At 65.6% G+C, this 112,741-nt stretch carries 105 protein-coding genes and 2 tRNA genes (2 of these 107 only partly in view); 55 read left to right on the top strand and 52 right to left on the bottom strand.

The window, feature by feature from the left end:
- The 12 genes from parC to QGV54_RS16120 form a co-directional block, all read right to left on the bottom strand.
- A protein-coding gene (parC, locus tag QGV54_RS16175; RefSeq protein ID WP_281019671.1) for a DNA topoisomerase IV subunit A crosses the window boundary here: on the bottom strand, positions 1-43 show its beginning. The gene continues 2,243 nt to the left of window position 1, outside the view; only the first 43 of its 2,286 coding nucleotides appear in the window; the start codon lies at positions 41-43; the stop codon falls past the left edge of the window.
- Positions 44-88: 45 nt separating this feature from the next.
- Complete coding sequence (recO, locus tag QGV54_RS16170; RefSeq protein WP_281019672.1) at positions 89-880, bottom strand: DNA repair protein RecO; 792 nt, start codon at positions 878-880, stop codon at positions 89-91.
- Between the two features lie 34 nt (positions 881-914).
- On the bottom strand, positions 915-1,697 hold the full coding sequence (gene phhA / locus QGV54_RS16165) for a phenylalanine 4-monooxygenase (protein WP_281019673.1): 783 nt from the start codon (positions 1,695-1,697) through the stop codon (positions 915-917).
- Between the two features lie 64 nt (positions 1,698-1,761).
- Entirely contained in the window at positions 1,762-3,114 is a 1,353-nt protein-coding gene (locus QGV54_RS16160; RefSeq protein ID WP_281019674.1) for a cytochrome P450, read from the bottom strand.
- A gap of 201 nt (positions 3,115-3,315) precedes the next feature.
- Positions 3,316-3,756 carry a TIGR02300 family protein gene (locus QGV54_RS16155; protein ID WP_281019675.1) on the bottom strand — a complete coding sequence of 147 codons (441 nt, stop codon included), beginning with the start codon at positions 3,754-3,756 and terminating at the stop codon, positions 3,316-3,318.
- Positions 3,757-3,837: 81 nt separating this feature from the next.
- Complete coding sequence (locus QGV54_RS16150; RefSeq protein ID WP_281019676.1) at positions 3,838-4,917, bottom strand: GGDEF domain-containing protein; 1,080 nt, start codon at positions 4,915-4,917, stop codon at positions 3,838-3,840.
- A gap of 94 nt (positions 4,918-5,011) precedes the next feature.
- Positions 5,012-5,713, bottom strand: a complete 702-nt coding sequence (locus QGV54_RS16145) for an ABC transporter ATP-binding protein (protein ID WP_281019677.1) — start codon at positions 5,711-5,713, stop codon at positions 5,012-5,014.
- Positions 5,706-6,461 (bottom strand): ABC transporter ATP-binding protein, encoded by a 756-nt coding sequence (locus QGV54_RS16140; protein WP_281019678.1) that lies wholly within the window; start codon positions 6,459-6,461, stop codon positions 5,706-5,708. The genes QGV54_RS16145 and QGV54_RS16140 overlap by 8 nt, the downstream gene beginning before the upstream one ends.
- Positions 6,454-7,467: a branched-chain amino acid ABC transporter permease gene (locus QGV54_RS16135; protein WP_281019679.1), complete on the bottom strand. Its 1,014-nt coding sequence runs from the start codon at positions 7,465-7,467 to the stop codon at positions 6,454-6,456. The genes QGV54_RS16140 and QGV54_RS16135 overlap by 8 nt, the downstream gene beginning before the upstream one ends.
- 4 nt (positions 7,468-7,471) lie before the next feature.
- Entirely contained in the window at positions 7,472-8,395 is a 924-nt protein-coding gene (locus QGV54_RS16130) for a branched-chain amino acid ABC transporter permease (RefSeq protein WP_281019991.1), read from the bottom strand.
- Between the two features lie 78 nt (positions 8,396-8,473).
- A complete protein-coding gene (locus QGV54_RS16125) occupies positions 8,474-9,643 on the bottom strand; it encodes an ABC transporter substrate-binding protein (RefSeq protein ID WP_281019681.1) in 1,170 nt (389 codons plus the stop codon).
- A gap of 225 nt (positions 9,644-9,868) precedes the next feature.
- Positions 9,869-10,171, bottom strand: a complete 303-nt coding sequence (locus QGV54_RS16120; protein ID WP_281019682.1) for a metalloregulator ArsR/SmtB family transcription factor — start codon at positions 10,169-10,171, stop codon at positions 9,869-9,871.
- 109 nt (positions 10,172-10,280) lie between these two features.
- Here QGV54_RS16120 and QGV54_RS16115 point away from each other — a divergent pair, with 109 nt between their 5' ends.
- Genes QGV54_RS16115 through QGV54_RS16080 form a run of 8 tightly spaced genes read left to right on the top strand, consistent with a single transcriptional unit; the run spans position 10,281 to position 16,962 of the window.
- Positions 10,281-11,084 carry an enoyl-CoA hydratase-related protein gene (locus QGV54_RS16115; protein ID WP_281019683.1) on the top strand — a complete coding sequence of 268 codons (804 nt, stop codon included), beginning with the start codon at positions 10,281-10,283 and terminating at the stop codon, positions 11,082-11,084.
- Positions 11,085-11,111: 27 nt separating this feature from the next.
- Entirely contained in the window at positions 11,112-11,903 is a 792-nt protein-coding gene (paaG, locus tag QGV54_RS16110; RefSeq protein ID WP_281019684.1) for a 2-(1,2-epoxy-1,2-dihydrophenyl)acetyl-CoA isomerase PaaG, read from the top strand.
- Complete coding sequence (paaI, locus tag QGV54_RS16105) at positions 11,900-12,364, top strand: hydroxyphenylacetyl-CoA thioesterase PaaI (protein WP_348637684.1); 465 nt, start codon at positions 11,900-11,902, stop codon at positions 12,362-12,364. Before paaG ends, paaI begins: the two co-directional genes overlap by 4 nt.
- A 19-nt stretch (positions 12,365-12,383) precedes the next feature.
- Positions 12,384-13,688 carry a phenylacetate--CoA ligase PaaK gene (gene paaK / locus QGV54_RS16100; protein ID WP_281019686.1) on the top strand — a complete coding sequence of 435 codons (1,305 nt, stop codon included), beginning with the start codon at positions 12,384-12,386 and terminating at the stop codon, positions 13,686-13,688.
- Positions 13,689-13,706: 18 nt separating this feature from the next.
- Positions 13,707-15,311, top strand: a complete 1,605-nt coding sequence (locus tag QGV54_RS16095) for an FAD-dependent oxidoreductase (protein WP_281019687.1) — start codon at positions 13,707-13,709, stop codon at positions 15,309-15,311.
- A complete protein-coding gene (locus QGV54_RS16090) occupies positions 15,311-15,517 on the top strand; it encodes a DUF2783 domain-containing protein (protein WP_281019688.1) in 207 nt (68 codons plus the stop codon). The genes QGV54_RS16095 and QGV54_RS16090 overlap by 1 nt, the downstream gene beginning before the upstream one ends.
- Positions 15,514-16,080 carry a histidine phosphatase family protein gene (locus QGV54_RS16085; RefSeq protein ID WP_281019689.1) on the top strand — a complete coding sequence of 189 codons (567 nt, stop codon included), beginning with the start codon at positions 15,514-15,516 and terminating at the stop codon, positions 16,078-16,080. Before QGV54_RS16090 ends, QGV54_RS16085 begins: the two co-directional genes overlap by 4 nt.
- An 18-nt stretch (positions 16,081-16,098) precedes the next feature.
- Positions 16,099-16,962 carry an NHL repeat-containing protein gene (locus tag QGV54_RS16080; RefSeq protein ID WP_281019690.1) on the top strand — a complete coding sequence of 288 codons (864 nt, stop codon included), beginning with the start codon at positions 16,099-16,101 and terminating at the stop codon, positions 16,960-16,962.
- On the opposite strand, the gene QGV54_RS16075 is transcribed toward QGV54_RS16080, so the two are convergent.
- The 8 genes from QGV54_RS16075 to QGV54_RS16040 form a co-directional block, all read right to left on the bottom strand.
- Positions 16,949-17,677 (bottom strand): DUF2470 domain-containing protein, encoded by a 729-nt coding sequence (locus QGV54_RS16075; RefSeq protein ID WP_281019691.1) that lies wholly within the window; start codon positions 17,675-17,677, stop codon positions 16,949-16,951. The two genes, QGV54_RS16080 and QGV54_RS16075, sit on opposite strands and share 14 nt — an antisense overlap.
- 4 nt (positions 17,678-17,681) lie before the next feature.
- Positions 17,682-18,737 (bottom strand): MaoC family dehydratase, encoded by a 1,056-nt coding sequence (locus QGV54_RS16070; RefSeq protein ID WP_281019692.1) that lies wholly within the window; start codon positions 18,735-18,737, stop codon positions 17,682-17,684.
- 51 nt (positions 18,738-18,788) lie between these two features.
- A complete protein-coding gene (locus tag QGV54_RS16065) occupies positions 18,789-20,108 on the bottom strand; it encodes a mechanosensitive ion channel domain-containing protein (RefSeq protein ID WP_281019693.1) in 1,320 nt (439 codons plus the stop codon).
- 11 nt (positions 20,109-20,119) lie between these two features.
- Positions 20,120-21,817 (bottom strand): amidohydrolase family protein, encoded by a 1,698-nt coding sequence (locus QGV54_RS16060; protein WP_281019694.1) that lies wholly within the window; start codon positions 21,815-21,817, stop codon positions 20,120-20,122.
- Between the two features lie 152 nt (positions 21,818-21,969).
- Positions 21,970-22,170, bottom strand: a complete 201-nt coding sequence (locus QGV54_RS16055) for a hypothetical protein (RefSeq protein ID WP_281019695.1) — start codon at positions 22,168-22,170, stop codon at positions 21,970-21,972.
- Positions 22,170-22,853: a hypothetical protein gene (locus QGV54_RS16050; protein WP_281019696.1), complete on the bottom strand. Its 684-nt coding sequence runs from the start codon at positions 22,851-22,853 to the stop codon at positions 22,170-22,172. The genes QGV54_RS16055 and QGV54_RS16050 overlap by 1 nt, the downstream gene beginning before the upstream one ends.
- A complete protein-coding gene (locus QGV54_RS16045; protein WP_281019697.1) occupies positions 22,853-23,137 on the bottom strand; it encodes a hypothetical protein in 285 nt (94 codons plus the stop codon). The genes QGV54_RS16050 and QGV54_RS16045 overlap by 1 nt, the downstream gene beginning before the upstream one ends.
- Positions 23,130-25,673 (bottom strand): hypothetical protein, encoded by a 2,544-nt coding sequence (locus QGV54_RS16040; RefSeq protein WP_281019990.1) that lies wholly within the window; start codon positions 25,671-25,673, stop codon positions 23,130-23,132. Before QGV54_RS16040 ends, QGV54_RS16045 begins: the two co-directional genes overlap by 8 nt.
- A 214-nt stretch (positions 25,674-25,887) precedes the next feature.
- Here QGV54_RS16040 and QGV54_RS16035 point away from each other — a divergent pair, with 214 nt between their 5' ends.
- The 3 genes from QGV54_RS16035 to QGV54_RS16025 all read left to right on the top strand — a co-directional run bounded on the left by QGV54_RS16035 (position 25,888) and on the right by QGV54_RS16025 (position 27,987).
- Positions 25,888-26,790 carry an LLM class flavin-dependent oxidoreductase gene (locus tag QGV54_RS16035; RefSeq protein WP_281019699.1) on the top strand — a complete coding sequence of 301 codons (903 nt, stop codon included), beginning with the start codon at positions 25,888-25,890 and terminating at the stop codon, positions 26,788-26,790.
- Positions 26,699-27,724: a metallophosphoesterase gene (locus QGV54_RS16030; RefSeq protein ID WP_281019700.1), complete on the top strand. Its 1,026-nt coding sequence runs from the start codon at positions 26,699-26,701 to the stop codon at positions 27,722-27,724. Before QGV54_RS16035 ends, QGV54_RS16030 begins: the two co-directional genes overlap by 92 nt.
- 62 nt (positions 27,725-27,786) lie before the next feature.
- The gene (locus QGV54_RS16025) at positions 27,787-27,987 is read left to right on the top strand and encodes a hypothetical protein (RefSeq protein ID WP_281019701.1); all 201 of its coding nucleotides are present in this window, start codon (positions 27,787-27,789) and stop codon (positions 27,985-27,987) included.
- A gap of 39 nt (positions 27,988-28,026) precedes the next feature.
- On the opposite strand, the gene QGV54_RS16020 is transcribed toward QGV54_RS16025, so the two are convergent.
- Positions 28,027-29,442: a carotenoid oxygenase family protein gene (locus tag QGV54_RS16020; protein ID WP_281019702.1), complete on the bottom strand. Its 1,416-nt coding sequence runs from the start codon at positions 29,440-29,442 to the stop codon at positions 28,027-28,029.
- 268 nt (positions 29,443-29,710) lie between these two features.
- Here QGV54_RS16020 and QGV54_RS16015 point away from each other — a divergent pair, with 268 nt between their 5' ends.
- From QGV54_RS16015 to QGV54_RS15985, 7 genes are all read left to right on the top strand, one after another.
- Entirely contained in the window at positions 29,711-30,532 is an 822-nt protein-coding gene (locus QGV54_RS16015) for a phage capsid protein (RefSeq protein ID WP_281019703.1), read from the top strand.
- Positions 30,533-30,545: 13 nt separating this feature from the next.
- Complete coding sequence (locus tag QGV54_RS16010; RefSeq protein WP_281019704.1) at positions 30,546-30,809, top strand: hypothetical protein; 264 nt, start codon at positions 30,546-30,548, stop codon at positions 30,807-30,809.
- A 74-nt stretch (positions 30,810-30,883) separates the two neighbouring features.
- On the top strand, positions 30,884-31,459 hold the full coding sequence (locus QGV54_RS16005) for a hypothetical protein (protein WP_281019705.1): 576 nt from the start codon (positions 30,884-30,886) through the stop codon (positions 31,457-31,459).
- Positions 31,460-31,463: 4 nt separating this feature from the next.
- A complete protein-coding gene (locus QGV54_RS16000) occupies positions 31,464-33,470 on the top strand; it encodes a hypothetical protein (RefSeq protein ID WP_281019706.1) in 2,007 nt (668 codons plus the stop codon).
- A 577-nt stretch (positions 33,471-34,047) separates the two neighbouring features.
- Positions 34,048-34,605, top strand: coding sequence for a hypothetical protein (locus QGV54_RS15995; RefSeq protein WP_281019989.1), 558 nt, complete (start codon positions 34,048-34,050; stop codon positions 34,603-34,605).
- A complete protein-coding gene (locus QGV54_RS15990) occupies positions 34,598-35,338 on the top strand; it encodes a response regulator transcription factor (protein WP_281019708.1) in 741 nt (246 codons plus the stop codon). Before QGV54_RS15995 ends, QGV54_RS15990 begins: the two co-directional genes overlap by 8 nt.
- A 17-nt stretch (positions 35,339-35,355) precedes the next feature.
- Positions 35,356-36,819 carry a HAMP domain-containing sensor histidine kinase gene (locus QGV54_RS15985; RefSeq protein ID WP_281019709.1) on the top strand — a complete coding sequence of 488 codons (1,464 nt, stop codon included), beginning with the start codon at positions 35,356-35,358 and terminating at the stop codon, positions 36,817-36,819.
- 34 nt (positions 36,820-36,853) lie between these two features.
- Here the strand turns inward: QGV54_RS15985 and QGV54_RS15980 are convergent, their stop codons facing one another.
- Positions 36,854-37,180 (bottom strand): nuclear transport factor 2 family protein, encoded by a 327-nt coding sequence (locus tag QGV54_RS15980; protein WP_281019988.1) that lies wholly within the window; start codon positions 37,178-37,180, stop codon positions 36,854-36,856.
- Positions 37,181-37,338: 158 nt separating this feature from the next.
- Between QGV54_RS15980 and QGV54_RS15975 the strand changes: the two genes are divergently transcribed.
- The 6 genes from QGV54_RS15975 to QGV54_RS15950 all read left to right on the top strand — a co-directional run bounded on the left by QGV54_RS15975 (position 37,339) and on the right by QGV54_RS15950 (position 42,550).
- Positions 37,339-37,638 (top strand): cytochrome C, encoded by a 300-nt coding sequence (locus tag QGV54_RS15975; protein ID WP_281019711.1) that lies wholly within the window; start codon positions 37,339-37,341, stop codon positions 37,636-37,638.
- Between the two features lies 1 nt (position 37,639).
- Positions 37,640-38,923 (top strand): NAD(P)/FAD-dependent oxidoreductase, encoded by a 1,284-nt coding sequence (locus QGV54_RS15970; RefSeq protein ID WP_281019712.1) that lies wholly within the window; start codon positions 37,640-37,642, stop codon positions 38,921-38,923.
- Positions 38,924-39,071: 148 nt separating this feature from the next.
- Positions 39,072-39,497, top strand: a complete 426-nt coding sequence (locus tag QGV54_RS15965; RefSeq protein WP_281019713.1) for a hypothetical protein — start codon at positions 39,072-39,074, stop codon at positions 39,495-39,497.
- A 53-nt stretch (positions 39,498-39,550) separates the two neighbouring features.
- On the top strand, positions 39,551-40,672 hold the full coding sequence (locus QGV54_RS15960) for an ABC transporter substrate-binding protein (RefSeq protein ID WP_281019714.1): 1,122 nt from the start codon (positions 39,551-39,553) through the stop codon (positions 40,670-40,672).
- Positions 40,673-40,748: 76 nt separating this feature from the next.
- Complete coding sequence (locus tag QGV54_RS15955) at positions 40,749-41,795, top strand: iron ABC transporter permease (protein WP_281019715.1); 1,047 nt, start codon at positions 40,749-40,751, stop codon at positions 41,793-41,795.
- Positions 41,795-42,550 carry an ABC transporter ATP-binding protein gene (locus tag QGV54_RS15950; protein WP_281019716.1) on the top strand — a complete coding sequence of 252 codons (756 nt, stop codon included), beginning with the start codon at positions 41,795-41,797 and terminating at the stop codon, positions 42,548-42,550. The genes QGV54_RS15955 and QGV54_RS15950 overlap by 1 nt, the downstream gene beginning before the upstream one ends.
- Before the next feature lie 17 nt (positions 42,551-42,567).
- On the opposite strand, the gene acs is transcribed toward QGV54_RS15950, so the two are convergent.
- The 4 genes from acs to QGV54_RS15930 all read right to left on the bottom strand — a co-directional run bounded on the left by acs (position 42,568) and on the right by QGV54_RS15930 (position 47,797).
- Positions 42,568-44,508: an acetate--CoA ligase gene (gene acs, locus QGV54_RS15945; RefSeq protein WP_281019717.1), complete on the bottom strand. Its 1,941-nt coding sequence runs from the start codon at positions 44,506-44,508 to the stop codon at positions 42,568-42,570.
- 117 nt (positions 44,509-44,625) lie between these two features.
- Positions 44,626-46,074: a TrkH family potassium uptake protein gene (locus QGV54_RS15940; protein WP_281019718.1), complete on the bottom strand. Its 1,449-nt coding sequence runs from the start codon at positions 46,072-46,074 to the stop codon at positions 44,626-44,628.
- 11 nt (positions 46,075-46,085) lie between these two features.
- Entirely contained in the window at positions 46,086-46,511 is a 426-nt protein-coding gene (apaG, locus tag QGV54_RS15935; RefSeq protein ID WP_281019719.1) for a Co2+/Mg2+ efflux protein ApaG, read from the bottom strand.
- A 326-nt stretch (positions 46,512-46,837) separates the two neighbouring features.
- Positions 46,838-47,797 (bottom strand): radical SAM protein, encoded by a 960-nt coding sequence (locus QGV54_RS15930; protein ID WP_281019720.1) that lies wholly within the window; start codon positions 47,795-47,797, stop codon positions 46,838-46,840.
- 245 nt (positions 47,798-48,042) lie between these two features.
- Between QGV54_RS15930 and QGV54_RS15925 the strand changes: the two genes are divergently transcribed.
- Together QGV54_RS15925 and QGV54_RS15920 are read left to right on the top strand one after the other, a co-directional pair.
- Positions 48,043-48,116 (top strand) — tRNA-Gly (locus QGV54_RS15925).
- A gap of 81 nt (positions 48,117-48,197) precedes the next feature.
- Positions 48,198-49,742 carry a terminase gene (locus tag QGV54_RS15920; protein WP_281019721.1) on the top strand — a complete coding sequence of 515 codons (1,545 nt, stop codon included), beginning with the start codon at positions 48,198-48,200 and terminating at the stop codon, positions 49,740-49,742.
- Between the two features lie 157 nt (positions 49,743-49,899).
- Here QGV54_RS15920 and QGV54_RS15915 read toward each other — a convergent pair whose 3' ends face one another.
- Both QGV54_RS15915 and QGV54_RS15910 read right to left on the bottom strand, forming a co-directional pair.
- On the bottom strand, positions 49,900-50,667 hold the full coding sequence (locus QGV54_RS15915) for a crotonase/enoyl-CoA hydratase family protein (RefSeq protein WP_281019722.1): 768 nt from the start codon (positions 50,665-50,667) through the stop codon (positions 49,900-49,902).
- A gap of 10 nt (positions 50,668-50,677) precedes the next feature.
- A complete protein-coding gene (locus QGV54_RS15910) occupies positions 50,678-50,926 on the bottom strand; it encodes a hypothetical protein (protein WP_281019723.1) in 249 nt (82 codons plus the stop codon).
- 112 nt (positions 50,927-51,038) lie between these two features.
- Here QGV54_RS15910 and folP point away from each other — a divergent pair, with 112 nt between their 5' ends.
- Genes folP through thiD form a run of 3 tightly spaced genes read left to right on the top strand, consistent with a single transcriptional unit; the run spans position 51,039 to position 54,335 of the window.
- The gene (gene folP, locus QGV54_RS15905; RefSeq protein WP_281019724.1) at positions 51,039-52,127 is read left to right on the top strand and encodes a dihydropteroate synthase; all 1,089 of its coding nucleotides are present in this window, start codon (positions 51,039-51,041) and stop codon (positions 52,125-52,127) included.
- 53 nt (positions 52,128-52,180) lie between these two features.
- Positions 52,181-53,533, top strand: coding sequence for a phosphoglucosamine mutase (glmM, locus tag QGV54_RS15900; RefSeq protein WP_281019725.1), 1,353 nt, complete (start codon positions 52,181-52,183; stop codon positions 53,531-53,533).
- A complete protein-coding gene (gene thiD, locus QGV54_RS15895; protein ID WP_281019726.1) occupies positions 53,526-54,335 on the top strand; it encodes a bifunctional hydroxymethylpyrimidine kinase/phosphomethylpyrimidine kinase in 810 nt (269 codons plus the stop codon). The genes glmM and thiD overlap by 8 nt, the downstream gene beginning before the upstream one ends.
- Here thiD and QGV54_RS15890 read toward each other — a convergent pair whose 3' ends face one another.
- The 4 genes from QGV54_RS15890 to QGV54_RS15875 all read right to left on the bottom strand — a co-directional run bounded on the left by QGV54_RS15890 (position 54,336) and on the right by QGV54_RS15875 (position 57,978).
- Positions 54,336-55,109 (bottom strand): precorrin-6A/cobalt-precorrin-6A reductase, encoded by a 774-nt coding sequence (locus QGV54_RS15890; protein WP_281019727.1) that lies wholly within the window; start codon positions 55,107-55,109, stop codon positions 54,336-54,338.
- The gene (locus tag QGV54_RS15885) at positions 55,093-56,178 is read right to left on the bottom strand and encodes a cobalt-precorrin-5B (C(1))-methyltransferase (protein ID WP_281019728.1); all 1,086 of its coding nucleotides are present in this window, start codon (positions 56,176-56,178) and stop codon (positions 55,093-55,095) included. The genes QGV54_RS15890 and QGV54_RS15885 overlap by 17 nt, the downstream gene beginning before the upstream one ends.
- Before the next feature lie 39 nt (positions 56,179-56,217).
- The gene (locus QGV54_RS15880; RefSeq protein WP_281019729.1) at positions 56,218-57,039 is read right to left on the bottom strand and encodes an MBL fold metallo-hydrolase; all 822 of its coding nucleotides are present in this window, start codon (positions 57,037-57,039) and stop codon (positions 56,218-56,220) included.
- 87 nt (positions 57,040-57,126) lie between these two features.
- Positions 57,127-57,978 carry a class I SAM-dependent methyltransferase gene (locus tag QGV54_RS15875; protein WP_281019730.1) on the bottom strand — a complete coding sequence of 284 codons (852 nt, stop codon included), beginning with the start codon at positions 57,976-57,978 and terminating at the stop codon, positions 57,127-57,129.
- Positions 57,979-58,134: 156 nt separating this feature from the next.
- On the opposite strand from QGV54_RS15875, the gene QGV54_RS15870 reads away from it, so the two are divergent.
- From QGV54_RS15870 to trxA, 9 genes are all read left to right on the top strand, one after another.
- Entirely contained in the window at positions 58,135-58,971 is an 837-nt protein-coding gene (locus QGV54_RS15870) for an LLM class F420-dependent oxidoreductase (protein ID WP_281019731.1), read from the top strand.
- A 172-nt stretch (positions 58,972-59,143) separates the two neighbouring features.
- A complete protein-coding gene (gene ahcY, locus QGV54_RS15865) occupies positions 59,144-60,439 on the top strand; it encodes an adenosylhomocysteinase (RefSeq protein WP_281019732.1) in 1,296 nt (431 codons plus the stop codon).
- A 105-nt stretch (positions 60,440-60,544) separates the two neighbouring features.
- Positions 60,545-62,788: a PAS domain-containing sensor histidine kinase gene (locus QGV54_RS15860; protein ID WP_281019733.1), complete on the top strand. Its 2,244-nt coding sequence runs from the start codon at positions 60,545-60,547 to the stop codon at positions 62,786-62,788.
- Between the two features lie 6 nt (positions 62,789-62,794).
- Positions 62,795-63,247: a tRNA (adenosine(37)-N6)-threonylcarbamoyltransferase complex ATPase subunit type 1 TsaE gene (tsaE, locus tag QGV54_RS15855; protein ID WP_281019734.1), complete on the top strand. Its 453-nt coding sequence runs from the start codon at positions 62,795-62,797 to the stop codon at positions 63,245-63,247.
- Complete coding sequence (locus tag QGV54_RS15850) at positions 63,237-64,241, top strand: phosphotransferase (protein WP_281019735.1); 1,005 nt, start codon at positions 63,237-63,239, stop codon at positions 64,239-64,241. Before tsaE ends, QGV54_RS15850 begins: the two co-directional genes overlap by 11 nt.
- A complete protein-coding gene (locus tag QGV54_RS15845) occupies positions 64,241-64,984 on the top strand; it encodes a nucleotidyltransferase family protein (protein ID WP_281019736.1) in 744 nt (247 codons plus the stop codon). The genes QGV54_RS15850 and QGV54_RS15845 overlap by 1 nt, the downstream gene beginning before the upstream one ends.
- 2 nt (positions 64,985-64,986) lie before the next feature.
- Positions 64,987-67,956, top strand: coding sequence for a double-strand break repair protein AddB (gene addB, locus QGV54_RS15840; protein ID WP_281019737.1), 2,970 nt, complete (start codon positions 64,987-64,989; stop codon positions 67,954-67,956).
- Entirely contained in the window at positions 67,953-71,405 is a 3,453-nt protein-coding gene (addA, locus tag QGV54_RS15835) for a double-strand break repair helicase AddA (protein WP_281019738.1), read from the top strand. Before addB ends, addA begins: the two co-directional genes overlap by 4 nt.
- A gap of 81 nt (positions 71,406-71,486) precedes the next feature.
- Positions 71,487-71,807, top strand: a complete 321-nt coding sequence (gene trxA, locus QGV54_RS15830) for a thioredoxin TrxA (protein WP_281019739.1) — start codon at positions 71,487-71,489, stop codon at positions 71,805-71,807.
- A 42-nt stretch (positions 71,808-71,849) separates the two neighbouring features.
- Here the strand turns inward: trxA and QGV54_RS15825 are convergent, their stop codons facing one another.
- The 11 genes from QGV54_RS15825 to paaA all read right to left on the bottom strand — a co-directional run bounded on the left by QGV54_RS15825 (position 71,850) and on the right by paaA (position 82,589).
- Positions 71,850-72,731 carry a 4-(cytidine 5'-diphospho)-2-C-methyl-D-erythritol kinase gene (locus QGV54_RS15825; RefSeq protein WP_281019740.1) on the bottom strand — a complete coding sequence of 294 codons (882 nt, stop codon included), beginning with the start codon at positions 72,729-72,731 and terminating at the stop codon, positions 71,850-71,852.
- A gap of 37 nt (positions 72,732-72,768) precedes the next feature.
- Positions 72,769-74,544 (bottom strand): tetratricopeptide repeat protein, encoded by a 1,776-nt coding sequence (locus QGV54_RS15820; RefSeq protein ID WP_281019741.1) that lies wholly within the window; start codon positions 74,542-74,544, stop codon positions 72,769-72,771.
- Positions 74,545-74,661: 117 nt separating this feature from the next.
- Positions 74,662-74,982 (bottom strand): Hpt domain-containing protein, encoded by a 321-nt coding sequence (locus tag QGV54_RS15815; RefSeq protein ID WP_281019742.1) that lies wholly within the window; start codon positions 74,980-74,982, stop codon positions 74,662-74,664.
- A gap of 47 nt (positions 74,983-75,029) precedes the next feature.
- Positions 75,030-75,632, bottom strand: a complete 603-nt coding sequence (locus QGV54_RS15810; RefSeq protein WP_281019743.1) for a 2-hydroxychromene-2-carboxylate isomerase — start codon at positions 75,630-75,632, stop codon at positions 75,030-75,032.
- 2 nt (positions 75,633-75,634) lie between these two features.
- Positions 75,635-76,924 (bottom strand): dGTP triphosphohydrolase, encoded by a 1,290-nt coding sequence (gene dgt / locus QGV54_RS15805; RefSeq protein WP_281019744.1) that lies wholly within the window; start codon positions 76,922-76,924, stop codon positions 75,635-75,637.
- Entirely contained in the window at positions 76,921-78,531 is a 1,611-nt protein-coding gene (gene murJ / locus QGV54_RS15800; protein WP_281019745.1) for a murein biosynthesis integral membrane protein MurJ, read from the bottom strand. The genes dgt and murJ overlap by 4 nt, the downstream gene beginning before the upstream one ends.
- Positions 78,532-78,592: 61 nt before the next feature.
- Positions 78,593-79,672, bottom strand: coding sequence for a 1,2-phenylacetyl-CoA epoxidase subunit PaaE (gene paaE, locus QGV54_RS15795; RefSeq protein ID WP_281019746.1), 1,080 nt, complete (start codon positions 79,670-79,672; stop codon positions 78,593-78,595).
- A gap of 12 nt (positions 79,673-79,684) precedes the next feature.
- On the bottom strand, positions 79,685-80,281 hold the full coding sequence (gene paaD / locus QGV54_RS15790; protein ID WP_281019747.1) for a 1,2-phenylacetyl-CoA epoxidase subunit PaaD: 597 nt from the start codon (positions 80,279-80,281) through the stop codon (positions 79,685-79,687).
- 9 nt (positions 80,282-80,290) lie between these two features.
- The gene (paaC, locus tag QGV54_RS15785) at positions 80,291-81,064 is read right to left on the bottom strand and encodes a 1,2-phenylacetyl-CoA epoxidase subunit PaaC (protein WP_281019748.1); all 774 of its coding nucleotides are present in this window, start codon (positions 81,062-81,064) and stop codon (positions 80,291-80,293) included.
- 128 nt (positions 81,065-81,192) lie between these two features.
- Positions 81,193-81,483: a 1,2-phenylacetyl-CoA epoxidase subunit PaaB gene (gene paaB, locus QGV54_RS15780; protein WP_281019749.1), complete on the bottom strand. Its 291-nt coding sequence runs from the start codon at positions 81,481-81,483 to the stop codon at positions 81,193-81,195.
- A 128-nt stretch (positions 81,484-81,611) separates the two neighbouring features.
- Positions 81,612-82,589, bottom strand: a complete 978-nt coding sequence (gene paaA, locus QGV54_RS15775; protein ID WP_281019750.1) for a 1,2-phenylacetyl-CoA epoxidase subunit PaaA — start codon at positions 82,587-82,589, stop codon at positions 81,612-81,614.
- 172 nt (positions 82,590-82,761) lie between these two features.
- Here paaA and QGV54_RS15770 point away from each other — a divergent pair.
- Positions 82,762-82,836, top strand: a tRNA-Thr gene (locus QGV54_RS15770).
- Between the two features lie 187 nt (positions 82,837-83,023).
- Here QGV54_RS15770 and QGV54_RS15765 read toward each other — a convergent pair.
- From QGV54_RS15765 to QGV54_RS15745, 5 genes are all read right to left on the bottom strand, one after another.
- Complete coding sequence (locus QGV54_RS15765; protein ID WP_281019751.1) at positions 83,024-84,124, bottom strand: iron-containing alcohol dehydrogenase; 1,101 nt, start codon at positions 84,122-84,124, stop codon at positions 83,024-83,026.
- Positions 84,125-84,241: 117 nt separating this feature from the next.
- Positions 84,242-84,808, bottom strand: coding sequence for a hypothetical protein (locus QGV54_RS15760; protein WP_281019752.1), 567 nt, complete (start codon positions 84,806-84,808; stop codon positions 84,242-84,244).
- Positions 84,809-84,961: 153 nt separating this feature from the next.
- Positions 84,962-85,573, bottom strand: a complete 612-nt coding sequence (locus QGV54_RS15755; RefSeq protein ID WP_281019753.1) for a holin family protein — start codon at positions 85,571-85,573, stop codon at positions 84,962-84,964.
- On the bottom strand, positions 85,564-86,178 hold the full coding sequence (locus QGV54_RS15750; RefSeq protein WP_281019754.1) for a holin-associated N-acetylmuramidase: 615 nt from the start codon (positions 86,176-86,178) through the stop codon (positions 85,564-85,566). Before QGV54_RS15750 ends, QGV54_RS15755 begins: the two co-directional genes overlap by 10 nt.
- Before the next feature lie 256 nt (positions 86,179-86,434).
- Positions 86,435-87,826: an aspartate aminotransferase family protein gene (locus QGV54_RS15745; protein ID WP_281019755.1), complete on the bottom strand. Its 1,392-nt coding sequence runs from the start codon at positions 87,824-87,826 to the stop codon at positions 86,435-86,437.
- Between the two features lie 202 nt (positions 87,827-88,028).
- Here QGV54_RS15745 and QGV54_RS15740 point away from each other — a divergent pair, with 202 nt between their 5' ends.
- From QGV54_RS15740 to QGV54_RS15710, 7 genes are all read left to right on the top strand, one after another.
- On the top strand, positions 88,029-89,642 hold the full coding sequence (locus QGV54_RS15740) for a GMC family oxidoreductase (protein WP_281019756.1): 1,614 nt from the start codon (positions 88,029-88,031) through the stop codon (positions 89,640-89,642).
- A complete protein-coding gene (locus tag QGV54_RS15735; RefSeq protein WP_281019757.1) occupies positions 89,639-90,067 on the top strand; it encodes a hypothetical protein in 429 nt (142 codons plus the stop codon). The genes QGV54_RS15740 and QGV54_RS15735 overlap by 4 nt, the downstream gene beginning before the upstream one ends.
- Before the next feature lie 143 nt (positions 90,068-90,210).
- Positions 90,211-91,062, top strand: a complete 852-nt coding sequence (locus QGV54_RS15730; RefSeq protein WP_281019758.1) for a universal stress protein — start codon at positions 90,211-90,213, stop codon at positions 91,060-91,062.
- Positions 91,063-91,159: 97 nt separating this feature from the next.
- Positions 91,160-92,164: a membrane dipeptidase gene (locus QGV54_RS15725; protein ID WP_281019759.1), complete on the top strand. Its 1,005-nt coding sequence runs from the start codon at positions 91,160-91,162 to the stop codon at positions 92,162-92,164.
- Positions 92,161-93,864 (top strand): hypothetical protein, encoded by a 1,704-nt coding sequence (locus tag QGV54_RS15720; RefSeq protein ID WP_281019760.1) that lies wholly within the window; start codon positions 92,161-92,163, stop codon positions 93,862-93,864. The genes QGV54_RS15725 and QGV54_RS15720 overlap by 4 nt, the downstream gene beginning before the upstream one ends.
- A 4-nt stretch (positions 93,865-93,868) precedes the next feature.
- Complete coding sequence (locus QGV54_RS15715) at positions 93,869-94,480, top strand: DUF3726 domain-containing protein (protein ID WP_281019761.1); 612 nt, start codon at positions 93,869-93,871, stop codon at positions 94,478-94,480.
- 34 nt (positions 94,481-94,514) lie between these two features.
- Positions 94,515-95,507, top strand: coding sequence for an Ldh family oxidoreductase (locus tag QGV54_RS15710; protein ID WP_348637685.1), 993 nt, complete (start codon positions 94,515-94,517; stop codon positions 95,505-95,507).
- Here the strand turns inward: QGV54_RS15710 and QGV54_RS15705 are convergent.
- The gene (locus tag QGV54_RS15705; RefSeq protein ID WP_281019763.1) at positions 95,492-96,862 is read right to left on the bottom strand and encodes an aminotransferase class III-fold pyridoxal phosphate-dependent enzyme; all 1,371 of its coding nucleotides are present in this window, start codon (positions 96,860-96,862) and stop codon (positions 95,492-95,494) included. The genes QGV54_RS15710 and QGV54_RS15705 overlap by 16 nt on opposite strands.
- A 213-nt stretch (positions 96,863-97,075) precedes the next feature.
- Here QGV54_RS15705 and QGV54_RS15700 point away from each other — a divergent pair, with 213 nt between their 5' ends.
- Positions 97,076-98,416 (top strand): MFS transporter, encoded by a 1,341-nt coding sequence (locus tag QGV54_RS15700; RefSeq protein ID WP_281019764.1) that lies wholly within the window; start codon positions 97,076-97,078, stop codon positions 98,414-98,416.
- 95 nt (positions 98,417-98,511) lie between these two features.
- Complete coding sequence (locus QGV54_RS15695) at positions 98,512-100,821, top strand: UvrD-helicase domain-containing protein (protein ID WP_281019765.1); 2,310 nt, start codon at positions 98,512-98,514, stop codon at positions 100,819-100,821.
- Between the two features lie 6 nt (positions 100,822-100,827).
- Here the strand turns inward: QGV54_RS15695 and QGV54_RS15690 are convergent, their stop codons facing one another.
- Positions 100,828-102,078, bottom strand: coding sequence for a cytochrome P450 (locus QGV54_RS15690; protein ID WP_281019987.1), 1,251 nt, complete (start codon positions 102,076-102,078; stop codon positions 100,828-100,830).
- 347 nt (positions 102,079-102,425) lie between these two features.
- On the opposite strand from QGV54_RS15690, the gene QGV54_RS15685 reads away from it, so the two are divergent.
- The 3 genes from QGV54_RS15685 to QGV54_RS15675 all read left to right on the top strand — a co-directional run bounded on the left by QGV54_RS15685 (position 102,426) and on the right by QGV54_RS15675 (position 105,428).
- On the top strand, positions 102,426-103,535 hold the full coding sequence (locus QGV54_RS15685) for a beta-propeller fold lactonase family protein (protein WP_281019767.1): 1,110 nt from the start codon (positions 102,426-102,428) through the stop codon (positions 103,533-103,535).
- A complete protein-coding gene (locus tag QGV54_RS15680; RefSeq protein WP_281019768.1) occupies positions 103,528-104,718 on the top strand; it encodes an ABC transporter substrate-binding protein in 1,191 nt (396 codons plus the stop codon). Before QGV54_RS15685 ends, QGV54_RS15680 begins: the two co-directional genes overlap by 8 nt.
- 215 nt (positions 104,719-104,933) lie before the next feature.
- Positions 104,934-105,428, top strand: coding sequence for a methylated-DNA--[protein]-cysteine S-methyltransferase (locus QGV54_RS15675; RefSeq protein WP_281019769.1), 495 nt, complete (start codon positions 104,934-104,936; stop codon positions 105,426-105,428).
- Positions 105,429-105,452: 24 nt separating this feature from the next.
- Here QGV54_RS15675 and QGV54_RS15670 read toward each other — a convergent pair whose 3' ends face one another.
- Together QGV54_RS15670 and QGV54_RS15665 are read right to left on the bottom strand one after the other, a co-directional pair.
- Complete coding sequence (locus QGV54_RS15670) at positions 105,453-106,037, bottom strand: histidine phosphatase family protein (RefSeq protein ID WP_281019770.1); 585 nt, start codon at positions 106,035-106,037, stop codon at positions 105,453-105,455.
- Between the two features lie 5 nt (positions 106,038-106,042).
- Positions 106,043-107,269, bottom strand: a complete 1,227-nt coding sequence (locus tag QGV54_RS15665) for a D-alanyl-D-alanine carboxypeptidase (RefSeq protein ID WP_281019771.1) — start codon at positions 107,267-107,269, stop codon at positions 106,043-106,045.
- Positions 107,270-107,549: 280 nt separating this feature from the next.
- Here QGV54_RS15665 and clpS point away from each other — a divergent pair, with 280 nt between their 5' ends.
- From clpS to ileS, 4 genes are all read left to right on the top strand, one after another.
- Complete coding sequence (gene clpS, locus QGV54_RS15660) at positions 107,550-107,879, top strand: ATP-dependent Clp protease adapter ClpS (protein ID WP_281019772.1); 330 nt, start codon at positions 107,550-107,552, stop codon at positions 107,877-107,879.
- Between the two features lie 4 nt (positions 107,880-107,883).
- On the top strand, positions 107,884-110,292 hold the full coding sequence (clpA, locus tag QGV54_RS15655) for an ATP-dependent Clp protease ATP-binding subunit ClpA (RefSeq protein ID WP_281019773.1): 2,409 nt from the start codon (positions 107,884-107,886) through the stop codon (positions 110,290-110,292).
- A 55-nt stretch (positions 110,293-110,347) separates the two neighbouring features.
- The gene (locus QGV54_RS15650) at positions 110,348-111,376 is read left to right on the top strand and encodes a glycosyltransferase (RefSeq protein WP_281019774.1); all 1,029 of its coding nucleotides are present in this window, start codon (positions 110,348-110,350) and stop codon (positions 111,374-111,376) included.
- Between the two features lie 173 nt (positions 111,377-111,549).
- Positions 111,550-112,741, top strand: the 5' portion of a protein-coding gene (gene ileS, locus QGV54_RS15645) for an isoleucine--tRNA ligase (RefSeq protein WP_281019775.1). The gene runs 1,595 nt beyond the window's last position; only the first 1,192 of its 2,787 coding nucleotides appear in the window; its start codon is at positions 111,550-111,552; its stop codon lies off the right edge, out of view.

Here is a 112,741-nt window from a genome sequence, read left to right as displayed (position 1 = left end):
CCGGGGTGACGTTTTCCTTGTCGGGGGGGGAAAGTTCACTCATGGCGCGGGCGTTTCCTTGTCGGGGGACCGGCCCTGACGCGCGGGGTCATGCGTCTTCGGGCGAGTCCGGTAATCTGTCGCTCAACACACCAGATGTAGTGGTCCGACGCAAGAGCAACTCAACAAATCGCCCGCGTGCGGCAGGCAAGCCGCCGTCCTCGCGGGGGAAGACCTGGCGTTCGAGGAAGTGGCCGGTCAGTTGGGCGGCGTCGGCCCAGTCAGTCGCCGGGTGATTCGCCACCGGGCGTCCGCGCCCCCCGACCAGAAAGCGGGGCAGGGGCAGCAGCTTCTCCGCGTAGGGCTGGCCTGCAACCAACGAGACGGCCCGCGCGGATTTCGGTGAGACATAGCCCAGATCTGCCGTGGCACCGGTCCCGGCACAGCGTGAAAGGTCCAGCCCGAAACCCATCTCCGACAGCAGCCCGACTTCCCAGCCGAAGTAGGCTTCGACCCAGTCGTCCGTACCGGCAGCGATGGCATCGAACAGGATCGTGGTGGCGCGGAACAGTACCGGGTGGGCTTCGCGCTCCGGCAGGCCACCCTCCAGCAGCATGGCGGCACTGGCCAGCGCGGCAAGGCGCACCGGATCGTCCAGCACCATGTTGGTGCGACTGATCGCGGGTTCGAGCCGCATGGTGCCCAGATGGTCGGCCAGCCGGGCCCGCCAGGTGGCGTGGACGGTATTGCCCAGCATGATCACACCGCGCTGCCGCTTCGATCCCGCACCGCGCACCAGACCGGCGTGACGGCCCTGGGACTCGGTCAGCAGGCTGACAATCGCGCCGCCTTCGCCCAGACGGCGTGACGACAGCACGATGCCGTCGTCAGTCCATTCCATGGCGCGACCGCCGGTCGGTGACCTGGCCCATCTGTCAGATCCGCTCGTCGGTGGGCAGAACCTGATCGGGGTCCAGGCTCGGCAGGGGCTTCAACTGCGCGTAGTAGGGCGTGAAGTCCGGGCGGGTGGCATCGAACAGCTGGTCGTAGGAGTCGATGACGAAATAGGTCTGCTGATAGTGGTCGATGATGTAGTCGGTGCGCATGATGCGCAACAGGTCGAAGGCGAGCCGGTTCGGTGTTTCATCCTCCAGACTGAAGGTCGTTTCCCCCCTGGAGGAGACAATGCCCGCGCCATAGATGCGCAGGCCCGCATCGGTGCGGATCAGGCCGAATTCCACCGTGTACCAGTACAGCCGCGCCAGCAGTTTCAGCGCGCCGAGGTTCAGCGCCTTGATGCCGCCCCGACCATAGGCGGCCATGTAGTCGGCAAAGACCGGATTGAACAGCATCGGCACATGTCCGAAGCAGTCGTGAAACACGTCCGGTTCCTGCAGGTAATCGAGCTGTTCCGGCTTGCGGATCCAGTTGGTGACCGGAAAACGGCGATTGGCCAGGTGGCGGAAGAACACGTCATCGGGGACCAGTCCGGCGACGGCGACGATGCGCCAGCCGGTGGCTGCCTCCAGGATGTCGGAAAGCGCCTCGAAGTCCGGGATGCCGTCCGCCGCCACGCCCAGGGCCTTCAGCCCCTCCACGAACTCCGGTGCCGCGCGACCGGGCAGCAGCTTCGACTGACGCTCGAACAGGGTGCGCCAGACGGCGTGATCGCTGTCGGTATAGGCATCGAAGCCCTGGTCGATGACATGGTCGTTCATGGCTGAACCGTAGTGGCTCCCGCCACCCGGCGGCAACCTTGAAAGCAGGGACAGCCGTGCGGTCTCAGAGCTGCTCCAGCTTCACCGGCAGGCCGTCCAGGGGCTTCGGGATCGGGATGCGCGCCCACTCGGGTTCGTACCCCGGTTCGACACTGACCCGGAACCGCTGCAGGAACTGGAAGGAGAACGCCTTGACCTGCATGTAGGCGAAATGCATCCCCAGGCACTTGTGCGCGCCGCCGCCAAACGGCGCCCAGGCGAACTTGTGATTGCGGTGCTCGGCCCGATTGGCGGAGAAGCGGTCGGGATCGAATTTCTCCGGTTCCGTCCACAGCTCCGGCATCATGTGCACGAAACCCGGGCTGACGCTGACATTGGTGCCGGCCGGTATGGTCTTCCCCTGAAACTCGAAATCGCGCATCACCCGGCGCGGAATGAAGGGAACGGGCGGCATGCAGCGCAGCGCCTCGTTGAAGGTCCGTTCCGCATAATCCATGTCGCCCATGCGGTCATAGGTCAGGTGCGCACCCCCGATCTCGGCGACTTCGGCCCTGATCCGTTCCTGCCATTCCGGGAAGGCAGCCAGTGCCCAGAACATGGTGGTCAGGGAACTGGTCGTGGTGTCGTGTGCGGCCATCAGCAGGAAGTTCAGGTGATCGATGATTTCCTGATCCGACAGTTTCTGCCCGTCCTCTGACTCCGCCTGGCAGAGCTGGGTGAACATGTCGTCACCACTGCCCGCACGCCGCACCGGAATGAGGTCGCGGAAGAATTCGTTCAGGAACTTGCGTGCCTTGACCCCCCGGGCCATCGCCAGCCCGGGCACCGGTCGGCGCACGACCGAGACGGCGGCGGCAACCTCATCGACGAAGGCCTGATTGATGCGGCGGGCTTCGGGACCCATGTCCAGGCCCAGGAACACGCTGGCACCGAGATCGAGCGTCAGTTCCTTGATTGCCGGGTAGAACTTGAACTCCGACATCTTCGACCACTCGTCCAGCCGCGCCTCGATACCGCCATTCATGCGCAGCAGGTAATCCTTCATCGGCTCCGGCTTGAACGCCACCTGCATGATGCGGCGGTGCGCCCGGTGGTCGTCGAAGTCGCGCAGCATCAGACCGTCCGAGAAGAGGCGGCGCAGCATGTGCGACCAGCCGAGTTTGGAGGAGAAGTTCTTCTCCCGATCCATCAGCACCAACTCGAGCGCGTCCGGGCCCAGCATGGTGACGTTCCACTGCATGAACGTCCTGGCCTTGTAGACCGTGCCGTACTCGCTGTAGTTCTGCCGCTGCAGCCCCATGGGGTCCTTCAGGAACTTCAGCGTGTCACCGAGCACCGGCATGCCCTTGTGACCCGGCAGGTGGGCCAGATCGTGCTCACCGGCCCGCGCCGGACTGCTCTGCTCGATTGCGGTCATTCCGCCAGCTCCCCTGATCGCATCCTGATGTTCCGCAGCAGGCGGAACCGATCTAACTGAACTCTAGTCAGTTAAACCATGGCGTCAATCGGTTGCGCTTCCATGCGCGGGTGGCGGAAACGAAGAAGCCGCCACGCCGAACCAGGGTCCGGGGCAGCGGCTTCGGTATCATGATGGTTCCCGTGGTCGCGAACCGGAACGCTACTTCGTGTCGTCGTCGTCCTCGTCGTCGTCGGACATGTCGTCGTCATCGTCATCGATGTCCGGGTCACCCAGGTCAACGGGCTCGTCGTCGTCGTCCTCGTCGACGTCGGGGGTGCCGGGCACGGGCGCGTCATCCTCGTCATCGTCCACCGACAGCGAGACATCATCGTCATCGTCGTCGTCGTCGAGCAGGGTATCGTCGTCATCGACCTCCAGATCGTCGTCATCATCATCGTCATCGCTGACGGCCTTGACGGGTTTCGTGGGGGTCGGCTTCTTCGGCGGGTCAGCCGGTGTCGGGCGACGCTGCTTGAACACCACCAGCGGCTGGTTCTCCGTTCCGCACTTGGGGCAGATCAGCGGCGTCTTGTTGAAGTCGTAGAACTTGGTGCCACAGCTTGAGCAACTGTGCTTGGCACCCCATTCGGGTTTGGGCATGGGTGGCGTTCTCCGATGAGATGATCGTCGGGCTGAATAGACGCTTATCGCCTGGCGTGTAAAGCCTTCTGTCTCAGCGGCTCAACCGGCGGCGGCCATCACGGAGGGGGTCCCTGACTTGGGTTTCTCGGTTGCCTGCGCCCCGATGCAGACACGATTGCGGCCTTCGTTCTTGGCGCGGTAGAGCGCATTGTCGGCCCGTTCGATCAGATCGGTGCCCGCTTCGCCGGGCAGATACTCGGCGATACCGAACGACATGGTGACGCGCGAGATGGCTTCGCCCGTGCTCTTGCGCACGATGCGCTTGCGTTCGATCATGACGCGGATGGCTTCCGCAACCTTGCTCGCGCCGACAACATCGGTGCGCGGCAGTATCATGGCGAACTCCTCGCCGCCGTAGCGGCAGGGAATGTCCTGACCCTTCAGCGTGCTGCGCAGGATTCCGCCCACCAGGCGCAGGACCTGATCGCCGACCTGATGACCATAGTTGTCATTGAACTTCTTGAAGTTGTCGATGTCGCACATGATCAGCGTCATGGGCGCATTCTCGTCACGCGTCTCGACGATGGCGGTATTCAGTGCCTTGTCGAAGCCTGCCCGGTTGGAGATGCCCGTCAGCTTGTCTGTCAGTGCCTCCGCGCGGGTCTCGTCGAGCTTGTTGCGCAGGTTGTTGATCTCGTTGCTGGACTGGGTGAGATCCGTCTCCAGCTTGGCGCATTTCGCCTGCATCCGACGTGTGGATGTGACCATCTGTTCGACCAGGGTGCTGACGCTCACCTCGGCATTGACCTCACCGAGGCCATCCGCGAAACCACCGAGTTCGGAACTGAATTCCTTGGCCTCCGAGCCGGCATCGGCGAGCTGGCCGACGGAACGGTTGACGATCTCGCCAAGCGCACCACCGGTTTCCGACAGCAGGTTCAGGGTGCGGCCTTCGCCATAATGATGCAGCAGCAGGTCGGTGGCGACACGGCGGAACCGTGCGTTGCTCTCGCTTGCGGCATCGCCGAGCTGGCGGGTGACAACCGGATCGCGACCGGAGACATAGTCGTACATCAGGCGGAAGTAGTCGGGGTTTGGCGGAATCTCGTAGGCCTCGAGCAACTGCATGGCGGCGTCAGAGATGCGGCGTGCTTCTGCACCATTGTCGAGATCATACATGCTGGACTTTCCCCGCCGACGCTCTTGTGGATTGCTTGGCGGCAGTGTTGTCCGGATTCAGTATAGAAATCATGAACGCTGGGTTCAGACGGGATCAGACGCCCAGATAGCGCTGTTCGATGTCAGCGGCGGCATTCAGCTCCGCTGTCGTGCCTGACCAGGCGACCCTGCCCTTTTCGATGAAGCAATGCCGGTCGGCGAGCCGTTTCAGGGCCGCGACGTTCTTGTCGATGACCAGGATGGCCTGGCCCTCCGCCTTCAGGCTGCCCAGTATCGACCAGATTTCCTGCCGTATCAGGGGGGCCAGGCCCTCGGTTGCCTCGTCCAGGATCAGCAGGCGCGGATTGGTCATCAGTGCCCGGGCGACCGCCAGCATCTGCTGTTCCCCGCCCGAGAGCTGATTGCCCATGTTGCCGGCACGCTCCGAAAGGCGCGGGAAGGCGGCCAGAACACTTTCCAGCGTCCAGCGTGCCGCGCCGGGGGAGCGGTTGTCGGCGGTGGCGACCAGATTCTCCCGGACGGAAAGGTTGGGGAAGATCTGCCGTCCCTCCGGCACCAGTCCCAGCCCCATCTTCGCCACCCGATAGGACGGCATGCCCCGGATCTCCGTCCCCTCGAACCGGATCGATCCGGCATGTCCCTTCGTCAGGCCCATGATGGAGCGGACAGTGGTCGTCTTGCCCATGCCGTTGCGGCCCATCAGGGTCACCACCTGGCCCGCTTCGATGGACAGGTTCATGCCGAACAGCACCTGGCTCTGGCCGTAGGAGGTCTCGAGGTCCGCGACTTCAAGCATCGCCGGTCTCCTCGCCCAGATAGGCGGCGCGAACATCCGGGTCATTGCGGATCTGCTCCGGTGCGCCGGTGGCGATGGCGCGGCCATAGACCAGCACGGTGATGCGGTCGGCCAGGGCGAAGACGGCGTCCATGTCATGCTCCACCAGCAGGATCGTCAGTTCACCCTTCAGGCGTTTCAGGATCTCCACCATGCGGGCGCTGTCTTCCGGCCCCATGCCCGCCATCGGCTCGTCCAGCAGCAGCATTGCCGGCCGCGTCGCCAGGGCCATGGCGAGTTCGAGCTGGCGCTGTTCGCCGTGGCTGAGGCTGGAGGCGGTGACATCGGCGCGGTCGGCCAGGCCGACGGTCGCCAGATGCTCCTCGGCCGGGCCGATCAGTCGCGGGTCCGTCGCGGCCTTGCGCCAGAACCGGAACGAATGGCCCTGATGCGCCTGCACCGCCAGCGCCACATTGGCCCGTGCAGTGAAGTCGGCCAGCACATTGGTGATCTGGAACGATCGGGCGAGCCCCAGCATGGAACGGCGGTGAACGGCCAGGCCGGTCACGTCCCGCCCGGCAAACCTTATCGTGCCGGCGTCTGGCGTGATCTCGCCGGTCAACTGTCCGATCAGGGTGGTCTTGCCCGCCCCGTTGGGGCCGATGACAGCGTGGACTTCGCCCTGGGTCACCGACAGGGAGAGGTGGTCGGTCGCGGTCAGGCCACCGAACTGTTTCACCAGCCCCTCGATGGTCAGCGCCTCAGACATTGCGGCCCACCTTGCCCTGCAGCAGGCCGTCGATGCCGCCGCGCGCGAACAGCACGATCAGGATCAGCAGGGGACCAAAGACCATCTTCCAGTATTCCCCGGCAATACCGCAGCTCTCGCCGCCGATGATGTGGCAGACGCCCTCCATCAGTTCCGGCAGGTACTGTTCCAGCATCAGGAAACCGACGGCGCCCAGCACGGGTCCGAAAAGGGTGCCCATGCCGCCCAGCACGACCATGACGATCAGGTCGCCCGAATGCACCCAGTGCATCTCCGACGTGCTGACGAACTCCGACTGGTTGGCCATCAGGAAACCGGCGACGCCGCAGATCGCACCGGAAATGCCGAAGGCGACCAGGCGATAGCGGTAGGTGGGAAAGCCCACGGCCATCAGCCGTCGCTCATTGGACTTCGCGCCGCGCACGACCATGCCGAAGCGGGAGTTGACCAGCCGGTAGAGGGTGAACAGCACCAGCACCAGCAGCCCGTAGGCGAGGTAGTAGAGCTGTGAGTCGTCGTTCAGGTCCATGACGTCCCCGAAGTCGCTCAGATACCAGAGACTGAGCCCGTCATCGCCGCCGTAGCGCTCCAGCCCGATGAAGAAATAGTAGAGCATCTGCGAGAAGGCGAGCGTGATCATGATGAAGTAGACGCCGCGCGTACGCAGGGAGATCGCGCCGATCAGCAGTGCCGCCATTCCCGGAATGACGACGGCCAGGGCCAGATGCAGCCAGCCGTTGAGCGCCCAGTCCATGCCGTCGTTGGCCGCGTGATAGAACCCGATACCCACCACGTAGCTGCCGAGTCCCAGATAGGCCGCATGGCCGAAGCTGACCATCCCGCCATAGCCCAGCACCAGGTTCAGCGAACTGGCGGCAATGGCCAGCACCAGCATCCGGGTGAACAGGGAGACGTAGAAGGGTTCGTCGATGGCATTGGCGACGACCGGCACCACGGCCAGCGCCAGCATGACCAGACCAATGAAACCGACGCGGATCATCTGCATCGGCTCAGCCGTTCCTGGCGGAGAACAGACCCTCGGGCCGGAAGGCCAGGATCACTGCCATCAGCAGGTAGATACTCATGGAGGCCAGCGCCGGGGCAGCGGCGTCCGCAAACTCGTCGTCGAAGAAGCCACCGATCACATCGGGCAGGAAGGCGCGGCCCACCGTGTCGATCAGACCGATCAGCAGGGCGGAGACGAAGGCACCGCGGATGGAACCGATACCGCCGATGACGATGACCACGAAGGCCAGGATCAGGACATTCTCGCCCATGCCGATCTCCACCGTGGAAATCGGCGCGGCCATCAGGCCGGCCAGCCCGGCGAGGGCGGCGCCAAGACCGAAGACGATGGTGAAGAGGAACCGGATATTGACCCCCAGTGCACCGACCATTTCCCGGTTGGAGGCCCCGGCGCGGATCAGCATGCCGATGCGGGTGCGGGCCACCAGCCAGTAGAGGAAGAAGGCGGCCAGCAGCGAGGCGATGATGATTGCCAGCCGGTAGCTCGGGTAGATCAGACCGGGCGCCAGTTCCAGCGAACTGGAGAGGAACTCGGGCAGGGGCACGCTCAGTCCTGCCGGTCCCCAGACCAGCCGGACAAGCTCGTTGAAGAACAGGATCAGGCCGAAGGTGGCCAGCACCTGATCCAGGTGATCACGATCGTAGAGGGTTCGAAGGCAGACGATCTCCACCACGGCACCGACAAGCAGGGTTGCGGGCAGGGTGAGCACCACCGCAAGGACGAAGGAGCCGGTCCAGGCGGTGAATGTCGCTGCGAAATAGGCGCCGACCATATAGAGCGAGCCGTGCGCCAGATTGACCAGATCCATGATGCCGAAGACCAGGGTCAGCCCGGCGGCAAGCAGGAACAGCAGCAACCCGAGTTGCAGGCCGTTCAGGGTCTGCTCTATCAGAAGGATCCAGTTCATGTCGTCTCGTCAGAGGCTACCGGACGCGAGGTTCCGGGGACCATGTGATCCCCGGAACCCGGCATACGGTGAAGTGCCTCAGTTCATCGGGCACTTGCTGTGGTAGCTGTCCTGATACGCGGTGAACACGGTCTTGACCGTCTTCACGGTGTATTCACCGGCATCATTCTTGATCGCTTCCCGCAGGTAGAAGTTCTGGATCGGGAAGTTGTTGTTGCCATAGGTGAACGCGCCACGGACGGAGCCGAAGTCGGCCTTCTTCATGGCGGCCCGCATGCCGGCCTTGTCGGACGTATCGCCATTGACCGCATCGACGCCTGCCTTGATCAGCATGATCGCGTCGTAGGACTGGGCGGCATAGAACGACGGATAGCGGCCATACTTGGCCTTGAAGCCATCGACGAACTTCTTGTTCGCGGCATTGTCCAGGTCGGGGGACCACATCTGCGTGGCCAGGCTGCCCACGGCCAGGTCCTTGACCACCGGCAGGCTGATCGCGTCAACGGTGAACACCGTGTACAGCGGAATGGTTTCCTTGAGGCCAGCCTGCGAGTACTGCTTCAGGAACTGCACGCCTGCACCGCCGGGATAGAACACGAAGACCGCGCCGGGCTTGGCCGCGCGTGCCTTTGCAAGTTCAGCGGAAAAGTCGATCTGGTCCGGCCACTTGGTGAAGTCCTTGCCCAGGATCTCGCCCTTGTAGGTCCGCTCCACGCCCGCGACCATGTTCTTGCCGGCGGCATAGTTCGGGGCCATGACATAGATCGACTTGATGCCGAGCTGGTTCAGGACCTCGCCCATGGCTTCCGGCGTCTGGTCGTTCTGCCAGGAGGTCGAGAAGAAATCCTCGTTGCAGAGTTCGCCCGCGATCTGGGACGGGCCGGCATTGGCGGAAATCAGCATCGGGCCATTGCCGATGACCGACTTGTAGGACGCCAGCAGCACGTGGCTCCAGATATAGCCGGTCACGAAATCGACGCGGTCCTTCTGCACCAGTTCGTCGGTGACCTTCTTGCCGATACCGGGATTGATCTCGTCATCCTTGTAGATGATCTCCACATCGCGGCCGCCCATCCTGGCGCCGATGTGCTCCATGGCCAGATCGGCTGCGTCGCGCATGTCGCGCCCCAGCACCGCCGGACCCTTGGACAAGGTGGTCACGAAACCGATCTTCACCGGATCCGCGGCCATGGCCGTCGTGGCCAGCATTGCCGCACCTGCGGCAAGCGTAATCGTGCGTTTCAGCATCTTGCGAAGCCTCCCTTTTCTGCTTTCGCCTGTCCTGTCGTGGCGGAGCCTAGCGGCTTTCGTCGGAGACGACGACAGCTTTCCTGTCCGCTTCTGTTCATTGACGGACCTGTCTAGCAGTCAGATCGGCTTAGTGCAATATCATGCAGCATGCCGGTCGATGGATGCGGCATGCGATGCATTATAATTCAGGACACGGTGAGCGCATCCCGCCCGGCACGTGTTTCAGGCCCGGTCGGGACTGCCGTTTCCGGGCCCCGCCTGGGCTGTAAGCCAGTCTTCTGCGGGTTTCAGTCCCTCGGCGCGGATACTGCACCGTTTCATGCGGCCATCGCGCTGACGCTGGATCAGCCCGGCCTGTTCCAGGACGTTGAGATGCTTGGTGATCGCTGGCATCGACATGTCAAAGGGCGCTGCCAGTTCGCTCACGGTCGCTTCGCCCCGCGCCAGCCGCTGCAGCATGGCACGCCGTGTACGATCCGAGAGGGCACCGAAAGTGCGATCCAGGAAGTCTGCTGAATGGGCCATTTGGTTCATATGATCCGGTGTTGACTGGTTTCAACATGTTCAGGCGCACGCAGGAACCCTGTTCGAAGGGCCCCCGCGCATGGCATATACGGGGCAGGGAGGAATTTGGATGGCTCAGGAACCCTTGCTTTTCGAAACGCGGAACGGAGTCGCGTGGCTGACGATGAACCGACCGGAGGTCCTGAACGGCCTCGACCGTGGTCTGACCATGGCGCTCTGGCATGCCTTCGAGAAGGCCGAGCGGGACCGGGACGTTCGCGCCGTGGTGCTGACAGGTGCGGGGCGGGGCTTCTGCTCCGGTGCCGACCTCAGTCTGCTGAAACGCATCGCCGGCAGTGATGGCCGACCGGGCGACGCGGTCGCGAGCGTGATGGAAGCGGAGTTCAATCCGATGATGCGCGCGCTCATCGGCCTGTCGAAGCCGGTCATAGCGGCGGTGAACGGTCCGGCGGCAGGCGGCGGCGCATCGCTGGCCCTGGCCTGTGACATCGTCGTTGCGGCCCGTTCGGCCTATTTCCAGCTCACGTTCGGTCCCAACCTCGGCATCGTGCCGGACCTTGGCGGGTCATGGCTGTTTCCGCATCATGGCGGGCGCGCCAGGGGCCTGGGCATGGCCCTGTCCGGCGACCGGCTGTCTGCGCCGGATGCGGCCAGCCAGGGGCTGATCTGGGAATGCACCTACGATGACAGGCTGCTTGCGCGGGCGGGCGAGCTGGCGGCGCGAATGGCGAAGGGGCCGACCCGCGCCTATCACCTGATCAAGCAGGCCCTGCGTCACGCGGAGACCGCGACCCTGGACGAGCAACTGGCGGAGGAGCGGGAGATGCAGCGCACCGCCGGCGCCACCCACGACTTTGCAGAAGGTGTCAGCGCCTTCATGGAGAAACGCCAGCCGGCCTTCAGGGGCCGCTGAGACAGCGACTACAGGAGAGTTCACAGCATGGAATTCAAGCACATCCTCTACGAGGTGAAGGACAATGTCGCGCGGATCACGCTCAACCGTCCCGAGCGACTGAACGCCTTCACCGGGCTGATGCCGCTGGAGATCGCTTCGGCGGTGGAAGCCGCCTGCGCGGACGACGCCGTCCGGGCCATTGCCATTACCGGTGCCGGGCGCGGTTTCTGCGCCGGGGCGGACCTTTCCTCCGCTGGGCCGAAGCCGGGCGATCCGGAGTTCGACGCCGGGAAGACGCTGGAGATCGCCTACAACCCGATGATCCAGACCATGCGATCATCGGAGAAGCCGATCGTGGCGCTGGTGAACGGCCCCTGCGCCGGTGCGGGCATGAGCCTCGCGATGGCCTGCGACATCATCATCGCCGCCCGGTCCGCCAGCTTCCTGCAGGCCTTCTGCAACATCGGCCTGGTGCCGGATGCGGGGTCGACCTGGTATCTGCCGCGCATGGTCGGGCGCGCCCGCGCACTGGGCATGGCCCTGCTGGGGGAGAAGATCTCCGCCGACGAGGCCGCCGACTGGGGTCTGGTCTGGAAGGCCGTGGATGACGATGCGCTGGCAGCGGAGGGCGAGGCCGTCCTGCAGAAGCTGGCGAAAGGGCCGACCCGTGGTCTGGGTCTGATCCGCAATGCGGTGCAGAACGCCTTCACCCACACGCTGGATACCCAGCTTGACTGGGAGCGCGAATATCAGCGTGACGCAGGCAGTACGGCGGACTTTGCGGAAGGCGTCAGTGCCTTCCTGGAGAAGCGCCCGGCCGACTTCAAGGGGCGCTGAGCGTGGCGGATACGGCACCGCCCGACGCCCAGCGCCTGGCCGAGGCGGCGGCGGAGGTCATGATGGAGTCCGACCGCGCCGCCCGTCGCCTTGGCATTCACGTGGTCTCGGTAGCACCGGGCCGGTCGGTGCTGCGCATGGTCGTGCGCCGCGAGATGCTGAACGGCCACGACATGGGGCACGGCGGCATGACCTTCACCCTTGCCGACACGGCATTTGCCTATGCCTGCAACTCCCATAACCAGAGTGCGGTCGCGCAGACGGCGCAGGTCACTTTCCTGCGCCCGACCCGTGCCGGTGACGTGCTGACCGCAACGGCGGAGGAGATCTCGCGGGGCCGTCGCAGCGGCATCTACGATGTGACAGTCGTGAACCAGCGTGACGAGAAGGTCGCCGTCTTCCGGGGCAACTCCGCAACCATCGGCGGCACGCTGGTTCCCGAAGCGCCCGCAGCGCACTGATCTGCAGAGAAGAGAAGCAATGACCGACCCGAGAGCCAACCCGGACCCGATCGAGAACGCCAGCCGCGACGAACTGGCGGCCCTGCAGCTGCGGCAGTTGCAGTGGTCCCTGCGCCATGCCTGGGAGAACGTGCCGCATTTCCGCAGCGCCTTCGATGCGGCGGGCGCGCATCCCGACGACATGAAACAGCTTTCCGATCTGGCGAAATTCCCCTTCACCGTGAAGACCGACCTGCGGGACAATTATCCGTTCGGCATGTTCGCAGTCCCGCGTGAGCAGGTGGTGCGCATTCATGCGTCCTCCGGCACGACGGGCAAGCCGACGGTCGTCGGCTATACCCAGACCGACATCGACAACTGGGCGGACCTGATGGCGCGGTCGATCCGTGCCGCGGGCGGCCGACCCGGCGACATCGTTCATGTTGCCTATGGCTATGGCCTGTTCACGGGCGGGCTGGGCGCGCATTACGGGGCGGAGCGGCTGGGATGTTCCGTAGTGCCCATGTCCGGCGGGCAGACGGAGAAGCAGGTCCAGCTGATCCATGACTTCGGCGCGCGCGTCATCATGGTGACGCCGAGCTACATGCTGGCCATCGCCGACGAGATGGAACGCATGGGTCTGGACCCGGCGGCCAGTCCGCTGGAGATCGGGATCTTCGGGGCGGAGCCCTGGACGGAACAGATGCGCACGGAGATCGAGGGGCGTGCCGGAATGCAGGCGGTCGATATCTTCGGCCTGTCGGAGATCATGGGGCCGGGTGTTGCGGTCGAATGCCTCGAGACCAAGGACGGCCTGCACATCTGGGAAGACCACTTCTACCCGGAGATCATCAATCCGGAGACGGGCGAGGTGCTGCCGGACGGGGAGTTCGGTGAACTGGTGATCACCACGATGACGAAGCAGGCCCTGCCGATGGTGCGCTATCGCACGCGTGACCTGACACGCCTGCTGCCCGGAACCGCCCGCAGCCACCGCCGTATCGAGAAGATCACCGGCCGGTCCGACGACATGCTCATCATCCGCGGCGTGAACCTGTTCCCGACCCAGATCGAGGAACTGCTGTTGCAGGATGACCGGCTCAGCCCGCACTACCAGTTGCAGGTGGACCGGCCCGGAAACCTCGACGAACTGACCGTCCGTGTGGAGCCGAAACCTGATGTCGCCGGTGACGGTGCAGCCTGCAAGGCGGCGGCGCAGCATCTGGCGCACCGCATCAAGACCATGTGCGGCCTGTCCGCACATATCGACCTGCAGGACGTGGGCGGGGTTGCCCGGTCCATGGGCAAGGCGCAGCGCATCGTCGACAACCGACCGAAGGGCTGAGGGAAGGGAACAGGGCCCATGGCGACCTACCAGTATCCTGTCTATCCCTACCATCCGCCCGCCTTCGCCGACGGTCTCGCGCCAACGGCGCAGGTGGTCATCGTCGGGGGCGGGCAGGTGGGCCTGACCATGGCGCTGGACCTGGCGCAACGGGGCGTGGCGTCCGTTGTGCTGGACGAGGACAACACCGTATCGGATGGCAGCCGGGCCATCTGCCAGGCCAAGCGGACGCTGGAGATCTGGGACCGCCTGGGGGTTGCGGCACCGATGATGGCGAAGGGCGTGACCTGGAACGAGGGGCACGTCTTCTATCGCGGCGAACGGCTCTATGCCTTCAACATGCAGGAGAATCCGCACTCCAAGTTCCCGGCCTTCATCAATATCCAGCAGTACTATGTGGAACAGTTCCTGGTCGAGCAGGCGATGCAACAGCCGCTGATCGAGCTGCGCTGGTGCCACCGGGTCACCGGTCTGGAGACCGCTCCGGCGGGTGTTTGCCTGACTGTGGAAACGCCGGATGGCATCTACACGCAACCCTGTGACTGGCTGGTCGCGGCGGACGGAGTACGCTCCACCATCCGCAGGCAGATGGGGCTGAGTTTTTCCGGCCAGGTGTTCGAGGACCATTTCCTGATCGCCGACATCATCATGCAGCGGGAGGGACCGGCGATCCGCCGCTTCTACTTCGATCCGCCATGGGGGCCGGAGGCATCGGCACTGATGCATCGCCAGTCGGACAATGTCTGGCGTCTGGACTTCCAGCTTGGCTGGAACGTGGATCGCGACGAGGAACTGCGCGACGAGAATGTCTTCGCCCGCATCCGCCGCATGATCGGACCGGACACGCCGTTCGAGCTGGAATGGAAATCGCTCTACACCTTCCAGTGCCGCTCCATCGAACGCTATCGCCACGACCGGGTGCTGTTCATCGGCGATGCCGCGCATCAGGTCAGTCCCTTCGGGGCCCGTGGCGGCAATGGCGGCGTGCAGGATGCCGACAATCTGGGCTGGAAGCTGGCGCTGGTGGTTCAGGGCCGCGCGGGGCAGGCGCTGCTCGACAGCTACGACGATGAACGCCGCTTTGCCGCTGCCGAGAACATCCTGAACTCGACCCGCGCCACCGACTTCATTACCCCGAAGACCCCCGTGTCGGAGGTCTATCGCAATGCCGTCCTCGATCTCGCCCGCGATTTCCCCTTTGCCCGAACACTGGTCAATTCCGGTCGTCTCTCCGTTCCGGCCCACCTGACGGAGAGCAGCCTGAACGGTGCCGACGAACTGCGGGGCAGCGTGCGACCGGGCAGCCCGGTTCCGGCGCTGCCGCTGTCGGTTCCCGACAACGCCGCGGTCAGCCATCTGACGGACATTCTGGGGGATGGGTTCACGCTGCTCTGCTTCGGTCCGGCGAACGCGGAACTCCATGTGGACTCCCCCCTGGGATTGCGGCTGTTGCATGCCGGTCAGGATTTCCGCGACAGCGACGGCAGCATCGCCGCGGCCTTCGGTGTTCGGGACAACGCCGTCGTGCTCGTCCGCCCGGACCAGCATGTCATGGCCTGCTGGCGCACGCCGGATCCGGCAACCATCCTCGGGGCGCTGGCGAAGATCAGGGGAGAATGCTGATGAGCAGTCTGAAACATGAGCCCTGCATCAGCGATCCGGATGGCTTCTATCAGGAACTGATCGACGCGGTGCAACGGCTGTCGCCCGACGATGCGCTGGCCTTTTCCGCACGGCTGAACCTTCTGCTGGCAAACCATATCGGCGACCGGACCGTATTGAGAGAGGCAATCGAAGCCGCTCGCAAGGGTCTGGAGAACCGGAAATGAACATGTTCAATCGCCTGGCCGCGCTTCTGCTCGCGGTCGGGCTGACGCTGCCGCTCGGCGCACGGGCCGCGGATGAGGCCGCCTTGTGGCAGGCCGCGCGCGAGGGCGAGGCCATCATCATCATGCGTCACGCACTGGCACCGGGTGTTGGCGACCCTGCCGAATTCGATGTCACCGACTGCACGACGCAGCGCAATCTGGATGCGGCGGGCCGTGCGCAGTCGCGCGGGATCGGGGAGCGCTTCCGCGCCGCCGGAATATCATCGGCAACGGTCTACTCGAGCGCCTGGTGCCGCTGTCGCGAAACCGCCGAACTGCTGGGCCTGGGGGACGTCACGATCCTGCCGGCACTGAACTCCTTCTTTCGCGAATGGGAGAGGCAGGAGGCACAGATAGATGACCTCCGTGCCTGGCTGACGGAATGGGAGGGCGACGGTCCGCTGGTCCTGGTCAGCCATCAGGTCAACATCCGCGCGCTCACAGGCCAGAGCACCCGATCGGGTGAAATGCTGTTCATGCGCGTCGCGAAGGATGGAACAATCGAGGTTCTCGGCTCCATCTGACCGGGTAGGGAGGTCTCTATGCGTTCCATCATCACTGCAACGGCGCTTTCTCTCACGCTACTGCTGGCACCTGGCCTGGCGCAGGCCTTCGAGTTGCGTTTCGAGGCGGCGAGCGCGGCGGTGCTCGACAATCCCCATGACCTGAAACTGGATGCCGGACAGAAGTACCTGCTGGTCTCCGACGTGGGAAACAATCGTGTGGCATTCCTCGATCCGGCCAGCCTGGCGGTGGTCGGCAGTTTCGGTGCCGATCATCAGTCCGGCACCCATGATGTCGACTTCGATGCCGACGGGCGGCTGCATGTTGCCGATACGCACAACAACCGGGTGACGATCTACGAACTCGACGGCACAAGGGGGACCCTGGTCGGCGAACTGTCGGAGCGGGTGCGTGGGCCGGAGGGTGTGCTGGCTGGCCCGGATGGCCGCATCTATGTCGCGGGGGCCTGGTCGCACAATGTGGTGGTCTATCGGGAGGGTGTGGTGGTCGGCGAACTGAAGGGGCTGCGGTCGCCGCACGATCTGGAATGGACGCCGGACGGCAATATCTGGCTGGCCGATGCGGGCAACGACCGCATGCTGCTGCTCTCACCGGATCTCGAGATCCTGAAGGAATGGTCCGGCACGGCCTATGCCTTCAATGGTGTGCGTTATCAGGATGTGTTGCCGGACGGGACGGTCATCGCCGCAGACAAGAACAACCATCAGGTCAAGGTCATCTCGGCCGAGGGTGAACTGCTGCTGACCCTGGGCACCGGACGCCCGGGCAAGGGACCGAACCAGTTCACCACGCCGGAGGGCGTGGAGGTCCATGGCGATCTGGTCTGGATATCGGACTCGGGCAACGACCGCGTCGTGCGCTATCGCATTATCCGCGACTGAGCATCGCGCGCGCCCGTTTCACCTTTCGCACCAGTTCGACCCTCGCCGTCTCCGCCGAGGAGATCCGCTTGTCGAAGCTGATGCGGCAGTGGTCGCCGGGCCGGGCCAGATCGGCCCCTTCCGGATCGATGCCGGTCAGCCGCCAGCCGACGCCGGGGCGCTGGCAGAGGACATTGGCGTAGAGCGCAACGGCGTCCGAATGGTCCGCGTTCATGTGGCCGATCACGTCGGCCTCCGCCGCCTGCAGTTCCGAGACATCCCCGAAATCGGGCAGCAGGTCGGGCTTCTCGACCCAGTTGATCCGTCCGAACCCGGCAACCTGATGGGCACGTTCCACTTCCAGTCGCCAGAAGGCGAAGTCGCCGAAGTCGACGTAGCCCGCGGCTGACGGATGGCGCGACAGGAAGCGGGCGCGGAGCGAAGCGTCTTCTTCGCAGCGAACCGCCCGGCCCAGGACCGTGACCCGCGCGCCGGTCAGGCGCTCGGCCAGCCCGACCGTGCCGTCGAACAGCAGCGAGGCGCGACCGTCGGCGGCGAGGTTCTTCGTATGCTGCGCCAGGGTGGAGATCAGCAGGATCGGCTGTCCAGCCATGTCGGTCGCGACCAGCACAAGACTGCCATAGGGCCAGCCCCCGTCCGCCGCGATGGTCGACAGCGTCGCGGTTGGCTGGCTGCGGATCAGGTTGCGTGCGATGGAGGCCGGATCATCGGTCATGTGATCAGCCCCTGCGGGGGACCAGAACCCAGGTGTCCAGATCCAGCACCACATCCGCGTCGCGCTTGCCGTCCGCACCCTTGTCGGCGAAGTCACCGGAGGACCGGTTCTTGGTGGCGACGGTTCTGAGACGCAGCGCACCCAGGTCGCTCCGTCCCGGCAGTTCAGCCGTTTCCAGCACTTCCGACCAGGCGTAGATCGTGTCGCCCGCGAAAGTCGGTGCCGTGTGCGCGCCGCCGTTGATCGCCGCCACCCACATGGCGGATCCCAGACCATTGAAGCCGAGCGAACGCGCCAGGCTGATGATGTGGCCGCCATAGATCAGCCGCCGCCCGAAACGGCCCTGGCCTTCCGTGTGCTGGTTGAAATGCACCTTGGCGGTGTTCTGGTAGAGGCGCGTCGCCATCATGTGCTCGGCTTCCTCGATCGTCACGCCGTCCACATGGTCGATGCGCTCCCCCACCGCATAGTCCTCGAACCGCCATGGCGCGCCGACCAGCGTGTCATCCAGGCCGGAGAGGGTGATGGCCGGGGCCTGCAGGCTCGCCGGATCGACCCGGTCCGGCAGTTCCGGAACCACGGGGTCGGGCGCCGGGGCGTTCTCGTCACGCTTGCGGATCATCACCCAGCGGCAATAGTCGAGCACGGTCTCGCCATGCTGGTTCGTGCCGACGGAATTGACGTAGACCGTGCCGGTCTTGCCGTTCGAATTCTCCTTCAGGCCGATGACCGTGGAGCGCGCGGAGAGCGTATCGCCGGGATAGACCGGTTTCAGGAAGCGGCCCTGGGCATAGCCCAGATTGGCCACCGCGTTCAGGGACACGTCGGGGACCGTCTTGCCGAAGACGACATGGAATACCAGCCAGTCGTCCACCGGGCTGCGCGGCAGGCCCAGCGCCTCGGCCACCGTGTCGGCGGACTGCAGTGCGTAGCGCCCGCCGAACAGCGCGGTATAGAGGGCGACGTCGCCCGTGGTGATGGTGCGTGGCGTGGCGTGCGGCAGTTCCTGCCCGACGCGGAAGTCCTCGAAGAAATTGCCAGCGTTGATCTTCGTTGCCATGAACGGCCTCTCCATCTGCGATTTGCGTGCGCTCGGTCCGGCAGCGATCTATCACGTCTCGGGCGGGCTGGCAGCCCTCAAAGGCTCACGCAGGATGACTTCGCGGTGGGGATAGGGAATCCTGACCTCATGTTCCTTCAGCGTGTCCCAGAGGGCGAGGAACACCTTGCCCTTGATGTTCACGACGCCTTCCGCCGGATCGATGATCCAGAAGCGCAGCACGAAGTCGATGGATGAATCCCCGAACTCCACCAGATGGCAGACCGGTGCGGGTGACGGCAGCACCCGGTCCACGCCTGTCGTCGCCTCCACGGCGATCTTCCGTACCAGATGCGGATCGCTGTCATAGGAAACGCCGAACTTGATCTCCAGGCGGATGTTCTTGTCGGAGTAGGACCAGTTGATCACCTGGTTGGTGATCAGGTCCTCGTTCGGGATCAGGAATTCCCTGCCGTCGCGGGTGATGACGGAGACATAGCGGGCATTGAGCTTGTTGATCCAGCCGAATGTCTCACCCAGGGAAATCACGTCACCGGGCTTGATCGACTTGTCCGTCAGAAGGATGAAACCGCTGATCAGGTTGGACACGACCTTCTGCAGGCCAAAGCCCAGACCGAGACCCACCGCGCCGGAGAAGACGGCGAGGGCTGTCAGATCGATGCCGGTGAGATCGAGGGCAACCACTACAGCCCCGGTCAGAACAGCGATCCGGAACAGCTTTGACAGCAGCACCTGCGTCGCCGGGGCAAGATCGGGCGTGGAGAAGATGCGACGCTCCACCAGCCGGCTGACAAGGATGGCGATCCAGATCAGCACGAAGGCCATGATCATCCCGTTGGCGATGGCCAGCAGGGAGACCTGCCGGTCCCCTATGCCGAAGGTCGCCGACTGGAGTGCATCCAGCACCACGGGCAGGATGCCGGTGATGTTCAGCGCGGCCACGCCCCAGATGCCGATGGCCAGGGTCCGACCCAGCAACCGGTTGCGGATCAGCCGGGTCAGCAGGGAGATGATCACCCAGGCGGTGACCAGATTGGCGCATATGGCGAGATAGAATGACCGGCTGGGCCAGGTCACTTCCCTCAGTGTCAGGACGGTCAGCCAGAGCAGCAGCGCCAGCAGGATCGCCCGTCGCCGATTGACCATGGCCCTGAAGACGGAGGTCAGCGGGTGAGGCGCTCCCTGGCCAACGCCGGAGACCAGGGGCGTGATCATGCGGGAAATGACATGCGCAAGCAGGACCAGTCCGAGCAGGATCAGGGCCTGATAGAATGTCCAGGGGACCAGCAGGCGGTCCAGCAGGGGGCCATCGGTCCCGACAATCTGCTCGATCCGGCTGCCGAGTTCACCGATGAGGGAGGAAATGTCCATGCGCGGTGCCCCTATTCGGCGGCCTGCCGCCGATCAGTGGAGCGGCGGCGCAGGACCGCGCCCGGACCCGTGACGGGGCAATAGTCGCTGCCGTCGAAGATCTGGACTCCGTTCACCCAGGTCCCCAGCAGACCGGGGGCGTCACGCACCAGCCGTTCACCGCCGGCAGGCAGGTCCTTCAGTCGCCGGGTGCGGCTGATGCTGACGGTGTCGGGGTCGATCAGGATGAAGTCGGCGGCATTGCCCGGCTTCAGCACCCCGCGCCCGTCAAGGCCGTAGATCCCGGCGGGCTCCGAGGTCAGCTTGACGATGGCCGACGCCAGATCGAATGCGCCCAGTTCCCGCACCCAGTGGCCAAGGAAATGCATGCCAAAACCCGCATCGCAGAAGAACGTGTGGTGCGCACCGGCATCGGACAGGCTGACCAGATTGCCGGGCATGGCGAGCAGTTCGCCCACCGCGTCCTCCTCGACGTTCAGCAGCTTGGCGGTGAAGGTGGTCTCCAGTCCCTCGGAGAGGGCGAGGTCGAAGAAGAAGTCCACCGGATCCTCGCCGCGTTCCTTCGCGATATCGGCAATCGTGCGGCCTTCCAGCGCGGCATTGGCCGGATCCTGCGTGATCGTGACCTCGACCCGGTCCCAGTGGCCATTGAAGATGCGGGTTCCCGACGGCACCTGCAGCGCGTCCCGGATGCGCTGGCGGCGCGCGGGGTCCGCAAAGGCATGTTTCAGATCCGCGACCGGGGCACTTTCGGGCCAGCCGTCGATCGTCAGCATCGGATAGGCGGAGGCGAGCGTGAAGTCCATCGACAGCGGCTGGCAGGAGCACTGGGCATAGACCGAGCGTCCCTTCTCGCGCTCCGCCGCACAGGCGCGGGCGATGCCGATGGCCCGGTCCGGCTGGTTGGAGAAATGCAGCATCGGCGCGTAGATCGTCGTGCCGCCCGAAATCTCCGAAAGTTCGCCGAGGAAGGGGATATCCGTGCGGTCGCCGCAGGTCGCCATCATGATGCCGCCACCGGCCTGCCCCATCGTTTCGGCGAAGGCCCGGAATTCCGCGTTCTCGGCCAATCGGGAAGGAACGGGCTTGTTTGCGGCACCGAAATGGTTCTCGAAGGTCGAGGAGCCGATGCCGATGGCACCCGAAGCCATGGCGTCAGCAAGCAGATCCTGCATCTGTTTCAGCTCGTCCGGTGTCGCTGCCCTTTCCGACCCTTCCGCACCCATCACGACGGTACGCATGACGGAATGGGAGGCCAGTGCAGCCACGTTCGGAAAGGGCCGCTTGCGGTCGATCAGGTCGAGATACTCGCCAAAGCTCTCGAACGACCAATCGACCCCGGCATGAAGGCTGTCGAGGGACATGGCCTCCACCACCGAGAGGTTGGCGAGCAGTGTGTCGCGTGATTCCGGTGTGGCCGGCGCAATCCCGAAACCGCAGTTGCCGATCACGACCGTGGTGACGCCCAGCGCAGGCGAGGGGGACGCGGTCGGGTCCCAGGTCAGCTGCGCATCGTAGTGCGTGTGGATGTCAATGATTCCGGGCATGAGCACCTGGCCAGCCGCATCCACTTCCGTACGACCGGTACCGGATACCTGTCCGATTGCAGCGATCCGACCCCCGTCAACAGCCATGTCCCCAACGCATTCGGCACTTCCAAGTCCATCGTGGATCCGGGCATTGCGGATGATCAGGTCGTACTCGGCCATGGTCTCACTCCAGCTACTCTTCCGATGTAGCCAGTGTGACATCGGTTGCGGGACAGGCAACCGCCGTTTGCTTGCTCACCCCGGCGCCTGGTGGAGCCGTGGAGCGTCGAGACCGGACACAGGCGCGGCGTTGGGGCGGACGGGCGGGATCCTCATTGCATCAGCTTCTGGATCTTTTCGGCCCAGCCCAGCCCCAGCCCGACAAGCACGCCCAGGACACCCAGGACCCAGACGGCACCCCGGCCCCGGTTGAAGATCGCCCGGGTTTCGCGGATATCATCCTCGATGCGGTCCAGCTTGCGTTCGAGGGCGTTGAGGCGAACGTCCAGCCTTGCCAGTTCCACGTCGCTCATCATGCTGACCTGCCGACAAACAACTGGACCAGGCCGCCGGAAAGGGTGTCTGTCCCGGCTGGTGTGACACGGATACGGTCAATCGCGCCGGAGAGCGTTCTGCTGCCTCCGCCGGAGATGACGAGACCTCCGTCAGACGCCTGCATGGCATGGGACGCGACCCAGCTGTTGCCCGTGGTGCGGCGCAACTGGATCACACCACGCCATATGCCGCTGCCGCCCTGGTAGAGGACCAGCCCGCTCGTACTGGTGGTGAACTGCCCTGACGTGGCGGCGGTGCCGCTGCCGGAGACATAGCCGCTGGTAGCCAGACCACCGCTGTCGCCGATCTGGATCAAGAGGCTGTCGCTGCCCGAGACGCTGACGGCATCCAGCCAGATGTCGATCATGTCCGGCCCGGAGATGCCGGCCAGATCAGTGATCGTCACGCTGGTGCCGCTGGATGTGTCGCCGGACCCGCCACGCCGGATCCCGCCACCCAGGGCAGCGACCGCCTGCGCGACACGCTGTGGCGACATCATCTTCGTAGTCTCGGTTCCCGCTTCCGCCTCCGCCTGACTCGCCAGAACGGGTTCCGGCAGGTCCGCGAATGCCGGAAGCTCGGTCGCTCCCGTTCCAACAGTACGTTCGGCAGCGTCGCCAATGCCTGAGAGCATGTTTCGTCCTGGTTGGGTGATACTCATCATGCAAACCTCCGGAATGGTGTTGCCGGGAACAGAGAGAAGGGCAGCAGTGCGGTCGGCAGATCCATGTTGCGCAGGCGTAGGTTGACGTGCCAGCCCGTCATGGCGGTTGCCGGCACGACCACGTCACCATTGTCGTCCAGCACAGCCGTGCTCCAGACGGTGCCCACGAAGTCGATGTCCTGATCCGGTGTCGGCGTCAGGGCAATTCCTGCCCCATCGAGCGCGTATGCGGCGGTCGCCTCATCCGGGAATTTCAGATAGTGGTTCACGAACTCAACCATTGCTCATTGCCTCCAGTCTTGCGTCGGGAAGGGGGCCGAAGATGGCGACCTGACGGATCACGCACGGCAGGTTGCTGGTGCCGGACAGATCGGTACCCAGCCGCATCTCGTTGGCATCGCCGTGGAGTGTGTGACTGCTTTCGGTGACGACGGTTGCCCCATTGACCGAGACGGCAACGTCATTCTCCGCCATGCGCAGCGTGGCGACGATCCGGTCACCGGGCGCAAGCCCGCTCGCGGCGGTCAGGTTCAGCCCGCTGCTGCTGGTGACGTGCAGGTCGCCACCCTGCAGGTCGAGCGCAACTTCCTGTGTCGCGGTCTTGCCGATGGCGAGCAGGGTGCCGTCATCGTCAAGGATCTCCGCCTCCACCAGTATGGAGAATCCGTCCGGTCGGAATGCGGTCTGGGCGGACAGATCGACAATTGCCAGATCGGCGGAGCGGGTCACCTGTGATCCGTCAGTCTCGATCTGGCTCGGCGGCAGCGCATCCGCATGGCTGGCGGGAATGCAGCGGCATCCCTTGACCGCGATCCCGGCATTCGTGTCGCCTGCAAAGCTGGTGGCGCCGCCGATACCATCCGTGAACTGCAGAACGAAACCGGAAGTGCCGGAAGCGCCTGGTGCAACGACCGAGGCCCAGAGCCTGTACCAGCCCGCGCCCAACTTCCGGTGCCCGACCGTTACCGTCGATGAACTGGTCTTGTAAGGCGTGAGTGTTTCCGTCGCGAAGTCCCAGCGCCAGCCGAAATAGTCGCTCGCTGCACCGTCGAAGGGGCCCACATAGGCGTAGAATGCATGTTGGGTCGGGACTGTTCCGACCTCCTTCACGTCCATGGCAACGATGTATCGGGTGCCGGAGACAACACCAGTGGTGTTGAAAGCGTTGCCGACAGCATGGCCGCCACTGTCGGCGGTCTGGAAGATCGTCCGCGCCGTCATTGTTCCATCGGGAGCCAGCGCATTCCCGGCGGTGTTGGTCACACCGATCCCGCCGGGTTGCAGATCACTGTGGATCATGTGGTTGGTCTGCTGGGGTTCCAGCAGAAGCCCCAGTGGCTCTCCGGTCTCCGGATCATGGGTCAGACGGGGCGTATCGATGCCTTTGCTCTCGATCCCGCCTCCGTCGGTATCGGTGAAACCCGCTGTCGCGCGGGTCAGCACGATCTGGCTGACCTCGCCCAGGTCGAAACCCAGGATCGCCGATGGCAGGATGTCGAAGCGGTTGCGGAAGGTTCCGCGCGCGGCAGCGATGATCGCGTCGGCCACGGCGCCGGAAGCGCTTGATGCGCTGGCGGCGGCGGCACTGGCTGATACGGCCGCGTTCGTCTCCGCAGTCCCGGCGCCGGTTTCGGCAGCCTCCGCTCCGGCCCTCGCGGCTTCCGCGGCAGTCTGCGCGATCTCCGCCAGTGCCTGTGCGCTGACGGCGCCGGATTCGGAAGCTTCCGCATTTGCTTCGGAGGCGGCGGCTGACACGGCACTTGCACTGGCGGCTGTGGCGCTCGCCGCGGCACCGGTTTCCGACGCCGCGGCCGCGCTGGCTGCCGCGACTGCGGCACCGATGGTGTTCGCGCCGTTCAGGTCGGTCGCCACGTCACTGATCGCGGTTTCGGCTGCCGCGACGGATGACACGTCCGAACTGATTGCGGCAACGGTCGGAATGGCGTCGGAGATGGCCGCAAGAGCTGAGACTTCGGCGGCATCGATGATCGCCGTGGCCGAAAGGTCGCGGATCTCGATCGCGACACCGTCTGGCGGAGCAGATGCGAAGGTGAGGACATTGTCTGAGGTGGCGAATGCGGTCCCGTGCTGAATGATGCCGTCCAGGCTGACCAGCAGCGCCCTGTCATCGACCGGCGCGCGGGAGAGGGTGAAGGCGACAGTCTCCCCGTCACCGGTGGCTGACAGGGTGGCTGGAATGTTCTGGACCAGGGCCGCGACATTGGCAACGGAGGCCGCGTCACCCGCCGCTGAAAGCGCGCTTGCGGCGGCGGCAGCGGCATCTTCGGTCACGCTGCTCACAGCCCCTTCGATATCGGACAGGATGTTGCTGGCGGGACCCGCGACCGGGTCTCCCTGGTCGTCGAAAGCAAGCACGCGCGACGCGCGCAGCGCCCGCGTCGGCAGTGCGCCGGGGGCAGCATCCGCGTCATGATCGGCGATACGCAATGACCGCTCCCTCGCCGCTTCAGCCTCCTGCAGGGCAAGGGTGAGCCTGTCGAGTTCGTCATTCAGCGTGTCGGCACGCAGGCTCCCGCCCGGCAGGAAATCCGACATTCTCGCGACGGTGGCCTGCCGGCTGATGACAACGCTCTGTCCGGTCGCCGGTGGGCTGGTGAAGGTGACGGTCCCGCCTGCGGTCGTGCCTTCACCTGTCACCGTGTAGTCCGTGTCGGGTTGCTGTTTCGCGGACCCGATCCAGACCTTCAGGTCGGCCGCCTTCAGGAAGGCAAATGGTGCCGGATATGCGGTCGTCATGCCGTCTGCAGCATATTCTGCCCGCGGCACGGTGCTGTTGATCTTGATGTGTTCGGTCATGCTTGCACTGCTCCGATCAGGTTGCGGCCCCGGTTCGCGTCGCGCCCCTGACACGAGGCCTGTCCGCTTTGCCTCCATGGCGAGCCGATTTCGGTACAGTTACCGGTAATCCTGAAAGCAGTTCCGGTTTTCTCCGATACACCGGTGATTGTTTGCGGTGCCGTCCTTGAACTACGATGGAATGATCGTGTTCTTGGGGAGGACCAGTTCGATCATGCAGAAGCCAGCTCTTGCCATCGCCGCCTTGCCCGGTCGCCGTGACCGGATGATCGAGTTCGCCAAGGAAACCGAAGCCCGTGATTTCGCCGGTGTCTTCGTCACCAGTGTCTCGGCCTGCCTGCCATTCTGCCAGGCCATCCTGCAGGAGACGACGCGTCTGGTCGTGGGCAGTTCGATCCAGCCGATCTACTTCCAGACGGCGCGTCAGCTGGCCGACAATGCCGCCTTCCTGCATGAGATTTCCAGGGGGCGCTTTCGCATGGGGCTGGGCATCAGCCACGAGGTCTCGCTGGACCGGCACGGTGTGCCAAGGACACGCAAGCCCGTGACGGACATGCGCGCCTATGTTGCCGAGATGCGCGCGGCGGAGAAGGAAGTCGGGGAGTTGCCGCCCCTCGTGCTTGCCACGCTGCGGGACCGGATGCTCGATCTGGCGGTCGAGGTCGGGAATGGCGCGGTCTGGGCCAATGGTCCGCGTGACACGGTTGCCGCTCAGTTGGCGGCGCGCCCCGCTTCTGCGAGCGATGACTTCTTCACGGCGGCCATGATTCCAACGGCGATCGACGACGATATCGATGCCGGTCGCGCGGTTCATCGCAAGACGCTCTCCCGCTACGTTCTGCTTCCCAACTACCGCAAGTACTGGTCCGCCGCCGGCTTCGAGCAGGAGATGTCGGACATCGAAGCTGCCATCAACGCAGGTGAAACCGATCGTATCCCGAGCCTGATGAGCAACGAATGGCTGGACAGCGTGACCATGGCCGGGCCCAGGTCGCGCATACTGGAGGGACTGGAGCGCTGGCGCGATGCGGGGGTCAAGACACCGATCCTGGTTCCGAGCTCCACCAAGGGCAGCCAGACAACCGCACTGGCGGAGATCTTCGATCTGTTCGAATAGCCCGCGTGATCGTCAGCGACCCCTGTCCGCCCTGCGGCTGGTCCAGATCTCGGACACGCATCTGAGCGACAGGCAGGGTTTCTTCGTTGCCAACTATCTGGCTGCAGTCGCGAGCATCAACAGTCTGTCGCCTGACCTGGTCGTCCATACCGGCGACCTCACCATCAATGGCGTCGAGCGACCGTTGGATCTGGATCTTGCGGTGGCGGCCAACCGGCTTTTCCGTGCGCCGGTCCTGTCCCTGCCCGGCAATCATGATGTGGGGGAGGAGCCCGGTTTCGCGATGATGGCGCAGCCGGTCACCGAGGAGCGGCTTGCCCGCTATCGTGAACGGTTCGGGCCGGATCGCTGGATTCGAGATGTGGCGGGCTGGCGGCTTGTCGGTCTGAACTCGCAGCTTCTCGGCACAGGCCTGCCGGAAGAGGCGGTCCAGTTGCGCTGGCTGGAGGAGGCATTGCAGTCCGGCCGTGGGCGACCGGTCGGTGTGTTCCTGCACAAGCCCATGTTCTTTGCGCGCCGGATCGACGCCGGGACGCCACTGGAGATCATCGCTCCCTCCGGCACCCGCGCGCGCCTGCTCTCCCTGCTGTTGCGTCACCGGGTACGGTTTGTCGCCAGTGGTCACCTGCACAAGTATCTGGATGTCAGGATCGGAGAGACGCGGTTTGTCTGGGCCCCGGCAACAGCTTACCGCTCCGGCCTGCGAGTCGGCACGGGGGTGCCCATGCTGGGGTATCTGGACTATCGCCTCTGGCCGGATGGCGCGTTCGAAGTGCGGGCCATGCTGCCGCGCGGGATGGCGCTGCAAAGGCTGAGTGATCTCAGGCAGGAAGCGGAATTCCTGAAGGACGCGCCACGGGGGTCAACAGCGGATGTCCGGCGGCTTCTGGCGCTGGCGGACGCGGAGGGGAACGCAATTCAGGCCGAGCATTAGACTGCTCCCGATCTGCAAGTGTGCACATCGTGTGCGCGCATCAAGCAAGTGGAGAGTCTCACATGGCCATGCTGGGTGGTGGAGCCGATACCTCGGCCGCAGACAATGCGGCGCGCCGGGAGGAAGAGGAGTCCAGGCGGCTGGAAAAGCAGAACAAGGCGCGCCTGCGCAACCGCCGTTCCCGCAACAGCGGGCGGCGGGCTTTGCTTGCCTTCGTCGATGATCTGGGCAAGCCCGGAGAATTGCGCACGACGCTCGGTTGATGCGACCGGCCTGAGCCTGTGCCTCAGCCGACCTCAGGCTCAGGTCGCCGCATCGACCCAGTTGCCATGGAACCCGTGCGGCACACGATGCGGCAGTTCGACCGTCGCAACCGGCCCCTGCGACAGGTCAGTCGCGGCAAAGACGAGGACATCGCTGCGATTCTCGGTGGCCCTGTAGGCAATGCCGAGAATCCAGCCATCGTCGGCAGGGGCATCCGGGGAAGCGGGCACGAAAACAGGCTCTGACAGTTGCGTGTCGGCGCCGTCTGTCCAGATCGTCCGGCGCTTCTCCTGCAGGTCCAGGTGAACATATTCGGTCCAGACACCGCGATCTCCCGGTCGGCGCTGGTCCACCGCGGCGATCCATCCGTGCCGGTGGGCAAGTCCGGCGCGCCGGTCGTCAACCCGGGGGAACTCACCCGGCCGATCATCCAGTTGACGTGCGGAAAAGCTTCCTGCCGGCCCATTCAGGGTCCAGCGCCAGAGTGTGGACGTGGCAGCCGACGGATCACCCGGCGTGCCGTCCGCGTGCGGGAACAGGGGCGCGGCATCGTACTTCATGACATCGGCGACGATATCGTCGCCATCGTCGAACGCATTCAGCACGTGGAACACATAGCAGGCCGGAACCTCGATCCACTTCAGCGTCCCGATGCCAGCGTCGCGGCGCAGGACACCGAGCCAGCCGGGCTTCTCCGGCTCCCACGCGAACGGCGACTGTCCCTTCATTGCCCGTTCCAGGCTGCCGGTCAGCGGCAGGACCGGAAACACGACGTGCGACCGGGTGACGATGAAGTCATGCACCATGGCCGAATAGGGGGTCGTGAAGGACTCCGCCCGGGTGATCTCGCCTTCCGCACTCACCACGTGGAACGTCATCCGGTCCGTGAAGTGGCCACCTGTCGAATAGCCGAAGAACAGCATTTCGCCGGTTTCCGGATCGATCTTCGGATGTGCGGTCATCTTCCCACCCGTCAGGCGATCCGCGAAGGTGTGGTAGCCGCGCGATGACAGGTCTTCGCCTGCCATCTCGAAAGGCGGATGGGCTTCCTCCAGCGCCAGCAGCTTTCCGGCATGGTGGATGATATTGGTGTTTGCCAGGCCGGAGTCCTGGCCGACGACGGACGGATCGGTCGTCATGGGATTGCCGAAGGTGCCGAACAGTGCCTCCCCTGCTGCGCGTTCCGCCAGGAACTTCGTAGTCCTGACCCAGCGATTCAGATAGCTGGCACGCCCCTCCCTGAACCGGAAGCCGTGCACCATCCCGTCGCCGGCGAACCAGTGATGATTCCGGTCGCGCGGGGGGTACTGCGGATTGGGGCCGATGCGAAACAGGGTGCCGTTGAGAGCGTCCGGCAGCTCGCCACGCACGATCAGATCGCCGGCCTCCCCCTCCATCAGCATCGGGGCATAGTTGCCGGACAGTTGCGGGTGCTTCGGGAACGGTCTGGTCATCTGGCGGGCTCCTGAGAAGAGAGGACGGGCATCTTGGCGGCTGTCCCGCCATGCGACAAGCGGGCAGCGAATCTTGCGGCTTGTAATTCGGTAAATATCGGTATAAATACGCATTCATCGCTGCTTGTACCTGCCCCGGCCCACTGGCGCCATCGCCAACCCCCGGCAGCGGAACAGCGAGAGGCTGCCCGTCATCGTGCAGGCAGCGGAATCGACCGGCCTATCCGACGCGGACCCGGCGAATTTCACACATTCTCGGAGTTTGAAGATGAGCAACAGCGTCGACGAAAGCTTTCGTCGCGAATATGCGACGAACGTCCATATCGCCTACCAGCGACAGGGCACGAAACTGCGTGAGACCGTGCGCACGCAGAACAACGTCAAGGGATCCTCGACCGTTTTCCAGAAGGTCGGGAAGGGCGTGGCATCCGTCAAGGCACGGCACGGTCTGGTGCCGACCATGAATGTCTCGCATGAGGCGGTGGAATGCTTCCTGAAGGACTTCTATGCCGGTGACTGGGTTGACCGGCTGGACCAGATCAAGTCCGGCACCGACGAGATGAAGGTGCAGGTCAATGCGGGCGCCTATGCCCTGGGTCGCAAGACCGATGACCTGATCGTCACGGAACTGGCCAGGTCCACCAACCTCACGCCGACCACGGCCGGGGGACTGACCAAGGCGAAGATCCTTGAAGCCTTCGAGATCCTGGGCGAGGCCGATGTGCCTGATGACGGCGAACGGTATGCCGTTGTCGGCTGGAAGCAGTGGTCGGAACTGCTGGATATTCCGGAGTTCGCCAATGCGGACTATGTCGGCGACGGTCAGCTGCCCTGGAAGCACACGCAGGCCAAGACCTGGCTCGGCACGCTCTGGTTCCCGCATACCGGACTGTCGGCCGACGAGTCGGGCAACCGGCTCTGCCACTGGTACCACAAGACGGCCGTGGGCCATGCCATCGGCAGTGATGTCACGTCCGACATCACCTGGCACGGCGATCACGCCTCCCATTTCGTCAACAACTACATGAGCCAGGGCACTGTCCTGATCGACGCCGCCGGTGTCGTCACCATTCCCTGCGCCGAATCCTGATTGGAGTGACCTCATGGCACTGAAGATCGAGAATCTCGAACGCATGGCCGGGGGTGGCGCAGGCTTCGCCATCTGGGGCTATGCCACGACCGACGACGCGAAGGCCGATGTTGTTGCCGCCGGCTATTTCAACGGCGCCAGCGACATGCTGCGGGTCGATGACTGGGTCTTCGTCCGCGCTACGGACGGGCATGGCATTGCCATCGTTAACCAGAACGCCGGCGAGACTGTCGATGTTACCGACCTGACCGCCGTGGGCGGCAGCGACGGCAGCTGACCGGTCGGGGGACGTGGTGCCGAGCGGTGCCGCGTTCCCCACCCCTTCTTTCCTTCATTCAAGGGAGGCCGCCAATGGCCCTCAACAGCGTGCAGCTTTGCGCACGGGCGCTGCTCAAGGTCGGTGCACAGCCGATCAGCAGTTTCGAGGAGAATACCGCCGAGGCCGAGATTGCCTCGCTTCTGTATGGGGTCTGCCGTGATTCCCTGCTTTCGGGCCATCCCTGGTCCTTTGCCACCGCTCAGGTCCGGCTTGCCAGGCTGGACGAGACCCCGCGCGCCGACTTTGATCATGCGTTCAGCCTGCCCGGCGATTTCCTGCGGGTCCTGTCCGCCGGTCATGGCCAGTCCGGGCGCGGTCGGGGCATTTCCTATCGCATTCAGGAACGGCGGCTGCATGCCAACGCCGAGACCCTGATGCTCACCTACATCTTTCGCCCTGACGAGAGCGCCTTTCCGGCCTTCTTCGATCAGGCGCTGATCTGTCGGCTGGCGGCCGATCTCTGTCTGCCGCTGACCGAGAACACCAGCCGCACCGAGATGCTGGCGAATGCAGCGGAACGGGAGTTTGCGCGCGCCCGCACCATCGACGGTCAGCAGCAGACACCGCAGACGATCGAACGTTTCCCGCTTGTCGACGTGAGAGGATGAACCGATGCCCAGACGTACAGCCCTGCAGCAGTTCAGCTTCACCAGTGGCATGCTGGATCCCGCCGTCGAGGCACGTACCGACGTCCGGGCCTATTTCGCCGGGGCCCGGGATCTGACCAATGTGCTGGGCATGGCCCAAGGCGGTGTGACCACGCGAGGCGGGTTTCGTCATGTCGCCGAAATCGAACCACCCGAGGGCGAAGAGACCATCCGTCTGGCGAGTTTCACCTTCGCACTCGGCAAGTCCTATCTGATCGCCTTCTCGCACCGGCGCATCGACGTCTTCGAGGATGGTGTCCTGAACCAGTCCTTGATCCCCGATCCCGAGGTCCCGGATGACGCGGACAGGTTCTTCACCTCGGATGAACTGGCTGATGTCTCATGGACGCAGAGTCTCGACACCATGATCCTGGTGCATCCGGATTACCCGCCCCGACGGTTGCTGCGCCAGCATGACGGTGAGGGTGAGGACTGGGTGCTGGGCGCACTTCCGCTGACGAACACGCCGACCTTCAACTTCCGCGGACTGACGCTCGGGACGGCATCCATCTCCATTTCCGGGGACACGGCGACAGTGACATCGACGGATGACATCGACTTCGCGTCCGTCGACCTGTCGGAAGGGGCACCGACGTTCTGGGTCCGGATCCATGGCGGTCTGGTCCGGGTGACGGCAAGGACCAGCGCTACGGTCGTCGAAGGTACGGTCGTGCAGACCCCGGAGGAAACGACGGCTGCAGAGCCGGGCCTCTGGACGGTCGAGGAGGATGCGTGGTCGGACCTGCGCGGCTGGCCTCGGTCAGTCAACCTGTTCCAGGGCCGACTCTACTTCGGACAGAACAGGTCCCGCCCGCAGACCATCTGGGGGTCCCGGGCCGGATCTTTCTTCGACTTCGGAACGACAGCGGATGTTCTGGATGACGAAGCCGTCGAGCTGACGCTGGACAATGACCAGATCGCCGCTGTGGAGCAGCTCTTCGTCTCCAACGACTTTCTCGCCATGACATCTGGCGGCGTCTATGCCTGTACCGAGACGCCGGTCACACCAGCCAACTTCTTCTTCAGGCGGCAGAGCGAGCTGCCCGCAGCGCCGATACGCCCGGTGGAGCTGGATGGCGTGGTCGTGTTCATCCGTTCCTCCAGCGACTCGGTGCGCGCGACCTGCAATGAGCTGGTGTTCGACGATGCCCGGCAGGTGCTGGTGCCGCAGGATCTGGGGTTGCTGGCCGGTGGCCTGATCGATTCGCCGGTCGATATGACAGCGCGACAGGGTACGGAGCTGGACGGTGCCAATCACCTGATGCTCGCCAACGCGGACGGTACGATTGCTGTTCTGAACACCCGTCGCGCTCAGAACATCGCCGGATGGACCCGCCTTCGTCTGGGGGGTGGCGGTCTCGTCAAGGCCATCTGTGCCGTCGGCGCCCGGGTCTATGCTGTCGTGTCCCGGCAACTGTCGGGAAGCACGCGCTGGTTCGTCGAATGTCTGGAGCCTGGGTCCTGTCTGGATTCCTCGGTTGTCGCTACGCCGGTTGGCGTCGTGCCGGCGACGGAATGGAATGGCCTGGAAGTACTGGACGGTAGCGAGGTGCACCTGTTCAGCGAAGGCGTGGATCTTGGTGCCGCGACCGTGGTCGATGGCGCCGTCACGACCCCGGAAGCGGTCGACAGTCTCGAAGTCGGGTTTCCGTTCGGCTGGACGGTGGAGACTATGCCGCTGGAGGCGGAACTGACGGACGGCACCTTCATCGGCAACAGGCATCGCCTGGTGCGCGCCACGATCCGCACGGGTCGCGCAGGCCGGTTCGCGGTCAATGGCCGGGATGTCGAGCCACGAACATTCGGTTCCGCTTCCTTCGGCAGCGCCGACCAGGTGGCTGCCAGACTGGCGACTGTTCGCCTGCTCGGGTGGAACGGCGGTCGCGGCGATGTCGGGGCAACTGTCTGCGTGACCGGAAAATCGACCGAGCCAGCAAGTATTCTCTCCATCACAGCAGAGGTGACACAGTAATGGCTGATCCAGTTTCCGCAGGAATAGCGACCCTGGGGCTTTCTGCCCTTTCGAGCGCGCAGCAGGCATCGGCGGCATCGGCCACGCGCCGGGTATCCCGTGCCCGCACCCGCCTTGACCTTGCCCGAAGCGATCGCGAGGGACAGGAGCAACTTGCCCGGACCTTGGCACGTCAGAATGTTCAGGGTGGGGCTCGGGGAGTTGCCGCATCCAGCGGTTCGCTCATGCGCCAGGCGATGGCGGCACGGCGTGCGGTCCGACGCAGCAGCGGTCTTGCCCGTGGGGCCGCATCGCTGGAGGATTCGATTGCCGATCAGCGCGCACGATCCCGGACCATTGGCAGCCTGATCGATTTCGGTCGGGCAGGCTTACGTTTTGGCAGAATCCTTGAGGCGGGCGCGTTGTCACGCCAATGAAGTCTGTCAGTTCTGTCGCGACCGTGGTGCGGTGATCGCTGCCGTCCTCTGACAGTGGACACCTTATCGATCCGGCGAATAACGTGATAAGCATCGGAATTCCCCTGCAGATCGTAACGGGGTACCATGAAGCTCCACTATCGGTAGGGGGATTGGCCCGGATGAATTGGCTCGGGTCCGCAGCAGCTCTGACGCTTGTTGTTATTCTGGCTGCCTGCGAGCAGTTACCGCCGCCACAGGCCGGGGGCGCTCAGCGGTCCCTGGCGGGTGGTGCAGCGAGTCCGCAGACCGAGCCGTCGCCCGGTCTTGCGGTGCTGGCGCCGGGGGAGCAGCAGGTGCCGCCTCTGCCCCCGCGGCGTCCCGTCGCCAGGGCCGGTGTGGTCGAGCCGGGGCCTTCTACCCGGGCGAGTCGCGATGCCGAAGCGCCTGTCGGCGGGGAACTGAGGGAGAAACCACCTTTTGGCGAGCTCGTGGGCCTGAATGCCGACGAGTTGCTGCGCCAGATGGGCTCCCCATCCGAAGTGCGGATACAATCACCTGCCACGATCTGGGAATACCGGTTCTCCGGCTGCACACTGGCGCTGTTCCTGTTCCGTGACGTGAACAACCAGCTGCTGAAGGCCCTGACGTTCGAGACGGCGGGACTGGAGGTCGATACAACGGTCGGAAGGGATGAACGGTGTCCCGATCCGATAGCGGAGAAAGTTGCTGATGGGTGAGCAGCCGCAGCCTCGTATTTTCCTGGTTGATGACGACGACCTGTTCCGGGAATCGGTGGCTCAGAACCTCGAGGACGCTGGCTTCAGCGTTCAGGAATTCCCGGATGGGCCTGATGTGATCGCGGCGCTGGAGGCCGGCGGCGCGCCAGGCCTCATCCTGCTCGACTGGAAGATGCCACGGATGAACGGCATCGAGGTCCTGAAGCAGATTCGGGCGGACGGGATCGAATTGCCTGTCATTTTCCTGACCGTCCTGAGCGATCAGATCTACGAGGAGGCGGCACTGATCGGTGGCGCGGTCGATTTCATCGAGAAATCCCGCAGCTTTTCCATTCTGAAATGGCGGATCGAACTGATTCTTGGCGGCACGCGCGGGGCGGCTGGAAACAGCGACGCAGCATCGGCGGAACATCGGGCTGGCGACCTGCTGCTGGACACGGATTCCGCCCGCACGCTCTGGAAGGAGCATGAGGTCGACCTGACAATCTCCGAATTTGCCGTGGTGCGTCACCTGGCGGAGAATGCGGGCCGCAACATGCGTTATCGGGAGATCTACGATCTGGTACGTGGCGAGGGCTTTCACGCGGGGTCCGGCGACGACGGTTTCCGCACGAATGTCCGCAGCATCATCAAGCGTATCCGTCGCAAGTTCGAGACTATCGATCCGGAGTTTGCCGAGATCGAAAACTATCCCGGATTCGGCTACCGCTGGCGCAAGGCACGCGATGCCTGATCGGATCAGGTAGGCTGATGTCCCGCTTCCTGCGTTCCCTCTGGATGCGCCTCGTCATTCTGTCCGCGATTCTCGCCATCGTGCCTGCGATCATCTACCTGCAACTGCAGCAGGCGGACAGTGAGCGACGCAGTCTGCTGCGTCAGGCGGTGGCGGAGCAGGGCGCGCTGATCGCCAGCGGCATTCTCTCATCACTTGATCCCACGCGCCTGCCGGAGCTGCAGGAAGTGCTTGCCCGGTTCGACAGCAGCGGCAATGGCATCCGGGTGCTGTTCCGGCCCGCGGGTGACAGCGGTGGATTCTTCTTTGTCGGGGCCTGGCCGACGATTTCCGAGAATGCCTTCGACAGCGAGAAGCAGCGCTTGCTGGCGACTGGTGCGCTTTCCATTCTGCAGGACAACTGCGCCTGGGCGGGGCGCACCGGTTCCGTATACGAAACGGTCTCCGGCAGCCGCCGGGCCATCACATCGGTGACACCCGTCAGCAATGCGGCCGGTTGCTGGGTTGTGGTGACCACGAAGGCGGAAGTTGCGCGTCTGGGATCGCCTGCGGAAGTGCCCTACTGGCAGAGCCCGGAAATGCTGGTCAGCGCCGGGATCTACCTGTTGATGGTCGTTGCAGTCTTTGGCCTGTTCCTGTCGGTACGGCGCAACCTGCAGCGATTTGCCGACCTGGCGGGTGTGATGCGGCGGGGAGGTGGCCGCCAGTCCAGTTTCCGTGACCTCAACCGACTGCCGGAACTGGATGGGGTTGCCCGCAGTTTCGATGACATGGTGGGCAGCCTGCGTCGTTCCGCCGATCAGTTGCGGACTTCGGCTGAAGAGAATGCACACGCCCTCAAGACCCCTGTCGGCGTCATTGCACAGGCCCTGGAGCCGCTCCGGCGGGCACTGCCGGATGTGAAGGCCGCACCCCACCAGTCCATCGAACGGATCGACCGTGCCGTGGAGCGCCTCGACAGCCTTATCGGTGCCATTCGCCGCAGTGAGGAGGCGACTGCCGCACTGATCTCGCCGGACAAGACACGTCTGGACCTCGCCGACCTGATCGGGCGCATTGTCGATGGCTTCGCGGAGGTCGCGGAGGAATCGGGGGCGACGATCAGTGTCCGGAGTGAAGGCCGCACGACGGTCGTGGGGAACAGGGATCTGCTCACCATCGCCATCGAGAACCCGTTGGAGAATGCCCTTGGCCTGCTGGGTCAGGACGGCGAGATCACGATCACGATCCGACCCGTCGGGGAAGGCATGGTGGAAGCCCGGATCTCCGACAACGGGCCGGGTGTGCCGGAGGACCGGCTGGAGTTCATCTTCCTCCGCCATGTCACGATCCGCGATACAGGCGGGGCCGACGATGGGCACGACGGTCTCGGCCTGTGGCTGACCCGCCGGAATGTCGAGGCCCTTGGCGGAACGGCGGTGGCGGAGCGCAATCCCGAAGGTGGATTGTCCATCGTCCTGCGCCTGCCGGAGGCGCGCTGAGCACCGGCCCTGAACGTATCCCGCCGTTCACCATTCAGCGGCTGTGCTGGGCAGCTCCCTGAACGATCAAACCGTCGGTTCCATAGCGGAGGAACTCCGCCACCAGCCGATCGGCCTCATTGAAGTAGGTCACCACAAGGCTGTCAGCCCCGGCAAAGGTCCCTTGTCGACGGAAGTGCAGATTGGGCTTTCGCTGCAGCGCCCGGGCCCAGTAGCCGCGCAGCGCCGTCTTGCCGGTGAGGACGCCGGTCGGATCGATACCCAGATCCTGAATATAGGGTGAGGCCATGCTCGCATCCTCGGCATAGAGCGCCAGAATGGCCTCCAGATCGTGACTGTTCCAGGCCTCGATCCAGGTCATTGCCCGGTCCTGGGCGCACGAAAATTCCATGATCTCCTCCCCAATATGAGTCAATATTACTGATATAGTCATATATACTGACATAAAATTCAAGCGGAGTTGAAGGCAGGATCCCGCCTGCTGGCGTGCTAGGCTGAGAGAAAACAGGAGGGGGACGCATGATCCGGAACATCGCGGTGGCGGTTTGCCTGACGGTTTTCGTGTCTGGTCCGGCTGCCGCCGGGGATGTGACCGAGGCCGCCGTTCTGGCGCTTTCCTGCGCTGCCTGCCATGGCCCCGGCGGTGCGAGTCCGGGCAGCATTCCTGCCATCGACCGGCTCACACCGTCCGAGATCGTCGCGGCGCTTCGGGCGTTCCGGTCCGGAACACGCCCTGCGACGGTCATGGACCGAATCGCCAAAGGCTATTCGGATGCGGAGATCGCACAACTGTCCGGCCAGTTCGGGAAGGGGAGATAGCATGTCTCCGGTTCTTTCCCGTCGTGATATCGGTCGCCTTGCGGTTGGTGTGGCCGCAGCCACCGTACTCGGTGCAGGCCCGGCACGCGCGGCCCGCAAGGTGGATGTCGTTGTCGTCGGCGGCGGGTTCGGCGGGGCAACTGCAGCCCGTTATCTGAAACAGTTCGCGCCGGGGCTGTCTGTCGTGCTTGTGGAGCAGAACCGCACCTTCCACACCTGTCCGTTCAGCAACCTCGTTCTGGGCGGTCTGCGGCAGATTTCCGATATTGCGCATACCTACGACCGGCTGTCGGACAGGTTCGGGGTGGAGGTCGTGCACCAGCGGGCCCTGGCGCTGGATGTGGAGACCCGGACCGTGCGGCTTGCCGACGGCAGCGGGATCGGTTTCGAGAAGGCGGTGCTGTCCCCCGGTGTCGACATGCGCTGGAACGCCCTGTCAGGCTACGATGAGGCCGCATCGGAGGTGATGCCCCATGCCTGGAAGGCGGGACCGCAGACCGTGCTGCTGCGCCGGCAACTGGAAGCCATGGTCGATGGCGAGACCGTGATCATTGCGCCGCCCGCCAATCCCTTCCGTTGCCCGCCAGGGCCCTATGAACGGGCGAGCCTGATTGCGCACTGGCTGCAGCAGAACCGGCCGAAGTCGAAGGTTCTGATCCTCGACGCGAAGGACGGATTCTCGAAACAGGGCCTGTTCATGCAGGCCTGGTCTGGTCTCTATCCCGGCATGATCGAACATGTCCCGGCCCGCGACGACGGGCGCATCGTCAACGTGAGCGCGTCCGGGCGATGGGTGGAGACGGCGTTCGGCACGCGACATTCCGGCGGCGTGATCAACATCATCCCGCCCCAGTGGGCGGGGGCCATTGCCCGCGATGCCGGACTGGCCAATGCCGACGGCTGGTGTCCGGTCGATCCGACGACATTCGCGTCGGAGATGGCACCGGACATTCATGTCATCGGCGATGCCGCGATTGCCGGACAGATGCCGAAGTCAGGTTTCTCCGCAAACAGTCAGGGCAAGGTGGCGGCAGCGAACATCGTCAGGGTGCTGGCCGGCGAGGCGCCGGTCTCCGGCTCCTTTGCCAATACCTGTTACAGTCTCGTGGCCCCGGATTACGGCATCTCCGTCGCCAAGGTCTACCGCTCGACCCAGGACGGCATCATCGGCATCGACGGCTCCGGCGGTCTCAGCCCCATGGATGGGGGAGCTGCTGTTCGGGCGCACGAAGCCCGGTTTGCAGAAGGCTGGTACGCGTCGATCACGCGGGACATGTTCGGCTGAGGGCGGCGTGGCCCCGCACATGCACGACCCTGATACCACGCGTTCTGGTTCTGATCGTCGCACGGCGCTGATTGCGATTGCGTTGCAGGTACTTGACTGTGCAGCCTGACCATTCCTGCACCCTCCTTGCCCCGGACCAGATCACCTAGTGCGCAAGAAAATTCCAGCCCTGGCCCCGCTCGTCGCCTGGATCATCGTCCAGTTCCTGATGACGTGGGCAGTTGCCGCGGCACCCGTGACCGTGGGCGGCAGTCTGGACCAGGCGAAGTTCCGCAGCCTGATCGCCGCCGGGGTTCAGGAACTGGTGATCTGTACGCCGTCAGGTCTGAAGGTGATCGACCTTTCAGATGGCACGGCGCGGGAAAAGTCGGAGTCCGGTGGTTCAGGCTGCGAATGGTGCCACGGTTTCGGCGCGTCTGTTCTGCCTGCGCCGGAGCGTGTCGCGACCGACGTCGTTCTGACCGTCACCGGTATCATCATGGCGCCCGCCCGGCAGCCCGCATGCATTGCGCGCCCGCACGGCATCGGATTTTCGTCCCGCGCGCCCCCTCTTCTGGCCCTGCATCAAAGCTGAACCGACGGTGCCTGACGGCACCTCTGCATGCATGTACAGAGAGAAAACCGATGATGAACCGACGTATGTTCGCCGGCGCCGCCATGGCGCTTGCCTTCACCGTGGCTGCGCCCGCAATTCTCGCCGCCAGTCCCGACAATGCCGAAACGAAGACCGTGACCGATGTGCTGGATCGCCAGGTGACGATCCCCGTCAGGGCCGAGCGCATCCTGCTCGGGTTCTATTTCGAGGACTTCTATGCCGTTGGCGGCCCGGATGCCTATGGCCGGGTCGCTGCAATCTCCCGCGATGCCTGGGAAGGCTGGCGGAACCTGCAATGGAAGGCCTATACCGCCGTCGATCCCCGGCTGGAACAGCTGATCGATGTCGGCGAGGTCGATGCGGGTACCTTCTCCGTCGAGAAGGCGCTGGCCGCCCGCCCTGACGTCGCTGTCCTGGCGGAGTGGCAGTTCAATGCCCTCGGCGACGTGGTGAACCGTCTGGAGGATGCAGGCATCCCCGTTGTCGTTGCGGACTACAACGCGCAGACCGTGGAGCGGCATGTCGCGTCCACCCTGCTGCTGGGTGCCGTGCTGGGGCAGCATGATCGTGCGAAGGCGCTGGCCGATGCCTATGCCGCCGCCGTCGCGGATGTGCGCGCCCGTGTCGCCGGGGTCACCACATCCGCGCCGAAAGTCTATGTGGAGCTTGGCAACCGGGGACCGGACGAGCTTGGCAATACCTATGCCGGACACATGTGGGGGGCCATGATCGACCTAGCCGGGGGGCGTAACATTGCTGACGGACAGGTCGCGAAGTGGAGCCCGCTGAGCGCCGAATTCGTGCTGGCACAGGACCCGGACGTGATCCTTGTTGCCGGGTCCGGCTGGATCGGTCGGGATCAGGCCGTGGTCATGGGACCGGGCATCGACGCCCACGCGACCCATGCGCGGCTGCGGCCGTATCTGGATCGTCCGGGCTGGCAGGACCTCAAGGCCGTCAGGAATGGCCAGGTTCACGCGCTTTACCATGGTGGTGCGCGGACGCTGTATGACCATGCCTACCTGCAGTACATCGGGAAGGTGCTGTATCCGGATGCCTTTGCCGATCTGGATCCGCAGGCAACGCTGGACAGCTTCTTCGACACCTATCTGCCGATCCCTGCCAGGGGCAGTTACATGACGAAACTGCCCTGACCTGAAACGGGCGCATGCGCCGGTGGTCAGGACCACCGCGCATGCACCCTTTCGCCTGATCCGCAGGGGTGACACCATGACCAACGATACCTTTTCGCCCGCCAGCTATCAGGGCCTGACCGCACGGCGGCTGGTCGTGCTGGCCGCATCCACGCTGGTGCTGGGCCTGACGATCATTGCCGATATTCTGACCGGACCGGCCATGCTGGATGTCGGCGAGGTCGTGTCGGCGCTGTTCCGGCCCGGCGATGCCGACCGGGTTTCCGTTGCCATCATCCACGCCATCCGTCTGCCCATGACCTGCATGGCGTTGCTGGTCGGTGCGGCGCTGGGCCTGGCCGGGTCGCACATGCAGACCATCCTGGGCAACCCGCTGGCCAGCCCCTTTACGCTCGGCTTCTCGTCGGCGGCGGGCTTCGGGGCCGCGGCGGCGATCCTCACCGGGTTCTCGCTGCCCGTGTTCCCCGCCCTGTCGATCCCGGTCGCGGCCCTGTTCGCCTGCCTGGTCGCGGCGGTGCTGGTTTACGGTTTCTCCCGCATGCGGGGGTTGAGCGCGGAAGTCATGGTGCTGGCCGGGATCGCCACCATGTTCCTGTTCCAGTCGTTGCAGTCCATGGCCCAGTACATGGCATCGCCGGAGGTGTTGCAGCAGATCGTGTTCTGGCTGTTCGGATCGATGACCAAGGCCAACTGGACCAATGTACCCATCGCCGCACTGGTGGTTGCCGCCGGTGCCGCCCTGCTGATCCCCGACATGTGGCGGCTTACGGCCCTGCGCATGGGGGATGACCGTGCCGCGGCCATCGGGGTGGATGTCCGTCGCCTGCGTATCCGTGTCTTCGCCGTTGTCGCCCTGCTGACTGCCGGGGCGGTGGCCTTCGTCGGTACCATCGGTTTCGTGGGGCTGGTGGCCCCCCACATCGCCCGCATGCTGGTGGGGGAGGACCAGCGGTTCCTGCAACCCGTTTCGGCGCTGATGGGCGCGCTTGTCATGATGGGGGCATCCATCCTGTCGAAGGTGATTTCCCCCGGTTCGGTCATCCCCATCGGGATCGTCACCGCCGTCATCGGTGTGCCGTTCCTGTTCATTCTGATCATGCATGGCCGCAGGAGGTTCTGGTGATGCTTCGTCTGGGTAATCTGACGGTTCGCTATGGTGGGACACGGGTGCTGGACGGCATATCCGCCAGCCTGCGCCCCGGCACCTTCACTGCCCTGATCGGCCCGAACGGATCAGGCAAGTCCAGCCTGCTGCGGGCCGTGGCAGGGTTGCAGGCCCATGGCGGATCTGTCGCGCTGGGGGATCAGGTGCTCGACAGCCGCGCACGGGGGCGGGACATCGCCTACATGCCGCAGGACACCGGCGCGACATCGTCGCTGACCCTGCTGGAAGTGGTGCTGCTGGGCCGCATCCGCTCGTTGTCGCTGTCCGTTCCCCGCGACCTGATTGACGGCGCCCTGTCGGCACTGGCCCGTTTCGGGCTGGACGCGATCCAGCATCGCACGCTGGATCAGGTCAGCGGCGGGCAACGGCAGCTTGTCTTCCTGGCCCAGGCCATGTTCCGCAGCCCGAAGGTGCTGTTGCTGGATGAGCCGACGTCGGCGCTGGACCTGCGGCATCAGCTTGTCGTGCTGGAACAGGTCCGCCAGCGCGTGGCGACCGATGGCGTCATCGCGGTGGCGGCCATGCACGACCTGACCCAGGCGGCCAGCTTCGCCGACCGGATCCTGTGCCTTTCAGGGGGGCGGCTGGTCGGCGACGGGACACCGGCAGAAGTGCTGAAGGCGGGCCTGCTGCGCCGGACCTACCGTGTCCGCGCCGACATTCACGACGTCGGGCAGGGCATCCTGAGCGTGGTGCCCCGCAGCGCGATCTGACCCTGCCGGTGCTGCCGTCAGCTCCGGTTCTGGCGGTTCTCGATCAGGTCGTCGACCACGGCCGGATCCGCCAGGGTCGAGGTGTCGCCCAGACTGCCGAAATCATCCTCGGCGATCTTGCGAAGGATGCGGCGCATGATCTTGCCGGAGCGGGTCTTCGGCAGGCCGGGGGCCCACTGCAGCTTGTCGGGACTGGCGATGGGGCCGATTTCCTTGCGCACCCACTGCACCAGTTCCTTCTTCAACTCGTCGCTGCTCTCGACACCGGAATTCAGCGTGACATAGGCATAGATGCCCTGACCCTTCACATCGTGCGGATAGCCGACAACGGCGGCCTCGGCCACATTGGCGTGGGCGACCAGGGCGCTCTCGACCTCTGCGGTGCCCATGCGATGGCCGGAGACGTTGATGACGTCATCGACGCGACCGGTGATCCAGAAATAGCCGTCCTCGTCCCGGTTCGCCCCGTCGCCGGTGAAATAGCGCCCCGGATAGGTGGAGAAATAGGTCTGGATGAACCGTTCATGGTCGCCATAGACCGTGCGCATCTGCCCCGGCCAGCTGTCGGTGATGCAGAGGTTGCCGCTGGCGGCACCCTCCAGTTCCTTGCCCTGCTCGTCCACCAGAATGGGCTTGATGCCGAAGAAGGGGCGGGTGGCGGAGCCGGGCTTCAGGGCCGTGGCTCCGGGCAGCGGCGTGATCAGGATGCCGCCGGTTTCCGTCTGCCACCAGGTGTCCACGATGGGGCAGCGGGCGTCACCAACCACGTCGTAATACCACTGCCAGGCTTCCGGATTGATCGGTTCCCCGACGGAACCGAGCAGGCGCAGCGACTTGCGGCTGGCGGCCTTCACCGGGCCGTCGCCCGCACCCATCAGCGCGCGGATGGCGGTCGGCGCGGTATAGAACAGGCTGACATTGTGCTTGTCGCAGACCTGCCAGAAGCGGCCATTGTCGGGATAGTTCGGCACGCCTTCGAACATCAGCGTGATGGCACCATTGGCCAGCGGTCCGTAGAGGATATAGCTGTGGCCGGTGACCCAGCCGACATCGGCGGTGCACCAGTAGACCTCCCCCGGCCTGTAGTCGAAGACATATTCATGGGTCATGGAGGCATAGACCATGTAGCCGCCCGTGGTGTGCAGCACACCCTTCGGCTTCCCCGTCGAGCCGGAGGTATAGAGGATGAACAGCGGATCCTCAGCATTCATCGGCTCCGGCGGGCAGTCGGCGGACTGCGCCGCCGTCAGTTCCTCGTACCAGACGTCGCGGCTGTCGTTCCAGGCCACGTCTCCGCCGGTGCGCCGGACCACGACAACGGTCTTCACGTCAAGGCCGTGCCCGTCGATGGCGGCGTCCGTATTGGCCTTCAGCGGGATCTTGCGCCCGCCGCGCACCCCCTCATCCGCCGTGATCACGCAGGTGGACTCGCAATCCTCGATCCGTCCCGCCAGGGCCTCGGGGGAGAAGCCGCCGAAGACGACGGAATGCACCGCGCCGATGCGGGCGCAGGCCAGCATGGCGACCGCGGCTTCCGGAATCATCGGCATGTAGATGGTGACACGGTCCCCCTTCTGCACACCGCGCGCCTTCAGCCCGTTGGACAGGCGACAGACGCGTTCATGCAGGTCGCGGTAGGTGATGCTCTCGTCCTGGTCGGGCTCATCCCCCTCCCAGATGATCGCCGTCTGGTCGCCCTTGTCGGCCAGATGGCGGTCGAGGCAGTTGGCGGAGGCATTCAGTTCGCCATCGGCATACCACTTGATGTGCAGGTCATCCGCGTCGAAGGAGACGTCCTTCACCTGGGTGTAGTCCTTCGACCAGGTGATGCGCTTGCCGTGTTCCGCCCAGAAGCCCTCGTTGTCCTCAACGGAGCGCTTGTACATGGCCAGGTAGGTGTCGTTGTCCACGTGGGCGCTTGCCGCCCAATCGTCGCTGACGGGATAGGTATTTGCCATGGTGCGGTGTCCTCCGGGCGCGCGTTTCTTGTTGGCTGAAACGTGACATGCAAGACGCCTGTGCCGCAACGGTAAGCTTTGCCGCAATCGCTCGTCCGGTCGCGCCCCGGTTGCGGTTCAGGCCACCCAGAACCGGCGGGTGAACAGCACCAGAACGGTGAACAGTTCCAGCCGGCCCAGCAGCATGCCCGCCGACAGCAGCCATTTGGCGGTATCCGGCAGGGGCTGGAAATTGCCGCTGGGGCCGATGATGTCGCCCAGTCCGGGGCCGACGTTCGCCACGGCGGTCGCGGCGCCGGACAATGCCGTCGTCATGTCCAGACCGGTGAGCGTCAGCAGGAAGGCAAGGATCGCGAACACCATCGCGAACAGGAAGAAGTAGCTCATCACCGCGTCGGTCACATGGCTTTCGATGGGGCGACCGTTGAAACGTGGCACCAGCACGGAGTTGGGCCGGATCAGTTCCCGGATCTGCACCCGCGCATTCTCGAACATCACCCGGAAGCGGAAGATCTTGATGCCGCAACTGGTGGACCCGGCGCAGCCGCCGATGAACATGGCGAAGAAGAACACCACCGTCGCGGCGCGCCCCCACTCGCCATAATCGGCGGAGGCATAGCCGGTGCCGGTCATGACCGAGATGACGTTGAACAGCATCAGCCGCAGACCCTCCAGCGGTTCCACATGCAGGAACAGGTCGGTCAGCAGCGCCACCAGCGCCAGCAGCCCGCCGACGGTCAGGAAGAACCAGCGCACCTGGGTATCGCGCCACAGGGCCATCGGTCGCCCGCGTACCGCCTGCAGGTAGAGCACGAAGGGCAGCGACCCCAACACCATGAAGACGATGATGATCCATTCCATGTGCGGGTTGGCGAAGCCGCCCACCGAGGCGTCGCGGGTGGAGAACCCGCCGGTGGCGACGGTGGTCATGGCATGGGCCATGGCGTCGAAGGCCCCCAGCCCGGTGCCCCACAGCAACGCGGCACAGACCAGTGTCAGCACCAGATAGATCACGGCGGTCGCGCCGGCGATCTGCGCCGCGCGCGGCATGGCCTTGTCGGAGCTTTCCGAGCTTTCCATGCGGAAGAGCTGCATGCCGCCGATCTGCAGCAGCGGCAGCACGGCAATGGCGGTGACGATGATGCCGACCCCGCCAAGCCATTGCAGGATGGAACGCCAGATCAGGATGCCGGGCGGCGCATTGTCCAGCCCGATGATGACGGTGGAACCGGTGGTGGTCAGGCCCGACATGGCCTCGAAGAAGGCATCCGTATAGGACATCTCCAGTCCCGCCATGGCGAAGGGCAGCGCGGCCAGTGTCGGCAGCACCAGCCAGACGGAGGTGGTCAGCACGAAGGCCCCGCGCAGGGTCAGCCGGATGCCCCGCCGCCATGTGCAGGCCACCACCGTGCCGCCCACGAAACCGGATGCGGACGCCGCGGCCAGGAAGACCTGGTAGTCCGTGTTCCCTGCCATCAGGTCCACCGCCGCCGGGATCAGCATGGCAGCCGCCAGCATCACCGCGAAGATGCCGTTGATCAGGAATATGCCCCGGGGATCACCCATGCGGGTCCAATTCAGTTCAGTTGGGTGGCCCGGCGGGGCAGGTCGAGGGAGAAGGGCGGGATGGCGATGCGGAACCGCTCGCCGGTGCCGGACAGCATGCCGTAGTGCCCCACCATGATGCCGCTGGGCGTGCTCAGCGGGCAGCCGCTGGCGTAGGAAAAGCTCTGCCCCGGTTGCAGGATCGGTTGCTTGCCGATCACGCCGGGGCCTTCGACTTCCTCAACACGGCCATTGCCGTCGGTGATGTGCCAGTAGCGGTCCAGCAACTGCACCGTGTCCTGGCCCCCGTTCTCGATCGTCACCTCATAGGCCCAGACGTAGCGGCTCTTTGCCGGTTCCGACTGTTTCGCCAGATACACGGGCTTCACACGCACCGTCAGGTCGCCGGTGCGGGCGACATAGCGGCCATCGGTATCGAATTGCTGTTCTGCGGACATGCCGCGGAGTATCCGGCGCACCCCGTTGATTGTCCAGCGAGCGGATTGCCGGATCAGCAGTTTGCACGCGTCTTGCCGGAACCGGCGTGCCGCACCGGGGTTGGAGACTGGGCTCGCGGATCAAGTCCGCGAGCGTCGTGGTGGGGAGGGCACGCGGCCACAGACGGTAGGGATCGCCCGTGTGAACGGAACAGGACAGTGCAATCGCCGCACGGCCACCACCTCCCCAAGACGTCTTGCCCGGACTTGATCCGGGCATCCAGCGTGCCGCATCAGTGTGGGGGACTGGACGGGCGAGTCACGCCCGCGCGGTCCCGGCACCTGTTTCAGCCGACACTGCACGACCCCCCGCCCAGCACGCAGAACCGCGCGCAATGGGGGTGGTTCAGCGGCACGTCGGCGGCGGCCTGTTCCAGTGTTTCACCCAGGTCGAAGCGTTCGTCGTAGGGCAGCAGGGTGCAGGGCACCACGGTCGCCGCCGGCTCCCCCTTGCGTTTCACCACCATGCGCGAGGTGGCGCACATCATCGCATCGGGGCTGACGTTCAGGATGCCCCAGCAGGCGGTGGTGATCTCCGGCACGTCCGCCGAGCCGTCCATTTCCGGGAACAGCACCAGCCGCTCCGGGTCCTGCGCGTCGATGCCGATGTTGCGCTCCGCGAACAACCGCGCGAACCCGGCGCGCAACAGTGCCTCCGTTTCCTGCCACATGGTGCGCCCGGCCACCGAGAGATGAAACCCGTTCGCCGCCAGCCAGTCGAGGCCGGGCAGCATGCGTTCCCAGGCGTGGCTCCCGCGTTCCAGCTCGTGCAGCCGTGCCGCGTAATGGTCGATGGAGACCCGCACCCGAAGCTGTTCCCCGAACTCCTGCCGCAGCGCCAGCAGACCATCGGCGCACTTCATCATCGGCCGCATGGCGTTGGTCAGCACCAGCACGCGATAGCCCCGGCTGAGCGCGTCGCGCAGCATCGGCAGGAAGTCCGGATTCATGAACGGCTCCCCGCCCGTGAAACCGATCTCCGCGGTGCCGCCGCGCGCGTCCGCCTCGTCCAGGAACCGCTGCACCTCCGCCGCCGTCAGATAGACGAGGCGGTCATTGCTCGGGCTGGACTCGATGTAGCAGTTGGCGCATTCCAGATTGCACAGGGTGCCGGTATTGAACCACAGCGTCGCCAGCCGCTTCAGCGCCACGGAGGCCCGTGTGCTGCCATCGGCAGTGGTCGCCGGATCGCGGAACTTTGCCGGGTCGATGCCCGGATGGACGGGGTTCAGCGCGGCATCGGTCATGGTCACTCCCGGTCTGTTCCGGCACGGTCGGGACAAGACATTGATTCGCCTCACCCTCCGCCCGGCATCCGGCGAAGGTGGGCAGGTCCGCCCCCCTTGTCAACGCGCTGCCCCCGCCGCTCACGCGGGGGTGATGGGGACGTGTGAGGCCGATTGCACCACTGCACCCGCGCAGCCCCGCTTGCCAGCGCCCCTGATTCCGGTTATGCGCTTGTCCGTGGCTGACGCGCTGGCGAGGCCACCCGGCGGGTATGATGTAATGGTAGCCTGTCAGCTTCCCAAGCTGAACGCGGGGGTTCGATTCCCCCTACCCGCTCCAACTGTCCACATCCCCCGGAACTCATTTCCATTCAGGCACCTAGGGTCCATGGCATCGCAGCCATGAACCGGAGGTCGCCTTGTGACAGCGCCAGATTCCGAGACCGCCAGACCCGCCCCGAGCCGACGCCGCAAGACCGCCGCGCCGGAGACTGATCCGCAGGCCGTCGCCAGAGAGCATGCCCTCGACCAGCGGCTTTCCGTCTTTCGCAATGATCCGCTGGGCTTCGTGCGCTGGGCCTTTCCGTGGGGGCGGAAGGGGACGCCGTTGAGTCGGCACATGGGGCCGGACCGCTGGCAGGCCGAGGTGCTGGACGCCATCGGCGCGCGGCTTCGGGCTGGGCTGAGGACGGAACAGCCCACCGACCCGACCCTGATCGCGGTGTCCAGCGGCCATGGCGTGGGCAAGTCGGCGCTGGTGTCCTGGCTGGTGCTCTGGGCCATCGCCACCATGGAGGACACGCGTGGTACGGTCACCGCCAATACCGAGACCCAGTTGCGCACCAAGACCTGGGCGGAGCTGTCGAAGTGGCATCGGCTGGCGCGGGTGCGGCACCGGTTCAGCCAGATGTCGAACTCGATCCGGGCGAAGGCGGCGGGCAGTTCCGGCAACTGGCGCATCGACATGGTGCCCTGGTCGCTGACCCAGACGGAAGCCTTTGCGGGGCTGCACAATCTGGAGAAACGGCTGCTGCTGGTCTTCGACGAGGCCAGCGCTATTCCCGACCTGATCTGGGAGGTGACGGAGGGATCGCTGATCGACCGGGGGACGGAGATCGTCTGGGTGGTCTTCGGCAATCCGACCCAGACCACGGGGCGGTTCTTCGACTGCTTCCACGGGCTGCGCCACCGCTGGCAGTGCTGGACGGTGGATTCGCGCTCGACCCGCCTGACCAACAGCATCCAGATCGACCGCTGGATTGCCGACTATGGTCCCGATTCGGACTTCGTGAAGGTGCGGGTGAAGGGGGAGTTCCCCGCCACCAGCGTGCGCCAGTTCATACCCGCGCGGCTGGTGGATGCGGCACGGGCGCGACAGGGGGAGGTGGATCTGGACCCGGAGGCGCCGCGTGTGATGGGGGTGGATGTGGCCCGCTTCGGCGACGATTGCTCCGTCATCCTGCTGCGCCAGGGCAACCGGGTCGTCGGCGAGATCGAGCGTCACCAGGGTCTCGACCTGATGCAGTTCGCCGCCATCGTCAACGACCGGATCGAGTTGTGGAAACCCAATGGCGTCTTCGTAGACGGGGCAGGCGTGGGCGGCGGCGTGGTGGACCGGCTGCGGCAGCTGGGCCGCAAGGTGCATGACGTCAATGGCGGCAGCGCCCCGCGCCAGCGCCGGGACTATGCCAACCGCCGGGCGGAGATGTGGGACCGGATGCGCAAGTGGCTGCGCACCGGCGCGCTGCCCGACGACGCTGACCTGATCAGCGACCTGAAGGGACCGGAGTACGGCTTCGACAGCACCGGCCATATCCTGCTGGAGAAGAAGGAGAAGATGAAGGCGCGGGGCCTGGCCAGCCCCGATGCGGCGGACGCTCTGGCCCTCACCTTCGCCGACCCGGTCGCCGCCAACCGCAGGCTGCATCAGCGGTTCATGGCCCGGACGACTTTCAACCCGCTGTAGGGGTGCGCAAGTCGCCCAGTCCCGTTCCACGCCTCACCCAGGCCTGACCCGGGTGTCCGGTCTCCCACGTTCGTGCGGCACTGCTGGGCCGCCGGATCAAGTCCCGCGGCGGTGTCTGTTCCTACAAGGCGGCGATGCGGTGGGTTTTCTCTCCGCCTCACTCCTCGTGAAAGCGGCCGCCGCGTCCGTCGCCGGCGCTGAAGCGGCTGGCACCGGCCTGTGCCTCCGTGTGCTTCGCGGCCTCGGCACGGACCGCCTCGGCCATCAGGGCCTCGGCCTCGCTGCTGTCGAAGGCGGCCCAGGCGGAGGCGCGGTCGGCGCGCATGGCCAGCGGCGGGTGGCGCACGATCTCCTCCGCCAGCGCGCGGGCGTCGTTCAGGGCTTCACCCGCAGCCGCCCGCCGGTCGGCCAGACCGATGGCCAGTGCCTCGTCGATGCGGACCTCCCGCCCGGTCAGCAGCATGTCCAGTGCACGGGAACGGCCAACCACGTGGGGCAGGCGGGTCGGGGTGCCGTCGCTCATCGGCACGCCGAAGCGGCGGCAGAAGACGCCGAAGACCGCCGTCTCGCCGGCCACGCGCAGGTCAGCCCAGAGGGCCACGCCCAGCCCACCGGCAACCGCATGTCCTTCCACCGCCGCGATCACCGGCTTGGTGCAGGGGCGGCTGAGCGGGCCATCGGTCCCGGCCCAGGCCTGGTAGGTCGCGCCCTCGCTGGCGAGTTGCTTCAGATCGGCCCCGGCGCAGAACCGCCCGCCCGCGCCGGTCAGCAGCACGGCGGCGATGGCGTCATCCGCCTCCACCTCCGCAATGGCCCGGCCCAGCGCGGCCGCCGCCTTCGGGTCCAGCGCGTTGCGGGCCTGCGGGCGGTCGATGGTGACGGTGGCTATGGCGCCGTCGCGGGCAAGCAGGATGCCGTCCGTCATGGCTGTGACCTCAGTTGGCGGGGCCGTCGGTGCCGTCCGCGCCCAGCAGCTCCACCATGTCGCGCAGCGCGTCCTTGGCGGCGGAACCCAGCGTGGTCTGCATCGACTGCACAAGGGTGGCCATGACGGCGGCGGAGAAGATCTCCCGGTCCAGCCCCTGTTCCGCGCATTCCTCCAGCGCCTTGTCGAGGTTGCGGGTGATGATCTCGGCGGCTTCCGCCAGCTTCTGCGGGGTCGCGGGGTCGTCGAACGTGTTCACGGTGTCTGCTCCGGCTGAAAAGTGTGGTTGCCATCAACAGAGCCGATAACGGACGCTCCGACAACCACCAAGGAAGCTTGCCGATGTTCCCGGCTTGGGCTAGGCGCAGGGGATGACACGCGAAACCGGCATAGGCGAATGGCGGACGGTCGCCCGGGCGGAGGATCTGGCCCTGGCGGACGCGCGGCTCTACGCGTTGCCGCACCGCGATCCGGCCGGGGAACTGCTGGCCGTCGATATCCTCAGCCGGGCGGAGACGGTGCGCCGCTGGCGCACGGGCCGCGACGGCGCCGTTGCCCTTGCCACGGCACTGCCGGGCGACGCAGGACCCGCACTGATGGTGGCCCTGCGGGGGATCGAGGCGGCGACCGTGCGGCGTCGGGCGACACGTCCCCGCGTCATGGGCATCGTCAATGTCACCCCGGACAGTTTCTCCGACGGGGGCCTCGCCGCCGAACATGATGCGGCCATCGCGCGCGGGCGGCAGTTGGCGGCGGAGGGCGCGGCGATCATCGACGTCGGCGGCGAATCCACCCGGCCCGGCGCCGAGCCGGTGGCGGAGGCGGAGGAATGGCGACGGGTCGAGCCGGTGCTGCGGACGCTGCTCGCCGACGGGCTGACGGTCTCCATCGACACCCGCAAGGCCCGGATCATGACCCAGGCCGCCGGACTGGGCGTGCCGGTCATCAATGACGTCAGCGCGCTGGGGCATGATCCTGCGTCACTCGGGGCCGCTGCGGCGACCGGCGCGGACATCGTGCTGATGCATTCTCAGGGCGATCCGACGGTGATGCAGCAGAACCCGACCTATGATGACGTGGTGCTGGATGTCTTCGACGAATTGCGGCTGCGGATCGGGGCCTGCAGTGCCGCCGGTATCCCGCAGGGGCGGCTGATCGCCGATCCGGGCATCGGTTTCGGCAAGACCTTCCCGCAGAACCTGGCGCTGCTGCGGCACCTGCCGCTGTTCGAGGGGCTGGGCGTGCCGCTGCTGGTGGGGGCAAGCCGCAAGGGCTTCATTGGCTGGCTGACCGGGGTGAAGACCGCCGGGGACCGTCTGGGCGGATCGCTGGGGGCGGCGCTGTTCGCGGCGTCGGTGGGGGCGGACATCCTGCGGGTGCACGACGTGCGTGCGACAGTGGAGGCCCTGACCGTGACCGGTGCCGCCGCCCATGGACAAGCCCCCGCCGGTTCGGCCTAATCTCGGGAAGGGACAGGAATCGACATGACGAAGCAATTTGCCGGAATCAGGACATGACGCGGAAACTATTTGGTACGGACGGCATCAGGGGCAGGGCCAACACGGCGCCGATGACGGCTGAGACGGCGCTGGCTGTCGGTCTGGCAGCGGGGCGCATCTTCACCCGTGGGGCCCACAAGCATCGTGTGGTGATCGGCAAGGACACCCGTCTTTCCGGCTACATGCTGGAACCGGCACTGGCGGCGGGTTTCACCTCCGTCGGCATGGATGTTGTCATGGTGGGGCCGTTGCCGACACCGGCCATCGCCATCCTCACCCGGTCCCTGCGCGCCGACATGGGCGTGATGATCTCCGCCTCCCACAATGCGTTCGAGGACAATGGCATCAAGCTGTTCGGTCCCGACGGCTTCAAGCTGTCCGACGAGACCGAACTGGAGATCGAGGCGGAGATGGAGAAGACGGGGGAGATCGGCCTGGCCGACTCCCACGATCTGGGCCGCGCCAAGCGGCTGGAGGATGCGGGCGGGCGCTATATCGAGTTCGTGAAGAACACCTTTCCGCGCGGGCGCACCCTGAACGGCCTGAAGGTCGTGGTCGATTGCGCCAATGGTGCGGCCTACAAGGTCGCCCCGATGGCCCTGTGGGAACTGGAGGCCGACGTGGTCTCGGTCGGCGTCGCGCCGAACGGGCTGAACATCAATGCCGGCTGCGGCTCCACCGCGACGGAGATGCTGCGCGAGAAGGTGCTGAAGCTTGGGGCCGACGTCGGGATCGCGCTGGACGGGGACGCGGACCGGCTGATCATGGTCGACGAGAAGGGGCAGGAGGTCGATGGCGACCGGCTGATGGGCCTCATCGCCTCCCACTGGGCGGCGAAGGAACGGCTGAAGGGCGGCGGACTGGTGGCCACCGTCATGTCGAACCTGGGGCTGGAGCATTACATGAACAGCCTTGGCCTTGATCTGGTCCGGACCCAGGTCGGGGACCGCTATGTCGTCGAGCAGATGCGGGCAAAGGGCTACAATGTCGGTGGCGAGAAGTCCGGCCATATCGTCCTGACCGACTATGCGACGACCGGCGACGGCACCCTTGCCGCGCTGCAGGCGCTGGCGGCCATCGCGGAGACGGGCAAGCCGGTTTCCGAAGCGGTGGCGCTGTTCGATCCGCTGCCGCAGGTGCTGAAGAATGTCCGCTTCGGTGCCGGTGCGCCGCTGGAGGAGAAGCAGGTGAAGGCGGCCATCGCGGAGGGTGAGGCGCGGCTGGAAGGCACGGGTCGTGTGCTGATCCGCAAGTCGGGCACCGAACCCGTCATCCGCGTCATGGCGGAGGGCGAGGACGAAGGCCTGGTCGGCAATGTGGTCGACGACATCTGCGACGCGATCAAGGCGGTTTCCGCCGGTGCATGACCGCAAGGCTCCGGGCCGGGTCCTGATCATCGCCGGATCCGATTCCGGCGGTGGTGCGGGTATCCAGGCCGACATCAAGACGGTGACCGCGCTTGGCGGCTACGCGGCGACCGCGATCACGGCACTGACAGCGCAGGACACCCAAACGGTTCATGCGATCCAGGAAATCCCGGATGCCTTCATCGCGCAGCAGATCGCCCTGGTGGCCGATGACATCGGTGCCGACTGCGTCAAGACCGGGATGCTGCATCGGTGTTCGGTCATCGAGACAGTGGCTGCGACGCTGGACGCGCACCTGGCCGGTGTGCCGGTGGTGATCGATCCGGTGATGGTGGCCAAGGGCGGTGCGCGGCTGCTCGACGATGACACCACCGAAAGCCTCATGACGCTGCTGTTGCCCCGCGCGACGCTGCTGACCCCGAACCTGCCGGAGGCCGAGGTGCTGACCGGAATGACCATCACCACGGTTGCGGACATGGAGCGGGCGGCGGAGAAGCTGCTCGCCGCCGGTGCCCGTGCGGTGATGCTGAAGGGCGGACACCTGCAGGGACCGGAACTGACCGATCTGCTGCTGACCCGCGATGGTGAACGGCACGTGTTCAGCGGCCAGCGCATCGATACCCGCAACACCCACGGGACGGGCTGCACCACGGCCTCCGCCGTCGCCTGCGGTATCGCGCAGGCCATGTCGCTGCCTGATGCCGTGGACCGCGCCCGCGATTACGTGCGCAAGGCGATCCTGACCGCGCCGGGCCTGGGGGGCGGACACGGCCCGCTGAACCACGGCCATACGTTCGGCTGATCAGTCACCGCGCCCTGTCTGCAGTCCATCCAGCCAGGCCAGCACCTCCGGTATGGTCTGTGCCACCTGCGGCGTCGGGCTCGCGGGGCGCGCGACCATGATGACCGGCAGACCCGTCTGCGCTGCTGCGGCGATCTTGGCCCAGCCCGCATCGCCGCCGCTGTTGCGGGCGACCAGGTGGGTTGTCCGGGTTTCGGCCAGCAGGCGGCCCTCTTCCTCCGGGGACGTGCCGGGTGGCGCAATGATCCAGCGCGCGTCGGGCAGCAGCCCATCGGGCGGGGCCTGCAGCGTGCGCACCACCAGTCGCGCGGGGTGACCGTGAAACGCGGCCAGGTGGCGCTGGCCCAGGGCAAGGAAGCCGGTCGCATCAGTCGGCAGCAACCGGGCCGCATCGGGGAGGTCCGCGGCGGGGATCCATCTGGCTCCTGTCGGCGGGCTCCAGGGCGGGCGCAGCAGCCGCACCATCGGCAGCGCCATGTCCCCTGTCACTTGGCTGACGGTGCGCGACATCCGTGCGGCGAAGGGATGGGTCGCGTTGACCACCACATCGATCCGTTCCTCACGCAGGTAGGCCGCGAGACCCTCCACGCCGCCGAAGCCGCCACTGCGCACCGCTGCGGCAAATCCCTTCGCCTGCCGGGTCACGCCGGCGAGCGATACCGTGACCCGCCAGCGCGGGTCATCGGCCAGGGCACGGTCAAGCGCACCTGCTTCCGCCGTGCCCGCCAGCAGCAGGACGTTCAGCGGCCTGTTCCTCTCACCTGGCGTGGGCAACGATCTGCCCCTGTCTGTCGGTGATCATCAGATCAACCTGGATCGGGGCACCTGCGAGCTGTTTCAGCGCGCGGGCCCGGCAGTTCCGTGCGATGGCCGGGGCCAGTTCGATGCCGGCCTCCATGGCCAGATCCAGTGCCTGCTTCGCGGTATTGGCCTGGGCGATCCTTCCGGCAATGTCAGCCGACGCGCCCAGTTCCGTTGCCGTACGGGCGAGCGCGGGGAGATCGACCTGGCTGCGCCCCGAATGCAGGTCATTGGCCCCCTGGGAGAACTTGACCAGCTTGCCGAAGCCGCCCGCGATGGTCAGCCGCGGCAGAGGATGATCGCGCAGGTACTTCAGTGTGCCGCCGATGAAATCCCCCATGTCGAGGATCGCCGACGTCTCCAGCCCGTAGTGGCGAATCACCGCTGCCTCCGATGTGGAACCGGTGGCTGCCGCCACATGCGCCGTGCCACAGGCGCGCGCCACATCGATGCCGCGATGGATGGAGGCGATCCAGGCGGAGCAGGAGAAGGGCCGGACGATGCCCGTTGTGCCCAGGATCGACAGCCCGCCCTCGATTCCCAGCCGACCGTTCCAGGTCTGTCTGGCCAGTTCCGCACCGCAGGGGACAGAGACCTCGATCTCGACGTCGCCGGTACCTCCGAGGTCGCTCGCCACCTCGAAGATCACCGTGCGCATCATGTCCCGCGGGACCGGGTTGATCGCGGGTTCGCCAGGGGGCAGCGGCAGACCGGGGCGTGTCACCGTGCCGACCCCGTCACCTGCCCGGAAGCGGACGCCGGATCCCGGCGGACCGTGTCGCACCGTGGCGATGATCAGTGCCTGATGGGTGACATCCGGATCGTCGCCCGCATCCTTGATGATCCCGGCGGTGGCATAGCCTTCGCCGCGCCCCATATAGGCAAGCGCGAACTCCGGTGTCTGGCCTTTCGGCAGGGTGATGCCGACGGGGTCGGGAAAACGGCCGGAGAGAAGGGCCTGATAGGCGGCCTTCGTTGCCGCTGTCGCACATGCGCCAGTGGTCCAGCCTGTTCGCAGCTTGCCTGTCGGTCGATCCGTCATGGGCCGCAGTCTAGCGGGTTCCTGCGCCGGAGGCGTGGTTCAACAGGTGATCTTCAGCAGGTCGTGTGACACCGAGATCGTTCCGTCGAAGCAGGCGCGGGCGTCCGCCGCCCATTCCTCCTCGCGCCCCGGGGGCGGGGGCGGCACGAAATGGTTCAGCACCAGATGTCCGACATTGCAGCGCGTGGCGGTCTGTCCGGCCTGCGCCACGTCCGAATGGTAGTCGATGACATCCCGCATCCGCGGGGCGGGGGCCTGGCTGATGAGGTCGCTGCGGATCACGGTCTGGACATATATGTCCGCGTCCTGACAGATCGCGTCGAGGCCGTCGCAGGGAACCGTGTCGCCTGCGATTGCCACCACCTTGCCCTCGGCCTCGATCCGGAAGCCGAGCGTCGGGTGGACGGGACTGTGGTCCGTCGGCATGGCAAGGATGCGTACGCCCTCCTCCTCCAGCACCGCGCCGGGTTCCAGTTCACGGGTCTCGACCCGGGGGCCTTCCGTCAGGTCCTCATGGTGCGCGATCCGATAGCCGATATCGGTCTCCAGGGTCGCCAATGTCCGGTCTGAGAACTGTCGGGACCCGACCGGACCGAAGACACGCAAGGGGTTCGGACCGGGGCTCATGACCCAGCGGGTGGTGATCACGTCGTTGAAATCGGTGGTGTGGTCGCTGTGCAGGTGGGTCAGGAACAGGGCCGAGATGTTCTGTGCCCCGAAGCCCGCTGCGGCGGCGCGCATCAGAACGCCGCGCCCGCAGTCGAACAGGAAGCGTTGCTGTCCCACCTGCACCAGCGTCGACGGTCCCGCCCGATCCGGGTGCGGCATCGGCGAACCACTGCCCAGAATGATGACGTCCATGCTCGATCTCCCCAATGAAACACTACGCTGGCACCAGTGTCGGGCAGCAGGCGCGAAACCACAAGCCGGAGCGGCTGGTCGGGTCGGTCAGCGCCGTTCCGCGATCATCCACATGTTGTCGGATGTGGGCATGTGGTCGAAGAAATTGAAGCGGCGGACGGACAGGCCGACACCTTCGATCATCTGGCGCAGGCTGGCGGGGGTGAAATAGTTCACGTGGTCGGGGAACCGGAAGCCGGACCACTCCAGTCCCATGATCGGGCGCATGACAGACGAATAGTTCGGCACCTTGATGATGGCGATGCCGCCCGGGGCCAGGGTGCGCGCGATCTCCGTCATGACCTCGCGCGGCTGCACTTCATGCTCCAGATAGGACCGCAGGGTGGCGGCGCTGAAGAAGCCGTCATCGAACTGTTTCAGACCATCCAGCGAAGACGCATTGACCGCCCTGCCGCCCTTGGTCCGGAACAGTGTGTCGGCCTGGGCCGCGATCTCTTCCTCGATCTCGATGCCGAAAGGCACGAACTGGTCCGGCAGGGCCGCCAGCCGCTTGCCGCCAGCGCAGCCGATATCGATCACGTTGCCGGGACGGGCAAAGCGGATGGTCAGGTCATCGACCTGCTTGCGCGGAAACATGTGCAGCCGGAACCGGGTCAGCTTGGATGCGCGGTAGCTCAGCGGCCGTGCCTTCTTGCGCCGCTTCTCCTCCCGCTTCCAGTTCTTCTGCCAGGCCAGGGTTCGGAACAGCTCGTCATAGACCGGTGCCTTCTCCAGATAGACGAAGCCGCAGTCGCTGCAGTCCTTGATGGTCCAGGGGTCGCGGGAATGGCGTGCGGCGCGCGCGGTATTGTCGGTTCCGCACTGGGGACAGGCACGCGTCTGCACGCGGATGGCACCGACATCTTCCAGTTCGACCTGTTCGATCGCGCCTACGGTCATGTTTCGCAGCCCTTGTCCGGTGTCCAAGCGACAAGGGATACATTCAGCGCCCGTGCCTGTCGAGGCTGCCTCCGGCACACGGACTGGATAATGTGGTTTCAGACGCTACCATCCCCCTTCAGAATCCTATTACATCCGACAGAAGGAACCTCAGGCATGAAGTTTGGCACGTTCTTCTTTCCCACAGCCTATGCCATCGACGTCGTCGATCTGGCCAAGGAACTGGAGGATCGCGGCTTCGAATCCCTTTTCCTCTGCGAGCACACGCATATTCCCGTCAGCCGCGAGACCGCGTTTCCCGGTGGCGGTGAACTGCCCGAGAAATATGCCCACACGCATGATCCCTTCGTGGCCCTGTCCTTTGCGGCGGCGGCGACACGGACGCTGACGCTGGGGACCGGGATCAGCCTGATCACCCAGCGTGATCCGATCGTGACGGCGAAGGCGGCGGCCAGTCTGGACCTGCTTTCCGGGGGCCGTTTCGTGCTGGGAGCTGGCGGCGGCTGGAACCTGGAAGAAATGCGCAACCACGGCACGGACCCGAAGACCCGGTTCAAGGTGCTGGAAGAACGGCTGAAGGCGATCAAGGCTCTCTGGACGGAGGAGGAGGCGGAGTTCCATGGGGACTTCGTGGATTTCGACCCTGTCTGGTCCTATCCGAAGCCCGCCACGCAACCGCATCCGCCCATCCTGATCGGCGGCGAGACCGACCACACGATCCGCCGGGTCGTGGAATTCGCCGACGGCTGGTTCCCGCGCGCGAACTACAGCTTCGATCCGGCGGAGGGCATGTCCCGCCTGCGCAAGGCCGCTGATGCAGCCGGTCGGTCGATGTCCACCCTGTCGGTCACCGTCTTCCGTGCCATCCCCGAACCGGCGCATATCGAAGCCTGTCGGGAAGCCGGAATTGACCGTGTCCTGTTCGATGTCCCCGACAAGGGGCGTGACGAGGTGCTGACCCTGCTGGACGGCTACGGCAAGCTGATGGGATGAGGTGCGCGTGCGCAAGGTCGGTTGCGGCGCCCAGGCTGCGACAACGCCGCTTCCTTGCCCCTTGTCCCCAAGCTTGGTAGACACCGCGCCAGCCAAGTAATTCTGCACCGCTTTCACCTTCCGGCAGGGGCCGGAAGCGCGGAACGGTGCCATTCAAGATCCGGAGCAGATGATGAGCACTTTTACCGACTACAAGGTCGCCGACATGGGCCTGGCGGACTGGGGCCGCAAGGAGATCGCCATCGCCGAGACCGAGATGCCCGGCCTGATGTCGCTGCGTGAGGAATTCGGCGCGTCCAAGCCGCTGAAGGGCGCACGCATCGCCGGCTGCCTGCACATGACCATCCAGACCGCGGTGCTGATCGAGACCCTGACCGCGCTGGGCGCGGAGATCCGCTGGTCGTCGTGCAACATCTTCTCCACCCAGGACCAGGCCGCTGCAGCCATTGCCGCCGCCGGTATCCCCGTCTTCGCCTGGAAGGGCATGGATGACGATGAGTTCTGGTGGGCCATCGACATGACGATCGAGGGGCCGGACGGCTGGCGTCCCAACATGATCCTGGATGATGGCGGTGATCTGACCCAGCGCATGCACGAGAACTTCCCGGAGCTGCTGGACGACGTGCGTGGCCTGTCGGAGGAAACCACAACAGGCGTGCATCGCCTCTACGAGATGGCGAAGGCCAAGACCCTGAAGGTTCCGGCCATCAACGTGAACGACTCCGTGACCAAGTCGAAGTTCGACAACCTCTACGGCTGCCGCGAGAGCCTGGTCGACGGCATCAAGCGGGCCACAGACGTGATGCTGGCCGGCAAGGTCGCCGTGGTCTGCGGCTTCGGCGACGTGGGCAAGGGTTCCGCCGAGAGCCTGCGCAGCCAGGGTGCCCGGGTGATCGTCACGGAGATCGATCCGATCTGCGCGCTGCAGGCCGCCATGGAAGGCTACGACGTCAAGACGATGGAAGATGTTGCGGGCACCGCGGACATCTTCGTCACCGCCACCGGCAACAAGGACGTGATCACCGTCGATCACATGCGGGACATGAAGGACCGCGCCATTGTCTGCAACATCGGCCACTTCGATTCGGAGATCCAGGTCGCGGGTCTGCGCAACTACACCTGGCACAACGTGAAGCCGCAGGTCGACGAGGTCGAGTTCCCTGACGGCAAGCGCCTGATCCTGCTGGCCGAGGGCCGGCTGGTGAACCTGGGCTGTGCCACGGGTCATCCGAGCTTCGTCATGAGTGCGTCCTTCACCAACCAGGTCCTGGCGCAGATCGAACTGTGGGAGAACCACAAGAACTACGACCGTGAAGTCTATGTGCTGCCGAAGCATCTGGACGAGAAGGTCGCGGCATTGCATCTCGCGCGTCTGGGCGTGAAGCTGACCCAGCTCTCTGATGAACAGTCGAAGTACCTTGGCATCCCTGCCGTCGGCCCGTTCAAGCCGGAACATTACCGCTACTGACCACGGGGCCGCGTTTCGGTTACTTTTCTTCAATCTTCCCGGTGGCCTAATAATGTGTCCACCGGGAAGATCTTGCAGAAACCGCGCAGGCAAGACCGAATGAAAATGAGCTTCGTAGCGCCGTCCTTGAGGTGCCGTCTGTCCGGCGCCTGGACAGGCGCGGCTCTTTGCCTTGGCTGGAGCGGCGGTGCACATGCCATCAGCCACAATCCTGATTCGCCCGATCCGCCCTTGCTGGTCCTGATTGTCGGCATCATCGCAGGTGCGGCCATTGTCGGTACCGTCGCCACATTCATGCGCCGGCGGCAGAGCAGCACCCTGCGCAGGATGCGTGCGGAGATGGCGACACTGTCGGCGGAGCGGGAGGCGTTTCGCAATGATGTGCAGCGCCAGACCGCCGAGATCGGCCTGACGAAGGACAAGCTGGCATCGCTGGGGCGGGAGCGGGACCAGTACCGCAATCTGCTGAATGCTGCGCCCTTCGCGACCTGGCGTCGTGACCTCGCCGGAGACATCATCTGGCGCAATGCCACACTGGCCGAGATGCTGGGCGACGAAGGTACCCATGAGGAGCTGGCGTCGAAGGCCGACAGGAACCGGCCGCAGGCGCTGGTGGCCAAGGCACGTGACGAGGAAGCGATCGCGGGGGAGGAACGGCGCTTCGTCGTCGAGGGACAGCGTCGGGTCTTTCAGGTCATGGAAACCCCGCTGCTGTCGGAGGATGAGTCGGCCGGCTTCGCCATCGACATCTCGGATGCGGAGGAACTGCGCCGGGAACTGCGCCGCCATATCCGCGCGAACAACGAAGTGCTGCAGCACATGTCGACGGCTGTAGGTATCTACGACCGGGAGAAGCGGCTGATCTTCGCCAACCGGGCCTTCACCCAGTTCTGGGGGCTTGAGGAGGAATTCGTCGGGCACCAGCCGACCCTGGGCGAGGTCATGGACCGGCTGCACCAGAACCGGAAGCTGCCGGAGCAGGTGGAGTATCGCCAGTTCCGCCGCAACCGCGAGGCCTTCTTCAGCACGCTGCTGGAACCCTTCGAGGATCTGTACCAGCTACCTGACGAGCGGATGGTTCGTGAAACCATCACCCGCCACAGTTTCGGTGGCCTGCTGTTCATGGTGGAGGATGCGACGGACCGCATCGTGCTGGAGCGGACGCTGAATACCCTGATCGCCGTGCAGCGCGCGACGCTGGACAACCTGCATGAGGCCGTGGCCGTCTTCGGGCCGGACGGTCGTCTGAACCTGACCAACTTCGGCTACCGCCAGATGCTGGGGATCACGGAAGAGGTCACGGAGAAGCAGCCGCATGTCCGGGAGTTGCTCGATCGGGTCATTGATCTCTGGGAGGAACCCGGCGTCTACACCGAGATGCGGGAAAGCCTGATCGCATCCGCCACGGAGATGCGGGCCGGCAATGGCCGCATGGAACTGCCGGACGGGCGCATCGTCGATTATGCCGCCACCGGCCTGCCGGATGCGAGGACGCTGTTCACCTACATCGATGTCACGGATTCGCTGCGGATCGAGCGCGCCCTGCGGGAGCGGAACGAGGCGCTGGTCGCCGCCGACCTGATCAAGAGCGAGTTCCTGGAGAACATGTCCTATGAGCTGCGGACGCCGCTCAACACGATCCTCGGTTTTGCCGAGATCCTGCACAATGACTATTTCGGCACCCTGAACGAGCGGCAGCGGGAATACTCGTCGGGCATTCTGGAGGCGTCGGGCCAGTTCCTCTCCATGATCAACGACATGCTCGACCTTGCTTCGATCCAGGCGGGTCATCTGCATGTGGACATGGAACCGTTCCGCATCGCGGACGCCATCGATTCGGTGCTGGAGAAATATCGTGACCGGGCGCAGCGTCGCCAGATTCGCCTGCGGGTGGACATCGCCCAGGCACTCAGCGAGATGGTCAGCGACCAGCGACGCGTGGAGCAGATCCTGGGCAACCTGATCAGCAATGCGGTGAAGTTCACGCCCCCGGGTGGCGAGGTCGTGATCACGGCAAGCAAGGTCGAGGACACGGTCGAACTGTCCGTCGAGGACAATGGCATCGGCATCCCGGAGGAAGAGCAGGAGAGGGTCTTCGAGACCTTCCGGACCAGCGACCGCCACACCCGCCGCGGCGCCGGGCTGGGACTGGCGCTGGTGCGCAGCCTGATGGAACTGATGGGTGGCTCGGTGGTGCTGCGCTCGGAGAGCGGTGTGGGCACGCGGGTTTCATGCCGCTTCATTGCCATTGATGCGGAGTTCGATCAGGATTTCGAGGATGTTCCGACGCCCGCACTATCCGGAATGGTTGTGCCGGTCTCCGGTCCTGCGGACAAGCCCGAAGCCTGAGACCGCATGATCACACGCGACATTCCGCTGGACAGCATGCAGGCGACAGGGGCGTTGGGCCAGCGCCTGTCGGAGGCCCTGCAGGTCGGCGATGCACTGCTGCTGTCCGGTGACCTGGGCGCCGGCAAGACGGAGCTGGCGCGGGCTGTCATCAGGGCGCGGGCAGGTCAGCCGATCGACGTGCCCAGTCCGACATTCAATCTCGTCATTCCCTACGAGTTCCGTGACCTGCTGATCACCCATTTCGACCTCTACCGGCTGGAGGGGGCGGACGATGTGATGGAACTCGGATTTCTGGATGCGCTGGACGATGGATCAGTGATCGTGGAATGGCCGGACCGGCTGGGCGACCTGACACCATCGGAGGCGCTGCGGATCGAACTCACGGCAGTATCGGACCGTCGCCAGGCCAGGGTCAGCGGACCTGCTGCAATCGTGGAGCGGTTCCTTGGAGCCTGACCGACAGAACGCCTTGCAGTCCCTGCTGCAGGGAGCGGGTCTGGCCGGGTCAGAGGTGCGTCCGCTGGCCGCCGACGCGTCCTTCCGCAGCTATCACCGCGTCCATGGCCGGGATGGACGGGTGCTGGTGCTGATGGATGCTCCGCCGGTGAACGAGGATGTCCGCCCCTTCGTCCGCATCGCGAAGCAGCTTCGGCAGTGGGGACTGTCCGCGCCCGAGGTGGTGGCAGAGGATGCACAGGCCGGTTTTCTTCTGCTGGAGGATCTGGGTGACGATCTGTTCAGCCATCTGATCGGCGATGATCCGTCGCTGGAGCCGAAACTCTATACGGCAGCCATCGATGTGCTGGCCGCCCTGAAGGGTCAGCAGGTACCATCGGACCTGCCGCGCCATGACGCCGGGGTCCTGCTGTCGGAAGTGGCGCTGTTCCTCGAATGGCGGTTCCCGGAGATGCATGGCCGACCGGCCTCCGGCCTGGAGACCGACAGCTTCCTTGATGCCTGGCGACAGGTGCTTCAGGGCTGCCGCGTGTCCTGCGACACGCTGGTGTTGCGCGACTATCACGTGGACAATCTGATCTGGCTGCCGGAGCGGACCGGAAACGCGCGGGTCGGTCTGCTGGATTTCCAGGATGCTGTCGGTGGTGATCCGGCCTACGATGTGGCTTCGCTGTTGTCGGATGTGCGCCGCGACATCGACCCGGGACTGGCGTCGGACCTGCTGGCGCATTATCTGGAAACGACCGGTCTGGACGGTGAAACCTTTCGCGCCCGGCTTGCCGTGCTGGGTGCGCAGCGGAACATGCGCATTCTCGGCGTCTTCACCCGACTGTGGCGGCGTGACGGCAAGCCGTCCTATACAGGCTGGCTGGCGCGCACCTGGCGACTGGTGCGGCGTGATCTGGAACATGACGCGCTGGCGCCGGTTCGGGACTGGGTGGCGCAGCATGCACCGCAGGACCGGCAGGCGGACGAGATGGAGCGGAGAGACTGATGGCGGAGACTGAGCGGCCGGGACTGCCCCGCACGGCCATGGTTCTGGCGGCGGGACTGGGGAAGCGGCTCCGCCCGCATACCCTGTCACGCCCGAAACCGTTGGTGAATGTGGCGGGGCGCAGCCTGATCGACCGCACCCTGGACCGGCTGGAAGCGGTGGGTGTGACCGATGTCGTGGTCAACCTGCACTATCGCGCGGACATGCTGGCGGCGCACCTGAACCGGCGCGGATCGCCCAACATCGTGCTGTCGCACGAGGAAGTGCTGCTGGAGACCGGTGGCGGCGTGCTGCAGGCCCTGCCGCTGCTGGGGAACGAGCCTTTCCTGGTGGTAAATTCCGACATGATCTGGCGCGACGGGCTGACGGATACCCTGGCCCTGATGGGCCGGCACTTCGACCCGGATCGCATGGATGCGCTGCTGATGATGCAGCCGACGATCCGCGCCCTCGGCTATCGCGGACAGGGTGATTTTCACATGGACCCCGCGGGGCGGCTGATCCGGCGCAAGGCGCCGAAGGTGGCACCGTTCCTCTTCTCCGGCGTGCAGATCCTGCGGCCGGAAGTGTTTGACGGGATGACGGTCGAACCCTTCTCGCTGAACCGGATCTACGATCTGGCGCAGGAGGCGGGGCGGCTGTTCGGCACCCGCCATGACGGCGACTGGCTGGAGGTGGGGACACCTGCCGGGCTGGCGATGGCGGAACGGGAACTGCGCCGTTCCGACGACCGGGGAGACTGAGCATGGATGCGCCTGCCAGGGACAGTTCGGGCAGGCACAGTGTCGCGACCATTCCGGCGGGTCTGCCCTTCGTCGATTGTCTGGCGCGGGTCCTGCTGCAGCGCCATGGCCCCGACGGCGACGGACGTCTGCCCGACGCGCTGGTCCTGTTGCCCACCCGCCGCGCGGTGCGGAGCCTGACAGAGGCCTTTCTGAGGGTCAGCGACGGGCAGGCACTGCTGCTGCCGGTCATGCGACCGCTGGGTGACCTTTCGGAAGACGAACCGCCGGTCAGCCTGCTGGATCCGGTGGATGAGGAAGACCTGGCCGCCCCGGTGCCGGAGACCCGGCGCAGGCTGATCCTGGCCCGGCTGGTCGCGGCCGGGCCGATCGCCACCGCCGGACCGGCGGGCGCGCTGGCACTTGCCGATGCCCTTGCCCGGCTGCTGGACGAGAGCGCGACGGAGCGGCTGAACTTCGCCAACCTGAAGGACCTGGTGCCCGACACCTATCAGGCGCATTGGGAAGAGACGCTGCGGTTCCTGAAAATCATCACGGAAGCCTGGCCGGACATCCTCGCCGACATGGACCTGATCGATCCCTCGACGCGGCGCGACCTGCTGATGCAGCGTCTGGCCGCGCGCTGGCGGCAGTCCGGTACCGACCACCCGGTCATCATCGCGGGCTCCACCGGCAGCGTGCCCGGAACCGCCGACCTGATGCAGGCCGTGGCCGCCCTGCCGAATGGCCAGATCGTGTTGCCCGGCTTCGACAATCAGGTCGATGCGCGGGAGCATTCGGAGATTCTGGAGGAACCGGCCCATCCGCAGCACGGCATGCGGCTGCTGCTGCGCCAGTTGCACGTCAATCCCTCCGACGTTGCCGTCTGGTCGTCCGATACCGCGCTGTCCCCGGCACGGGCACATATGCTGCGCGAGGCGCTGCGTCCGGCCAGCACCACTGACCGGTGGCAGGACCTGAGCGGGATCACGCCGGAAGCCCTGTCGGGACTGTCGCTGGTGGAGGCGGAGAATCCGGGGCAGGAGGCTCTGGCCATTGCCCTGCTGCTGCGCCAGGCGATGGAACAGCCGGGGCGGACGGCGGCACTGGTCACGCCGGACCGGGCCTTGGGGCGGCGCGTCGCGGCGGAACTCGCCCGCTTCGGGGTCACGGTTGACGACAGTGGTGGCACGCCGTTGCGGCTGACTCCGCCCGGTCGCTTCCTCGGGCTGCTGGCGGCGGCGCTGGCGGATGGCTTTGGTCCTGTCACATTGCTTGCCCTGCTGAAGCATCCGCTCGCGGGCATGGGACTGCCGACCGCAGAGCTCCGGCGCGCAGTACGCGCGTTCGAACGGCGCGCCATGCGGGGCATTCGCCTGCATGCGGATCTGGAGGGCTTTCTGGCGGTCGTGGCGGAGAATGATCGCATGGGCGACGCGCCGGCCTGGCTGCTGACCCTGGCGGAAGTCTCGCGACCGCTGCGGGACATGCTGGCCGCGGGGCCTGTCACACTGGACGCCCTGCTGCGCGGCTTTCTCGAACTGGCGGAGTTCACCGCCGCCACGGATACCGAGACAGGTGCGGACCGGCTCTGGCACGGGGAGGCCGGAGAGCGGGCGGCGGACCTTTTCACCGAGCTGCACGACGTTTCCGGCGACGCCGATCCGGTGGGCCTGTCCGACTGGCCGGACCTGCTGGACCGCCTGATCGGCGGATCGACCGTGCGTCCGCGTTTCGGCACCCATCCACGCATCCGCATCCTGGGACCGCTGGAGGCGCGGTTGCAGACCGCCGATCTGGTCATCCTGGGGGGGTTGAACGAGGGCACCTGGCCCACCGCCGCCGATGCTGACCCGTGGATGAGTCGTGGCATGCGGGCGGACTTCGGCCTGCCGTCACCGGAACGGCGGATCGGGCTGCAGGCGCATGACTTCGCGCAACTGGCCGCGTCCGCAACCGTGGTCCTGACCCGGTCGCTGAAGGCGGAGGGGACACCGACGGTGCCGTCACGCTGGCTGCTGCGGCTGCGCAGTGTCGTGCGCGGGGCGGGGCTGGAACTGGCTCCCGACCCCCTGCCGAAGATCTGGGCACAGGCCATTGACCGGGCACCGGACCAGCCGCCCGCCGTACCGCCTTCGCCGCGTCCGCCGGTTTCGGCGCGGCCTGTCGAGTTGCCGGTGACGGCGGTCGAGCGGCTGATCCGCGATCCCTATGACATCTACGCCAGCCGCATCCTGAAGCTCCGCGCCCTCGATCCGCTGGACGAGGAACCGGGACCGCGGCTGAAGGGTGACATGATCCATGCCGCGTTCGAACAGTTGGCGAAGGATATTCCGGGCATCTGGCGGGCGAGTGACTGGCCGCGCCTGCGCACCATCGGTCAGGCACAGTTCGCCCGGCTTGCCCATCGCCCGGCAATCCATGCGCTCTGGTGGCGGCGCTTCGAGAAGGCGGCGCGCTGGCTGCTGAATCAGGAGGCGAATGATCCGGCCCCTGTCGTCCGCCGGTTCGCGGAGATCAAGGGCGTGCATCCCGGCCTGCCGGGGCTGGCTGACTTCAGGTTGACGGCGAAGGCCGACCGCATCGATGTCATGTCCGACGGCAGTGCGCGCATCATCGACTACAAGACCGGCACACCGCCGACCCTGCCGCAGATCAAGGCAGGCTTCGCCGTGCAGATGCCTTTGCAGGGGCTGATCCTGCGTGACGGTGGCTTCGCGGATGTCGGCGCGGCGGAACTGACCGATCTGGTGCATGTGCGCGTCCATGGCGCGCGGGAGGGCGGGCAGTGGTCGCCGGTCAAGGGACCGCTGGACGAACTGCTGGCGGATACGGAGACCGGGCTGGCGCAGATGATCGCGGAGTACCGCGATCCCGAAACGCCTTACCTGTCGCGCCCCAGGGTGCAGTTCCTGGGCTACCCGGGGGACTATGACCATCTGGCCAGGGTGCCCGAGTGGTCGACCCGTGACGGCGGGGAGGGGGAGCCATGACCGATCCGGTGCCCGTGAACCGTCGATCCGTCGATCTGCCCGACACCATCAGGCGACAGCGGCAGGCGGCGCATCCGCTGACCTCCGCCTGGGTCAGCGCCAATGCCGGGTCCGGCAAGACGCGGGTGCTGACCGACCGTGTGGTGCGGCTGATGCTCGCCGGCGCCGAACCCAGCCGCATCCTGAGCCTGACCTTCACCAAGGCCGCGGCGGCGGAGATGGAGAACCGGCTGTTCACCCGACTGGGGGAATGGGCGACGCTGGGCAATGCGGAGTTGCGGGCGCAACTTGGCGAGCTGGTCGGCCGGCCTGCGGGCGACGACATCGACCTCGGCATCGCCCGTCGCCTGTTCGCGCGGGCGCTGGAGACGCCGGGCGGGCTGAAGATCCAGACCATCCACGCCTTCGCCAGTTCCGTGCTGGGGCGGTTCCCGCTGGAAGCCGGGATCTCGCCCGAGTTCAGGGTGATGGACGATGTGCAGGCCAATGAGGTCAAGGCGGGACTGAAGGAGGATCTGCTGGCCGGGCGCCATGAAGACGCCGCTGTCCGGGGCGCCGTCGACCGGCTGGTGGACTGGTTGCCGGACACGGAGTTCGAGGCCCTGCTGAACAGCGCGCTCTGGCGCCGCGATGCGCTGGCCACTGTGCTGCAGGCCCGGGGCGGACCGCAGGGCACCGCGGACGCGCTGCGCCGCCAGCTTGGACTTTCTGCCGGCGAGACCGTGGACGATGTGCTGCTGGCCGGCTGTCGTTTCGGGGCGTTCAACGAGCTTGGCCTGCGCCGTTCGCTTGCCGCGTTCCGGCAGGACAGCACCGCCACCGCGAAACGCAATGCCGAGAGGCTCTCCGCCTGGCTGGGGGCGGATGATGCGGGTCGGGTGGAAATGTTCGACGACTATTGCGCCATGTTCCTGACCCGGTCGGGGGAACCGGTAAAGCGGCTGGTGACCAAATCGACGGAGGAGGCCGATCCGGGCGTGACCGACGTGATGCTGGAGGAGCAGGACCGGATATGTGTCACCCATGACCGGCTTCGTGCGGCCCGGCTGGCTGACAGGACTGCCGATTTCCTGATCCTGGCGGGCCGGTTGCTGGACGGCTATGCGCAGGCGAAGCAGAGGCGCGGCATGCTGGATCATGATGATCTGATCCTGCGTCTGCGGGAACTGCTGCGCCGGGACCGGGGCTGGGTGCATTACAAGCTGGACCAGGGCATCGACCATATCCTGATCGACGAGGCGCAGGACACGTCCCCGGCGCAGTGGGACATCGCGCGGGAACTGAGCGAGGAGTTCTTCGACGGAGAGGGCGCGCGTGCCGGGGTGCGTACGGTATTCGCGGTTGGCGACGAGAAGCAGTCGATCTACAGCTTCCAGGGGGCAGACCCGGCGGGTTTCCAGCGCAACAGGGAATGGTTTGCCGGACGTGTGGAGGGCGTCAACGAAACCTTTGCAGCCATCGATCTGCAGCTCTCCTTCCGCTCCACCACCGCGATCCTGTCCGCCGTCGATCATGTGCTTTCGGGCGAACGCGCACATGGCGTGACCGCAGACAACAGCGCCCCCAGCCATCATGCGTTTCGTGCCGGAACGCCGGGACTGGTGGAACTCTGGCCGCTGGTGGAACCGGTGGAGCGCCCGGAGAAGAACCGCTGGGACGCACCGCTGAACCAGGAAACGGTGGACAGTCCGCGCCGCCGACTGGCGCAGGCCATCGCTGCCCGTATCGCCGCCATGATCAATGACGGGGAGACCATCGGCGATGTGGCGGGGGGCAACCATCCCGCGCGCGCGATCCGGGCCGGTGACGTCATGATCCTGGTGCGCAAGCGTGACGCGCTGGTGGTGGAGATCTCCCGCGCGCTGAAGGCCTTTGGTGTGCCGGTCGCGGGGTCTGACCGCATGCGGCTGACGGAACAGGTCGCGATCATGGACCTGATGGTGCTGGGTGATTTCCTGCTGCTGCCGGAGGATGATCTGGCGCTGGCGACGGTCCTGAAGTCACCGCTGTTCGGCTTCGATGATGACGAGGACCTGTTTCCGCTGGCCCATGGTCGGGAGGGGACGCTGTGGCAGGCCCTGCGGGCGCGTGCGGGGGAGCAGCCCCACTGGCAGGCCGCGCTGGCGGAGCTGCAGGACCTGCTGCGCCTGGTGGATGTGCAGCCGCCGTTCGAGTTCTATTCCGGCCTGCTGGGACCGCGGGGCGGCCGGCAGCGCCTGATCGCCCGGCTGGGCCCGGACCAGATCGATCCGATCGACGAATTCCTGGAGGCCGCGCTGGCCGATGAGCGGCATGGCCCGGCCTCCATGCAGGGCTTCCTGCATCGCCTGCGGCAGCAGGATGTGGAGATCAAGCGCGACATGGACCACCGCCACGATGCGGTGCGCATCATGACCGTGCATGGTGCGAAGGGGCTGGAGGCTCCGGTCGTCTTCCTGCCCGATACGGTCAGCGTGCCCCTGGCACCGCGTGATCGCCTCACGTTCCTGTCCGGCAGCGACCCGCGCCTGCCGCTGGTTACCGGAACGGCTGCGGAGAACCCCGTTGCCCTGCAGGACCATCGTGACCGGATCATGCTGGAACAGAACTGGGAGTACCGGCGTCTGCTCTATGTGGCGATGACGCGGGCGGAGGACCGGCTCTACGTCTGCGGCTGCAAGACCGCGCGGGAGAAGGAGCCGAAGGACGACTGCTGGTACCGTATGGTGGAAGCGGGATTGCGGCAGGCAGGGGCCGTCGAGTCGGAAGACGGTCTGCTGCTAGGGCAGGCGGGGGAAAGTCTGGCGGAAATTCTGACGGGGCCGGAGACGGACACGTCCCTGCCGGACTGGGCGTTGCGCGCGATGCCGGAGGAACCGACACCACCCCGACCGCTCAGTCCCTCGCGGCCTGACGGGGCCGAGCCTGCGGTGCGCAGCCCCCTTGCGGGGCCGGTGGCCGGGTCCGGTGCGCTGCGTCGCGGTGTGCTGATCCACTATCTGCTGCAGGTCATGCCGACCCTGCCGGAAGATGCGCGTGAAGCGCGGGGGCTGGCGCTGTTGCGGCGGCGCGCGCCGGAGCTGGATGCCGCCACGGCGACCGCGATGGTGGCGGAGGCGCAATCCGTCATGGGCGCGGCGGCACTGGCACCCCTGTTCGGACCCGGCAGCCGCGCGGAAGCCGCGATCACCGGTGTCGTCGATGGTGTCGTCGTGACCGGCCAGGTCGACCGGTTGCTGATCGGCGGCGACCGGATCATCGTCGCGGACTACAAGACCAATCGGCCTCCGCCGCAGAACGTCGCGGATGTCTCCCCCGCCTATCTGCGGCAGATGGGGCTCTACCGCGCGGTGCTGCGGCAATTGCATCCGGACCGTCCGGTTACCGCGATTCTCGTCTGGACCGATGAGGCGCGTGCCATGGCCCTGCCCGACAGCCTGATGGATCGCGCCTTGCAGCGGACCGCTTGACGCTCCCCCGACCCCTACCTAGTTTCATGTCCAACGCTGAAGCATTGCCGCGCAGGCATCCCAACATTGCGGAGAAGACCGATGAGCACCGTCAAGATCACTGACGACAACTTCCAGACCGACGTCCTTTCCTCCGAGAAGCCGGTACTGGTCGACTACTGGGCCGAATGGTGTGGCCCGTGCCGCCAGATCGCCCCGTCGCTGGACGAGATCTCGGCCGAGATGGATGGCAAGCTGACGGTCGCGAAGCTGAACATCGACGAGAACCCGAACACCCCGACCCGCTATGGCGTGCGTGGTATCCCGACCCTGATGCTGTTCAAGGGCGGTGAGGTCGTGGCGACCAAGGTTGGTGTGCTGCCCAAGTCCCAGCTGCAGTCCTGGATCGACCAGAACATCTGATTTCCGCCCGCTGCTCCGGTTTGCGGAGCAGGGACAGGCCGGTCACTGGTGGTGCAGCACGCCTGCGGCGCACCACCAGCCGGGACATGCTTGGCTGATGGCCTGCCGCGCGGCCTCGGCCGCCGCGCGGGTGTCGAACAGGCCGATACAGGTCGCGCCCGAGCCTGACATGCGGTGCAGCCTGACTCCGGCACAGTTCCCGATCATGGCCAGAACCTCGCCGATCACCGGGCAGAGGCTGATCGCCGGTTGCTGCAGGTCGTTGCGACAGGCGCCAAGGCCCGCGAACCAGGCATCCCGGTCTCCCGAGGGAATTGCCGAGCCTTCCAGAGGCTCTGTGAACGCACCGTCCCGCGCGAACTGCCGGAAGACGGAGGGCGTCGGGACTTCCACGACAGGATTGACCAGCAACACCCCCAGCCCTGCCGGCAGGGCAAGGGGCGTGAGTTGCTCTCCGATACCCTCCATCATGCTCGGTCGCGCGGCCAGACAGACCGGAACATCGGCCCCGAGATCCAGCGCCAGACGGGACAGGGCCTCATCATCGGGCCGGAACGACCACAGGTCCATCAGGGCCTGCAGGGTGGCGGCGGCATCCGACGACCCACCGCCGATGCCGGATGCCACGGGCAGGTTCTTCGCCAGTGTCAGGCGCAGGCCGTCAAGCGACCGGCCCGCCAGTGCGGCCAGACCCGTGGCGGCGCGCACGACCAGATTGTCGGTCGCCTCCCCCTCCAGCGCGGTCGCGAAGGGGCCGGTGGTCTGGAACTGAAAGCCGGTTCCGCCGAAGTTCTCTGCCGTGATCCGGTCAGCGATGTCGGCAAAGGCGACAAGGCTCTGCAACAGGTGCAGGCCATCGGGGCGACGTCCCACCACATGCAGGAACAGGTTCAGCTTGGCCGGAGCATTGCGGGCAACCGTCATGACTGTCCCGTCCGGGCGGTAGGGTGCCGGGCCGGTCTCAGGTGCAGCCGCCGAACCGGCCGGAGGTCTTGTCCAGGCCCTCATTGAGCTTGCGGATTACCGACTCGGCCTGTTCTTCGTCCGGGTCGAGCACAAGCACGCGGCGCCACTGGAAACAGCTCTCCAGCCGTCGCCCGACATGCCAGTAGGCGTCGCCCAGGTGCTCGTTGATCGTCGGATCCTCGGGGCGCAGTTCAACCGCCCGTTCCAGCTGTTTCACTGCTTCTTCGTGGTCGCCCTTGCGGAACAGGACCCAGCCGAGGCTGTCCACGATGTAGCCATCCTGCGGCTTCAGCGCGACCGCGCTGCGCAGCATCTCGACGGCTTCATCCAGCCGCATCCCCTTGTCCGCCCAGGAATAGGCCAGATAGTTCATGATGTAGGGATGACGGGGGCGCAGCTCCAGCGCCTGCAGCAGGTCACGCTCCGCATCGTTCCAGCGTCCGGAACGCTCCAGCGCGATGCCGCGGGCATAGAGCACCGCCCAGTGGCGCGGCTGCAGATCGTCGACCCGCTCCAGCGCCCGGCTGTAGACCGTCGCGGCTTCCTCGAACCGGGAGTGGGTGCGCAGCAGGTCGGCCAGGGTGATCAGGGCCACCGTTTCCTTGGAGCGTTCCGAGGCCATGCGCTGCAGCAGTTCGATCGCCTGGTCGGTGCGGTCGAGCTTGTCCAGCATCCAGGCGGTACGCAGCCTTGCCCCCCACTTGTAGGGGGATTCCTGCGCCACACCCTCATAGGCGGCGATGGCGTCCAGCCAGCGGTCATTGGTCTCCCGAATATCCCCCAGCAACGCCTGCGCCACGTCCAGGTCAGCGCGGACATGCAGGGACAGGCGCAGGTAGATCATCGCCACGTCGCTGACATTGTCGCGCACCAGCGCCGAGGCTGCGCCGTAGAGGGCCTCCGCAATCCCGTCATTCGCATCGCGGATGGGGAAGGCTTTCGCCAGTTCGCGCTCACCGCTGAGATAGGCGACCAGCACGTGATCCTCGCCGAAGCGGCCGAGCAGGCTCTCGAGTTCCCTGCGCCCGGCCTCGGCACCATCACGCCGTTCGACGATGGCGGCCTTGGCCAGCATGGACCGGAGGTCGGGGCGACTGTTTTCCTCGTAGGCGGCGAAGGCTTCGAGTGCGCCATCGAGGTCACCGGCTGTCGCCAGGATCAGGGCGCGGTGGTAGCTGGCGAAGGGAACGAAGGCCTCCGTCCGTTCCAGCGGTTTCAGCCGCTGGGCCGCATCCGCGCCGTCGCCCTTGCCGAACGACGCCCATGCCCGCAGCAGGGGGCCGACCAGGCGCATCGAGCCGCGGCGCTTGTTGGCCTTGGAGATGCGGGATTCTCCCTTGCCGAACTGGCCCAGCTTCAGTTCATGAACGGCGGCGGTCAGATTGGCCACCGGGGCCGCCTGGTCGCCTTCCAGAATGCGTTCAGCCAGCGGCAGCGCCGCCTCCACATCCCCTTCGGATACGGTCAGCAGGAACGCCCGCCGCAGCAGCCAGAGATTGTCGGGGTCCGCCTTCAGCGCTTCGTTGAAATATTTCGCGGCGGCGGCGATGTCGCCGTCCTTGCGGGCCTGCCGCGCGGCCAGGAAAGCACCGAAACCCTTGCCGGAAACCCGCGCGGCGGGTGTGACCGGTGAGACGACGGCATCGGCGTCCTTCGACGCCAGTTCCGTGGCCCCCGCGATTCCGGGATGCCAGACATTGATACCGGCAAGAAGTCCGAGCGCGAGCAGCACGGAACGGGTGCGGGACAGAAAGGCGTGTGTGTTTCTCATGGCACCGATTGTTTGCATGGGCACGTCTTCCCGCAAGACCAAACTTGCGTGATCATCGCCGCTCAGGCGTTGATTTTCGGTGTATCCGCAGGTGCCTGCGCCCCGGACAAGCCGGTATCAGGCCCTGTCACCCGTCGGGAAGCGGGCCCTGAAGGCTTCGGCGGTCGCCTCGAACTCCACCAGAATGCCCTTCGCGCGGCCCACGGCAGCCGCGTGGTCACCATTCTTCACCGATCTCTCGATCACCGCTGCCCGGGCCCCGAGACGGGCGGCACCGAAGGTCGAGCATGTGCTCTTCAGTGCATGGCCTTCGAACCCGAGGCGGGAGAAATCATCCGTTGCGGCAGCGTCCGTGACTTCCTGGACCCGGCGCGCGGCCTCGGCCAGGAATTCATCAACCAGCACGCCGACGATCTCGTCGCCGGTGTCCTGTGCCAATGCCTGCAAAGCGGCGTCATCTAGTAGCGGGAGCGAGTTGTCTGTTGTCATTTTCCAGCCAGCATGCGTTCCAGAAATTCCAACCGATCCTGGCCCCACAGCATCTGGTCGTCGAAAAAGTAGGTCGGTGCCCCGAAGACGCCGCGTTCGATGGCTTCTGCCGTCTCCTGCGCGCGAATGGCCTGAGGCTCACCGTCCGCTATCTTGTCACGAAGTCGTGACGGGTCGAGTCCTGCCTCGGTCACGATTGCGTCAATGGTCGCGGCGTCGCTGATGTTGCGCTCCTCGATCCACACCGCCCGCATGAAGCGCCCGGCAAGGTCCAGCGAGTCGGCTCCGTCCAGACGCGCGGCGATGGTCACCAGGGCGGCTTCGGTTTCATCAACGGGAAAATGCGCTGGCTCCAGCACCAGCGGCAGGTCCAGCCGTGCGCGCCAGCGTTTCAGTTCCTGCATCCGGTAGGCGCGGCGTGCGGGCGGGCGCTTGCCGAGCGGCAGGCCGCCGGTCTCCCCGAAGACCGCCAGCAGATCGACCGGGCAGAACCGGACCTCTGCGCCGGCCCGGCCTGCCATCGCACGCAGGCGGTCATGCCCCATGAAGGTCCAGGGCGAGGCCAGTGCGCCAAAGCAGTCAATCCGTGGTGCCGTCATAGTCAGTATCCCCCGTTCGAAAATCCACTGATGCCGCCGATCCTCGTGCGGGCCATGCCGTCACCCGTGAACTGCTGCATCGCATAGCTGTCGGTCATGCCCGAGACCCGGTCCGTCACCGCCAATGCGCGATCATAGGCTGTCAGACCCTGATCCGTCGCCATTGCCGTGCGGTCCATCAGTGCCTGTATCACCCGATCCGCGCCAAGGTCACGCTCATAGTCACCATCGGAGACGAATACCTTGCGGGCGGTGACGTCGGTGATATGGGCCAGCGCGGCGCTTCCCGGCACCTGCGCCAGCAGTGGGGCGCGATAGCGGCCGTCCAGCATCTGCGGCTCCACCTGCAGGAAGGCCTCCACCACCTGGCCGATCAGTTCCCCGATCGCCTTGGCCCGCAGATAGGCGATGCGGCGGGCCGGTTCGCCGATTTCCTGATAGCGCCGGCGCACGCCGCCCACGGCCAGCAACAGGGCTTCGGCCTCGTCGAACGGAATCTTGCCGAGCTTGAAGCCGTCCTCCAGGTCGATGATCGTGTAGCAGATGTCATCGGCGGCCTCGACCAGGAACGCCAGCGGATGGCGCAGCCAGCGCCCGTCGCCATCGGGTTGCAGCCCGGTCTCGCGCGCGACGTCGCTGAAGATGTCGGCCTCCGCCTGCATGACGCCGAACTTCTGCGCGCCGGCGTCATGGCGGTCGCGGGCAGGTGCGCCACCAACCAGCCGCGGATACTTGCTGAAGGTGGCAAGGGTTGCCGCGGTCAGCCGCAGGCCGCCCCTGTCACGCCAGTTCTGCAGGCGGGTCAGGATACGGAATCCCTGCGCATTGCCCTCGAACTGCAGCAGGTCCTGCTGCTGGGCACGGGTGAGGCCATGCAGCATGGCCTTGCCGCGTGGCGCATCGCGGAACCAGCGCTGGATCAGTTCCTCCCCCCGGTGGCCGAAGGGCGGATTGCCGATGTCATGCGCCAGACAGGCGGCGGAGACGATGTGGCCGAACTCCGCAGCACCAAGTTCGGCCGGCAGCCGCCTGCGTCCGGCAATGACCTGCCCGATACCTGCCCCCAGCGACCGACCGACCGAGGCGACCTCCAGCGAATGGGTCAACCGGGTGCGGACGTAGTCATTGTCGGACAGGGGGTGGACCTGGGTCTTGTCCTGCAGGCGACGAAAGGCGGAACAGAAGACGATCCGGTCGAAATCCTTCTGGAACGGACTGCGGGCGACGTCATAGGGCTCCGGTGCCACGTCCACCAGCCTGCGCGCCGACAGCAACCGTCGCCAGTCCATCATGCGCCGGTCCCCCGCCCGCGCATGAGGGCGCGCAGGTCCGCCAGGCGCGTCAGCCCGGTGATCTGGGCCAGGATGGCGTAGGTGAGCAGTCCCATGACGACCAGAATGGCCAGTCCGGTCGCACGCATCAGTTCGCCCTGACCAGCGAGGGGCGCCAGCGCCAGCGCGGCGGCAATCAGCGCACCGGCCATGACGGCGCTGGCAAGCACCGCCTTCAGGGTCGCGGAACGCAGCCGGGCGTCGGACTTCAGCCAGCCCCGGCGATGCAGCAGCCAGATCGACAGGCCCGCGTTCAGCCACGACGAGATCGCGGTCGCCAGCGCCAGCCCCACCTGCTGCAGCGGCCCCATGAGGGCGAGATTGAGGGCGAGGTTCACCATGACCGCAACAATGGCGACCTTCAGTGGCGTCAATGTGTCGGACCGGGCAAAGAAGGCGGGACCGAGTACCTTGACCATGACATAGGCAGGCAGGCCCACCGCATAGGCCGCCAGTGTCATGGCGGTCGCGTCCGAGTCGGCGGCGGTGAAGGCCCCACGCTCGAACAGGCCGGCCACCAGTTCCCCCGGAATGGCCAGACAGGCGGCCATGGCGGGCAGCGACAGCAGCAGCCCAAGCTCCAGCGCACGGTTGAGGCTCTGTCGTGCCGCATCGTCCTCTCCGGCGGCGGCCTGGCGCGACAGCAGCGGCAGCAGGGCCGTCCCCACCGCCACGCCGACGACGCCGATGGGCAACTGGCTGATCCGGTCGGCATAGAACAGGTAGGAGATCGCGCCGTCCTGCAGGAAGGAGGCGAGGATGATGTCCAGGACCAGATTGACCTGCACCACACCGGCACCCAGGGCGGCGGGCCCCATGATCATCAGCACCCGCTTCACCGCCGGGGTGAGGCGGGGGCGCGGCAGGTAGAGCGGCAGTCCCGCGCGGCGCAGCGCGAACAGCAGCCAGGCGAACTGCACGACACCGGCCACGAAGACGCCGATGGCCAGCGCGTGACCGGCAGTCGGGACCTCGCCGACCAGCAGCAACAGTGCCGCGATGAGGCAGAGATTGAGCAGGATCGGCGTCGCGGCGGCGGCGGCAAAGCGCCCGACGCCGTTCAGCACCCCGGCCATCAGGGAGACCAGGCTGATGAACAGCAGGTAGGGGAAGGTGATGCGCGTCAGTTCGACAGCCAGGTCGAATGTCGCCGGATCGTCCCGGAACCCGGGGGCCAGCCCCAGCATCAGCACCGGCATCGCGATCTGCGCCAGCGCCACGAACAGCAGCAGCACGGCCAGCAGGACCGCCAGCGTTTCCTCCGCGAAGCCGTGTGCGGCGTCCCGGCCTTCCTGTTTCAGGTGGGCGGAGAAGCGGGGCACGAAGGCGGCGTTGAACGCCCCCTCCGCGAACAGGCGGCGGAAGAAGTTCGGCAGCTTGAAGGCGACGAAGAACGCATCCCCTACGGGCCCCGCACCCAGCAGCGCGGCGATCAGGATATCGCGGGTGAAACCGGTCAGACGGCTGATCAGGGTAAAGCCGCCCACGGTCATGGCCGCCTTCAGCAAGCCACCCTGTCCCCGCGTCGGCGATTTCGGCGTGTCACCCATCGCGCGGTCATAGATCATATTGGTCCGCAACGGAATCCAACTGTTGCGACCGCGGTCCCGGACCTCCGGTTCGTGGTGCCTACCGCTGATCGAAATCCAGCACGACCGTGTCGGTGACCGGGGTGGCCTGGCAGGACAGCACGAACCCGGCGGCAATCTCGTCATCGTCCAGGGCGTAGGTCTTGTCCATGATGACCTCGCCCTCCACCAGCTTGCAGCGGCAGGTGCAGCACATGCCGCCCTTGCAGGCAAACGGCAGGTCGGCGCGGTTTTCCAGGGCCGCGTCCAGGATCGCCGTGCCATCGTCCACCATGTCGAAGTTGATCCGGTGGCCGTCGATGATCACCCCGATGTGGCGCACGGGCAGTTCCTCGCCCGGCTTCGCCACCCGTTTCGGCTTCGGGTTGCCGTCGACGGCGGGGGTGAACAGTTCGAAGCGGATGCGGTCGGCGGGCACGCCATGCGCCTTCAGCGCGGTGGAGACATTGCCGATCATCTCCTCCGGCCCGCAAAGCCACCAGGCATCAATCGCCGAAACATCGATCAGCTTGCCCAGCAGGGCCTCCGCCTTCTCCGTGTCGATCCTGCCGGAGAGCAGCGGCACGTCCATGCTCTCCCGTGACAGCACATGCACCAGGGTCAGGCGGGTCGGAAACCGGTTCTTCAGGTCCTCCAGTTCCTCCCGGAAGATCACCGACTGGGTCGTCCGGTTGCCATAGACCAGGGTCATCTCCGACTTCGGCTCCCCCGTCAGCACCGCCTTCACGATGGACAGGATCGGCGTGATGCCCGATCCGGCGGCGAAGGCGGCATAGCTGCCCGCGCGGTCGGGGTCGGCATCAAAGGTGAAGCGCCCGTCCGGCGTCATCACCTGCACCGTGTCGCCCGCCGTGATGCCGTCATTGGCGAAGCTGGAAAACAGGCCGCCCTCCACCTTCCGTATCGCCACCCGCAGGTCGTTGTCCGCCGGGCCGGAGCAGATGGAATAGGACCGGCGAATGTCGCGCCCGTCCACGGTCGCGCGCAGCGTCAGATACTGGCCGGGCACGAAGCGATAGTCCTCGCGCAGGTCATCCGGAACCTGAAAGGCGATGGAGACGGCGTCGTCCGTCTCGCGGCGGACCTCGACGACATTCAGGGTGTGGAATTTCGGTGCCATTCCGGGTCTCCGTCAGATGCACTTGAAGTAGTCAAAGGGTTCCTGACAGGCCTTGCAGCGCCAGAGCGCCTTGCAGGCCGTCGCGCCGAAGGCGCTGGTCATGACCGTGTCCGCCGATCCGCAATGGGGGCAGTCAACGTCGGGCACGGTGCCGGTCAGGTGGCGCTTGTCAGTGGCGCGGTGAGCCGGGGGGGCGATGCCCGCAGCCGCCATCTTCCGCCGCCCCTCCGCCGTGATGTCGTCGGACGACCATGGCGGACTGAGCACAAGATCGACCGTCACGCTGGCAAAGCCCGCGGCGGTGAGCTGTTCCCGGATCATCATCTGCATCAGGTCGGTGGCGGGGCAGCCGGTATAGGTCGGCGACATGCGCACCGTCACCGCATCGCCTCTCACCGCGACCCCGCGGATGACCCCCAGGTCGGGCAGCATGACGCTGGGGATCTCCGGATCGGGGACTGTCGCCAGCACGGTGCGGGCGCATTCCTCCGTCAGGGGGCCGGGCGTATTGCGGGCCTGCATCGGCGCCCCGGCAAAGCCCGCGAAGATCTCGTCGGGCAGGGCGGCACCGCTGGGCTTCGGGCGCGGGACAGGTGTGCGGGGCGACATCGACGTGGCTTACCAGTTCAGGCCGGGGAACTGGCGCTGCATGGACTGCATCTCCGCCAGCAGATAGCCCAGATGCTCTGTATGGCGTCCCTCGTGACGTCCGCCCAGCACCGACCAGGTCGCCGTCGGCCAGTCCAGCGTGGCCTCCGCCAGCACCGCCTCCACATCCGCCATCCAGGGGTCGCGCAGGCTCTCCAGGTCGGGGCCGATACCGGCTTCCGCCATCTGCCGGTCCACATCATCCATGTGGAAGAACTCGGCGGTGAAGCCCATCAGCTGCTCGAAGGCGGCGACGATGCGGGTGCGGCTCTCCTCCGTCCCGTCACCCATGCGGATGACCCAGCCGGAGGAATGGCGGCGGTGGTAGGTGATCTCCTTCACCGCCTTGGCCGCGATCTCCGCGATGCGTGCGTCCGTCGACCGTTCCAGCGCACGGAACAGCAGCAGGTTCCAGGCGTCGAACAGGAACTGCCGCGCCATGGTCTTCGCATAGTCGCCGTTCGGCTGTTCCACCAGCAGCAGGTTGTTGAAGTCCCGCTCCGGGCGCAGGAAGGCCAGGTCATCCTCAGTCCGGCCCTTGCCCTCCACCTCGCCCGCATACTGGTAGAACAGGCGCGCCTGTCCGATCAGGTCCAGCGCGACGTTGGTCAGCGCAATATCCTCTTCCATGATCGGCCCGTGGCCGCACCATTCCCCCAGCCGGTGGCAGAGGATGTGGCTGGTATCCCCCAGCCGCAGCAGATAGCGGAACAGGGCGTCGTTGTGATCGGCAGATGCGGTCATGTGGATGGCCTTGTTGTTTGCGGTCCGGTCCTCCCCTCTCCCCCTCCCGGCCACCCATTCAGGATAATCCCGTGGGTGGTCGGGAGGGGGAGAGGGGAGGACCGGTCAATCGAACCGTCTCCGGAGCCTCAGATGTTCGTCACTTCCTCGGGGATCGTGTAGAAGGTCGGGTGGCGATAGACCTTGCTCGCCGCCGGGTCGAACAGGCTGTCCTTGTCGGCGGGTTCGGAGGCCGTGATCTGGGCAGACGGCACCACCCAGATCGACACCCCTTCGGAGCGGCGGGTATAGAGGTCGCGCGCGTTCTGGATCGCCAGTTCCGCATCCGGTGCATGCAGGCTTCCGGCGTGCTTGTGGTGCAGGCCGTCACGGCTGCGGATGAAGACTTCCCACAGTGGCCATTCCTTGCGTGTCGTCATGTTGGTTGGGTCCTCTCTGGTGGCCTGTTCCATCCCTCTCCCCCTCCCGGCCACCCATTTCAGGATACTTGCGTGGGTGGCCGGGAGGGGGAGAGGGATGGAACAGTCAGACGTCAGGTTCTCTTCTCTCAGGCGGCCGACCTGGCGGCACGTTTCTTCTCGGCGTGGGCCAGCGCGGCTTCGCGTACCCAGGCACCGTCATCATGCGCGGTGCGGCGGGCATCCAGTCGGTCGCGGTTGCACAGGCCATCGCCCTTCACCACGCGCCAGAACTCGTCCCAGTCGATGGGACCGAAGTCATAGTGGCCGGTTTCCCCGTTCCACTTCAGGTCCGGGTCCGGGACCTTCAGCCCCAGATAGTCGGCCTGCGGAATGGTCATATCGACGAAGCGCTGGCGCAGATCGTCGTTGGACTGGCGCTTCACCTTCCACTTGAAGGCGATCTCCGAGTTCGGCGAGTCCGCGTCATGCGGGCCGAACATCATCAGGGCCGGCCACCACCAGCGGTTCAGCGCATCCTGCGCCATCGCCTTCTGCTCCGGCGCGCCATGCGCCAGCGTGGTGATGATCTCGAAGCCCTGGCGCTGGTGAAAGCTCTCTTCCTTGCAGATGCGCACCATGGCCCGGGCATAGGGCCCATAGGACGTGCGGCAGAGCGCCACCTGATTGACGATGGCCGCCCCGTCCACCAGCCAGCCGATCGTGCCGATGTCGGCCCAGGTCAGCGTCGGATAGTTGAAGATGGAGGAATATTTGGCCTTGCCCGAATGCAGGTCGGCCAGCATCTCGTCGCGGCTGGTGCCAAGGGTCTCGGCGGCGCTGTAGAGGTAGGCGGCGTGACCGGCCTCATCCTGGATCTTGGCCAGCAGCGCGGCCTTGCGGCGCAGGGTCGGCGCGCGCGTGATCCAGTTCCCCTCCGGCAGCATCCCGACATATTCGGAATGGGCATGCTGGGAGATCTGGCGGATCATGAACTTCCGGTACTTCTCCGGCATCCAGTCACGCGGCTCGACCCGCGTCTCCGCATCCAGACGCGCCTGGAACCTGGCCTCCAGTGCCGCCTCGTCCGCTGCCGTCACCAGTTCCGGCTTCTCGACCTCTGCCATGTCACGCACCCTCCGCATTCTGGTTCAGGCCTTGCCCAGCCTGTTCTGCCGATATGATACACAAAATGGCGGAACAATAAATAATTTTGTATCGCTTTGATTTCCGGACGCCAAAGCGCGCACAAACGGTTGACCCGGACCCGGTCGCGGGCTATGACGCGCGGCCTGCCATGCCGCCGTAGCTCAGGGGTAGAGCACTCCCTTGGTAAGGGAGAGGTCGAGTGTTCGAATCACTCCGGCGGCACCAGATCTTCCGGGAATTCAGGCGTCGTGCTGCACGCGATGTCGAACCGTGAAGAACGTCAGGGAATCCCCGCAGGTCACCCTCCTTGCTCTCCCGCCGCCTGTCACGACAAGTCTGAACCCGTACCTCGCCGACATATCGACAATGGCTTTCTGCCAAGCTGGACGCCTGGCAGGGTAAAGCAGTTCGCCTACCACATGTCGTCGAGCAGCTTGGTCAGGGCATCCCTGGTGGCGATATCGGCGTCGGGTGCGCCGAGATAGCTGAGTTCGTGCGCCACGGCCTCGGCGACCTGCGGGATCTCCTCTCGCACGGCGCTGGTCTGGGAGAGCCGTCGCGGAACATCGAGCGTGTCGAGAAAGGCCTCGATTGCAGGCGCGGCCGCGTCGCCGTCGGGCATGCCCATGGCGCGGGCGATCTTCGCCTGCGCGTCGCGCGTCCGCTGGTGCAGGAAGCGCGCGGCGCCCGGAAGGGCGATGCAGGAGGTGACACCGTGCGGAACGTCCCAACGGGCGCCGATCTGGTGACCCAGCGGATGGCTCAGCCGGAAGCCGACGTTCTTGGCGCTCAACAGGCCCCAGATCGATTTCCACGCCGCATGCTGGCAGGCCAGCCGGTCCTCCAGCGCATTCGGGTCACTGGAACGGGCCAGATGCGCCGTAAGATCGGCAATGGCGCCAAGCCGGAGCGTTTCCAGGAACGGATGACAGACCGGCCACCAGAGTCCCTCGATCGCATGGTCGAGGGCCTTGAGGCCCGTGGTGAGCCAGAGCTCGGTCGGCGTGGCCTGCGTCAGTTCCGGGTCGTAGAGGATCACCCCGGGTTGCGTCGCCGGGTCGACATGGACGTGCTTGACGCGTGTCGTTTCGTCCGTGATGCCGGCGGCGTAGGTAAACTCGCCTGCCGAGAGTGTCGTCGGTATGACGATCTGGTGCGGTGCGGCGTGGCCTGCTTCGACCAGTCGCATGACGACCATCTTGGCGGTATCGATCGGGCTGCCGCCGCCGAAGACGACGAGGACGTCGGCCTGCGCATCCTTCGCCTGCGCGACGCAGGCATCGACGGTGCCGGCGGGCACATGCTGGCCGCATTCTGCAAAGGTGCCGGCGTGTGCGGCGCCGAGCGCGCGCTCGACCCGTGCGACGAGGTCTGTCTTCGTCGCCAGTGTTCGGCCGGTGAGCACGAGCGCGCGCCTGACGCCCAAATGCTCGACGATGCCCGACAGTTCCTTCAGCGCACCGATGCCGCTGACGACGCGGTCAGGCCCGCATTCCGTGAAATCATAGATCATTCTTTCCTCCCCCATAGTGTCGCCCGGTTGCTTCGTTCCCCGGTTCCCGACCAGCGGATTGTAGCGCTTTCCGGGTCTGATCGCGATGGCGGGCCTGTGCCGGGGTGAACCGCAGCTTCACCTGTCAGGATCCAGCAGTCCGAACCGTGTGATCGGGCAATCCGGCAGGAACGTCTCCATCGTCTTGCCCTGCTTCATCTCCACATGCGCGGTCAGCGCGTGGGAAAGGGTCCGGCCGTCCTGCGACAGGGGCAGGTCCAGGCCGAGGACGGTGATGTAGGACCGGTCGTGCTGGGCCAGGTTGCCGCTGGCGATACCGATGAAGGGGTGCTGCGCCATGGCCTCGAAGTAGCGGAACTCCGTATTGCGCCAGGCGTCCGGATTGGCGGCGGCGGAGCCGAGCTGGCGGTTGGTATAGTCCACGCCCCACCAGTCGGTGAGCCTTGTTCCCCAGAGCACGAAGCGGACGTCGAAGGGGTCATGCGTGATCCGGGCGATGGCGACGCGGCCCCGCCAGCCCCGGAAGTCGGCAAAATCGAAGGCGCTGCGGAGCGGCAGACCGACATTTTCCGTCCGCTTGCCCTGCCAAAGGGTCACCAGGTCGGCAAACGGCCCGAACGCGGCAGGGGGCGTGTCGAGCGGACACGTCCCGTACTGCCAGTTGGTCGTGCCGTCCTGTTTCACCCAATCCCGTCCTTGCCAGCCGTTGCCCTTGCTGATGCACACATGTGGTCCCGGGGACACTCCTGCAACTCGCCACGGTCTGCCGCATTGCGGACAGGCCGATGTCAGCGACGACGGCAACAGGTCCTGCGGGCTTGACGCACAGGGTCACGCTCACGTGTGTCCGGGGTCCCCGTTCATGGTGCGTCGACGGTTCCATTCCAGGATCGCGGCATTGCTGAGGGGGCGATCCGTTCGGCTCATCTCCCGCTGGAAGGCCTCGTCCTCCATGCGCGCGACACCCGGCGTGGCAGCGGATCGCAGGGTGCGGAGCTTCGAGATGTTCTCGACGACCGCGCTCACCTTCCGGTGTTGCGTGGCGGCCTCCGTGCGGTTCTTCCGTCCATGGGAGAGTTCCCGTGCGCCGAAGAAGAAGCCGACGATCGCGCCAAGCAGATACCAGAGTTCGTCCGGCACCAGGTTCAGCCCCTCCATACGGATCGCGAAGCCCACGGGGTCGCCCATGGCATAGGCAAACAGTCCGACGGTGCCGAGCGCGAGCAGTGGGCGCGGCAGGCGGTTCAGACCGTCCACCAGCGCATCCCACCAGGTCCGGTTCTCCAGACGGCGAAATTCCGCTGCATACTGGTTGAGTGTGGTCATGGTCTCGTCATGGTGCTGCGCCTGACCTGCGGCCTTGTCCCCGACGAAGACCCGGCCCACATTCGCGACCGCTTCGCCCACACCGGACAGGCCACCGAACAGCAGATCGCGGATCATGCCCATGACGCGATCCTTTCGTGATGTGCGGAATCGGTCAGGTGGAAACTGTTGGAAATGAATGCCTCGGCGCGGGTGATCCAGCCGCCCTTGCCGCCGTCGCGACGGCGGGCAAAGCCGCGCAGCCGCGGATTGCGCTCCGCGATGCGATAGTAGTAGTCGCGCCGCTCGATGCCGTAGGCATCGACCAGCAGGCTGCCCATGGCATCATGCGCACGATGGGCCGCGTCTCCAGTTGCCGGGCCGATGACACCATCCACGGTGACCGGCCCGAAGCCGGTCCGGTTCAGCAGGCTCTGCAATATCCGCCCGGCATTGGCACCGGCGTTGACCTGCATGTCGAAGAGGCTGGGCTGAAGCGGCTCCGGCAGGCGCCAGATGCCGGGCTTGCGGTAGTAGTGCTCCCTGAAGATGCCGATGGCGTCGTCGAGGGTCAGGCGGCGGACGTCGTCGCGATCCGTATCCCCGTCGCCGTCCAGATCGAGACCGAGCCGCCGCAGGGTATGGATCGTCACCCCGTGCTTCGTGGCCCCGCCCGGATCGTCCGGATGATCCACATAACCGCCCTCGCGCGCCACGATGGCGGCGGCAATCGCGTCAACCGATTGCATGTCATGTCCTCCACAGGTCCCGTGTTTCAGATGAAACTCAGGATTGTCCCTGCGGATGAAATGAGTCGGGGATGGTGGAGATTTATGTCGCTGACCGTTCCTCCCCTCTCCCCCTCCCGGCCACCCGTTTCAGGATACTTGCGTGGGGGGCCGGGAGGGGGAGAGGGGAGGAACGGTCCACAGACAAGTCGTAGACACGACCAACCATGCCGCCCCCGGCGAGGGGCGGAAGGGTCAGTCGTGAACCGGATCGCGATCAGGCGGCGGCGCGCAGGCCTTCCTTCTCGACCCACAGGGTGGTGTCGTCCAGGGCCTTCTCGAAGCTGTCGAACATCAAGTTGATCTCTTCCGCGGTGATGACGAGCGGCGGGCAGAAGCCCAGCGCATCGCCCATGGCGCGGGTGATCAGGCCGTGTTCCTGGGCCTGGCCCATGCAATAGGCACCGACCATCTGCTTCGGATTGAACGGCTTGCCCGTCGCCTTGTCGGCCACCAGCTCGATGGCACCGACCAGACCGACACCGCGGGTGTTGCCGACCAGCGGATGATCGGCGAAGGAATGCAGGCGCTTCTGCATCACCGGAGCGATCTCCCGCACGTGGTCCATGATCTTCCGCTCTTCCATCAGCTGCATGGTGCGCAGTGCGACGGCAGCGGCGACCGGATGCGCCGAGTAGGTGAAGCCGTGGGCAAAGGTGCCGATCTTCTTCGACTGGTCGACCATGGCATCGAAGATGCGGTCATTGACCATGATGCCGGAGATCGGCTGGTAGGCACTGGAGAGCTGCTTGGCGACGGACATGGAATCCGGCTCGATGTCAAAGGTTTCGCAGCCCCACATGTTGCCGGTCCGGCCGAAGCCGCAGATGACCTCGTCGGCAATCATCATCACGTCGTACTTGCGCAGCACGGCCTGGATCTTCGGGAAGTAGCCCGCGGGCGGAACCAGCACGCCACCGGCACCGCAGACGGGCTCGGCGATGAAGGCGGCAACCGTTTCCGGCCCCTCCTGAATGATCCGCTCCTCCAGCTCCTGCGCCAGGCGGGTGGAATATTCCTCTTCCGTCTCGCCCGGCTGCATGCCGCGATAGGGGAACGCCATGGAGACATGACCGATTCCGGCGATGGGCAGGTCGAATTCGGCATGGTTCGCGGGCAGGCCGGTCAGCGAGGCGGCGGCGACGGTGACACCGTGATAGCCCTTCTCCCGCGCCAGGATCTTCTTCTTCTCCGGGCGACCGAGCGCATTGTTGACGTACCACTGCAGCTTGACCTGGCAGTCATTGGCCTCGGAACCGGAGTTGGCGAAGAACACCTTCGACATGGCCTTCGGCGCGATCTCGATCAGCTTCTCCGCCAGTTCGATGGAGGGCATGGAGCTCTTGTGGCCGAACTGGTGATAGAACGGCAGCTTGCGCATCTGCTCGACCGCAGCGTCGATCAGCTCCTCCTCGCCGAAACCGAAGGACGCGCACCACAGGCCCGCCATGCCCTCGATATATTCCTTGCCCTCGTCATCCCAGACGCGGACGCCCTTGCCCTTCTCGATGATCAGCGGACCCTTGGTGCGATGCAGGTCGAGATTGGTGTAGGGATGGATCAGGTTGCGGATGTCCCGGGCTGCCGGGGAATTGCCGATATCGTTCATGGGTGTCCTCCACTGGCGCGCCCGCGTTCAATTGGCGGGGGCTCTACGGAATGGGGCCTTATACGCCGCTTCCGCCCGCTGTTGCGAGTGAATTCCTGACCGGGTCGCGACGCGCGGGAAGTTGGTGCAGTTGCATCCAAGTGGCCATCGCACGGAAACGTCTAGAATCGCTGGTGTTCTGTGGATTTGCGGGGGTGGACAGATGGGTGAGATTGCCGAGGTGCTGATCATCGGGGCCGGTGCATCCGGCGCCGTAGCGGCGAAGCATCTGGCGGAAGCCGGGGTCGGGGTTGTCTGTCTGGAACAGGGCCGCGAGGTCTCATCGGACGAATTCTACGGCGACAAGCCGGAATGGGAGCTGATGTCGCAGCGGCTTTGGCATCCGAACCCCAACGTGCGGGGGCTGGCCACGGATTATCCCATCGACACCAGCGAGTCGGATGTGAACCCGCTGATGTTCGCGGGTGTTGGCGGCTCCACGCTGATCTATGCGGCCCACTGGCAACGCTTCATGCCCTCCGACTTCCGCGTGAGGAGCCTTGACGGCGTGGCTGACGACTGGCCCTTCACCTATCAGGATCTGGAACCCTTCTACGATCACATGGATGTGGAGATGGGAGTGTCCGGCCTGGCCGGGGACCCGGCCTATCCGCCAATGACACCGCCCCCGCTGCCGCCGCTGCCCATCGGCAGGATCGGGCGGCTGGCGGCGAAGGGCATGAACGAACTCGGCTGGCACTGGTGGCCCGCACCGCAGGCCATCCCGTCGCGCGCCTACCGCGGTCGCAGCCAGTGCGCCCGCCGTGGCACCTGCATGCAGGGCTGCCCGGAACAGGCCAAGGCCTCCACCGACCTGACCCACTGGCCGGATGCGATTGCCCACGGCGCACAACTGATCACCGGCGCACGGGTGCGGGAGATCACGGTGAATGCGCAGGGGCTGGCCAGCGGCGCGATCTGGATCGACCGCGACGGGGTGGAGCATCACCAGCGGGCGGAAAAGGTGATTGTCTGTGCCAATGGGGTCGGCACGCCGCGCCTGCTGCTGCTCTCCGGCGGTGACCGGTTCGCAGGCGGGCTGGCCAATTCGTCGGGGCTGGTGGGGCGCAACCTGATGATGCACCCCTATGCCGCCACCGTCGGCTATTTCGACGAGCCTCTCGACAGCTGGCTCGGCCCGGCGGGGCAGGCGATCCATTCGATGCAGTTCTACGAGACCGACAAGTCACGCGGCTTCGTCAGGGGCGCGAAGTGGAATGCCATGCCGACCGGCGGGCCGCTGGGCATGCGCTCCGCCTATGGCGGCGCACCGCTGGAGGAAGCCTGGGGCGAGAACCTGCACCGGGCGACGCAGAAGCGCTTCGGCCATTCCTTCGAATGGGGGATCATCGCCGAAGACCTGCCGGACCCGGAGAACCGTGTCGTGCTGGACGACAGCCTGACGGACACGGACGGCATCCCCAGCCCGAAGATCATCTACCGCAACTCCGACAACACGGAGAAGCTGATCGCCTTCCACCTGGACCGGCAGCGGGAGGCGATGGAGGCTGCGGGCGCCAAGAGCATCTCCACCACCACCCTGATGCGGGATTGCGGCTGGCATCTGATGGGCACCTGCCGCATGGGCAATGACCCCGAGACCTCCGTGCTGGACCAGTGGGGCACCAGCCACGATGTGCCCAACCTGCATGTGCTGGACGGCAGCACCTTCGTCACCTCGTCAGGGTTCAACCCCACCGCCACGATCTGTGCCATCGCGCTCCGCTCGGTGATGCACATGATCGAGACCCGCGCCGACCAGAGGGTTGCATCATGAATGCCCTGTCCGACACCCGGCGCGCGGCGCTGAATGCCATCGGTGATGTCCTGATCCCGGCGGCCCTGGGCATGCCCCGCTTCACGGACGCGGGCGACGTCGATGCAATGGTCGATCACGTACTGGCACTGCGGCCCGAACTGACCGGGAGCCTGAACCAGGCGCTGGACCGGGTCGGGGCAGGGGAGGCGGCTGCCGCGGCCGCGGAGCGCCTGAACCGGGAAGACCCGGACGGACTCGCCACCATCGGGCTGGTCGCTTCCTCCGCCTACTACATGATGCCGGAGGTGCGGCAGATCATGGGCTACCGCGGTCAGGAACAGCGCCCGGCGACCGTCGATGAGGAACACGACTACATGCGCGACAACCTGTTGCAGCCGGTGATCGACCGGGGGCCGATCTATCGCGACCCGGACAGCGGTTGACGGCAGGAATGGCCGGTTCGCATCCAACCGGCACCTGCAGCGGATCGTTTGCAGAAAATTCGGTCGCTTGATCCTGATCAAGGTGATTGTTGCGACATGGCGCGATGCTGAGGGTCGGAAATGATCAAACGGGAGCAAGCGCCATGTCCTATCGCAACATTCTCACGGTCGTCGATGAAGTCGGAAAACCGGACCAGACGATCGGTGCCGCCATCAAGCTGGCGGAACAGCATCAGGCTCATCTGACCGGCCTGCACGTCGCAGCCGACCCCATAATGCAGCTCTACTTCGATGGTCCCATCTCGCAGGACGTGCTGGTCTCGCTCCGGGAGCAGGCACAGCTTTCCGTGCAGCGCGCGGAGGCGACCTTCGGCAAGATCCTGGGGCAGAGCACCCTGTCCAACGACTTCCGCAGCCAGATCGCCGCCACCTCGGTGATCGACGAGGTCATTGCCATGCATGCCCGGCACGCCGATCTGGTGGTGCTGACCCAGTCCGATCCGGCAAAGGAACGCACGGCGGGCAATGCGATGCCGGAAGAGGTGATCCTGCAGGGCGGTCGCCCCGTGCTGGTGATCCCCTATGTCGGCATCGGCCATGACTTCGGCCACAACGTGCTGGTCGGCTGGGACGGCAGCCGGGAGGCGGCGCGGGCCATGAACGACGCCCTGCCGATCCTCGCCACCGCGGACAAGGTGACCGTCATGTCGGTGAACCCGAAGACGAGTACCGGTGGCACCGGTGGCACCGGTGAAGTGGCCGGCGCCGACATTGCCCTGCACCTGGCCCGGCATGACATCAAGGTCGAGGTGATGCACGAGACATCCCACGACCTCAGCCCCGACCAGGTGATCCTGTCCCGCGCCGCGGAACTGGACATCGACATGCTCGTCCTCGGCGCCTACGGCACCCCGCGCCTCCGCGAGCGCCTGTTCGGCGGCGTCACCCGCAGCCTGCTGCACGAAATGACCGTACCCACCCTGTTCTCCCACTGATCGGGGAGACGACGCTTCGCACCAGTCCGCAAACCTGTACGGCGCATCCCTGATCCATTAAGGCTGTTGGGTCAGTGAGGGCCGGGAGGTTTGCGGGATGGTGGATGCGAGGCGGGCGGATGTGCCGCTGCTGATCGACGGGTTGCAGTACAGCAACTGGTCGGAGGCGATCTTCCGGCAGATGAACGCGGTGGGCCTCGCCTGCGTGCATGTCACCATCTGCTATCACGAGGACTTCCGGGAGACGGTGGAGAATGTCATCGCCTGGAACCGCCGCTTCGAGGCCTACCCCGACCTGATCGTGCCGGGGCGCACGGCGGCGGATGTGCTGGCGGCGCGCGACAGCGGGCGGACGGCGATCATCTTCGGCTTCCAGAACCCGTCCCCGATCGAGGATGACATCGGCCTGGTCGAGGTCTGGCACCAGCTCGGCGCGCGCTTCATGCAGCTCTCCTACAACAACCAGAGCCTGCTCGCGACCGGCTGCTACGAGGCGGAGGACCCCGGCATCACCCGCATGGGCCGACAGGTCATCGCGGAGATGAACAGGGTCGGGGTGGTGGTGGACATGAGCCATTCGGCGGAGCGTTCGACGCTGGAGGCCATCGAGCATTCCAGCCGCCCCATCGCCATCACCCACGCCAATCCGTCGTTCTGGCATCCGGCCCTGCGCAACAAGTCCGACGCGGTGCTGCGCGCCCTGGGGCAGAGTGGCGGAATGCTCGGCTTTTCCCTCTATCCGCATCATCTGGCGGGCAAGTCCGACTGCACCGTGGACGGTTTCTGCACCATGGTGGCGCAGGCGGCGGAACTGATGGGCGTGGAGCACATCGGCTTCGGCAGCGACCTCTGCCAGGACCAGCCGGATTCGGTGGTGGAATGGATGCGCAACGGCACCTGGACCCGCGCGAAGGACTTCGGCGAAGGCTCCGCCAGCGACGCGGGCTTCCCGCCACAGCCGGACTGGTTCGCCGACAGTCTCGGTTTCGCGAACATCGTCGACGGGCTGCGCGCAGTCGGCTTCTCGGCCGAGGATGTGGCGCGGATCGCGGGTGGCAACTGGCTCGACTTCTTCGAACGTTCCTTCGGTCCGGCCCCATGACGGCAGCGGTGCAGACATCGCCGCCCGCCGTGCCTTTGCGCCCCGCCGATGAGGTGATGCGCCTGTCCCGCATGGGGGCCTCGTTCCCGACACGGCTGAGTTTCATGCGCAGCCTGCTGCGGCGGATGCATGGGGAGGGCTGGCGATTCGAACAGCGGCGCTTCGATCTGGATGCGCAGGGGTTCGGCACTGTCGTGCTGACCGCCCACACACCGGAGCAGGCCTATTCGCTGGTGGTCTTCTCGCACGACCTGCCGCCGGAGAAGCGCACCGACCGGGTCATCGCGGAGGCCTGGGACGCGACCTTCAGCCTGTATGACGGCATCCCCTCCGATGCCGACATTGCGCGGCTGGCGGCCAATACCCCGAAGCAGGAGGCCGGGCGCTTCACATCGCGGGAGCTGGTGCTGGGCCGCGCCAACCGCAGCCTGCGCCTGTTCAGCCATGTGACGGCGCGACTCTCGGCGGGGCAGCAGCCGGATATCGGGACACTGTCCGGCGTCGGCTATCTGATGCGCACCACCGCCGTCTACGGCAGCGGCAAGTTCGGCTGCGGCGACCGGGCGCTGATTGCCGACCGCCCCGAACTGCAGGGCGCGTTCCAGGTGGAGATGCTGGCTGTCTGGCTGTTCCGCTGGTTCACCGTGATGCTGATCGAGCATCTGGCGCGGGTGCGTGGCGGCGACAGCGCCGTTCCGCTTGCTCCGGAGGTTCGGGATTTTCTGGGTGTCGGCAATGCCACCGGGCTGGGCATGGCACCCTTTCTGGGGCGCCACCCCCAACTGGTTCATGCCTGGGTGACCGCGCGGGAGACGGCGCTGGCGCGGGTGCGGTCCCTGGCGGAGGGGGCGGATGAAACACGTGCCGCCTTCCTGCGGTTGCTGGTCCGGGCGCGGCAGCATGTGAGTGAATGGCAGGTCGATGACCCGCAGCAGATGGCGCGGATCGAAGAGCTGCACCAGGATCTGGCGCGCCTGTCGGAGGCGGCACCGGGACTGCTCGACGCGACGACGCCATGGGACCGGATCTGGCAGTTCGGTCAGGCGCGGCTGGGGGTGGAGGCGCAGGAACTGCTGCTGGCGCTGCTGCTGGAGCCGCATGGCGCGCTGGTCGATGATCTGGCGGACCGGATGCATGTGTCCGAACACCTGGCCCTCGATCCGGCGATGCGGCTTTCGGAGCTGCGCCGCCTGATCGCGGCACAACAGGGCTGGGTCGATGCGCTCGCGCTGGACGGGCCGGAGGCGGAGGCGCGTTTCTGGTACTATTCGGAGGAGAAGCTGGAGCCGCGCCTGGGTCACCGTCACGCCGAACCCGGTGGCATGCTGGAGATGCCGCTCGCCTTCGCCCGTGACATACGACGCCTTGTGGCCGATCTGGCGCAGGCTGAAGCCGTGGACGACACCATCGTTGCCGCATTCCTGCTCCGCCACCCGCAGCATCGCCATACGGTGCGCCGGGTGCAGTCCATCGCCGGTCTCGACTATGCGGAGGTGCGGGACAATCTGGTGGCGGACGGGGTCCGGCCCATTGACCTGCTGCGGTTCAAGCTGGCCTTCTTCGGGGCCTCGAAATTCGATCCCAAGTCCGATCTCTGGACCCGCATCACCCTGTTTCAGGGCGCGCCGCAGCCGGACGGTCTGGCGGATGCGGACCCGGACGGCTGGGCCTTCGCCATCCGGCCCGTGCAGGTGAACTGATCCCGTGGCCGCGCTGCATCTCTCGTTTGGCGAACTTTCCTTCTACTGCTGTCGGGCAGCCTTTGGCGCAGGGCTGCCCTGGGGACTGGCCGAGGATGCGGCGGTGACGGCCGTCTGGCTGGCGCAACAGGGCCGGGATCCGGCACCCCTGCTGGCGGTGGCGCTGGCTTCCCTGACCGGGGATGCCGCCGAAACCGCCGTGAAACAGGAACCGGCGGAGACCGCGACCGTGTTGATGGCGGACGGGGAGAGGCCACTTTCGGCGCTGGTATCCGGCCCTTCTGCCGCGGACTGGTGGCAGGTCCTGAAACAGGATCCGGCCGCCCGGCTGGTGGTGCGGAATGTAGACGTGCCGGGTTGGGTGATCGCCTGCATCGCGTCACGGACCGGCGACGGTCCGACGGGTGTTCAGGCTGACGACGGGCCGGGCGACGTGGTGATGTCTGCGGATGGCGGCGGGGCAGGATCGTCCGGTGAAACGGCACATGCGGGCCTTGTCGCCGTGGACCAGAGCGCCTGGACGATCGTGCAACGACACTTCCACCTCTCCCTGGTGCCTTCGACCGATGCGTCCCGGTCTGCGGGGGCGGGCGCGGGGCTGGTGGATACGGATTGAGACGGACAGGAAGCAGGAGCGAGCAATGGCGATGATGAACGCGACGGAGATCACGGCGCTGGCCGAGGCGGCGCTGCAACGCGCAGGCACCCGACCGGCGTCGGCGCAGTCACTGGCCCGTGCCGTGGCGGCCGCGGAGATGGACGGCATTCGCAGTCATGGCCTGATCTATGTGCCGATCTACTGCGAGCATGTTCAGTGCGGCAAGGTGAACGGCGCGGCAGTGCCGGAAGTTGATGTTTCAGGCACCACTGCCGTCAACGTGGATGCGGGCAATGGCTTCGCGCATCCGGCCATCGATGCGGGTTTCGAGGCCCTGTTGCCGCGTGCCCGGGAACACGGCGTCGCGGCACTGTCGATCCGCAATTCCTACAATTGCGGCGTGCTCGGCTATCACGTGGAACGACTGGCCGGGGCCGGTCTGGTGGGGATGGGTTTCACCAATGCTCCGGCCTCCATCGCGCCGGTGGGTGGCGCGCGGAAGGTCATCGGCACCAATCCGTTCGCGCTGGCCGCGCCGGATGGGGATGGGGGCGCGGCCTTCGTCCTCGACCAGTCGGCGAGTGTCGTCGCCAAGAGCGAGATCACCCTGCACGCGCGCGAGGGCAAGCCGATCCCGGAGGGCTGGGCCTATGACAGCGACGGCAATCCGACCACGGACGCCGACGCGGCACTGCAGGGCACGATGGCCCCGGCGGGCGGCTACAAGGGCTTCGGCACCGGGCTGATGGTGGAACTGTTCGCCGCCGTGCTGGCAGGCGCGACCCTGGGCAAGGATGCCAGCCCCTTCGCGGGCACGGCCGGTGGGCCGCCTGCGACAGGCCAGTTCTTCATCGCCCTCGACCCCGCCTCATTCTCCGGTGCCGGTTTCGCGGCACGCATGACCGACCTGGCCGCCGCGATCACCGATCAGCCCGGCGCGCGCCTGCCCGGACAGCGTCGCGCGGAGAACCGGCGGCGCAACCTGGCGGCGGGCGGTGTCGCGGTCGACGAGGCCCTGATCGCGCGGATTCAGGCGATCACCTGATCCGCCACAGCATCGAGCGCGCCGGTGAACAGGTCGAACATCCGGTCGATCTCGGCTTCGGTGATGATCAGCGGCGGCGCCAGCATGGCGGTGGGGCCGGTGACGCGGATGATCAGCCCGTGATCCTGCGCGATGGCGGCAAGCTGTTTCGCAGCCCCGGCCAGTGCGCCGGTGGCAACGGCACCATCGCCTTCTGACCTGAGCTGGATTGCCCCGGCCATGCCGATGGTGCGCACATCCGCCACCAGTGGATGGTCGGCCAGCGCCTTCACGCGGGCGGCGAACTGGGGGGCCTTGGCGCGGACACTGCCGGGCAGGTCCGTTTCCTCCACGATGTTCAGCATCTCCACCGCCACTGCCGCACCCACCGGGTGGCCGGCAAAGGTTCCGGCATGGGCGAACAGGCCCTGCATGTCGCTGTGTGCCTCCATGTCCCGGTAGATGTCGCCGTCGATGATGGTGGCGGAGATCGGGAAATAGGCCCCGCTCATGGCCTTGGCGCTGTTGAGGATATCCGGTGCGATCCCCAGGGTCTCGGCCCCGAACATCTGCCCGGTGCGTCCATAGCCCGTGATCACCTCGTCATCGATGAACAGGATGTCGTGCTGTTTCAGCACCGCCTGGACGCGCGCGAAATACCCCTCCGGGGGGATCACCAGACCGGCGGAGAAGCTCAGCGGCTCGGCCACGAAGGCACCGATGGTTTCAGGTCCGGCATCGGCGATGACCTGCTCCAGTTCCGCGATCAGCCGGTCGCAGAAGGCGGCCTCCGTTTCGCCCGGCAGGCCATTGTTGAAGAAGTCCGGCTGGCTGACCAGCAGGTGGTCCTGCATCGGCAGGGCGAAGGCGTCATGCACCGACTTCGAACCACCCAGCCCGGCGGTCGTCAGGGTGCCGCCGTGATAGCTGCCGAGGCGGCTGATCATCTTCCGGCGCTTCGGCTGGCCGCGCCAGGTATTGCGGTAGAGCATGAACTTCAGCGCGAACTCGTTCGCTTCAGACCCTGTCGCGCCGAAGGCGACATGGGCGTCGTTGACCGGCGCGATCGCTGCCAGTCGCTCCGCCAGTTCGATGACGGCGGGAACCGTGCGCTGCTGCGCCGAGACATAGAACGGCATGGCCTGCATCTGGCGATGTGCCGCCGCCACCAGCCGTTCGTTGCTGTAACCCAGCGCGGCGCAATAGAAGGATGCGCTGGCATCCAGGAATCGCCGCCCGTCCTCGTCGATGACGTAGATGCCATCGCCGCCGGTCAGCACCATGGGTCGCTGCTCACGCGTTTCACGCAGGTTGGAGAAACCGAGCATCAGCCGCTCGACCCCTGAATTCCGCAATGCGTCGTCCGTCAACGTCATGGCCTGTCTCCCCGCAGCAATCTGTCCGTTCCTGAAATCCTAGGCCGGTCGGTGATCTGCGGGAAATGAAACAGGGGCGCTGCCGGACATGGCCAAGAGAAAGGGCGTGCCGGAGCCAGAGGACCAAGCTGGCGATTCCTTCCCCCGGGGAACTGCTGTAGTCTGCCGCCCGGGTGCTGCGACCACGCTGCATCATCTCGGGAGGGGCAGCAGATGCAGGCAGGCGCACGGGGTCGTTTCGGCTGGGCGATGTATGACTGGGCGGCGCAGCCCTTCTTCACCATCATCATCACCTTCATCTTCGGCCCCTATTTCGTGAACACAGTCGTCAGCGATGGTTCCAGCGGGCAGGAACTCTGGGGCGACACCCAGACCATCGCCGGCCTGATCATGGCCTTTTCCGCCCCGATCCTCGGCTCCCTCGCTGACGCCACGGGGCCGCGCAAGCCCTGGGTCATCGGCTTCAGCCTGATGTGCATCGCGGCCTGTTTCGGTCTCTGGTTCGCGGTGCCGGACGCCAGTGACGGGCGGATCGCGCTGATCGTTGCGCTGGTGGTGATCGGCATCATCGGCGCCGAGTTCTCGGTGGTCTTCAACAATGCCATGCTGCCCAATCTGGCCATCGGCGACAGGGTCGGAAAGCTGTCCGGTTACGGCTGGGCCATGGGCTATGTCGGCGCCCTGTTTGCCCTGCCGATCATGCTGTGGCTGACGGGCCAGCTTCCCGGTATTCCGGGACCGGGCTTCGATACGGAGGGGCATGTGGCCGAAAGGCTCGCCGGGCCCTTCTCCGGTCTCTGGTACCTGGTCTTCATGCTGCCCTTCATCCTCTGGACCCCGGACCAGCCGAAGCTGGTGGCCGACCGGATGGCGGCGATCCGCAACGGGCTGCGCGAACTGCGCGAGACGGTGCTGACCATGCGCCGCAAGCGCCCCAACATGTTCCGGTTCCTGATCGCGCGGATGATCTATTACGACGGTCTGAACGCGATCTTCATCTTCGGCGGGGTCTATGTCGCCAGCCAGTTCGGCTGGGGCCTGCTGGAGCTTGGGCTGTTCGGTATCCTGACCCTGGTGTTCGGCGTGCCGGGATCCTTCCTCGGTGGCTGGCTGGACGACAGGATCGGGTCGAAGCGCACGCTCTACATCTCCGTTGGTGGCCTGTTCGTGACGGCGGCGGCGATCATTTCCATCGGTGACGGCCACGTGCTGTTCTTCATCCCCATGGGCTTCCCGGTTCCCGATGACGGCCTCTTCGCGTCGGAAGCGGAGAAGGTGATGCTGGCCATCACGGTGCTGCTGGGACTGGTCGCGGGACCGGCACAGGCGGCCAGCCGTTCCATGGTGGCGCGACTGGCGCCGGAGGGGCAGCTTGGCCAGTACTACGGCCTGTTCGCGCTGTCCGGCAAGGCAACGGCGTTCCTGGCCCCCTTCGTCATCGCCCGTGCCACGGGGATCGGCGGTGATCGGGTCGGGGTCTCCATGATCCTGATCTTCATCGGTGTCGGATTGTTTCTTCTGATCGGGGTGAAGGAACAGCGCGACCCGGACTGAGGGCCGGTGCAGCGTCAGTCTGTCAGCCAATTCGGGCTGAAATTGACACCGCAATGGATTCCGCTGGGCGCGGACATGCTCTATATGTTCTCCCCATGGATGACCCGTTTGATCTCGCCGGGGCGGAGGAACCTGCTCCGGCCCCGCAGCCGCGCAGCTTTCCCTATCTCGACAGCCTGAATCCGCCGCAGCGGCAGGCGGTGGAGACGCTGGAGGGTGCCGTTCTGGTGCTGGCCGGTGCCGGAACCGGCAAGACCCGTGTGCTGACCACGCGGCTGGTGCACCTGCTGAACACCGGTACGGCGCGGCCCTGGGAGATCCTGGCCGTGACCTTCACCAACAAGGCCGCCAGGGAGATGTCGGACCGGGTCGGGCAGTTGATCGGCAGCCGGGTGGAGGGGATGTGGCTGGGCACGTTCCACGCCATCGGTGCGCGCATCCTGCGCCGTCACGCCGAACTGCTGGGCCTGCGCAGCGACTTCACGATTCTGGACGACGACGACCAGCAGCGGTTGCTGAAACAGCTGCTGGAGGCGGAGGGGATCGACCCGAAGCGCTGGCCGCCGCGCCAGCTTGCCGGCGTCATTGACGGCTGGAAGAACAAGGGCCTGATGCCCGACAAGGTGCCGGAAGGCGACAGCGGTTTCGCCGACGGGCGCGGACGCGACCTGTACCGGATGTATCAGGAACGCCTGCAGACCCTGAACGCGGTGGATTTCGGCGACCTGCTGCTGCTCTGCATCCGCCTGTTCCAGACCGCGCCGGATGTACTGGCCGAGTTCCAGCGCCGGTTCCGCTACATCCTGGTGGACGAATATCAGGACACGAATGTGGCGCAGTATCTCTGGCTGCGCCTGCTGGCGCAGGGGGCGAAGAACATCTGCTGCGTCGGGGACGACGACCAGTCGATCTATGGCTGGCGCGGTGCGGAAGTCGGCAACATCCTGAAGTTCGAGAGTGACTTCCCCGGCGCGAAGGTGATCCGGCTGGAGCAGAACTACCGCTCCACCGCCGCCGTGCTGAAGGCGGCGAGTGCGGTGATCGCCAACAACGAGGGGCGGCTGGGCAAGACGCTCTGGACCGACATTCCCGGCGGCGAGAAGGTCACGGTCATCGGCGTCTGGGACGGGGAAGAGGAAGCCCGAACCATTGGCGACGAGATCGAGAGCCTGCACCGCAAGGGGGAACGCCTGTCGGAGATGGCGATCCTGGTACGCGCGACATTCCAGATGCGCAGTTTCGAGGATCGCTTCATCGAGATCGGGGTGCCCTATCAGGTGCTCGGCGGTGTGCGATTCTACCAGCGCCAGGAGATCAAGGACGCTACCTGTTACCTGCAGATCGTCGCCCAGCCGGACAATGACATCGCGTTCGAGCGGATCGTGAACACGCCGAAGCGCGGCCTGGGTGACGCCACCGTGCAGATGCTGCATCGCGCCGCCCGTGGCGCGCGCCAGTCCCTCTACCGTGCCGCTGAGGCGCTGGTGGAAACGGAGGAACTGAAGCCGAAGGCGCGCAATACCCTGAAACGGCTGCTGGATGATTTCGCCCGCTGGCGGCAGGTGAAGGATGATCTGGACCCGGCTGAACTGGCGGGAATGGTGCTGGACGAGAGCGGCTACACGGAAATGTGGCAGCGCGACAGGAGCCCCAACGCGCCGACGAAGCTGGAGAACCTGAAGGAAATGGTTCTGGCGATGGAGGACCACGAGACCCTTGGCGCCTATCTGGAGCACATCGCGCTGGTGCAGGCCAACGACAGTTCGGACGATACCGAGAAGGTGTCGATCATGACCCTGCATGCTGCCAAGGGGCTGGAGTTCGACACGGTCTTCCTGCCGGGGTGGGAGGAGGAAGTCTTTCCCCACCGCCGCGCGCTGGAGGAAACCGGCAATGCCGGGCTGGAGGAGGAACGCCGCCTGGCCTATGTCGGCATCACCCGCGCCCGGCAGCGCTGTTTCATCAGCCATGCCGCGAACCGGCGGGTGTTCAACGAATGGCGCTCCGGCATTCCCAGCCGATTTGTCGAGGAACTGCCGGCGGATGCCGTTGAGGTGCGGGCGGAGACCGGCCTCTATGGCGCGTCCGCCCAGCCCGGCGGTGCCCGGGGGCACCAGCAGGCACCGGGCAGCTTCGCCTACGACGCGCCCTGGCTGCAGGCGACAAAACGGCTGAAGGAGCGCGGCTACCGTGCCGGGGGCTATGCTCGTGGCAAGGTGATCGACGGCGAGGCGCGTGAGGTGCGGACGCTGGAAAGCGAGCGCAAGTTCCAGAAGGACGAGCGCGTGTTCCACCAGAAGTTCGGCTATGGCCTGGTCGCCCGCGTCGATGGCAACCACCTGCTGATCGACTTCGAGAAGGCGGGCCAGAAGAAGGTCGTCGCCGCCTTCGTCGATCCGGCCTGAGGCGCCTCAGGCGCGGCTGACGACCCTGACCGGCATTCGCCTGATGCCCCGGACATTGTTGGAATAGATCCGCTCCGGCGCGCCTGTCACATCAAGCGCCATCTCCCGGCGCAGGATCTCTTCCCAGAGAATCCGGAGCTGCAGTTCCGCCAGCCGGTCACCGACACAGCGGTGGATGCCGGCGCCGAACGACAGGTGCCGCCGCGCGTTCGGTCGCTGCAGGCTGAATGCGGAGGGGTTCGGGAACACGGTCTCGTCGAAGTTGCCGGACACGTACCACATGACGACCTTGTCGCCCCGCGCGATCTGCTTGCCGGCCAGCTCCGTGTCACGGTTCGCGGTACGCCGCATGTGGATCAGCGGGGTCTGCCAGCGAATCGTCTCCGACACCAGCTTGTCGACCAGGCCCGGGTCCTGGCGCAGCAGACGATCCTGTTCGGGAAACTGATGCAGCGCCAGGACGCTGCCGGTCATCGAGTTCCGGGTCGTGTCGTTGCCGCCGATGATCAGCAGCATGACGGTTCCCATGAATTCGGCATCGGACAAGTTCCGGGTCGCATCGGAATGGGCGAGCATGGAGATCAGATCGAACTTGGGTTCCATGGCGGCCCGTTCGTCGAACAGCACCCGGAAACGGGTCGCCATTTCCTGCAGGATGACCGCACGTTCTGCTTCGGTCCTGACCGGTGAATCCGGCGCATTGATATCGGCAAGTCCCACATCGGACCAGAAGGTCAGCTTTTCCCGCTCTTCGAAGGGGAAGTCGAACAGGATCGCCAGCATCATTGTCGTCAGAGGCACCGAGACACGATCGACCCAGTCGAAATCCGTGCCGGTGGGCAGGTCATCGAGAATCGCACCCGTGCGCTGCCGGATGCTGTCGGTCATCCTGGCCAGATTGGTCGGTGCGACAATGGGGGCCACGGTCTTGCGCTGGGCCGTGTGCTCGGGACGGTCCATGCGGATGAAGTTGCGCCGGCTGCTGATGTCACCCGAATCCTGGATCTGGATACCGCCCCATTCGGATGATGAGGAGAAGACCGCGTCGTTCAGTTCCACTTCCATGATATCGGCGTACCGGGTGACGGCCCAGTAGGGGCCGTGCATGCTGTCGCTGAAATGATGCACGGGGTCCTCATGCCGCAGGCGCGTAAAAGCGGCCTCCCATGAGTCCGACTGATAGAGGGCCGGATCGCTGACATCCGGGAACTCACCCTCGTCGGCATCAATTGACTGAATCGAAGTGTCTGCCACCATCGCTTCCTCCCATGGTCTGCAACTCCAGCCCCATTGCGGATCGTGCTGGTTGGCCAGCAGGATACTCCAGAGCCTGGCCTGAAACAGTAATTAATTGCTAGAGCAACAGAATGCAGGACCTTCTGCAACCGTAATGGCCTGCGCCGCTCTCCTGTCCAGTGGCGGTCTGCTGAACCGGTGCCAGCGGTTGGGGGCGGTCAAGTGCCGGCGTACCCGGCGCCCTTCTCCGCTCCTTGGTGATGACACTCTTGCGAGTGCTGTGGTTCAATTGATCAATCACGCGCGGTGCGGTCGGGTGAAGTCCTGTCCGTGTGAAGAACAAGCGCGATGCTTGGGAGGGCAGGAAAATGAACTGGTTGCGCAACTTGATGCTGGGGGGAGTTCTGGCGCTGGCCATGGTCGTTCCCGCGGCGGCGAAGGAGACCGGTCTGGTCTTCGTGTCGAGCGAGAAGGACAATGCCGTCCATGTGCTGGATGGCAAGACGCTGGAAGTCGTCAAGCGTATCGGCACCGCTGCCCGCCCCCGGCATCTTCAGTTCGACCCAGCGCGGACGCGGATCTTCGTTGCCTGTGGCGATGGGGATGCCATCGACATCATCGACATCGCGACACTTCAGCTGACCGACCGGATAACGGGTATCGATGACCCGGAGCTGTTCGATTTCTCGGCTGATGGCGGCACGCTCTTCATCTCCCTGGAGGATGACGCCAAGCTCGGCATCCTCGATCTCGCCACCTATTTCCGGGAGCGCGAGTCGAAGCCGGACCTGGACGTTGCGGAACCGAGCGATGAGCCGCTGTCCGAAGAGGAAGATGAGGAAGAAGGGAACGAGAACGAGGAAGAGGGCGGCGAAGAGGCTGGTGTTGCCGGCCTGACCACGATCGAGGTCGGCGCGGAGCCGGAGGGCATTCTGGCCAATCCGGATGGCCGGACGGTCTATGTCTCGTCGGAAGTGGCCAACCTGGTGCATGTGGTCGATCTGGCCAGCGGCAGCATCCGGGCCAACATTCTGGTCGGGCAGCGGCCGCGCCGCTTTGCGCTGACACCGGACGGGCGTGAACTCTGGGTGTCCAACGAACTCGCCGCCTCCGTCTCGATCATCGATGTCGCCAGCAACACGGTCTCGGCCACGCTTCGGCTTGAACCGCCGAGGGGCTTGCGGGTGGAGGACGTGACACCGGTCGGGATCACCATGACGGCTGACGGCCGGACCGCCGTGATCGCCATGGGACGGGCCAATCACGTGGCATTCGTCGATGTTGCCGCGCGGCAGGTCGCGGACCTGGTTCTGGTGGGCAACCGGGCCTGGAACGCCACCCTGAACCGGGACGGCAGCCTGCTCTACGTCGCCAACGGTCTGAGTGACGACATGACGGTCATCGACATGGAACGCCGTCGTGCCGTCCGGTCGGTGCCGGTCGGGCGTGTCCCGCATACCGTCCTGATCGATGACTGATCTGACCCGACTTCTCGCCGCCGGTCTTCTGGCTGTGCTGGGGCTCGCGCTGCCGGTCACGGTCGCCTGGGCAGATGAGCTTGTCATCGGTCACCTGGAGATGAAGGGGGATCGTGACTATCGCCGGTCCCGCACCTTCGCGGCCTTCCTGAACCAGCCGCTCGGCCGTCCCCATGCCGGTGGGGAAGTGGCCCTGGGGGAGGTGAAATGGCATGGCGCGGCGACCGGGACGGAGTTTGCCCTGGACCGCCAGCGCGCCCGTCAGGACGAACTCGTTGCGACGGCGGAGGCGATGCTGGCGCGCGGTGTCCATTTCATCATCCTCGATCTGCCTGCACCGGAGATCGCGTCTGTTTCGGGGGCGCTGGCGGGCAGGGACGTGCTGCTCTTCAACATACGCGCGGCTGCGGACAGCCTGCGGGGGGCCGACTGTCAGCCCAACCTGCTGCACATCGCACCAAGTGACGCCATGCGGGCCGACGCGGTCGGGCAGTTCCTGGCCCTGCGTCGCTGGCGGGAGGTGCTGGTCCTGGTGGGGCCGCTGGCGGCGGACAGGGCCATGGCCGCCGCCTTCCGGCGCAGTGCCGCGCGCTACGGCCTGAAGATCGAAGACGAGCGTGCCTTCGTGCTGAGCAATGATCCCCGGCAGCGTGAACTGAACAATCCGTTGCTGCTGACGCAGGGGTCGGACCATGACGTGATCTTCGTCGCCGACAGCGATGGCGAGTTTGCCCGCAACCTGAACTACCGGATGGTGGATCCGCGCCCGCTCGTGGGGACCGAAGGGCTGGCCGGACTGGCCTGGCACTGGTCATGGTCGCGCCATGGCGCACCGCAACTGGAAAACCGGTTTCAGGATCAGGAGGGCCGCCCGATGCGTGATCCCGACTGGGCCGCCTGGCTGGCTGTAAAGGCGGTGGCGACTGCCGTGCAGCGCACGCAGAGCGAAGTGTTTGTGACCCTGCGCGATCACCTGCTGTCGGCGGAACTCGTGCTCGACGGCTTCAAGGGCAACCGCCTGAGTTTCCGCCCCTGGGACAACCAGTTGCGGCAGCCGATGCTGCTCGCCACCCATAACCACGTTGTCGCCCGCGCCCCGGTGGAGGGATTCCTGCACCGGACCAACAATCTCGACACCCTGGGGATCGACGCACCCGAGACCGCCTGCCGCATGACGCGTTAGGGGAGGGGGGCGAGCTCCCGGCTGGCCGGATTCGGACCCGATCATCGACGGGGTCTCGCACCGGTCGTGGCCCGGCGATAGACTGGCGGCATGCTTGATTTCGACACCTGCAATACCGCCCGCCTGCGTCGCGATCCGGCCTTTGACGGCCGGTTCATTGCGGCATTCAGCGAACTCCACGGACGCCCGCCACCCTCCCTCCTGGCATCCCGGACATGAAGAATATCCCGCTCAGCTACACCTGGCTCGAAACGCCGATCGGGCGACTGCTGCTGGCGGGCGATGCCGGGTCGCTGCATTTCCTCAGCTTTCCCGGCGGCCACAAGGCCTTCGGCCCGCATCCGGCCTGGACCTGTTCCGACAAGGGTTTCGATGAGGTGAAACGGCAGTTGCTGGCCTATTTCGATGGCCGCCTGCGGGACTTCGATCTGCCGCTGACGCTGCATGGCACCGATTTCCAGAAACGGATCTGGCGCCGGTTGCGCACCATTCCCTTCGGCCAGACCACAACCTATGGCGCGCTGGCGCGCGGGATCGGGGCACCGAAGTCGAGCCGCGCGGTTGGTGCCGCGAACGGTGCCAACCCGCTGCCGGTCATCATCCCCTGCCACCGGGTCATTGGTGCGAACGGGGCCCTGACCGGTTTCGGCGGCGGCATTGAGACCAAGCGGTTCCTTCTGAAGCTGGAGGGCAGCCTGCCGGACCCATGAGCCTGATTCCTGCGGCGCGGCGGCTCAGGTCCGGTTGACGTGATCGACCGCCCAGCCACCGTCCCCATGATCGGTCAGGGACGTGACCGACAGCGGATCGATGCAGAGGCTGAGGCCACGGTGCGGCGGGATGCCGAGGGCCAGGGTCACCGCCGCGCGGATCACGCCTGCGTGGGCGATGACGGCGACGGTCTGTCCGCCGAACCGCCCCCCGGCACGGGAAATCACCCGGTTCGTGCGCTCGATCAGGTCAAGAAAGCTCTCCCCCTCGGGCGGTCTCAGGGCGGCCATGGCTTTCAGGTCCAGCCCGTTCCAGGCGCTGACCGCGCTGTAGGGCTTGCCTTCCCAGGTGCCGAAGTGCTGCTCCTTCAATTCATCGTCGAACAGGGGGGCAGGCAGGGCCGGGCTGATCCCGCGCAAGGTCTCGACAGTCGTGCGGCAACGGGAGAGCGGGCTGCAGAGGACCACACCCGCGACCTGCAGCATCGCTGCGGTACGGATCAGGCTTTCGCTGTCGGGTTCCAGTGCGGGGATATCGGTATGGCCGATGATCCGTCCGTCCGGATCAGTCGGTGCATGGCGGACCCAGAGCCAGCGGGTCACGGACATGGTCGTCAGCGGTCGCTGCGCAGCACCATGCAGTCCATCCGCTTTGCCTTCAGCGCGCGACAGGCGTCGCGGGCCTCCGTCGCGTTGAACGAGAGCAGCCGCGCACGATACAGGCTGCCCTTGCTGGTCTTCACCCGGTTCAGGTCGATCGGGTGGTTGCGCAACTGTTCCGGCGCGGCGGCAACCGCCTGCCGGATGGCGCGGTTGGCACGTTTGGTCGACCCGAAGGCGCCGACCTGGATGCCATGGTCGCCTTCAGGCACGGCCACCGGCGTTGCCGCAGGCGCGGCGGCGTTCGCTTCGGAGATCAGGTTGATGCTGCGCAGGCTGGCCAGCACGGACGACTCGCCCCGGCTGCCAGGGCGGGCAGGGGGTAGATCGGCGGCGACCGTCAGGGTGCCCGACTTCTCCTGATCTGCGGCACGGCGGAATCCCATGCTGATCAGTTTCTGCATCTGCCGGTCGCGCCGCGCCGCGGTGCGGCCACCGATGACCACGGCCACCAGCCGCCGCCCGTCGCGCGCGACGGTGGTCACCAGGTTGAAGCCGGATGCATTGATGTAGCCGGTCTTGATCCCGTCCACACCGTCGATCCTGCCCAGCAGGTTGTTGGTCGAACCGTAGGTGCGTCCCTTCCAGGTGAAGGTGCGGGTGGCAAACAGGGGGAACAGGTCCGGGAAATCGCGCTGCAGGGCGATGGCCAGATTGGCCATGTCGCGCGCGGTGGTCACCTGATGGCGGTTCGGCAGGCCGTTGGCGTTTCGGAAGCTTGTGCTGACAAGCCCGAGATTGCGCGCCCGCGCCGTCATGCGGCGGGCGAAGACGACCTCGCTCGGGGCCAGGGCTTCGGCCACCACGGTTGCCACGTCGTTGGCGGACTTCACGATCAGCGCCAGCATCGCATCCCTGACGCGGATCGTCGAACCGCGCGGCACACCCAGTTTCGATGCAGGCTTGCCCGCGGCATTGCGCGACACCCGCAGCGGCGTGTCCATGCTCACCTTGCCCTGCTTCACGGCCTCGAAGAGCATGTAGAGCGTCATCATCTTGGTCAGGGATGCCGGATGAACCGTCCGGTCGGCCTTGTGCGCGTAAAGGGTCTGCCCCGTCGCCTGGTCGACGACGATGCCCGTGTAGACACGCTTGGCCGCTGCCGGTGCGGCGAAGGAGACCATGACCAGCGCGGCCATGACCAACAGCGTGCAATGTCCCCAATGTCGTTCAACCGTCATGAACTGGCGCGGCTCCCGAGCCTTGAAATGCGTCGATTCGTCAAGAATTTAGCGGAACCCTGATTCAGGGTCCATGGTGGAGTTAACCTAATTTCGCAAGTCCGGCGCGCAAGAAGCACTTTTGAATGGCTTCGAGCCTAGCCTGAAACGGAACATGACCTATATGTCCCTGAGGTTGGACGGGCAAGGTTCGGTGCGCAATTCTTGCCGATCCCCCTTTCACATCGATCCGTTCCACCATACTGTTTTCATCAGGAATTTCGGGAGAGCCGTCGGAGACATGACCGACAAGCGTAACGATAACGACAGTGACAACGAGATCGGGGTCGTCACCAAGACCCGGCCACGGACGAAGCAGCCGTCGCTGTGGCGCGTATTGATGCTGAACGACGACTACACGCCGATGGAGTTCGTCGTCTACGTCCTGCAGCGCTATTTCAACAAGGACGCCGATGCGGCGACGCAGATCATGCTGCACGTGCATCAGAAGGGTGTCGGCGTCTGTGGAATCTTTCCGTACGAGGTTGCGGAAACGAAGGTCACCCAAGTGATGAACCTCGCCCGTGAGAACCAGCACCCCCTGCAATGTACACTTGAGAAGGCGGAATAGACGCGTGCCATCGCTCTCCAGACATCTCGAAGAAACCCTGCGCCGTGCCCTCAATCTGGCCGGTGAACGCAATCATGAATATGCGACGCTGGAGCATCTACTGCTCAGTCTGATCGACGACCCGGATGCGGTCGCGGTCATGCGCGCCTGCAACGTCGATCTGGGCAAGCTGGCACAGGAGCTGACCCGTTTCATTGACGAGGATCTGAAGGATCTGGCGCAGACGCTGGAGGAAGACGCCAAGCCTACGCTGAGTTTCCAGCGCGTGGTGCAGCGTGCGCTGATCCATGTGCAGTCCTCAGGACGCGAGGAAGTGACCGGCGCCAATATCCTGGTCGCGATCTTCGCGGAGCGGGAGAGCCACGCCGCCTATTTCCTGCAGCAGCAGGACATGACCCGTCTCGATGCCGTCAGCTACATCAGCCATGGCATCGCCAAGGCCCCCGGCCTGAACGCGGAGCGCGCCGTGCGCGGCTCCGACGATCCGGAGGAGGACGGCGAGGACGAGGGCATGCAGGAAGCCGGTGAGGCGGAGGCCGAGGCACCGGAGAACGAGGCGCTGGCCCAGTATTGTGTCGATCTGAACGAGAAGGCACGGGCGGGCAAGATCGATCCGCTGATCGGACGCGCGCTGGAGATCGACCGCACCATCCAGATCCTCTGCCGCCGCACCAAGAACAATCCGCTGTATGTGGGCGAGCCGGGTGTCGGCAAGACCGCGATCGCGGAAGGGCTCGCGCGGCGCATTGTCGAAGGCAATGTCCCCGATGTACTCGCCTCGGCGACGATCTACACCCTCGACATGGGCGCACTGCTGGCCGGAACCCGCTATCGGGGTGATTTCGAGGAACGGCTGAAGGCGGTGATGCGGGAGATCGAGGGGATCGACAACGCGGTCCTGTTCATCGACGAGATCCATACCGTCATCGGGGCCGGGGCCACCTCCGGTGGTGCCATGGATGCATCGAACCTGCTGAAGCCCGCGCTGGCTTCCGGCACGATCCGTTGCGTCGGCTCCACCACCTACAAGGAATATCGCGGCTACTTCGAGAAGGACCGCGCCCTGTTGCGCCGGTTCCAGAAGATCGACGTGAACGAGCCGACGATCGAGGATGCGGTAAAGATCATGAATGGTCTGAAACCGTACTACGAGGAACATCACGGGGTCCGCTACACCAGCGATGCGATCCGTTCCGCGGTGGAACTCTCGGCCCGCTACATCAACGACCGGAAGCTGCCCGACAAGGCCATCGACGTGATCGACGAGGTGGGCGCGGCGGAAATGCTGAAGCCGCAGAGCCGCCGCAAGAAGGTCATCGGTGTCCGCGATGTGGAGGCCGTGGTTTCCAAGATCGCGCGCATTCCGCCGAAATCCGTGACCAAGAAGGACGAGAATGTCCTGGCCAACCTGCAGGACGACCTGAAGCGCGTTGTCTTCGGCCAGGATGTCGCCATCGAGGCTCTGGCGTCCGCCGTGAAGCTGTCGCGTGCCGGTCTGCGCGAACCGGAGAAGCCGATCGGTTCCTACCTGTTCTCCGGCCCGACCGGTGTCGGCAAGACGGAGGCGGCGAAGCAGCTGGCCGATACCATGGGCCTGACGCTGCACCGCTTCGACATGTCGGAGTACATGGAGCGCCATACCGTCAGCCGCCTGATCGGTGCGCCGCCGGGCTATGTCGGCTTCGACCAGGGCGGGCTGCTTACCGACAGCGTGGACCAGCATCCGCATTCCGTGCTGCTGCTGGACGAGATCGAGAAGGCGCATCCGGATGTCTTCAACCTGCTGCTGCAGGTCATGGACCACGGCAAGCTGACCGATCACAACGGCAAGAAGATCGACTTCCGCAATGTCGTGCTGATCATGACGACAAATGCCGGCGCGGCGGAGATGCAGAAACATGCCATCGGCTTCAACCGCGGCATGCGCTCCGACGAGGATTCCGAAGCGATCAAGAAGCTGTTCACGCCGGAGTTCCGCAACCGTCTCGACGCCATCATTCCCTTCGCGCCGCTGGCGCCGGAGGTGGTGGGCCGTGTCGTCGACAAGTTCGTGCTGCAGCTCGAGGCCCAGCTCTCCGACCGCGACGTGACGATCTCGCTCACCGATGCGGCACGCACCTGGCTCGCCGACAAGGGCTACACGCCCGAATTCGGTGCCCGGCCGCTGGCGCGGGTGATCCAGGAAAGCATCAAGCAGCCGCTGGCGGAGGAACTGCTGTTCGGGACCCTGAAACGGGGCGGACACGTGAAGATCCGTCTGGAGCAGGGCAAGCTGGTCTTCGATCTGGAAGCAGCGGCGGAGCGGACACCACCGAAGGCGAAGAAGTCCGGCGGCAAGTCGGGCCGCGGCAAGTCCGGCGGCAGCAAGTCCGGCGGCAGCGCCAAGGGCACGGTCCCCGAGACCAGCAAGTAGCAGGTCGTCGGGGCCGTTCCGGTCGCGGTCGGGTGTCAGAGAGACTGACTGAGCCATGCTGATCCAGTTCTTCACCCTGCGACCGGTTGCGGCGGTCAACGATATCCGCGTGCATCAGCCCGCCGCGGCGCTGGCGCGTCTGCCCGGCGTCCGGTGTCATGTCTTCGGCAGCGGTCAGGCAATGAAGCAGCCGGAACCGGGAGAGGAATCGGTCTTCGTCTGGCAGCGCCAGATCCTGGAGCCTGCGCGGGCGGATGATCATCTGAAACTGCTGCGGCAGGGCCATCTGGTGGTTTCCGAATGGGACGATGACCCGCGCATCTGGCCGATGGTGGTGCGGACGAACTTCTTCTGTCTGCGCGCCAGCCACGCCGTCCAGACCTCCACAGATGCACTGGGCGCGTTCATTCGCCAGCACAATCCGACGGTGGGTGTCTTCCCCAACCAGCTGGCCAATGTCCCGCCGTTGCAGGTGCCAGAAAGGGCGCTTGGGCAGCCGGTCACCCTCTTCTTCGGCGCCCTGAACCGGGAGGAGGACTGGCAGCCCGTCATGGCGGAACTGAACGACGTCCTGCGTATCTTCGGTGACCGGGTGCGGGTCACGGTCGTGCATGACCGGGGATTCTTCGATGCGCTGGAGACGGCGCGGAAGGTGTTTCACCCGACCTGTCCGCATGACCGCTACCGTGAACTGCTGGGGCAGGCGGACATCGCCCTGCTGCCGCTTTCCGACACACCGAAGAATCGCCTGAAATCGGATCTGAAGTTCATCGAGTGTGCGGCGGAGGGGACCGCCGTGCTGGCCGCGCCCACCGTCTACGAGAAGACGATCAGGCACAATGAGACCGGCCTGATCTTCCGCACGCCGCGACAGTTCGGACTGAAATTGCGCGCCCTGATCGGGGATCATTCCCTGCGTCGCCGGCTGTTGCGCAATGCCCATGCCCACGTGGCGCGGGAACGGCGGCTGGAGGATCACGTGACGGCGCGTCTCGACTGGTACCGCAGCCTGCTGGACCAGCGCGCGTCGCTGGATGCGGCGATGCGGGCCCGTTGCCTCGACATCCCCGCGACGCGCTGGTAAAAGCCCGCTCATGCGACGTTTCATGGATGCAGTCTCAGCCGTCCGGCGAATTATCAACCCGGTCCTGTAATACTCAGGGCCGGGCCAATCTGCCTTTCTGACCGCCATCCCGATGAAGAATGTGCCGCGCGCCAGCGATCCCTGCCGTGGCAGACCACAAACGAGTTTCAGACATGACCCAGGACTACAAGGACACCGTCTTCCTGCCGAAGACCGACTTTCCCATGCGCGCTGGCCTGCCGCAGAAGGAACCGGAGATCCTGAAGCGTTGGTACGACATGGATATCTGGGGCAAGCTGCGCGAAAGCTCGAAGGGGCGGGAGAAGTTCATCCTGCATGACGGCCCCCCCTATGCGAATGGCGACATCCACGCCGGGCACGCGCTGAACAAGATCCTGAAGGACGTGATCAACCGCTCCCGCCAGATGCTGGGCTTCGACGCCAACTACGTGCCGGGCTGGGACTGCCATGGCCTGCCGATCGAATGGAAGATCGAGGAGAAGTACCGCAAGGCCGGCAAGAACAAGGACGAGGTGCCGCTGAAGGAATTCCGCAAGGAATGCCGCGACTTCGCCGATCACTGGATCAACGTGCAGCGCGACGGGTTCAAGCGCCTCGGTGTCTTCGGCGACTGGGAACGCCCCTATCTGACCATGGCCTATGAGTCCGAGTCGGTAACGGTCAGCGAGTTGCTGAAGTTCCTGATGGACGGCTCCCTCTACAAGGGGTCGAAGGCGGTCATGTGGTCGGTGGTGGAGAAGACCAGCCTTGCCGAGGCGGAGATCGAGTATCACGACCACACGTCCTTCACCATCTGGGTCCGGTTCCCGGTCGTCCGTACCGACGATCCGGCCCTGGAAGGCGCGTCGATCCTGATCTGGACCACGACTCCCTGGACCATCCCCGGCAACCGGGCACTGGCCTATGGGGAGGAGATCGCCTACGGCGTCTATCAGGTCGACGCGGTGGAGGAAGGTTCCCTGGCCGTGGTGGGGGAGAAGCTGGCGCTGGCCGATGCCCTGGCCGAGGAAGTGCGCGCAAAGGCCGGGATCAGTGCCTGGACCCGCGTCGCCGCCGTGACCAATCCCGCCGGAACGGTCTGCCGCCATCCGCTGAGCGCGCTTGGCTATACCTATGAGGACCGGCTGCTGCCCGCCGACTACGTGACGACGGAACAGGGCACGGGCTTCGTCCATATCGCGCCCGGCCATGGCGCGGAGGACTTCGACCTTGGCCGTGAATATGGTGTCGAGGTGCCGGACACGGTAGGGCCGGACGGTGTCTACTACCCGCATGTGCCGCATTTCGCCGGACACCATGTGTTCAAGGCGCATGGGCCGGTGATCGAGACCCTGACCGAGCACG

It is taken from the genome of Minwuia sp. IMCC3060 (assembly GCF_029909435.1).
GTDB lineage: Bacteria > Pseudomonadota > Alphaproteobacteria > Minwuiales > Minwuiaceae > Minwuia.
This window is presented reverse-complemented; position numbering and strand designations above follow the sequence as displayed.

What these genes read in the sequence shown, in the direction of transcription:
- recO (WP_281019672.1), bottom strand. Translation starts at nt 880, where the DNA reads ATGGAATGGACTGACGACGGCATCGTGCTGTCGTCACGCCGTCTGGGC.
- phhA (WP_281019673.1), bottom strand. Translation starts at nt 1,697, where the DNA reads ATGAACGACCATGTCATCGACCAGGGCTTCGATGCCTATACCGACAGC.
- QGV54_RS16160 (WP_281019674.1), bottom strand. Translation starts at nt 3,114, where the DNA reads ATGACCGCAATCGAGCAGAGCAGTCCGGCGCGGGCCGGTGAGCACGAT.
- QGV54_RS16155 (WP_281019675.1), bottom strand. Translation starts at nt 3,756, where the DNA reads ATGCCCAAACCCGAATGGGGTGCCAAGCACAGTTGCTCAAGCTGTGGC.
- QGV54_RS16150 (WP_281019676.1), bottom strand. Translation starts at nt 4,917, where the DNA reads ATGTATGATCTCGACAATGGTGCAGAAGCACGCCGCATCTCTGACGCC.
- QGV54_RS16145 (WP_281019677.1), bottom strand. Translation starts at nt 5,713, where the DNA reads ATGCTTGAAGTCGCGGACCTCGAGACCTCCTACGGCCAGAGCCAGGTG.
- QGV54_RS16140 (WP_281019678.1), bottom strand. Translation starts at nt 6,461, where the DNA reads ATGTCTGAGGCGCTGACCATCGAGGGGCTGGTGAAACAGTTCGGTGGC.
- QGV54_RS16135 (WP_281019679.1), bottom strand. Translation starts at nt 7,467, where the DNA reads ATGCAGATGATCCGCGTCGGTTTCATTGGTCTGGTCATGCTGGCGCTG.
- QGV54_RS16130 (WP_281019991.1), bottom strand. Translation starts at nt 8,395, where the DNA reads ATGAACTGGATCCTTCTGATAGAGCAGACCCTGAACGGCCTGCAACTC.
- QGV54_RS16125 (WP_281019681.1), bottom strand. Translation starts at nt 9,643, where the DNA reads ATGCTGAAACGCACGATTACGCTTGCCGCAGGTGCGGCAATGCTGGCC.
- QGV54_RS16120 (WP_281019682.1), bottom strand. Translation starts at nt 10,171, where the DNA reads ATGGCCCATTCAGCAGACTTCCTGGATCGCACTTTCGGTGCCCTCTCG.
- QGV54_RS16115 (WP_281019683.1), top strand. Translation starts at nt 10,281, where the DNA reads ATGGCTCAGGAACCCTTGCTTTTCGAAACGCGGAACGGAGTCGCGTGG.
- paaG (WP_281019684.1), top strand. Translation starts at nt 11,112, where the DNA reads ATGGAATTCAAGCACATCCTCTACGAGGTGAAGGACAATGTCGCGCGG.
- paaK (WP_281019686.1), top strand. Translation starts at nt 12,384, where the DNA reads ATGACCGACCCGAGAGCCAACCCGGACCCGATCGAGAACGCCAGCCGC.
- QGV54_RS16095 (WP_281019687.1), top strand. Translation starts at nt 13,707, where the DNA reads ATGGCGACCTACCAGTATCCTGTCTATCCCTACCATCCGCCCGCCTTC.
- QGV54_RS16090 (WP_281019688.1), top strand. Translation starts at nt 15,311, where the DNA reads ATGAGCAGTCTGAAACATGAGCCCTGCATCAGCGATCCGGATGGCTTC.
- QGV54_RS16085 (WP_281019689.1), top strand. Translation starts at nt 15,514, where the DNA reads ATGAACATGTTCAATCGCCTGGCCGCGCTTCTGCTCGCGGTCGGGCTG.
- QGV54_RS16080 (WP_281019690.1), top strand. Translation starts at nt 16,099, where the DNA reads ATGCGTTCCATCATCACTGCAACGGCGCTTTCTCTCACGCTACTGCTG.
- QGV54_RS16075 (WP_281019691.1), bottom strand. Translation starts at nt 17,677, where the DNA reads ATGACCGATGATCCGGCCTCCATCGCACGCAACCTGATCCGCAGCCAG.
- QGV54_RS16070 (WP_281019692.1), bottom strand. Translation starts at nt 18,737, where the DNA reads ATGGCAACGAAGATCAACGCTGGCAATTTCTTCGAGGACTTCCGCGTC.
- QGV54_RS16065 (WP_281019693.1), bottom strand. Translation starts at nt 20,108, where the DNA reads ATGGACATTTCCTCCCTCATCGGTGAACTCGGCAGCCGGATCGAGCAG.
- QGV54_RS16060 (WP_281019694.1), bottom strand. Translation starts at nt 21,817, where the DNA reads ATGGCCGAGTACGACCTGATCATCCGCAATGCCCGGATCCACGATGGA.
- QGV54_RS16055 (WP_281019695.1), bottom strand. Translation starts at nt 22,170, where the DNA reads ATGAGCGACGTGGAACTGGCAAGGCTGGACGTTCGCCTCAACGCCCTC.
- QGV54_RS16050 (WP_281019696.1), bottom strand. Translation starts at nt 22,853, where the DNA reads ATGAGTATCACCCAACCAGGACGAAACATGCTCTCAGGCATTGGCGAC.
- QGV54_RS16045 (WP_281019697.1), bottom strand. Translation starts at nt 23,137, where the DNA reads ATGGTTGAGTTCGTGAACCACTATCTGAAATTCCCGGATGAGGCGACC.
- QGV54_RS16040 (WP_281019990.1), bottom strand. Translation starts at nt 25,673, where the DNA reads ATGACCGAACACATCAAGATCAACAGCACCGTGCCGCGGGCAGAATAT.
- QGV54_RS16035 (WP_281019699.1), top strand. Translation starts at nt 25,888, where the DNA reads ATGCAGAAGCCAGCTCTTGCCATCGCCGCCTTGCCCGGTCGCCGTGAC.
- QGV54_RS16030 (WP_281019700.1), top strand. Translation starts at nt 26,699, where the DNA reads ATGCGGGGGTCAAGACACCGATCCTGGTTCCGAGCTCCACCAAGGGCA.
- QGV54_RS16025 (WP_281019701.1), top strand. Translation starts at nt 27,787, where the DNA reads ATGGCCATGCTGGGTGGTGGAGCCGATACCTCGGCCGCAGACAATGCG.
- QGV54_RS16020 (WP_281019702.1), bottom strand. Translation starts at nt 29,442, where the DNA reads ATGACCAGACCGTTCCCGAAGCACCCGCAACTGTCCGGCAACTATGCC.
- QGV54_RS16015 (WP_281019703.1), top strand. Translation starts at nt 29,711, where the DNA reads ATGAGCAACAGCGTCGACGAAAGCTTTCGTCGCGAATATGCGACGAAC.
- QGV54_RS16010 (WP_281019704.1), top strand. Translation starts at nt 30,546, where the DNA reads ATGGCACTGAAGATCGAGAATCTCGAACGCATGGCCGGGGGTGGCGCA.
- QGV54_RS16005 (WP_281019705.1), top strand. Translation starts at nt 30,884, where the DNA reads ATGGCCCTCAACAGCGTGCAGCTTTGCGCACGGGCGCTGCTCAAGGTC.
- QGV54_RS16000 (WP_281019706.1), top strand. Translation starts at nt 31,464, where the DNA reads ATGCCCAGACGTACAGCCCTGCAGCAGTTCAGCTTCACCAGTGGCATG.
- QGV54_RS15995 (WP_281019989.1), top strand. Translation starts at nt 34,048, where the DNA reads ATGAATTGGCTCGGGTCCGCAGCAGCTCTGACGCTTGTTGTTATTCTG.
- QGV54_RS15990 (WP_281019708.1), top strand. Translation starts at nt 34,598, where the DNA reads ATGGGTGAGCAGCCGCAGCCTCGTATTTTCCTGGTTGATGACGACGAC.
- QGV54_RS15985 (WP_281019709.1), top strand. Translation starts at nt 35,356, where the DNA reads ATGTCCCGCTTCCTGCGTTCCCTCTGGATGCGCCTCGTCATTCTGTCC.
- QGV54_RS15980 (WP_281019988.1), bottom strand. Translation starts at nt 37,180, where the DNA reads ATGACCTGGATCGAGGCCTGGAACAGTCACGATCTGGAGGCCATTCTG.
- QGV54_RS15975 (WP_281019711.1), top strand. Translation starts at nt 37,339, where the DNA reads ATGATCCGGAACATCGCGGTGGCGGTTTGCCTGACGGTTTTCGTGTCT.
- QGV54_RS15970 (WP_281019712.1), top strand. Translation starts at nt 37,640, where the DNA reads ATGTCTCCGGTTCTTTCCCGTCGTGATATCGGTCGCCTTGCGGTTGGT.
- QGV54_RS15960 (WP_281019714.1), top strand. Translation starts at nt 39,551, where the DNA reads ATGAACCGACGTATGTTCGCCGGCGCCGCCATGGCGCTTGCCTTCACC.
- QGV54_RS15955 (WP_281019715.1), top strand. Translation starts at nt 40,749, where the DNA reads ATGACCAACGATACCTTTTCGCCCGCCAGCTATCAGGGCCTGACCGCA.
- QGV54_RS15950 (WP_281019716.1), top strand. Translation starts at nt 41,795, where the DNA reads ATGCTTCGTCTGGGTAATCTGACGGTTCGCTATGGTGGGACACGGGTG.
- acs (WP_281019717.1), bottom strand. Translation starts at nt 44,508, where the DNA reads ATGGCAAATACCTATCCCGTCAGCGACGATTGGGCGGCAAGCGCCCAC.
- QGV54_RS15940 (WP_281019718.1), bottom strand. Translation starts at nt 46,074, where the DNA reads ATGGGTGATCCCCGGGGCATATTCCTGATCAACGGCATCTTCGCGGTG.
- apaG (WP_281019719.1), bottom strand. Translation starts at nt 46,511, where the DNA reads ATGTCCGCAGAACAGCAATTCGATACCGATGGCCGCTATGTCGCCCGC.
- QGV54_RS15930 (WP_281019720.1), bottom strand. Translation starts at nt 47,797, where the DNA reads ATGACCGATGCCGCGCTGAACCCCGTCCATCCGGGCATCGACCCGGCA.
- QGV54_RS15915 (WP_281019722.1), bottom strand. Translation starts at nt 50,667, where the DNA reads ATGACGGACGGCATCCTGCTTGCCCGCGACGGCGCCATAGCCACCGTC.
- folP (WP_281019724.1), top strand. Translation starts at nt 51,039, where the DNA reads ATGACACGCGAAACCGGCATAGGCGAATGGCGGACGGTCGCCCGGGCG.
- glmM (WP_281019725.1), top strand. Translation starts at nt 52,181, where the DNA reads ATGACGCGGAAACTATTTGGTACGGACGGCATCAGGGGCAGGGCCAAC.
- QGV54_RS15885 (WP_281019728.1), bottom strand. Translation starts at nt 56,178, where the DNA reads ATGACGGATCGACCGACAGGCAAGCTGCGAACAGGCTGGACCACTGGC.
- QGV54_RS15880 (WP_281019729.1), bottom strand. Translation starts at nt 57,039, where the DNA reads ATGGACGTCATCATTCTGGGCAGTGGTTCGCCGATGCCGCACCCGGAT.
- QGV54_RS15875 (WP_281019730.1), bottom strand. Translation starts at nt 57,978, where the DNA reads ATGACCGTAGGCGCGATCGAACAGGTCGAACTGGAAGATGTCGGTGCC.
- QGV54_RS15870 (WP_281019731.1), top strand. Translation starts at nt 58,135, where the DNA reads ATGAAGTTTGGCACGTTCTTCTTTCCCACAGCCTATGCCATCGACGTC.
- ahcY (WP_281019732.1), top strand. Translation starts at nt 59,144, where the DNA reads ATGAGCACTTTTACCGACTACAAGGTCGCCGACATGGGCCTGGCGGAC.
- QGV54_RS15860 (WP_281019733.1), top strand. Translation starts at nt 60,545, where the DNA reads ATGAGCTTCGTAGCGCCGTCCTTGAGGTGCCGTCTGTCCGGCGCCTGG.
- tsaE (WP_281019734.1), top strand. Translation starts at nt 62,795, where the DNA reads ATGATCACACGCGACATTCCGCTGGACAGCATGCAGGCGACAGGGGCG.
- QGV54_RS15845 (WP_281019736.1), top strand. Translation starts at nt 64,241, where the DNA reads ATGGCGGAGACTGAGCGGCCGGGACTGCCCCGCACGGCCATGGTTCTG.
- addB (WP_281019737.1), top strand. Translation starts at nt 64,987, where the DNA reads ATGGATGCGCCTGCCAGGGACAGTTCGGGCAGGCACAGTGTCGCGACC.
- addA (WP_281019738.1), top strand. Translation starts at nt 67,953, where the DNA reads ATGACCGATCCGGTGCCCGTGAACCGTCGATCCGTCGATCTGCCCGAC.
- trxA (WP_281019739.1), top strand. Translation starts at nt 71,487, where the DNA reads ATGAGCACCGTCAAGATCACTGACGACAACTTCCAGACCGACGTCCTT.
- QGV54_RS15825 (WP_281019740.1), bottom strand. Translation starts at nt 72,731, where the DNA reads ATGACGGTTGCCCGCAATGCTCCGGCCAAGCTGAACCTGTTCCTGCAT.
- QGV54_RS15820 (WP_281019741.1), bottom strand. Translation starts at nt 74,544, where the DNA reads ATGAGAAACACACACGCCTTTCTGTCCCGCACCCGTTCCGTGCTGCTC.
- QGV54_RS15810 (WP_281019743.1), bottom strand. Translation starts at nt 75,632, where the DNA reads ATGACGGCACCACGGATTGACTGCTTTGGCGCACTGGCCTCGCCCTGG.
- dgt (WP_281019744.1), bottom strand. Translation starts at nt 76,924, where the DNA reads ATGATGGACTGGCGACGGTTGCTGTCGGCGCGCAGGCTGGTGGACGTG.
- murJ (WP_281019745.1), bottom strand. Translation starts at nt 78,531, where the DNA reads ATGATCTATGACCGCGCGATGGGTGACACGCCGAAATCGCCGACGCGG.
- paaE (WP_281019746.1), bottom strand. Translation starts at nt 79,672, where the DNA reads ATGGCACCGAAATTCCACACCCTGAATGTCGTCGAGGTCCGCCGCGAG.
- paaD (WP_281019747.1), bottom strand. Translation starts at nt 80,281, where the DNA reads ATGTCGCCCCGCACACCTGTCCCGCGCCCGAAGCCCAGCGGTGCCGCC.
- paaC (WP_281019748.1), bottom strand. Translation starts at nt 81,064, where the DNA reads ATGACCGCATCTGCCGATCACAACGACGCCCTGTTCCGCTATCTGCTG.
- paaB (WP_281019749.1), bottom strand. Translation starts at nt 81,483, where the DNA reads ATGACGACACGCAAGGAATGGCCACTGTGGGAAGTCTTCATCCGCAGC.
- paaA (WP_281019750.1), bottom strand. Translation starts at nt 82,589, where the DNA reads ATGGCAGAGGTCGAGAAGCCGGAACTGGTGACGGCAGCGGACGAGGCG.
- QGV54_RS15765 (WP_281019751.1), bottom strand. Translation starts at nt 84,124, where the DNA reads ATGATCTATGATTTCACGGAATGCGGGCCTGACCGCGTCGTCAGCGGC.
- QGV54_RS15755 (WP_281019753.1), bottom strand. Translation starts at nt 85,573, where the DNA reads ATGGGCATGATCCGCGATCTGCTGTTCGGTGGCCTGTCCGGTGTGGGC.
- QGV54_RS15750 (WP_281019754.1), bottom strand. Translation starts at nt 86,178, where the DNA reads ATGCAATCGGTTGACGCGATTGCCGCCGCCATCGTGGCGCGCGAGGGC.
- QGV54_RS15745 (WP_281019755.1), bottom strand. Translation starts at nt 87,826, where the DNA reads ATGAACGATATCGGCAATTCCCCGGCAGCCCGGGACATCCGCAACCTG.
- QGV54_RS15740 (WP_281019756.1), top strand. Translation starts at nt 88,029, where the DNA reads ATGGGTGAGATTGCCGAGGTGCTGATCATCGGGGCCGGTGCATCCGGC.
- QGV54_RS15735 (WP_281019757.1), top strand. Translation starts at nt 89,639, where the DNA reads ATGAATGCCCTGTCCGACACCCGGCGCGCGGCGCTGAATGCCATCGGT.
- QGV54_RS15730 (WP_281019758.1), top strand. Translation starts at nt 90,211, where the DNA reads ATGTCCTATCGCAACATTCTCACGGTCGTCGATGAAGTCGGAAAACCG.
- QGV54_RS15725 (WP_281019759.1), top strand. Translation starts at nt 91,160, where the DNA reads ATGGTGGATGCGAGGCGGGCGGATGTGCCGCTGCTGATCGACGGGTTG.
- QGV54_RS15720 (WP_281019760.1), top strand. Translation starts at nt 92,161, where the DNA reads ATGACGGCAGCGGTGCAGACATCGCCGCCCGCCGTGCCTTTGCGCCCC.
- QGV54_RS15710 (WP_348637685.1), top strand. Translation starts at nt 94,515, where the DNA reads ATGAACGCGACGGAGATCACGGCGCTGGCCGAGGCGGCGCTGCAACGC.
- QGV54_RS15705 (WP_281019763.1), bottom strand. Translation starts at nt 96,862, where the DNA reads ATGACGTTGACGGACGACGCATTGCGGAATTCAGGGGTCGAGCGGCTG.
- QGV54_RS15700 (WP_281019764.1), top strand. Translation starts at nt 97,076, where the DNA reads ATGCAGGCAGGCGCACGGGGTCGTTTCGGCTGGGCGATGTATGACTGG.
- QGV54_RS15695 (WP_281019765.1), top strand. Translation starts at nt 98,512, where the DNA reads ATGGATGACCCGTTTGATCTCGCCGGGGCGGAGGAACCTGCTCCGGCC.
- QGV54_RS15690 (WP_281019987.1), bottom strand. Translation starts at nt 102,078, where the DNA reads ATGGTGGCAGACACTTCGATTCAGTCAATTGATGCCGACGAGGGTGAG.
- QGV54_RS15685 (WP_281019767.1), top strand. Translation starts at nt 102,426, where the DNA reads ATGAACTGGTTGCGCAACTTGATGCTGGGGGGAGTTCTGGCGCTGGCC.
- QGV54_RS15680 (WP_281019768.1), top strand. Translation starts at nt 103,528, where the DNA reads ATGACTGATCTGACCCGACTTCTCGCCGCCGGTCTTCTGGCTGTGCTG.
- QGV54_RS15675 (WP_281019769.1), top strand. Translation starts at nt 104,934, where the DNA reads ATGAAGAATATCCCGCTCAGCTACACCTGGCTCGAAACGCCGATCGGG.
- QGV54_RS15670 (WP_281019770.1), bottom strand. Translation starts at nt 106,037, where the DNA reads ATGTCCGTGACCCGCTGGCTCTGGGTCCGCCATGCACCGACTGATCCG.
- QGV54_RS15665 (WP_281019771.1), bottom strand. Translation starts at nt 107,269, where the DNA reads ATGACGGTTGAACGACATTGGGGACATTGCACGCTGTTGGTCATGGCC.
- clpS (WP_281019772.1), top strand. Translation starts at nt 107,550, where the DNA reads ATGACCGACAAGCGTAACGATAACGACAGTGACAACGAGATCGGGGTC.
- QGV54_RS15650 (WP_281019774.1), top strand. Translation starts at nt 110,348, where the DNA reads ATGCTGATCCAGTTCTTCACCCTGCGACCGGTTGCGGCGGTCAACGAT.